Raw genomic sequence first — 115,343 nt, 5'->3', positions numbered from 1 at the left:
GCGATCTTTGCCATTCTCCAGCACGTTAAGTTTTCCCCAGATTTCCGGAGGTTCCTTGCCCCAATTGGGATTCCCTTTAGGCGATAACCCGGCTCTCAGCGCCGCCTCCTGCGGATCCACTCCGGCTTTCACAAATGCGCCGTCCATTCCGTATAGCGCGTAGCGGGGTGTCGGCTCCTTGACGAGCATCGATCCTTTCAATGATACTTTAAGCTGGGGGTAATGCAGGATTACCTCAAAATCATCCACCGCGCCGGCGCCGGGACGCTGAATCCGTAAATCGGCGTTTATTGCCAGCGGCAAGCCGAAAAGTTGGAGAGTTTGGTCGACCAGGTGCGCGCCCAGGTCATACCATATTCCCGATCCGGGCAAGTCGGCTTCCCGCCATGCATTTGGCCGGAGCGCGTTACGGAACCGATCAAAGCGCGCTTCAAAAGAAACCAATCTGCCGAGTCTGCCACTTTTGGCTACTTTCCGTAACGTCAGGTAGTCACTGTGCCATCGGGAATTGTGATGCACACTCAATACCTTATTTTGTTGCCTCGCCAAGGCGATGAGTTCGTCTGCCTCACCTACCGTGATGGTAAATGGTTTCTCAACCACCACGTGCTTACCCGCTAGAAGAGCTGCTTTTGCAAGCGAATAGTGTACGTCATTGGACGTAGCAACCACCACCAAATCGATATCGTCGGCGTGGATGATGGCGTCGGCGTTATCGACGATCCGTGTATCTGGATACCGCCGTTGAAGCATTTCCAACTGCTCAGGGCGGCGCGCGCTTACCTTATGCAAGCGTAATCCATCCACTGAAGTAATAATTGGCGCATGGAACACCTGTCCACCTATGCCAAAGCCAATAAGGCCTACATGAATTGTTTTCTCCATTACATTCGTTCTGGCACCTCGATACCCAAGAGATTCATTCCGTCTGAAATGATGCGGGCAGTCGCCTCCGAAAGGTGCAACCTGAAATTCTTGATAGATTCCACTTCCGCTTTAAGAATGGATTCCTCGTGATAAAATTTATTGTACTGTTTGGCAAGCTCAAAACAATAATTGGCCAATTGCGCCGGACTGAATTCTCGTGCGGAAACTTCAATCACAGAAGGATAGTCGCCCAGTAACCGGATCAGGTCACGCTCGCTACCTGTCAATTCGCCTGGAACGGGTAATGGCGTGTTTTCCGAAAAGTTTCCTTTCGTCAAAACAGACCGGATACGTGCATGCGTATATTGAATAAACGGCCCCGTGTGACCTTGGAAATCGATGGACTCATTTGGATCAAAAAGTAAGCGCTTTTTGGGCTCCACTTTCAGCAGAAAATATTTCAGGGCGCCCATGCCGATAATGTGGTAAAGATGTGCCTTTTCCGCTTCCGATAGTCCCTCCGTCTTTCCCAGTTCTTCTGTTCTCCTCTTAGCCGTTTCCGTCATTTCATCCATCAGGTCATCCGCATCCACTACCGTACCCTCCCGCGATTTCATCTTGCCCGACGGTAAATCGACCATCCCATAAGATAGGTGAAAGAGACCGTCTGCCCATGATCTACCCAGTTTTTTTAAAATTAAAAAGAGTACGTTAAAGTGATAGTCCTGCTCGTTGCCTACTACGTAAATGGATTCATTCATCCCGAACTCGTCATACTTTAGCTGGGCTGTACCCAAATCCTGGGTGATGTAGACCGAGGTTCCGTCTCCGCGCAACACTAACTTTTCATCCAAACCGTCCTCCGTCAGGTCAATCCAAACCGAGTTGTCCGCCTTCCGGAAAAACACTCCCTTGTCCAGCCCCTCCTGAATGATATCTTTACCAAGCAGGTACGTATTGGACTCGTAATAATATTTGTCAAAATCCACGCCGAGCCGATTGTATGTGCGCTCAAAACCGGCATATACCCAACCATTCATCGTCTTCCACAACTCAATGACGGAGGCGTCGCCCGCTTCCCATTGCTGAAGCATCTGCTGGGCTTCCCGGATAATCGGCGCCTGCTTCTTGGCTTCATCTTCATCCAATCCCTGCGCCCGCAGTGCATCGACTTCCTGTTTATAAGCCTTGTCGAACAACACATAATATTTACCCACCAGGTGGTCACCCTTGAGACCGCTGCTTTCGGGTGTTTCGCCATTTCCCCATCGTTTCCATGCGAGCATCGACTTACAGATATGGATGCCGCGGTCGTTAACCAAATTGGCCTTTATCACCTCGTAGCCATAGCGCTTTAAAATCTCGGCTACCGAGTACCCTAATAAATTGTTACGGATGTGGCCCAGGTGCAGGGGTTTGTTGGTGTTTGGCGACGAATATTCTACCATCAGCTTTTTGCCGTTGGGTTCGAATGTACCAAAACTTTCCCGGGCAATCGCTGTTGTAAATAAATCCGCCCAATACGCATCGGAAAGATTGATATTTAAAAATCCTTTGATTACGTTGAAAGACGCAATCGCTGGAATACGGGGTAATAGATAATTTCCGATTTCCTGACCGGTCAACTCGGGCGTCTTTTTTGAAAATCGGGTAAACGGAAACGTAACGATCGTCAATTGTCCTTCAAATTCCTTTCGGGTTTCCTGCAGTGTAATTTGGTGATCGGGTACGTCCGAATGATATAATTCACTGACTGCCTGTTTGGTATATCGTATAAGTTGCTGCTGTATGGCGTTAATCATGTAAGTATTTAAGCATTAATTCCTTAGCATCGATATCGAAATCATAAAATTACAATTAGATAACTGTTTCATTTCGTACCGAAAACATATCTTTGCCAAACTTAGACAAACAGGCCTTTATATGCAAATGGATGTTTGTTGAATTCGTTTCTGCCATTGAAAAGCAGGGGGTTATTTAGAACAAAATATAAAAATGCAAAGCTATCAGGAATTTCTTGACCTAAGCGTGGGGTTTCCCCAAGATGGATTTGATATCATCGACGACGAACTGTATTTCCATGACCTGAACCTCATGGAAATGATTGAGACCTACGGAACGCCGTTGCGATTCACCTATTTGCCGATTATCAGTAAAAAGATTCAGCAGGCGAAGATATTGTTCCAAACGGCTATCTTGAAGCATAATTATCGGGGTTCCTATAAATATTGTTATTGTACAAAGAGCTCTCACTTCCGTCACGTGGTAGAGGAAGCTTTGAAAAACGACATCCACCTGGAGACCTCGTCGGCCTTCGATATGCCGATGATAGATGCCCTGGAAAAAAAGGGCATTGTCAATAAGGATATCACGGTGATATGCAACGGGTTTAAAACCTATCAATACAAGCAATACATCGTAGATATGCTACACGACGGATATAAGAACATTATACCGGTGTTGGACAATAAAGAAGAGTTTAATATCTACGACGATGAAGTTGAGTTGGAAGAGCCTTGCAATCTGGGAATCCGTATTGCGGCTGAAGAACAACCGGACTCGCAATTTTATACTTCCCGATTGGGCATTCGGCTAGAAGATATCCTGGATTTTTATAACAATAAAGTGGTACCGAATCCCAATTTCAGGGTGAAGCTGCTCCATTTCTTTATCAATTCGGGCATTTCCGATACACCTTATTATTGGAACGAACTCGAAAAATACGTTACACTCTACTGCAAATTCAAGAAAATAAATCCCGATTTGGATACCTTGGATATCGGAGGCGGAATGCCGTTCAAGGATTCGCTGGTGCATGATTTCGATTACGAGTATATGGTCAACGAAATCGTCAACCGGATCAAGCAGATCTGCGCCCAGCACGAAGTCATGGAGCCCGATATTATTACCGAATTCGGCAAGTATACGGTAGCGGAAGCTTCGGGTATTCTTTATAAAGTACTCGGGCGCAAACAGCAGAACGACCGGGAAAAATGGTTGATGCTGGACGGCTCGTTCATCACGAACCTTCCTGACGTTTGGGCGCTCAATCAAAAATACATACTCCTGCCCATCAACAACTGGGATTCGGAATACGAACGGGTGAACCTCGGCGGGATTACGTGCGACGGGCAGGATTATTACAACCAGGAGGCCCATATGAACAACGTGTTCATGCCCAAAACCCGTAAAATTCAGTACCTTGGATTCTTTCATACGGGTGCCTATCAAGAGGTATTGAGCGGATATGGCGGTATCCACCACTGCCTTCTCCCCTCACCCAAGCACGTGTTGGTGAGGCGTAACCGCGACGAAACTTTCAACTTCGAAGTGTTCGGCGAGGAACAGAACAGCAAACAGGTATTAAGGCTGCTGGGATATCAATAGGGTGGAAAATGAAGATTTTGGTGACTGGCGCAGCCGGATTCATCGGCTTTCACGCTGTGCAGATGCTCCTTGCTGAGGGCCACACGGTGGTGGGCCTTGACAACCTCAACGATTATTATGATATCGGATTGAAATATGCACGTCTGGCGGAGTGCGGCATAGAACGGCCGCAAATACAGGAAAGCGAACCCATACCCAGTAAAACCCACGCGAATTATCGTTTCCAACAGTTGGACATTACCCGTGCAGACCAGCTGGATACACTTTTCCAACACGAAGAATTTGAGTGGGTACTTCACCTGGCAGCGCAGGTAGGGGTCCGGTATTCGCTCGAAAATCCGCAAGCTTACGTACATTCCAATCTAGTCGGGTTTGCCAATGTGCTGGAATGTTGTCGCCACCATCGCGTCCGTCACTTGATCTACGCTTCCAGTTCTTCGATCTACGGAGCAAACGATAAGATTCCTTTTTCAGAAGACGATCGCGTGGACCATCCCGTCAGCTTATACGCCGCCACCAAGCGAAGCAATGAACTAATGGCGCATACCTACAGCCATCTGTATGGATTAAAAACAACCGGTTTGCGATTTTTCACAGTGTACGGTCCATGGGGTCGCCCCGATATGGCAATGTTTCTATTCGTAGATGCAATTCTACAAGGCAGACCCTTACAGGTTTTTAACCATGGAAATCTATACCGTGACTTTACTTACGTAGGCGACGTCGTCAACAGCATCAAGCTCATTGTAGCAGCATCGGGTGAAAAATTGGCCCGGTATAACCTCTACAACGTCGGCAACGGCAGACCCGTCAGGCTATTGGATTTCATCGAATCCATTGAAAAGCACACCGGCAGAAAAGCTATCAAGGAATACCTGCCCATGCAGGCTGGTGATGTAGAGAAGACATGGGCTAACGTCGACAAATTACGGGCAGATTTCGGTTACCAGGTCCAAACTTCGGTGGATACCGGTGTAAAGAAATTCATCGAATGGTACCTAACCTACTACCATCCTGGTGGTATTGGAACAACTTTTGCAAAAACCTATTTTTGATAAAAATGATCATTTATGGTACACGTATACTATCGATCCCTGGCCCTGCTCCTGAGTGTTTTTTTGTGGACGGCCTGCGGCAGTGAAAAATCGATCAGCGACCGGGTGGCGTTGAGCGAGATTGCCCATTATATTGAATCCAATCCGGTTTATGAGACTGCCGCGGTGGACTATGGCGAAATAAAGTTCAGCCAGCGGTCGGACGCCGATCTTCTCGCAGCTTATCAACGATTGGAAAAAGAGGGCTACATTACCATGGAACGCCTCAAGGAGCGCAAAAAGTTCCTTTCCAAAGACAGCACCTTTGTTTATCTCGTGAAGCTAACGGACAAGTCCATTCCTCTTGTTCTGGAAAAAACCGACAAAAAAGTAACCGTGAAGACGTTTGAATATTCACTTGATGAAGAGGGTGGCGTGCTGATTGAACAGACCGGCAAAAACCGGGCGAAAGCAACGGTAACACTCCGGAAGGCCGAAACCGATTTTGCGGATTTTGCCAAAAAGGATCCGGACAACAACGCTTCATTTACGAAAAAGACCTATTCGCTGCGGTTCAATGGCGATGCCGGCTGGGAAGTTACCAAATAATGCGATATGAAAGGCTTAGGAACCCTCATCGCCGTGCAGGCGTTACTTTCCACAATTTCAGGCATACTGATGTCCCAAATGTCGCTGATCGGAAAAGTGGGGATCAGTGTATTGTATAGCGAGTACGGTATTTTCAAAATCTGGTGGAAGACCGCTATCCTGCTCTTTGTTATTCAACTGGTGCTTATCTTCGCTCTCTGGCTCATCAAGCGGCTCCTTGGGCGGCGCCTTGCCGTAACCGCAACCTTATTGGTTCTGCTGTTCGGGCTCGTTGGCGCCTACTTTACGTATGTGGATTTTACGACCACCTCTCACCGGATGTTGAAGGAAACTTTTCACAGCGGGGGCTATCTCTTCTGGGGTTCGTGGTCGCTGTCTTGCCTTTATTTTATGATTGTGCCGCGTCGCGGAAAGCGGGTTTCGCGAGTTACTACCGAGCCTCCCGCTGAGCCATCTGTCAGCGCGTCCGCACCGACGGATCCGATGTAAAAAAGCTGCGCATCTCGGAGAGGTCTGCTGGCGGTTTGCGTGCGGTCACCTTGCGGTAATGGTGCGAAAAACAGCCAGCAGACTGCCGGCTCACCGCAGGAAGACGGCTAAGCCACACGCAGCAGTCTGGCAACAGTCCGGCAGCAGCCTACATCGTGTAAGACGCCTCTCAAAATGAACGTATCTAAAAATATATCCCATCGCTTGACAGACTAACTATTTTAGTATATTTGCCCTATGGGGCAGCGTTCCGAAAACACCTTCTATGCGATTGTGGATATTGAAACCACGGGCGGCTATGCCGCTGGCAGCGGTATTACCGAAGTAGCGATACGGATCCACGATGGAACAAAAGTAGTCGAACGGTATGACTCGTTGGTCAATCCGCAGCGGCCCATTCCCCTCTACATCCAAGCCGTGACGGGCATTTCGCCCGAAATGGTGGCAGATAGCCCTACATTCAACGAGCTGGCGCCCCAGATTTTCGAATTACTGAAAGAAAGCGTATTTGTTGCCCATAACGTTAATTTTGACTATTCGTTCCTGAAATACCACCTAGAGCTGGCGGGGTTCTCACTTACCTCACCGAAACTGTGCACCGTCCGGCTAAGCCGGAAGATTCGGCCCGGGCTGCCCTCTTATAGTTTGGGCAGATTGTGCAATGCACTTGGCATCCCCATCAACAACCGGCACCGCGCAGGTGGCGACGCAGATGCCACCGCCATTCTGTTTGGAAATTTGGTGGAATGGGATGTCGACGGCCACCTGACGGAAATGCTGAAAAGGAAATCCAAACACCAACAGCTACCCCCTAATCTGGCCAAAGATCAATTCGATGTCTTGCCTGAAAGTACCGGAGTGTACTACTTCAAGGATCTGGGCGGAAAAATTATTTACGTGGGTAAAGCAAATAACATCCGCAGTCGTGTCGCGCAGCACTTCAGCGGCCATAACCCCAATCCCCAGCGCCAGCACTTTCTCCGTCACATTCATTCAATCGACTATGAACGTTGTGGTACCGAACTTATGGCGCTTTTACTGGAAGCGGCGGAAATCAAACGGTATTGGCCCGCGTATAACCGCTCGTTGAAACGCTTCGAGCCTAAATACGCTTTATATACCTACGAAGACAACGCCGGTTATCTCCGCTTGGCTATTGGAAAACATAGCCGTAATAATCATAACACACATCTCTTTCATAATCAATTAGACGCCATAAACCTACTTAACCTACTAATTTCCAAGTTTGCACTGCATCCACAATATTGTACATTTGGTGGGCCTCGCCAGCTGTCAGGAAAACCGGCAGCCCTTGCCCCGGAGGACCATAACCAGCGCGTAAACCAAGCACTCGATTACCTTGCGAACGAACTTCCGACATTTGCCATTTTTGATCGCGGAAGGGACGAAACCGAGGTCAGCTGCATTTGGGTGGAAAACGGTAAATTGCACGGCATGGGCCATATCAGTCATTCAGCGGATATCAGCGGTCCGGAAGAAATCAAAGAAATGCTCACTCCTTGCCTCAGCAACGGGTACATGATGCAACTGATTTTCAACTACGCACAAAGATATCCCCTAAAGGTATGGAAACCCGGTGCGGACATCGCCAAACTGTACGGGTCTAAATAACCGAAATTGTATCTGTTATCTTTTATTTCCGTATCCGAAATTTGTCGAACTTCAATACCAACATGGATAAAAAAAACGTAAATGCGTATCTGGCGTTAGCCGTAGTCTGTATCGTGTGGGGCACCACCTATTTTGCCATGCGCATCGGGGTCGCAACTTTTCCGGCGTTCCTATTTTCCGGCATCCGGCAAGTCATCGCTGGAGTCCTGATGATGGCGTTTCTATTACTAACGGGACAAAAACTGGTCATCAGCCGCCGCGATATCACGCGTCAATTCGTTGCCGGCACGTTGATGATTGCACTTGGCAATGGCGTGGTTGGATGGGCCGAACGTTATATCCCCAGTGGGTTGGCAGCACTGATCGTTTCCATCATGCCGGTCTACGTCGTAATCATCGGCTACGTCGCCGGTACCGACCGGAAAGCCATCAACATCCATTTGATCATCGGCTTATTGTTGGGATGCATCGGCGTCGGACTTATCTTCCGGGATAACCTTGCGGACCTGGCGAATCCGAATTACCTCTACGGCGTATTAGCCGCATTCTTCGCTTGTTTTTGCTGGGCGGCGGGAACGGTATATACCAAGCATAGGCCATCGGCGGCAAAAACGTTAGTGAATGTCGCTTTTCAACTAACCAGCGGAGGTATTATGCTGCTTTTGGCCAGTGTATTCCTCGATGACTATTCACAGTTGGCCACAGTTACTTCGGATAGCCTGTGGGCATTGGCATATCTGATCTTATTCGGATCGCTGGCCTCATACGGCTGCTTTTTGTACGCACTTAAGCATCTGCCGCCCGGACTGGCGTCGGTTTATGCCTATGTGAATCCGTTTATCGCGCTTCTTTTGGGATATTTCTTTCTCCATGAGCGACTGACCTGGACTACCGCATTTGCATTAATTGTCACGCTCGGCGGCGTATTTTTCATCAACCGGAGTTACCAACCAAAAGTTAACAAATGACAAAAGACGAACTAAAAATCATCCCCTACGAATCCCGATTCCAAGCAGATTTTGAACGGATTAATAACGCTTGGGTAACCCAATACTTCCAAATGGAACCCATGGATCGCTACGTCCATGCAAATCCGGAAGAAGCCATTTTAAAACCCGGAGGGAAAGTTTTCCTCGCACAGGTAGAAGAGCGAATCGTGGGCACCGTTGCGCTCATACGCATATCCGACGACGCCTATGAACTGGCTAAAATGGGCCTGGAAACCTCCTACCGCGGCCAGGGAATCGGAAAAAAGCTATGCGCAGTGGCCATACGCACGGCAACCGAATTGGGCGCCAAACGGTTAGTCTTATATTCAAATCATCGATTAATCCCTGCACTGACGCTATACCGATCGATGGGGTTCAGGGAAACGCCGCTCCAATCCTCGGAATATCAGCGTGCCGATGTCAGGATGGAATTGCTGCTATCGCCCGCCACGGATAAGTGATTCCTACCGTTTTAAAATGTGAATGCGGATATATCCCACAAAACCCAGCGCAATCAGCGCGCCGGCTATCCCTTGAAAAATTAAGGTGTAATGAATACCCCAGACATTCGCCAGTGCCCCAATCAATAGGCTCCCCAGCGGAAATATTCCCTGAAAAGCCATGATGTAATAGCTGATCGCGCGGGCGCGGTAAGCGGGCATAGCGTGGGTTTGGATATAGGTATTGATACTTGAGTTCTGAACCATCATACCCATGGATGCCAGCACGGTACATAACAACGCCAAGGGCAACCACGATGCAAAGGAGAGCATCAGAATTCCAAATGCAAATAGCCCGGCGGCCTTCATAACGCGGAAACGCAAGTTGGTACCCGCTTTGGTGAGCGCCATGTAGACCGCACCGATCATCGCACCCAGTCCTGCCGCGCTTTCAAACCAACTGAAGGTCGTTGCATCGCCGCTGAACATCTCCCGTGCAATAACCGGAAGAAGGGTGGTATAAGGAATAACTAACAAACTCGAGCCTCCCAACAACAGGATAAGTGATGAAAGATGAGGCGAATGACGTAAGTAACTGAAGCCTTCCTTAAGGCCTTGCCATGTACTTTCCTGCTTGACTACTGGCGTCGAAAAAGACAGTTTCATCGCGAGCAGTGTGCCCAATACCGCAATAAAGCTCACAAAATTGGCCGTAAAACAGACGGCCTCTCCATACGTGCTTAGCAGAATACCTCCTATTGCCGGCCCCACCATCCGGGCGGCATTGAACGCCGACGAATTGAGCGCGATTGCGTTGGGCAGGTCCGCCCGATCGGGAACCAGCTCAACCATCAGCGATTGCCTTGCCGTCACATCAAAGGTATTGATAATTCCCTGCAATAAACTAAGCGCCCCGATCCAGAAAACACTGTAGTTCCCCAAAAATACCAGCAGTGCCAACGCACCGGCCTGAAACATCAGTCCGCTTTGTGTAATGAGCAGAATCCGGTATTTATTATGACGGTCTACGAAACTGCCAATAAACGGTGACAACACCAACGAAGGTACCAGCGACAGGAACGAAACCAACCCCAGAACAAAGGCCGACTCCGTAAGCCGGTATACGAGCCAACTTACCGCAATGCGCTGCATCCACGTGCCCATCAGCGAAATAGCTTGTCCGATGAAATGCAGCTTGTAGTTACGATGTTTAAATGCTCGCAGAATGTACATGTTTAGCGATTGATGGGTGCTGGACTGCCCGAATAAATGCAAAATCCATACCACAGCGGGTTAAAACTTTTTCGATAATTACGACAATTATGCGTAATTTTACAACTTGTAACTGAACAGATTGTTCATTAACCCTATATTTAGTTTATACATATGAAATTTTTCATTGATACTGCCAACCTTCAACAGATCAAAGAAGCCCAGGACCTGGGTGTACTGGATGGTGTAACCACCAACCCCAGCCTGATGGCCAAAGAGGGAATTACCGGACAAGAGAACATCATCAACCACTACAAGGCGATCTGTGACATCGTTGAGGGCGATGTAAGTGCGGAAGTAATCGCTACCGACTTTGACAACATCATCAAAGAGGGTGAAGCGCTGGCAAAACTCAACGACAAAATAGTCGTGAAAGTACCGATGATCAAAGAAGGCGTAAAAGCCATCAAATACTTTAGCAGCAACGGGATCAAAACCAACTGCACACTGGTATTCTCATCAGGGCAGGCATTGTTAGCGGCAAAAGCGGGCGCAACCTATGTATCTCCCTTCCTAGGGCGCTTGGATGACATTTCAACAGACGGTCTGTCGTTGATTGAAGACATCCGGTTGATTTACGACAACTACGGCTACGAAACGCAGATACTCGCCGCGTCCATCCGCCACGTGATGCATATCGTGGAATGCGCAAAAATCGGAGCGGACGTCATGACGGGACCGCTGTCCGCCATACTGGGCTTGCTCAAGCATCCGCTTACGGATAATGGCCTTGCTCAATTTCTGGCAGATCACGCCAAAGCGGCGGGAAAATAACAATACCCTGCCCACGGTCCCGGACCGTGGGCTGCTAATACGGTGCATCATGGTACCAACAACGGAAAAAGTCAAAGCCACAGCCGACGATAGATTTATCCGCCTGCTCCGCCAGAACAATCTGAAAGTAACGCAGCCGAGGCTCGGAGTACTGAAAATCATCTCCGGGAAAGAGACCGCCATTTCGCAACCGGATCTCGAAAAAATGCTGGGTGATACCGTCGATCGTGTGACACTTTATCGGGTGTTGGCGACTTTTGAAGAAAAGGGGATTCTCCATAAAATATTTGATCTCCACGGCACCGCTACCTATGCCCTGTGCTCGACCGAATGTGATGAGCATCACCATCACGACGAACATGTACATTTCATTTGCTCGGTGTGCAACAGCATCTACTGCCTTGACGACATCAAACTGCCCAAAATCAACCTTCCGGAAGGATACCAACTTCAGTCGGTCGGTATCAACGCTGTGGGGCTCTGTGCGGAATGCAAGGCGCTTACCAAATAAATCTGCCGGCAGATTGACATTAAGCAACGCATAGCTAAACATTAACCAATAAGCCTCAAACCATCAACACAATCAATAACTTATAACGATTAGTTTAAACGTAAAGTTCATATGATGTGTTTAGCAAATCAATCGCTTAAACGCGTTGTTAAGCGAACATCCTCCGGCCTTGCACGAGCACATTCTTTAAGCTAAAATACTTCTATAGTTTAAGCTAAAACAAAAACATACAAACAATAAATATCTTTTTATCAAATAGTTGATAATTTTATGTAAACTACTGGTTACAATTTGGTGTTTAGCAACCCCGCCTTTGTTTTCCGGTCGGCATTTGTTATTTATTTGTATCTTAGCGAGGAAAATGACTTGGATTAAGACACACGTTACGCGTTTCAGGAAGTTTGGCAAAACCCGGAAAGGCAGAACCATCATTGTGTCCATCGTCCTATTGTGGGCACTCTTTTACGCCGCTTTGCCCAAACCACTTTTCCACTCGCCTACTTCGTACGTAATTGAAGATAACGCAGGAAACCTGCTGGGCGCTTCCATTGCAGCCGACGGGCAATGGCGTTTTCCGGCTACCGGCGTGGTTCCGGATAAGTTTGCCAGGTGCATCGTGGCCTTCGAAGATAAGCGGTTTTATTTTCACCCCGGCGTGGATCCCATCGCAGTCGCCCGTGCCGTTTTTCAAAATCTTTCAGGCAGACGAGTGGTCAGCGGCGGCAGTACATTGAACATGCAGGTTATCCGGATGAGCCGTAACAAACCGCGCACAGCCTGGCAAAAACTGATCGAAGCATTTTTGGCGCTTCGGCTGGAGGCAGGCTACAGCAAATCTTCCATTCTGCGGTTATATAGCGCGAATGCTCCCTTTGGCAGCAATGTCGTCGGGCTGGACGCCGCCGCCTGGCGTTACTTCGGGCGTCCGCCGGCACAGCTCTCATGGGCGGAGACTGCTATGCTCGCTGTATTACCGAATGCCCCGAGCCTCATACATCCCGGGCGCAACCGTACGATCCTGCTCGCCAAACGGAATACGCTGCTGGATAAGCTGGCTTCGATGGGGACACTCGATTCCAGCACCGCTGAACTCGCCAAACTGGAACCCTTGCCCGACAAGCCTCACCCACTCCCCCGGATTGCCCCACATCTTTTGGAACGTTTTAAGAAAGAACGGGCTCAACTCGGTGTTAACTCGACGCGCGTCCGCACCTCGGTCGATGTTGAGCTACAGCAACAGGTTTCCGACATCGTCGACCGTTACCATCGAAACCTCAGCGCAAACGGCATTCACAACGCCGCGGCACTCGTGCTGGATGTGGAAACGGGACATGCCCTCGCATACGTTGGCAACGTACACACGCCTCGATCCGATGAATCGGAAAACCAGGTAGACATGATCACGTCGTTGCGGAGCCCGGGCAGTACCCTAAAACCGCTCCTCTATGCAGCTATGCTTACGGATGGACTCCTATTACCTCACACGTTGATTCCGGATATTCCCACTCAAATTGGCGGGTATATGCCGCAAAATTATGACCTCGGATACGATGGTGCCATACCTGCATCCCGGGCACTGAGCCGTTCGCTCAATATACCTGCCGTGAAAATGTTGCAGCAGTACAAGTACCAGCGCTTTCATCCCTACCTGAAACGCTTGGGAATCCATAGTCTTAACCGCCCGGCAGATTTCTATGGCCTATCGATGATCCTGGGCGGATGCGAAGTGACGCCCTGGGAGCTGGCCGGGGTCTACGCCAGCATGGCCCGCACGTTAAACCATTACAAGCGCTACGATGCAAATTACAACCCGGACGACTACCATGCGCCTTCTTACTTAAAAAGTAACGTCAGAGCGCCCCAAAAAGCGCCAGAGCGGGCTTCCGTAATCGACCATGCTTCGCTGTATTTTACATTCCAGGCCATGAACGAGGTAATGCGGCCCGGAGAAGAAGCCTTGTGGGAACAATTTGCGTCTTCCAAAAAAATCGCCTGGAAAACCGGCACCAGCTTTGGGTTCCGTGATGGATGGGCCGTGGGTCTTACGCCCACCCATGTCGTGTGCGTATGGGTGGGCAATGCGGACGGTGAAGGCCGACCGGGACTCACCGGTATTGAAACCGCAGCTCCGATCCTCTTTGACATTTTCGACCTGCTGCCATCTTCGGAGTGGTTTACAGCCCCCCTCGACCGCATGGTGCAAACAGCGGTTTGCCGGGAAAGCGGCTACCTGGCTGGACCTGATTGTGCGCACGCTGACACGGTTTACATTCCCGTTCCCGGTCACCGGTCGGCAGCCTGCCCCTATCACCAAACCATTCATACGAACCTGGAAGGCACTTTGCAGGTTACGGCCGACTGCCTGGCGCCAGACCAGATGGTGCCGGCCAAATGGTTTGTTTTACCGCCCGCAATGGAATATTATTACAAACCGCGCCACAGTAATTACCGTGAACTTCCGCCATTCGCACCGGACTGCCACCCCGATGGCGAGGCACGCGTGATGGAAATGATTTATCCCAAAGACCATGCAAAGATTTATATACCGCTGGAAATCGATGGACAGCGGGGACGGGTCATCTTCAATGCTGCCCATCGGAAAGCGGGCAGTCGGATCTATTGGCACCTGGATGACGCATTTGTCGGCGAAACACAAACCTTCCATCAATTGGCACTCCATATACCTGCCGGGCCTCATCGCATCACCTTAGTAGACGACAGGGGCACCCGCATCAGCCAGCGGTTTGAAATTTTAGAAAAATAACGATGCTCGAAACGATCGATTTACAACAAGTATTGGTATTGGATATCGAAACGGTATCCCAAAAAGCCACTTATGCCGAACTACCCGCCCATTTGCAACAGTTGTGGGCACATAAAGTACGGAATACCCTCAAAGAAGGAGAAACGGCAACCGATGTCTACCCGAACGCGGGACTGCACGCCGAATTTGGAAAAATCATCTGCCTATCGGTGGGTGTCTTTCACCATCGGGGCGGCCAAACCGGCTTCCGGATCAAATCGTTTGCCCATGCGGACGAACGAGAACTGCTGATCGGGTTTTCGGATTTACTGCGGTCACAACCCGCCAACCTTATTCTCTGTGCGCACAATGGACGGAATTTTGATTTTCCTTTTATCTGCAGAAGGATGTTGATTAACAGCTTACCCATCCCGGCACAACTGGACATATCGGGTAAAAAGCCTTGGGAAACCAACCATTTGGACACCCTGGAACTGTGGCGATTTGGCGATTTCCGCAGTTACATCTCACTCAACCTGCTGGCTGCGGTGCTGGACATTCCCACGCCAAAAGACGACATCAGCGGCGAAGACGTGTACCGGGTATACCACGAGGAAAACAATTTGGAGCGTATCCGTGTCTATTGCGAAAAGGATGTCATCACCACGGCACAGATATTGCGCAGATTGCGGGGCGAACCGTTGATCGAACCGGCCACAATCAGCTTCGCCGACTAGAAACAGAATCAACGTTAGAAAACAAAAACAACCATGTCAAATAAAAAAAACCAAGCATTTAAACATATTCTCACGCAGTTGATCTCCGATGTCATCGAAAAATCGGGAAATAAGGCCCTGAATTATAAGCAGGTCGCTGCCAAGCTGAACCTTACGGATACCGAGTCGCGCAACACCATCCTCGATATCCTGCAGGAAGAGGCCCGCACCGGATTATTGCGAGAAGTGGAGAAAGGCAAGTACGCCCTGAAAGAATTGAAAGCCTTCGTGGTGGGCCGTGTAGACATGACGGCCGACGGCTCCGCTTTCATCGTACCGGAGGATGAATTCGAAGACGACATCTACATTGCCCCCCGTAAATTGCGTCAGGCATTGCACGGCGACCGCGTAAAGGTGCATACGTACGAAAAAAGACGCGGCAAGCGCAAGGAAGGGGAAGTCGTCGAAATTCTTGAACGCGCCCGCACCGAATTTACCGGTACCATCAACATATCGCCGCGTTTTGCTTTTTTGATCGCTGACGACCGCAAAATGTTAAATGACATCTTTGTGCCATTGGCCGATCTCAATGGTGCGCAGGATGGCGAAAAGGTGGTGGTGACCATTACCGAATGGCCGCAGGACAGCAAGAATCCGGTGGGTAAGGTGAAGCATGTACTGGGTAAAAAAGGTGAGAATGACACCGAGATGAACGCCATCCTGGCCGACTTCGGCTTTCCGCTGGAGTTTCCCCACGCCGTGGAGCAAGCAGCCAGTGCCTTTTCACAGACGATTTCTCCGGACGAAATTGCCAAACGGCGCGATTTCCGGTCCGTTACCACCTTCACCATCGACCCCGCTGATGCCAAGGACTTTGACGATGCCATTTCCTTCCAGCAACTTCCCAACGGCCATTATGAAATCGGCGTTCACATTGCAGATGTCACGCATTTTGTTCAGCCGGATTCACCGTTGGACAAAGAAGCCTTTGAACGCGGCACCTCCGTTTACCTCGTGGACCGCGTTATCCCGATGCTTCCCGAACGCTTGTCCAACGACTTGTGCTCTTTGCGTCCACACGAAGACCGGCTGGTATTTTCGGCCATATTCGAGATGGATGAGCAGGCCAACGTTATCCAAGAATGGTTCGGCAAAGGCATCATCCATTCCGATAGGCGGTTCAGCTATGAAGAGGCCCAAGAGATACTGGAAAACAAGCAGGGTGAATTCAGCCAGGAACTGCTTACATTGAACAAGCTGGCTTACATCCTGCGCGACCGCAAATTCAAGCACGGCGCCATCAGCTTCGAAACCACGGAGGTTAAGTTCAATCTGGATGAACATGGCAAACCACTCGGGGTATACGTCAAAGAGCGAAAAGATGCACACCGGTTGATTGAAGATTTCATGCTGCTGGCCAACCGTCGCGTCGCGGAATTCATCGGCAAACAGGGAAAGGGCAACAACAAAAAGACGTTCGTATACCGGGTGCACGATGTACCGAAAGAGGAAAGTATTACGGCCTTTGCACAATTTGCCGCCCGCTTCGGATATAAGCTCAATACGAAATCGGACCGCGAAACCGCCCGTTCGCTCAATGCCCTGATGGAACGGGTGGAAGGCACCAAGGAGCAGAATGTGCTGACGACGCTCGCCATCCGTTCCATGGCCAAGGCCATTTATACCACCAAGAAAACCAGCCACTACGGACTGGCGTTCGACTACTATACCCACTTCACCTCTCCGATCCGGCGTTATCCCGACGTGATGGTACACCGCTTATTGGAGCATTATCTTGAAGGCGGAAAATCGGTTAACGCTGAAGCTTACGAGAAGCTCTGCGAGCACTCCTCCCAAATGGAAAAGAAAGCGGCAGATGCCGAACGCGCTTCAGTGAAATACAAACAGGCTGAATTTTTACAGGATCAGGTGGGCGAAACGTACCTGGGTATCGTTTCGGGCGTGACCGAATGGGGCATGTATGTCGAGATCGAAGAAAATAAATGCGAGGGAATGGTCCGCTTGCGTGACATTACGGACGATTTTTATGCGCTGGATGAAAAGAATTACGCCATCATTGGCCAGCGGAAGAAAAAACGGTACCAATTGGGTGACGAAGTACAGATACGGGTGAAAAAAGTGGACCTGGCCAAACGGCAGATTGATTTTACGTTGATTTCATAAACTATTTCTGAACGCCGGCCCCAAACATTCCGTCTGGTTTTTTGTTTCATTCCCGAATCTTTCATAAATAGGGTTATCGTATTTATTCACTATCTTTGAAAGTAAGGAACATTAGTTAAACGGCTTTATCGGAATCGCATGCAAGAAACCCCTACCAAACGGCCCTACGCATTGGAATTGGCTGCAAGCCTGTTTTCCCTGGCACTCATCATTGCCTTGATGTATGTCCTGCAAAGTGTATTGCTCCCCCTTATGTTCTCAATCCTCATCTCCATCTCGCTCTACCCGGTGGCAGGCTCGCTGGAGCGGTTGCGGCTGGGGAAAGCCTTTTCTGCGCTGTTAGCGGTTATTCTGGCCATCGCCATCCTCTCCGGCCTGATCTGGTTTATTGTCCACCAAGTGATTGTCATCGGCCGCGACGGGGCGGAAATCCAGACGAAATTCCTCTCCATTTTTGACACCATACAACATTGGCTGCAGGACCGTTTCGGACTGGAACCCACAGAGGTGGTGGAGCGGTTGCGGGGACAGGCAAATCAGATCCTTTCCAATGCGGCGTCTTATCTTACCGCAGCATTCGGCTCGTTGGGAAATGTATTGGCCGGGGTGATTTTGGTACCGCTGTTTTCCTTTTTTTTACTCTACTACCGGGTTTTCTTCCGTGAATTCTTTTTCCGCGCATTTCGCTCAACACCGCAGGATGTGGTCCACAATACCCTCAATAAGATTTATACCGTAGTGCAAAGTTACCTGCTAGGGCTGGTCACGGTCATGGGCATTGTGGCCATACTCAATACGGTAGGGCTGTGGATCATGGGTATTCAATATGCCTGGTTTTTCGGCACGCTGGCTTCTCTGCTGATGTTACTTCCCTATATCGGAATCGCCATCGGCTCGATACTTCCGGCATTATTTGCGTTGGCAACCAAAGACACCGCTTGGTATGCAGTCGGAGTCATCGCCTGGTTCCAGGTCGTACAGTTTTTGGAAGGCAACGTGATCACACCCAACATTGTAGGCAGCAAAGTAAGCATCAATCCCTTAATGGCCATCATTTCCATCTTATTGGGCGGCATGCTTTTCGGCCTTGCCGGATTGATCCTGGCGCTGCCGCTTACCGCCACAATTAAGGTCATTTTTGACGCTGTGCCGTCGATGAATGCATTCGGATTCCTGATCGGGGAACCTGAAAAATACCACCTTAAGCGGTATTCAACCAAAATTCTCCTGAAGCGGTGGAATTTACGCGATATCCTGGAGGCCAAAGAGAAAAAGAACCAAGCAACCAAAGAAGACAAAACATCAGCGGAAGACTAACCTTTCACAGGTTCGCGAGCGTTGGCGGGTTGTAAAAATCCATTGATATTCGTGAACAATTGGCTTAATGCACTGTTAAACTCTTAGGTACTTAAATGCAGACGCCATGAAAAGAAAGAACATTGCAGAAACCCCGGAACAGAACCGTAACAGGGAGATGGGAAATCCCACATCCGACAAGACATTCAAGGACATGCGCACCCTAAAGCGCCACCAAGGCCTGCCCAATGCGGGAGGTGTCCGCACGGGCAAGTCCAAAATCGATAACGGCCAAGGCAATGAAAACAGCTAATCTCACTGTACATCTATTTTCGGTGGCATCAATTTATACACGACCGGCGTCACCACCCGTGAAAGCAGGGTTGAGCTAATCAATCCGCCGATCATTACCACCGCTAATGGCGAAATCAACGGATTGCTTGACCACGCTATTGGCAGCAGTCCTCCTATTGCGGTCAGCGAAGTAAGGATGATGGGCAGAAACCGCATTTCGCCGGCCTTTTCGATTGCCTCGTTCAGTTCCATGCCTTCCCTGCGTAGCTGATTCGTGAAATCGACCAGTAGAATGGTGTTTTTTACCTCGATCCCTGCGAGCGCCACCAATCCGATCGTAGCAACGAAAGACAGGGTATTGCCGGTAACCAACAGCGCCAATACGGCTCCCACGATCCCCAGCGGAATGACTGAAAGGACAATCAGCGTGCTTTTCAGGGTCTTGAATTCAAGCACGAGCACCGCGATAAACAGAAACACGGTAACAAGAATAACCGTACCGAATCCACCGAACGATTGTTCGCGGCTCTCCACCTCCCCGCCCATCTCGTAATGATATCCGGCAGGCAGTTTTAAGGCGTCCATCTGGCCGGCCACATCCTCTATCACTTCGTCGTTGGTATATCCGGCGTTCACGAAACAATTGACTGACACCGTACGTTCGCGATTGATATGGTAAATTGCGGGTGGCGAAGGCTCAAGCTTCAGCGTGGCCAGTTGACTGAAGGGTATTGCCGTTCCCTGTACATTGTCAATGTAGATCTGATCAAACACCGACAAATCGGGATACGATGCCCTGGGTACGCTGAGCCGCACCAGGTAATCGTCATCGTCAGAAACAGGGTCTGTATACGTCGTTACATCCACGCCAGCCAGCACCATGCGCACAGTGCGATCGATGTTGGCGGTAGGTACCCCAAGCGCCAATGCCTTATCCCGCTGGATGTCCACCTGTATATCGGTTTTGTCATTGCTTACGGGATTATTTATATATAACGTGCCGGGTGTCCGTTCCATCATTCGCTCCACCCGGTAAGCGAGTTGCTTCAAGGTATCCAGGTTGTCCCCGAAGAGACGCACTTCCACCGGGGAGATCACGGGCACGCCCTGCTCGAAGTTCTTGACCTCTACCTTAGCCCCCAGGTACGGCGTCCATCGCTGCCGAAGCCGCTCGATCAACGCTTCTTTATCTTTCGCCGAGGTTTCCGGCTGCAGTTGCACAAAGATTTCAGCGAAATCCGCCCTTTCATTGGCCTGTTCCACGTTGTAGTAAATCCGTGGGTTTCCTTTGCCCACGTTGGAGGCAAAGTACCGCACTTCCGGCAATGAATCCAGTTCCTTTTCGATCTGGCGCGTAATGCTGTCGGTTGTATAGATGTTCGCTTGCAGGGGCGCGCTGATCCGGATCAGAAATTGCGGCTTTTCCGATGCCGGAAACAGGCTGAATCCGATGACCGGAATAAGCGCCAGGGCACCTACAAAAATGACCACGGCGATAGCAACCGAATGCCAGGGACGTTTCAGTGCACGGTCAAGCAACACCGAATACGTACGATGTATCGTACGTTGCAGCCAGCGCAGCACCGCGTTCCCTTCCGGGTGTTCGTGCGGCTTCAGCAGGCGGCTGGAAAGAAACGGCACGACCAGCAGGGCCACGATCATGGACGCCAATACCGAGCCAATGACCGACATGGGCAGACTGCGGATAAAGTCGCCCGCCTGTTCGGGCATAAACATGAGCGGCATGAAGGCAATGGCCAACGTAGCGGTACACCCCACCACCGCCAACGCAATCTGATGCGTACCCTTGATGGCCGCCTCGACACGCGAAAACCCCTCACGCATCCACCGTTCGATATTTTCGACAACGACAATGCTATCGTCGACCACCAGTCCCAACGCTACCACGAACCCAACGATACTTAACTGGTTCAACGAGTAGCCGAGCACATTGAGCAAAATCACGCCCATGGCCAATGAAAGCGGCACGGCGATCATAACGACCAGAGACGCCCGTGTGCCAAGCGGCAGTAAGGTAATGAGCACCAGGGTCACTGCAATCAGGAAGTCAACTCCAAGACCGCTCAGCCGTTTATTCACATTTTCTCCCTGATCAAAGTGCAGCACCATGTCGATATTGTCCGGTAGGCGCCCCCTGAATTGGTCAAGCACCTGAAGATAGACCTCCTGTGTGCGACTGATATTTTCTCCGGCTTTCTGTGCCGCATTGACAAACACGGCCCGGTGCCCATTCAAGCGGGTAATGTGCGTTTCCGGAGCGAAATCAGCGTATACATCGGCAACATCCCTCAACAAAATGTTCTTGCCCTGCGCGCTTGAGACGATGGTATTCCGGATCCCCTCTATGCTCTGATAATTGCCGCTGGTTTTGATGCTGAACACCCTTCCTCCAGCCAGCACACTGCCGCCCGGAATATTCGCCCCTTCACTTTGGATGGCTTGCATCACCTGGTTGAGCGGAATTCCCAATTGTGCAAGCCGGGCAGGTTCTACGTCCACACGGATCAGCTGATCCGTCAGGCCACTTACTTTGACTTCCTTGAGCGACTTCACCTGCTCCAAGGCCTCCTTCAGATCGTCCGACACCTCTTTCATCATTTTTCGCGACGCGTTTTCAGAAATCAGTGCCACTTGCAGGACATTGACCCCAGTCGGGTCGATTTGCTGTACGTCGATGCTGTAAAGTTCAGCCGGCAATCGGGGTCGCAGTGCGCTGACCTCGCGGATCAGCTCCTGGTATTTATTATCGTAATCCACGCCGTGCTCATATTCTACAAACAGTACGGCCAAACCGTTCACGATCGTCGTCCGGATGCGCTTGATGTTATCCAAGTCGTATAGTCGGGACTCGATGGGCTTCACGACCAGTTGTTCCATATCCTTGGGATTGGTACCCGGATATATCACCACCACCGGGAAATTAGGCGGCTGCATTTCAGGGTCTTCCGCACGAGGCATGGTTAGGATGCTGCTCACCCCGATGGCAATGACCATCAGCACCATGATGAGCGTAAACTGGTAATTCTTAATCGGATATTTAATCAAATCCATGGCCAATCTATTTTACCGCGATTTTTGAACCGTCCCGGAGATAGGGGCTGCCTGACACGATCAACGAGGTAGCATGCTCCAATCCTCCTGTCACCACCACATGGTCTTTCTGTATTTCCCCGATTTGTACCGGAATGCGACGTGCCGTTTGACCGTCGTCGGTCACAAATACATAACCGGTACCCGCATCACCATCCAACAGCGCCTCATAAGGTATATACCAAGCACCCGTTTGTGCCGACAGGCGGATCTCCGCCTTACCGAACATACCCGAAGCGACGTCAGGAAGCCCCTGTTCGTTCAATTTCAAATAAATGGCGAAGGTTCCGGATTGTGGATCGATTCCTTCCGATTTGCGGTGAACCGTCGCTTGAAAGCGCGCTCCCCCCGCCGCATCGGTGGTCACCGCTGCCAGATCGCCCAATTGGATAGCCGACCATTGTCGATCGCTCACTCCCACTTTAAGCAGCCAACCGCTACGTCCGGTGCTGCTCACCACCAGAACCGGGCTACCCGGTCCGACCACCTGCCCCGGACTGGCAGGGCGTTGCAACACATAACCGTCGAACGCCGCACGGATATGGGTATGGCCAAGGTTATATGCGGCGCGTTCCGCGTCTTGCTTCGCAGCCTCGTACGCTGTTTCCGCATTTTCCATCTGCTCCTGGGTGGCAACACTGTCGAGAAACAGTTGTCGCGCGCGCCGGTAGTCGCGCTCGGCCTTCTCCACTCCCAGCTGCGCCTGTCTCACCGCGGTGTTGACTTCGGTCGATTCCAACGATGCCAGTACCTGCCCTTTACGGAAGGAGTCCCCTTCCCTGACACCAATCTGCTGAATGACACCGCCATTCTTAAATGCCAGAACCGTTTCATCGTCGGTTGTAAAGGTACCGGTGGCACGGATTAACTGACTGGTATCACGCGTTGCCAATTGGATGGTGCGCACCGGGATCACGTCGCTGTCTGCCAACCCGTCGGTGCGTTGCTCACCACGGCTGCAGGCACTCAAGCATAGCGCAACGGCTATGAGATGATGGCTGAATGTTTTCACGTCCATTGTCTTGATTTTTATGGGGTAAGGGGATAACTTGCTTGTTCACGTTCGAGCGTTGCAGATGCAGAAAGCACTTGGTACGTACTGATCAGCAAGGCCATGCTGGCCGAAGTATACTGATTGCGTGCATCAACCGTCTCTATGTAGCTATTCGTTCCGGCTTGGTAACCTTTGTCAATCAGCCGCCGGTAAGCCCGGGCAGCTTCCAATTGCGTTTTCGACGACTCATAATTTTTCCAAGCCGACTGGAGGTTGTGGTAGGCAACGGAATTGGTTAGCCGCAATTGCCGCCTTGCATCTTCCAGCTTCAATTGCGCATCCTGCAGATCTAAGCGCGATTGCTGGATTTTATACGTATTGCGGTTGCCGCTGAAAATCGGAAATTCCAATTGTAATCCGGCCATGTAATAACGTGTCTGTCCGTTGAAATGGAAACCTTCCGACTGCGACCCCAGATCAAGGAAGGCATTCAATTTAGGAACGGCAAACCGTTGATCCATTTTTAACTTCGTCGAACGCATGTCGATGGCCGTTGCCAGCGACCTCAATTCTTCCCGCTCGTCGCGGATAGGATTATCGCTGTGCAATGCCGTCGCAGCCTCCAAAAGCGCAGCATCGTGATCAAAAACCGTATCAATCGCTGCTTCTTCCGAACGATTGAGCAGGCTGTTGAAATAGGCCCGCGCGTTTCTGACTTTCAATTCAGCGTCCGTTAACTTCGCTGTAGATTCCGCAACTTCACTGTTTGATCGCAATACATAGGCGGGAAGTCCTTTCCCATTCTCCACCAGCTTTTCATTGGTACGCTGCCCCTCCCGGGCAGATTCCAACGCTGCCTGGTAAATATCCGTTGCCCGCAGGGCGCTAAGGTAATTGAAGTAGGCTACCTTGATCTCCTTAATCAACTCACGCTTGTAAATTGCCAAGTCCAATTCGCTGAGCAGCAACTGCTGTTCATGAATACGCTTGTTCATGCCGATATCGGTATTGATAAGTGGCAAGGTAGTGCGGATGTGCGCGTCGTAATAGTTCTTCGGCAGGAAATTGATGGTCTCATTTTCTATTTCGGGAAATGATCCCGTTCCGGTCAACTGGTTTAACGTACGATAAACGGGGTTGAGCAAATCACCTATCGGAAGCGGGATATTCCGGCCGCCGTCGGCCGTCTGATACCCGGCTTGGAACGCAACGGTCGGAAGATACAGGCTTTTGGCCGCCTTCAGTGCATACCTGGCTTTTTGAAGCGACACGTCGCGCTGTTTCATCACCAGATTACTCGCCAACCCTTCCTGGACGTATCGATCCAACGTCTCCTGCGCCATTCCTTCACCAAGAGAAAGGCCTAACAGAATTGTTAATAGTGTTCTCATTATTAACAGTGTTTACTATTGAACAAAAAAATTCATTTGAATCGCTCGAGTAGTTGCAAATATGCTCCGAACACACGGTCCAACAACGTGTCCTGCTTCACAAGCTCTATGTGGCTGCATTTTTCGGCAATGTGTTTAAAATGGCTGGTAATATGCAACGAGCACAGCCCGTGCACCACGCTCCACGAGAGCATCGCCATTTCCTCGGCTTGTATATCATGAAAGTAACCACGTGCCTTACAGCCTTCCACGGTTTCTATCAACGCATCAAATACCCGTTCGCCCTCCTCCCATTCATCCTCCGGATGGTGTGCTTGCAGATACTGCATGGGTTCTTTTAAGATAAACATTAACTCGTAAAAATCAGGGTGATCGATCGCGAACTGGATGTATCCTTTACCCATTGCCTTCAAACGCTCAAAGGGATCGTCCACATAGGCAAGTGTGGAGAACCGCTCGCGCAGTAAACCGAACCCTTCTTGATGGAGTGCGTAAGCGATATCGGTTTTATCCTTGTAGTACAAATAAATTGTCGTCGGACTGAACTCGATCTCCGCCGCGATTTTCCGGATGGAGGTCGCCTCATACCCCTCAGTGACAAATAGTTTCTTCGCCGCCTCGAGAATCCGGGCCTTCAGATCTTCCCGGTGCCTTTCCTTTCTTTCTTTGATACCCATACCGATTAATTAACAAGGCAAAGTTAATTAACACTGTTAATTTATCAAGTATTTTTTTATTTTTTTCTACATTAACGCTCATTACTCACCAAAAAACCGGCAAACAACCCGACGATAAGAACATTATTCACTATATAAACCATAATTTTGAATATTATTCAAATTATCACTATATTTGCAGAATAATGAACAAGATAGAATATAATTTAGATCAGACTGATTATACCATCTTAAGATTGATGCAGGAGAACGCTCGCATCAGCAATGCGGACATCGCCCGTGAATTGGGGATGGCTCCTTCAGCTATTTTGGAGCGGATAAAAAAGTTGGAGCAGCGGGAAGTGATTTTACAATACCGAACCAAAATCAATCCCGTCGCCTTAGGTCAAACTTTACTATCCTTCATTTTTATCCGTGCAGCGGATGGCATCGGGTGCGCGACCACGGGGCAAGCCCTGGCCGCCATCCCTGAAGTGCAGGAGGTACACGATATTGCAGGCGACGACGGTTACCTGGTAAAAGTCCGAACCGCAGATTCTACGGCGCTGGTCGAACTGATGCGTAATTCGTTTGCGAAAATACCCAGTATTATCTCTACCCGGACGACCATCGTATTAGAGACCGTCAAAGAGGAACAACAATTGGTGATCCCCGGATTGGATGGATAGGAACAAGGAAACGCAGAACCGCGGGATAAGGAAAGAGAATAAACTATATGACAACGGAGACAACACAAGCTACGCATTCCAGATTAAAGGTTGTTGCGGCATTTGCCATGATTTACGTAGTCTGGGGGTCGACATTTTTTTTCATTCACAAGGCGTTGGCCGGCTTCGGCCCATTCTTGCTGGGGGCCGTACGGTTTATCACCGCCGGGCTTCTCATGCTGGCTTGGTGTTATTTCAAGGGGTACCGGATTTTCCACCGGCCGACCATCCTGCATGCAGGACTAATGGGTTTGTTGCTCCTATATGTCGACAACGGCATCATTATCTGGGTTGAGCAGTTCATGCCGAGCGGACTCGTTGCGATCATGTCGGCCTCTGCCGCCATTTGGTTCATCGTACTGGATAAACCCAATTGGAAAGTCAATTTCGGCAATCTCCCGGTGGTGATCGGTCTTTTTATGGGTTTTTTCGGCGTGGTCATGCTCTTTGGCGACCGACTGGCTCAAGCACTGGACGCGTCGCAACGGCAAGCAAACGCCTTGGGCATGTCACTTCTCTTACTCGGTACACTGGCCTGGACCATCGGCTCGCTATATTCCAAATATTACGGCCGGTCCAAAGGCGGGGAAAGCGGGAATGGCCTGGTGGGCACGGCATGGCAGATGTTCATTGCCGGAGCCGCTTTTACGCTCACGGCCGCAGGCCGGGGGGAAATTACGAGCTTCCGTATCGATATGGTGCCGGCCTCTGCGTGGTGGGCCATTGCCTATCTGATCGGCATGGGATCCATTGTTGCATACAGCTCATACATCTGGCTTTTGCAGATTCGGCCGGCGACAGAAGTAAGCACACACACCTATGTGAACCCCATTGTCGCTGTAATGCTCGGTGCCTGGTTTGCCCATGAAACGGTTTCCTATTCCCAATTGATCGCACTAATGGTTATTTTGGCGAGCGTCTTCCTGATTAACTGGGATGCATATAATCTATCTGCACTCTTCTCCAAACGCAAAAGCCGCTATGCGCGGCTCCGCGAAAACGTGCGCACACGGGCAAAAATCCGCGCCTCGCTTCCGACCTCTTCGGAAACCCCGCCTGTGGAAAAGCGTTTCCCGACCAACGGTTAACCCGCTATTAAAAAGTTGGCTCGTGCCCACAGCTTCTCATAAACTTTTTCACAATTTAACATAGGTTGGCTACCTTTGCCTACCCACGGCCATGCGCCAAAATGGGAAGTTTGCCACATCATGAAGTATTTTACCGCCAGAAGCTGCTTTGCATTGTTCACCATCGCCCTTGGTTTGGGAAGCACTTCGTGCCATCGCTATTTTTCGCCGCAAGGGCAAGCCTACACCCAGCTTCAAATTGACAGCACGCTGACAGGCGATCCTTCCTTTGTGCGGCTGTATGCGCCCTACCGACTGAAACTGGAAGCCGAAATGAGCCGTGTGGTTGGCCATACCGATGTGGACTTGACCAAACCCAGCAACGTACCGGAGACACGGCTCGGCAATTTTTTTGCCGATGCGTTACTGGCCGAAGGAAAAAAACTGTATCCGGATGCCGAGTTCTCCTTCGGCACGAAAGGCGGTCTGCGCATGGAATTGCAGAAAGGAGATATCACGGTCGGCAAGCTGTTTGAACTGATGCCCTTCGAAAACGAATTGGTACTGTTGGAGCTTTCGGGAGAAAATATCGAGCAGTTGGCTCAGTTCATTGCTGCCACCGGGGGACAGCCCGTGGCGGGGTTACGCATGCAAATCAAGGATGGCAAAGCAACGGGCATCACCATTGGCGGGAAGCCGCTGAACCCGTCGCGCACTTACAAATTGATCACCTACGATTACCTCGCCAATGGAGGCGATAATTCCCGTGGACTGAATAATCCGGTTAGCCGGATTAATCTCGGACAGAAGGTGCGGGACGCACTAATCACGTATGTCAGCGAACAAGCGCGGGCAGGTAATCACATTAATACACAACTCGATGAACGAATTATCCGCTATCAGTAGACGTTATTTTCTGAAACAAGCGGGTAAACTGGCCGCGCTTTCTGCAACGGGAGGGATTCCGTTGACTGCTTTGGCTGACGACGATCACGCCGCACTGACCATCCTGCACACCAATGATGTGCATAGCCGCATCGATCCATTTCCCATGGACGGCTCGCGCAACCAGGGATTGGGTGGCGTAGCACGCCGGGCGACGCTGGTGGAACGCATCCGGAAGGAACACCGCAATGTACTTTTGCTCGATGCAGGGGATACCGTACAAGGGACTCCTTACTTTAATCTCTTTGGGGGAAAAGTGGAACTGGAACTCATGAGCAAGATGCGCTACGACGCCAGCACATTGGGCAACCATGAGTTTGACAACGGACTCGAGGGCTTGGCCAAGATGCTCGCCTATGCTAAATTCCCTTTCCTTACGGCTAATTATGACTTCAGTAACACCCCCTTGAAAGGAAAGACACGTGATTATATAATTATTAAGAAACAAAGCCTTCGAATCGGGATATTCGGCTTGGGAATCCGACTGGCCGGGCTGGTCGACCCACACAACTACGGCGATACCCAGTATTTAGATCCCATCCATACCGCGAATACGTTCGCAGCGAGACTTAAGCACGACTATAAATGTAACCTGGTCGTCTGTTTGTCGCACCTGGGATATCGGTATGCGAATAATCAGGTTTCCGACCGAACACTAGCAGCCAATACGCGCGATATCGATCTCATCATCGGCGGGCATACCCATACGTTTATGCCCGAACCGGAACATATCCGCAATCTTGACGGACGGATGACCACCGTCAATCAGGTAGGGTTTGCGGGCATTAATGTGGGTAGACTTGATTATGTATTTGAGCGGCAGACCGGAAAAAAAACACTTGTAACGGCGGGGGCTTACAAGATTTCGGAGCGCCTGTCTTCCTTGACGGGCCACGGTTAATAGGATTTAGCAGATCAACGCCGATTTCTTGCCATCGCTCCGTAAACTAAGCGATTGAGCGACGTAAATCCGCCACAATCCGTGTAATTTATGTTATCCGATTTCTATCACGATCATGAAAGAACTTTTACGCATATACGTTGACTCATACAGAGGCTTGTCGAAATCTGCATGGATGTTGGCATTGGTCATGTTGATCAACCGTACCGGCGCCATGGTCCTCCCTTTCCTAAGCATTTATATGACCCAGGCACTGAACTTTACGATCAAGGAAGTTGGCGTTGTTCTGGCCTGTTTTGGACTGGGTGCCGTCACAGGCTCCTGGTTGGGGGGATGGTTAACCGACCGTTATGGTAATTTCTGGGTACAGACGTTAAGTCTGCTTATGTCTGCTCCGCTTTTTTTGGTGATTCCGCAATTTACGTCTGTCGAGGCGCTTGCGGGTATTATTTACGTGTTAAGTGTGACCACGGAATCCTTCCGTCCGGCCAATTCCGTTTCGGTAGCCCGGTATGCGAAGCCTGAAAACATTACGCGTGCATTTTCCCTTAACCGGATGGCCATCAACCTCGGTTTCTCCATCGGCCCGGCCTTGGGAGGCTTTCTGGCCTCATTTTCCTATAACTGGATTTTCTATGGCAACGCCCTGGGCGCCTTCGCGGCGACACTCACCTTCGTCGCCTTTTTTTATAACCGCAAAGGAAACGTCAAGGCGGGCCGTACTGAATCGGCTCACCCCCCTGCTCCCCTTACCCGGTCCCCCTATCGCGATGGGATTTTCTTATTATTCAGTGTACTTTGCTGCATCTATGCGATCTGCTTTTTCCAACTGTTAAGTACACTTCCCCTATTTTATCAAAAAGGCCACGCACTTACGGAAAGCCAGGTAGGAATTATTCTCGGGTTCAGCGGATTTGTGGTAGTTGTTTTCGAAATGTTACTTGTGCACATCGCAGAACGGCGTCTTTCCTATGCAAGCAGCATTTTCTGGGGAACCGCTTTGTGCGCCGTTTCTTTTGCGCTGCTTCCCATCCCTACAGGTTATTGGATACTGTACGTATCGATTTTTCTGATGAGCATTTCAGAAATTTTGGCTATGCCTTTTATGGCTTCGGTGGCGGTAAAACGCGCTTCGAAACAAAATCAGGGAGCGTATATGGGACTCAATGCATTGGCCTTTTCCGCCGCACATGTTTTTTCTCCATTCGTTGGCACCCACGTCGCCGATAACTATGGGTTCGACATCCTATGGTGGGGCACGGCGGTAGTACTGATCGCCATTTCAGGGGGACTCTATTTCGTCGTGAAGAAAATGTGAGGAATAGCTCATTTACTTCACCAGGGGATTTTTTTCCTTTGCAAAAAGTTTATACACCTGCTTATCCACCCAAGCCGGAAATAACTTATTCATCCACACGGCCAATTTACCCTGCCGGGTCATCACTAAGGTGCGCCTGCGCCGGACTACCCCCAGCACGATGCGTTCGGCGACCTCCTGGGCCGTCATCATTTGAGCTTCATCCATACTGGTCTCGCCGTGTGCGGCGCCTGCGGCGTCCAGCGCGGTTTGGCGGATATTGGAAGCCGTAAAACCTGGGCAAGCCAACATCACATGCAGCCCGGTTTTCAGATTTTCGACGCGAAGCGATTCCATAAATCCATGAATGGCAAATTTGGACGCCGAATAGCCGGTACGTCCGGGTAAACCCCGGAAACCCGCAATGGACGAGACAGCCACCACGGATCCCCCACTGCGAAGCAACTCGCCTATCGCATATTTGGTGCAATATACCGTACCCCAGAAATTGACATCCATTAGTCTGTGTAATACGGCCAAATCCAATTCCCCAAAGAGCGCCCGCATGCTAATGCCTGCATTGTTCACCAATACATCCACGCCGCCGAAGGTAGTCACGGCCTGCTGGATGAGTAGTTGGCAATCGGCTTCCTTTGCCACGTCACACTGCACCGCCAGGGCGCGTATGCGATAATTTGTTTCCAAAGACTGAGCAAGGGTACATAAATCAACATAACGCCTTGCAGCCAACACGAGGTTGGCACCTTGCTGCGCAAATACTTCCGCACAGGCCAATCCGATACCGGACGATGCACCCGTGATAATGACCGTTTTGTTTTTCAATTCGTCCACCGACTGTTTTTATGAAGGGCCTCCAATGCGTACACCATCGGTATTTTACTACCCAGGTGCGCAATCCTGAACTTTCCCGGCTCGTATTCAACCGTATGTTGAAAACAGTTATAGGGGGAATAGTCAAATTCTTCAAAGGAACGAAGTTCAAGTCCCGCATTCACGATGGCCTGCAGCACTTTTCCTATTCCGTGGTTCCAGCAGACATATTGCGTCTCCAGGGGCGCCTCACGGTCGGCATACGTACCCGATTGGGTCTCGACAAACGCCTCTGAACTGGAGTAAGGATAGGCAATCTGGACAAAATCATCGTCAAACATCCATACCACCGGGTGGAATTCCACAAACACAAACCGCCCGCCCGGCTTTAGAAAATGCGACACAACCGCCCCCCACCTATCCAGATCGGGCAGCCATCCGATGGTACCGTAGCTGGTGAACACGATATCAAACTGCCCACCCAATTGATTGGGCAGATCATAAACATCGCAACAGATAAAATCTACCGATACCCCGGTCCGTTCGGCAAACAGCCGGCCTTTTTCAATGGCTCTATCCGAAAGGTCAACAGCAGTCACGGAAGCCCCCATTCGAGCCAGCGAGATACTGTCTTGGCCAAAATGACATTGTAAATGGAGCACGGATTTTCCCGTAACGTCGCCTAATAACCTGAGTTCAATTGAGTTTAACGTCGATTTTCCCTTAAGGAATCGTTCATTGCCATAAAAATCCGATTGGATATGTACATCCACCCGATCGTTCCAGGATTGCCTGTTCTTGCCGATATAATCCAACTCTTCCATTTAGGCAATACTCCGTTCATAAGGCACGCGGGTGGCAATAGAGCGCCCCAGGGTTACCTCATCCACATATTCCAATTCGCCACCGAAAGCGATACCCCGGGCAATTGTACTGATCTGTATGCCAAAATCTTTGAGCTTCTTATACAGGTAAAAAATAGTCGTATCTCCTTCCATGGTTGCGCTTAAAGCAAGGATCACTTCATGAATTCCCCCCTTTTCCAGACGGCTAACTAAGCTGTCAATCTGGAGGTCCGACGGGCCGATGCCATCCATCGGCGATATCAGTCCACCCAATACGTGGTATACGCCGTGATATTGATTCGTATTTTCGATGGCCATCACGTCGCGCGTATCCTCAACCACACAGATCAGCCCCTTATCACGCTTATGCGAAGCACATATCTCGCAAATTGTGTGATCGGAAATATTATGGCACGTCGTGCAATACCGGATTTCCTGTTTCAGGCGATTCAACGCTTCGGTAAACCGCATGACATCGGCTTCAGGCTGTTTCAGTAGGTGCAGCACGAGGCGCAAGGCCGTCTTCTGCCCTACCCCGGGCAAACGCCCAAATTCCAGCACCGCCTGTTCCAGCAACTTCGAAGAAAAGTTCATGATGCAAAGATACATTTTTAGGCCGGAAACTCGGTAAAACGCGATGGCACACCGCGTTCTATCCATTGAGTGAAAATTATTACATTAGCGAAAATCAAAATTACCAACTATGGCAAGAACACGAGAAGATAAAATCATGCGGGCCTTTGAAAACAAGACCTGGCAGGAGATCAAGGTGAAGGATTCCTGGCAGATTTTCAAAATCATGGCTGAGTTCGTCGATGGATTCGAAAAACTGGCAAAAATAGGCCCGTGTGTATCGATGTTTGGGTCGGCGCGCACGCCGCAGGACCATAAGAATTATCAGCTAGCCGAAGACATCGCCCGATTGCTTACCGAGCGCGGTTACGGAGTCGTATCGGGCGGTGGACCGGGCATTATGGAAGCCGCTAACAAAGGCGCGTACGAGGCAGGCGGAAAATCGGTGGGTATTAACATCGAGCTCCCGTTTGAGCAATTCCATAACCCCTATATCGATCGAGACAAACTCCTTCAGTTCAATTATTTCTTTGTCCGGAAAGTCATGTTCATGAAGTACTCCCAAGGGTTTATTGTCCTGCCGGGAGGATTCGGCACGATGGACGAGCTCTTTGAGGCCATTACCTTGATACAAACCGGTAAAATTGCCCGGTTCCCGATCGTATTGGTTGGCCAAGACTACTGGGGCGGCCTTTTCGATTGGGTAAAAAACAGAATGTTGGAAGAAGGGAATATCAGCCCCGAAGATCTTAATTTGTACCGCCTGGTGGATACTGCTGAAGAGGCGGCTGGCCATATCTTCCGGTTCTACGATAAGTATCTGCTCAAACCGAATTTTTAAAGTGGAACTCATGCCGCTCATTATCGACGGCAGTCTGAATAGTACCCGCTGAAAATGCAGCCCCTTAAAGGTACACAACAGGTACATAACAAGTACAGATTAGGTATATATATTTTAAGGAATACACCGATAAATGCTCCCTAGAATATGGACCGTACAGGCTATAAACCTAGTTTCCCCTATTTCCCTGCCGCGGGCGAATACCCGTCATCGGGCTCTCCGCCATCTCCGTTGTGCGGCCTCTGGTCGTTATACTGCTTGTCATTCATCGCCTGACGGCAGAAATGAGTATAAAAATTTACACAATTTATATTAAGTTGTAACGGTTATAATATATTAAAAGCACCAATTATAGTATTTTTATAGTGAAAAAGACGATAAAAAGACGATAAATACGCGGTAAAAAGACTTTAAATTATAATGATATAACTGGTATTTTAAAGCTTTTGATCTAGCCTAATCCTGGAAAATAGTTAATCTCTCCTCTGCTGTTTTCCCGAACGGGTTCAACAATTGCACTTGCTCCGACTTCCTGCTATTTTTTCATATAATCTACTAACAAACAGACAATTATTCAGTATCATCTGAACAAATCAGGACAAAATTTCCGATTCCACAATCAAATTACCTATGGTACTTGTTTTGATTACACATGGATAAATTTGACGATTATGAATTTCAACAATTATACAATAAAAGCCCAGGAAGCCATCCAAAAGGCATCCGAGATTGCGGTGGGCAACCAACAGCAATCCATCGAAACAGCACACCTGCTGAAGGGATTGTTGCTGGTGGATGAAAACGTGGTAAGCCATCTGCTTAAAAAGTTGAATGTAAACGTAAAACATGTTGAGGAAGAACTCGATAAACAGATCGGTACGTTTCCAAAAGTAAGCGGCAGTAACATCTACCTCGCCTCATCGGCCAATAATGCGCTGCAAAAAGCCCAATCTTATCTGAAGGAATTCAAAGATGAGTTTGTCTCCATAGAACATATTTTACTGGGAATCCTGAATGCGGGCGACAAAACCGCCTCGCTTCTGAAGGATCAAGGCGTAACGGAAAAAGACCTGAAAAAAGCGATCAGCGATTTACGGGGCAATGCTCGGGTGACCGACCAGAATGCAGAGGCCACTTACAACGCACTTAACAAATACGCACGAAACCTCAACGAGTTTGCCGAATCAGGAAAGCTGGATCCCGTTATTGGTCGCGACGAAGAGATCCGGAGAGTGATTCAGATTTTATCGCGCCGTACCAAAAACAATCCGATCCTTGTGGGGGAACCGGGAGTGGGAAAAACTGCGATCGCCGAAGGTATCGCCCATCGGATCATCAAGGGGGATGTGCCCGAAAACCTGAAAACCAAGACGGTCTTCTCACTGGACATGGGTGCCCTCATTGCCGGAGCTAAATATAAGGGCGAATTTGAGGAACGTCTCAAAGCCGTTGTGAAAGAAGTAACCCAGAGCGATGGGGAGATTATTCTCTTTATCGACGAAATCCATACGCTGGTTGGTGCTGGAGGTGGCGAAGGAGCTATGGACGCTGCAAACATCCTGAAACCGGCCCTGGCCCGCGGCGAGCTACGGGCCATCGGGGCCACCACACTGAACGAATACCAAAAATACTTTGAAAAGGACAAGGCGCTGGAACGCCGCTTTCAAAAGGTAATGGTGGAGGAACCCGACACGCAGGATGCGATTTCCATCTTACGTGGTTTGAAGGAACGATATGAAACCCATCACAAGGTGCGTATCCTCGACGAGGCGATCATCGCGGCGGTAGAACTTTCACAGCGTTACATTGCAGATCGCTTCTTGCCCGACAAGGCCATCGACCTCATGGACGAAGCAGCTTCCAAGCTCCGGCTCGAAATGGACTCCGTGCCCGAAGCGGTCGACGAAATTGAGCGCCGCATCATGCAACTGGAAATCGAACGGGAGGCCATCAAACGCGAGAAGGATGCGAAGAAGGTCGACGAGCTGAGTGAGGAAATTGCAAACCTTAGTGCCGAGCGGGATTCGCTGCGGGCAGCATGGCAAAGCGAAAAAACACTGGTAGATAACATCAACCAGGAATTAGAACAAATCGAAAACTACAAAATAGAGGCCGACCAAGCCGAGCGGGCCGGCGATTATGGCCGGGTAGCCGAAATCCGGTACGGCCGGATCAAGGAATCACAGGACAAGGTTGAGGTACTCAAAAAAGAGCTGGCCGAAAAGCAGAGCGATAGCCGGATGCTGAAGGAAGAAGTTACGGCCGAGGATATTGCAGGCGTGGTATCGCGGTGGACCGGCATTCCGGTTACCAGAATGGTACAGAGCGAACGTGACAAATTGCTGCATCTTGAAGAAGAATTACACAAGCGGGTAGCGGGCCAGGAAGAGGCTATTGAGGCCATTTCCGATGCGATCCGACGCTCTCGTGCAGGCCTCAGCGACAAACGACGGCCCATCGGTTCGTTTATCTTCCTGGGTACCACCGGCGTGGGAAAAACCGAATTGGCAAAGGCGCTGGCGGAGTTTCTATTCAACGATGAGCAATCGATGGTCCGTATCGATATGAGCGAGTATCAAGAGCGGCATTCGGTCTCCCGCCTTATTGGCGCCCCTCCGGGATATGTGGGATACGATGAAGGCGGTCAGCTCACAGAAGCCATCCGGCGGAGACCTTATGCAGTGGTGCTACTGGACGAGATCGAGAAAGCACATCCCGACGTCTTCAACATCCTGTTGCAAGTGCTGGATGACGGGCACCTTACGGACAACAAAGGCCGGATCGTGAATTTCAAAAACACGATCATCATCATGACGTCCAACATCGGATCGCATCTCATTCAGGAAAATTTCAGCCAGCTGGACGACGGAAATAAGGACGAAATCATGGCCAAAACGCAAAGTGAGGTATATGAGCTGCTTCAGAAGACTATACGACCCGAATTTCTTAACCGGATTGATGAAGTAATCATGTTTGCCCCGCTTAGCCGCGAAGAGCTTGGTAAGATCGTACAAATGCAATTTGCTAACGTACAAAACCAACTTGCCGAAATGGGTATTCACCTTAGCGCAAGCGAAGAGGCGTTGGACTGGCTAGCACAATTGGGATACGACCCTCAATACGGTGCCCGTCCGCTGAAACGGGTTATTCAAAAGCACATTTTGAATGAACTCTCAAAAGAGATCCTGGCGGGCAAGATCGACAAAGAAAGCCATATCAAGCTGGATATGTTCGATAATAAATTTGTGTTTCTGAATCAATAGCCGTACCGGCCATCCATCATCACCGATACATGTCGGCTATCAACACGAAGTTGGTAGCCGATTTTTTTGGTGGTGCGTGTCATTATCTGCCCCTGCAATTGTCGCATATGCACAGTAAGCGGCGAACTATTGTTGCCGAAATTTGTCGTATACAAAATAACAAGACATATGAACAAGCTTCTCAGAACCGGCCTTTATCTTACTACGGTTACCCTAGTAACGGCCTCGTGCCAACCCAAATCGCCAAAAGATCAAAACCTGTCGACGGAACCGCAAGATACCGTTAGCGCCCGGTACACAGCACCAGTGGATAGCGGCTATGCCGCGGTGAACGGGTTAAACCTGTACTATGAGGTATATGGTCAAGGAAAGCCGCTCGTATTGCTCCACGGATCTTTTATGAATATACCTCTGAACTGGGGGCACATCATTCCGCTGTTGGCAACCGACCGGAAACTAATTGTGCCCGAAATGCAGGGGCACGGCCGAACGCGGGATATACCCCGTGAACTTAGCTATGAAGGCATGGCAGACGACGTGTCCGCACTGCTTACCCACCTCGATATAGACAGCGCGGACATATTGGGGTATAGTATGGGCGGCGGGGTGGCATTCCAAACCGCTGTGCGTCACCCGGAACAGGTTCGCAGACTGGTAATTTTGTCAGGTACGTATACGCACGACGGGTGGTGGCCTGACGTAGAAGCCAGCTTCGGTACGTTTACCGCAGATATGTTCGAGGGTTCCCCCATTAGAACGCAGTATGACAGCCTGGGAAATGACCCGGCCCATTTCCCGGAATTCGTAAAAAAGGTAATCGGCATAGACCTCAAGCCCTATGATTGGTCGGCGGACGTTAAAAACATTCAAGCCCCCATCTTTATGGCCATTGGCGATGCCGATGGAGTGCAATATGAGCATGCGCTGGAACTATTCCGGGCAAAAGGGGGCGGGAAAATGGGCGATATACACGGACTGCCCAAGTCGAGGCTTGCCATCCTACCGGGCACAACCCATATCGGCATGATGCAGCGGACGGATTGGCTGATACCGATGATTACCGATTTTTTGGATTCCGATCTTCGTTCAAATCCACCTACATTCTAACCTCAATCATTTTTAGCATAATTTTTGGTAACTTTACGTAAAATCGGGAATTAGTCATGCCGACCCAAAATATACAATCCACGGGAAGTGTGCGGCGCAAGGTCATTTTTGTGTTTGTCTCTTGCGCGATTGCATTGGTATTGGCATGGGTGATCAGCCGCGTGGCCTTCACGGAAATGATGGACACCGTGGACAGCATTACGACTCCCGATCCCAAATTAGAACATGTGAGCCGGATATCCAGAGATATCATGCGGCTGGACCAATTGCAACGTTCCCAAGCGTTTCTGGAAAACGGCACTTCTTATAAGAGCTTTTCACGGGAATCGGCTAAAATCCTATTATCGTTGGACTCCCTTAGTCACTCATACGAAGGAAGTGCCGTACAACAAGCCCGGATTGATTCGATCAAGGCGTTGCTGCAGCAGCGGGACAACCTGTTCAAATCTTACGTAAAGGTACGAGAAAAGGTGGTGGATAGCCGCGAGTTTTCGGAACAATTGCAGTCTCTTAGTAGTATTTTATACGAACCGGCACCCGACAGCAAGGTGGTGACCACCGAACGTAAACGCCGCACAACTACCATTGCCGGAGACACCAGCGCAGTAACCCAAATACCTATCGATAGCGATGACCGCGGCTTTTTCTCCCGCCTTTTCGGACGTAAAAAGCAGGAACAGCCCCTACCCGTCGTAGAAGAGCGACGGATGGTGGAGGAAGAATTGGAAACCATAGTCGATACCATCCGGGGCACCCGACGCGATAGCACGCTGGCCCGTATCGATAGCGCGGTTCAGCGCTTCGAGACACTTCAGCAGCAACAGCGAGAACAATTCGTAAGCCGGGAAATGGAACTGACCATTGCCAGTAATGCCTTAATCAGTAACATGCTCAGCATCCTTCATTCTGTAGAAAATGAAGCGATGCAGCAAATGGAAATAGACAATCAACAGGCCATGTCGGTCGTAAATGATAGCGTTTGGCGAATAAGCGCGATTATCCTGGCATTTTTCGTCATCACGGCCATTATGCTGTACTTAATCCTGGGGGATATCCGCCGTAACAACGCCTACCGATTAGCGTTGGAAGCAGCAAAAGAGGAAGCGGAATATCATGCCGCTGCCAAACAGCGCTTCCTCGCCAACATGAGCCATGAGCTGCGTACGCCACTTCAATCCATCATCGGTTATTCGGAACAGTTGAAGCAGGAACATTCGGAGGAAGATGCCAAAATTGATGCGATCTACCAATCGTCAGAACACCTTCTTCAAATCGTCAATGAAATTTTGGACTACAGCCGGATTACCTCGGGCAAGATTGTGCTCAACGAAAAGCCTTTCTCCGTGGAAGATTTGGCGAACAACGTGGTTGCGGTGATGAAGACGCAGGCACAGACCAAGGGGTTGACGTTGGAGTTCAATACCCGGATTCTGGGATTCGGGGAGGTGATCGGCGATGCTTTCCGGATCAAACAGATCTTGTTCAATCTGTTGAGTAACGCCATCAAATTTACCGATCGGGGTAAGGTGACCCTCAACGTGAGCACGGTGGTCTACGCGGAAAAGACCGAATTAAACATTGTTGTGAAAGACACCGGCAAGGGAATACCTGCGGACGACCTGGATCGCATATTCAACGACTTTGAGCAATCGGAAAATGCCAACTCGGGAGAACATTTCGGCAGCGGACTGGGATTGAGTATTGTCAAGGCGATCTGTGAAAGTATGCAGGGCGATATCCGCGTGGAAAGCAAAAAAGGGTATGGATCGGTTTTCAAAGTGAATCTTCCGCTTAAAACAGCGAGTTCCCTAACTCCCGAAAGGACTCCCAATGCTGTTCAACAGGCTCAAAAACCATTTGAGGGACGTGTATGGATCATCGACGATGACCGCCTGATCCTGGGGCTCTGCAAAAATATACTCAGCAAATATCACGTTTCCTATCGCTGCTTCACCTCTCCTACCGAAGTATTATCGGCCGACTGGGACCCGCTGGTTAAAACCGTCTTGATGGACATCCGGATGCCTGAAATGAACGGGATGCAGCTAAACCGCGAATTGCGTAAAAAGATCGGAACGGAGGATGTAGCGATCTATGCATGTACGGCGCAGGTACTGCCCGAAGAGCAGGAGCACATCCTCGCTCAGGGATTTGACGGATTGTTGCTCAAACCGTTCAAGGAGGCGGACTTGCTGCGCTTGCTGAATATAACGCTTCCGCTGACCGCATCAACGCAAACGCGCACAACCATCCAGCAATTTGCCGACGACGAAAAGCAAACCAATGATATCATCGCCCTGTATATCCGTGACACGACCGACGATATCAGCGCGTTGAAAGAAAACTATCGAACTCAGGATTTACCGGGCGTCGAATTGCTTTTGCATCGCCTTGCCGGACGCACCGCGCAAATCGGTGCCGACAAAATTGCCTTCCAGCTACGGAAAATGGAAATCGACGTCCGCAATAACGAATTACCTGAGCGAACTGCGCTGGAAGGTATCGTTAGCCAACTTACGGACCTGATATTGCAACTGCAAATACAGGGAGTCCGCCAGGAAGCAAGCGTTTAAAGAAACTTAGCGTTCTTCGACGAGTTTGCAGCCCAAGCATGCACCGCGGCTACGTTGAATTCACTATCTTTGCCCAAAAACAACATATATGCCCCATACCCCGCCTTCCCCCCAGCAAACGCCCGCCAAAGCATTTGAACGTCTATTAACGGTGCTCAATACCCTGCGGACGGATTGCCCATGGGATCGGAAACAAACCATGGAATCCCTGCGCCATCTCAGCATTGAGGAAATGTACGAACTGGGTGACGCCATTCTGGACAACGATCTCCCCGAAGTAAAAAAGGAATTGGGTGACCTGATGATGCATCTCGTATTTTATGCCCGCATTGCGGAGGAACAAGGAGCTTTTGACATCGTCGATGTATTGAACACCGTATGTGAGAAGTTGATTTCCCGGCATCCGCATATCTATGGGGATGTGGACGTCCGTAATGAAGACGAAGTGAAGCGCAATTGGGAGCAGCTCAAACTCAATGAAGGGAACACCTCTGTATTGGCCGGGGTACCTCGCTCGCTACCCGCGCTCGTAAAAGCTTACCGGATACAGGATAAGGTACGTGGCGTGGGATTCGATTGGGAAGAGAAAACGCAGGTATGGGAAAAAGTGGAAGAAGAATTGGCAGAGTTCAAGCGCGAATTTGACGTTTCCCAAGCACAAGCCATCAATACCGAAAGGGCTGAAGCTGAATTCGGTGACCTCCTGTTTTCGCTGGTCAATTACGCCAGGTTTGTGGGCATTAACCCTGAAAACGCGCTGGAACGGACCAACAAAAAATTCATCAAACGTTTCGCCCATCTCGAAGCCCGTGCAAAAGAAACTGGCAGGAACCTGAAAGAGATGACGCTTGCGGAAATGGACGTTTTTTGGGAAGAGGCCAAAAACCTGTAAAAACTATAATTCGCCGTGCTGAAATAAATTTTCAGCAGCCCCCTGTTTCTTCAGCAACACAAAATGTGACCGTACGGCCTTGATTGCCGGATAACATGTGTACGGTAAGTTATATTCCTTAGCATACCGCTTGATAATCGGCGTGATATACGGATAATACGTATGTGCCACATGCGGAAATAAATGGTGCGCTACGTGATGCGTAAAGCCACCAAACAGGAAATTAGCCAAGGGGTTATCCGCACTGAAGTCTTTGGTCACCATCATCTGATGTTCCGCCCAGGTTACGTCCATCTTCCCGTCTGCCGGCGGCAAGGGGAAAATCGCTGTCTCATCTACGTGGGTGGAGATTAACGCAATAACCCCTAGCAAGCTTCCGAAAATATGCATGCACAACCACCCCAGCACGACGACATACCAAGGTTGGCTCAGCACCATAATGGGGACGCCAACCAAATAAAACAGATTGAAGATTTTCGCCGCAAACAATTTGTAATACTCAATACGCGGAATTTTCATAATCCGTTTTACATAATTGTCCTTCGTGCCGAAAAAATCCTTAAAATCACGGATGAATAACCAATTGAGTGTATACAGCGGGTACAACAGAAACATGTAAATATGTTGATACCGGTGCTGATTCAGGTATTCGCTGTCCGGAAATATCCGTACCAAGTCGCTCTGCTTGATGTCGGTATCCCAATGCTGGATATTCGGGTAAGGGTGATGAAGCACGTTATGCCGTTTTCCCCAAAGCCAACTGTTGCTTCCGAAAAACTCGAGCACATACATGAACCGCTGGTTATGCTTCCGCTTTTTAAATACAGCGCCATGGGCGGCATCGTGGAATGCATTAATGAACAGCATAATCATCGAAAAACCCAGCAGGATGTAAAACAGAAACAACAGCGGGGTATGATTTCCGAATAACAATATACACGAATAAAATCCAACATAAAGGAAAAGCAACAAATAGGTTTTCAGTACATTCCGACGCTGGATGCGCTTATCACCCAACACCTTCTCCTGCACTTCTTTTTGGAGTTTCTTAAAAAAGTCATCCGGTCCCGGCTTTCTGTATGTCGGTTTTACAAGTGTTTCCATATTCACCGATTTATTCCATTGAACGACAAAAATAACGATAATAGCCCATAAACACGCCACTAAACAATGATTTGATTATCCACATTGACAATACAATGACCAATCGCCCGCTCCGGCTTATTCAAATTAGCGGATAATTTCCGTATTTTCGCCGCCATTATGGAAACAGTTGTAAGCGGTATCCGCAGTACCGGGAAGCTTCATTTGGGAAACTACTACGGCGCAATCAGAAACTTTGTTAAAATGCAGCATGAATACAATTGCTATTTTTTCATTGCTGATCTGCATTCACTGACAACCCACCCCACGCCGGAAGATTTGTACGCCAATGTCCGGCAGGTTATGGTGGAGTACCTCGCTGCAGGTATCGATCCGGAAGTGGCTACGATTTACATCCAATCCGATGTGCCAGAAGTGGTAGAACTCTATCTATACCTCAACATGAACGCCTATATCGGTGAACTGGAACGGGCAGCATCCTTCAAGGATAAGGTACGTGCGAATCCGGACAACGTCAATGCCGGACTGCTTACGTATCCGGTCCTGATGGCGGCAGACATCCTGCTGCACCATGCGGTCAAAGTTCCCGTAGGCAAAGACCAGGAACAGCACCTGGAAATGACGCGTACATTTGCCAATCGATTTAACCGTTTGTATCGGACCGATTATTTTACCGAACCCCATGCCTTTTCATTTAGCAAACAGCTTGTCAAAATACCGGGGTTGGACGGGAAAGGAAAGATGGGCAAATCCGAAGGCGAAGGTAACGCCGTGTATTTATCTGACTCGCCGGAAACGATCCGGAAGAAAGTGATGCGGGCGGTGACAGACAGCGGACCAACCGTTCCGAACCAGCCAAAACCGGAAGCGATCCAAAACCTCTTCACGTTGATGGAAGCCGTGTCCACTTCCGACACGGTAGCCCATTTCAACGAATTGTATGATACCTGTCAAATCCGCTACGGGGATCTCAAAAAGCAATTGGCCGAAGACATGATTGCAGCCACCGCCCCTGTCCGGGAACGCATCCATGATATTTCCAATGATAACGACTATATTAGCAAAGTAATCAGATACGGAAATGAAAAGGCACGGGAAAGTGCTCGTAAAACCGTAGCCGAAGTTCGCGAAATCATCGGTTTTAGGAAGTTTTAGCATGCACATTGCCATCGTAGGAAATATCGGAGCCGGAAAAACAACGCTTACCAAGCTGTTGGCCGACCACCTCAAATGGGAACCGCAATTCGAGGCGGTTGATGACAATCCTTATCTGGAAGATTTTTACAGCGATATGAAACGCTGGGCATTCAACCTGCAAATCTATTTTCTGAATAGCAGGTTCAGGCACATCGTTCAATTGCAGCAAAAGGAAACCAACATTATCCAAGACCGGACGATTTACGAAGACGCCTACATTTTTGCCGAGAACCTGTACGACATGGGCTTGATGAGCGCCCGCGATTTCGAGAATTACAGCAATATTTTTGAGAGCATCATTTCTTATATCAAACCGCCCGATTTGCTTATATACCTTAGGGCGTCCGTCCCTACGCTGGTGGAAAACATTCAGACCCGGGGACGAGAATATGAAGCAAACATACGGCTGGATTACCTGTCCAAGCTGAATGCCAAGTATGAGAAATGGATCAAGAATTACAAAGACGGAAAATTACTCATTTTGGACAAAGACAAACTCGACTTCGCCAACAATCGGGATGACCTGGGGTTTGTGATCCAGAGGATAGAAACCGAATTGTTTGGTTTGTTTTAGCATTCCCATGTCCCCAAGTAAAACCATCGGTATTATTCCCGCTCGCTACGCTTCCAGCCGTTTTCCCGGAAAGCCCCTTGTAGACATTGCAGGGAAGAGCATGATCCAGCGTGTTTATGAACAGGCCATCAAAAGTAAGCGGCTGGACGAAGTCATTGTTGCCACAGACGACGAACGCATACAAGAACACGTACGATCTTTCGGAGCGCCGGTCGCAATGACAGCCGAAGCTCATCAAAGTGGAACGGATCGCTGTGCAGAAGTGATCGCCCTGACACCCGGATTCGACATAGCCATCAATATACAGGGTGATGAGCCGTACATCGATCCGGAACAGATCGATTTATTGGTCGATTGTTTTCAGAAGCCCGAAGTACAGATTGCCACCCTGATCAAACGGATCACCACCATGGATGTACTATTCAATCCGAATATTCCGAAAGTGGTGATCGATAGCACTGGAAAAGCCATCTATTTCAGTAGGCAGACCATTCCCTATTTCCGCAATGCGCCTTCGCAGGATTGGCCCTATTCACACACTTATTACAAACACATCGGCATCTACGGATACCGGACAGAAGTCTTGGCTGAGTTGACAAAACTCCCGGTTTCTTCCCTGGAACGCGCGGAATCGCTGGAACAGCTTAGATGGCTGGAAAACGGCTATCACATCCAGACTGCCGAGACCTCCTTTGAAACACTTGCGGTGGATACCCCCGAAGATCTGGAAAAACTGCTTGCGCAAAAAAAGCCACAATAGTGTGGCTTTTTGGCATAACTTGCGACAGATTTATTGCGTAAGGATTGCACGGAAGTTTTTCACACTTGCGGCCACATCGCCGACGTTGTTTTCCCAGTTGTGTTCGTATTCAGCTGAGATATTCCCTTTAAATCCCTGTCTTTTTAATTCGGCTATTACCGCTTTGACATCGCACACGCCGGTACCCCAATGTACATCGTGTGCATTGCGCGATTTCTCGGATAAGTCCTTAAAATGCAAACTGACAAGATGGCCTTCGTATTGCTTCAGGCTGGCCACTGGATCCAAGCCGGATCTCACCCAGTGTCCGATATCGGCGCAGGCGCCTACGTAGGGGCTATTGGCCTTCGCTACCGCAGCCAACACCACTTTCGGATCCCAATAGTGTGAGGGTTGCGGGTGGTTATGGATGCCCAATTTGATTTTATATTGATTGGCAAGCTGACCAATCAAGGGCATAAACTTTTCATCGGGTTCGGAATTGATTACCTTAACACCCATTGCCTTGGCAAACTCAAATATCTGTTTCCATTCCTCCTCGGTATTGCCGTTTACCACACCGAATGCACACAGCTTCACCTTTTTCTTCTTTAATGCGCGTAAAATCGCCTTACGTTGGGCTGCGTCCATTTTATAATCCATCGTTCCTTCCATTCCTCCACCCAGTTTCTGTCCGGGATAGGCTTCCACACTATGTAAACCGGCTTCCAGTGTCTTATCGACGGCTTCAAAAAAACTAAACCGATTGAACGAATAGGTCTGTGCGGAAAGGTACCAGTCCAACTTTTTTTCCGGTTGCTGGGCATATGACGTCGTTATACCGGCAGCGAGCATAACAAACCCCACGATGGTTACTAATCTTAACTGCTTTTTCATTTTGAGTGTTTATTGATTTCTAATCTGTTTTTTGCGTTTGCTCCAATTTGGCATTACCGATGCAGGTCGTAGTGAAATGACCGCACCGACTGACGTAATGTTGCCCGATGCACATCGGAAAGCGGCTTGGCATGGCGCAGCGCCAGAATTGCATCGTCCAATTGCGCCGAGGTGCGCATTCCTAATGCCGCTGTAGCCACCGCCGGATGCGCCCAAACGTATCCCAGCGCCACCTCCAATTTGCTCAACCCCGACTCCGTGGCTACCTTTGCCAAGGTTTTTGCAGCCCGGGCTACTTCGCCGTCGGTATATTGCAGATAGTTCGCCGCCGGCTTGCCCAGCAGCAGTCCCTGCGCAACGGCACCCCGGCAAATTACGCCGATGCCATGTTGATGCAGCAGATCCAATAGGGCTTCTTCCGGTCGGCGGTCAAGCAAACTGTACTGCATCATGACACTGACGATGTTCGAGCGCTTCACGTATTCCCGGATCACGTTAGGCCGGATTGACGAAATACCATACCAGCGGATCTTCCCCTGCTTCTTCAGCAACTCGAAGGCTTCTATGGTTTCGTCAATCGGATCATCAATCGTACCGCCGTGCAATTGGTACAGATCGATGTAATCGGTTTTAAGCCGTCTTAGGCTTTGTTCAGCGCATTTCAGAATGTACGCCTTGCTCGGGTTCCAATCCCATCCGGTGCCATCGGGTCGCCATTGGTTGCCTACCTTGGTTGCCAGAATAACCTCCTTACGTATGGGCTTTAGCGTTTCCCCCACATAAAGCTCATTCAATCCCTTTTGATATAAATCCGCTGTGTCGAAAAAATTGATACCTGCCTCCGCGGCTTTCCGCAGCAGATCCCTGTACAAAGCTGCATTTTCACCCAGTGACATGCAACCGAAGCTTACGGGGCTGATCTGTAAATCGGATGTACCTAACGGATTCATTTCCATACGTTACCTGGGAAATTAGTTAGCCGGCTCCTCGATGGAATCAGTTACACTGGGCGCTTGTGTTGCCTTTTTTACCGAAATGAGCTCAACGTCAAATATCAGGGCGCTGTAAGGCGGAATATCCTGTCCGGCTCCCCGTTCTCCATATCCGAGATTATAGGGTATGTAAATGCGATATTGAGCGCCTTGCGGCATCAGTTGGATTCCCTCCTGCCAGCCTTCGATGACCCGGTCAAGTGTAAAGGTAGCGGGTTCACCCCGGTCGATTGAACTATCGAACACCTTGCCATCACTGAGCTGTCCCTTATAGTGCACCGTAACGGTGTCTGAAAGTGTGGGCTTCACCCCGGTCCCCTGACGAATAACCTCGTATTGAAGGCCCGAGGACGTGGAAACCACGCCGGGTTTCACCTTATTACTTTCCATAAATGCATCGGCTTTTTGCTTTAGTTGCGCATTCATCTTTTCGCGTGCGGCCGTAATGGCCTCCATAATCAGCTCACGCTCCTCGGTTTCGTCAAAGTTGGCCGCTTTTCCGGTCAATACATCGGTCACCGCCTGGGCCAAAACGGTAGCGTTTAACTCTTCAATACCCGTTCGTTTCAGGTCCCGGGCAATCGAAGCGCCGAAAGCGTACGCTATGGAATCAGCACGACTTTTTAATGGAATTGCGGTGTGGGGCTGTTGGGCATATGCCGAACCGGCAGTCAGTACCAGGCAACCGGCGGCTGCCATACGTAAAAAATTCATCGAAAAAATAATTAGTCGTGTCAAATATACACACTTATTTTTGTCCATTGCCGTTTTCTTCAAATTATTGATGAGCCTATTCTAACATCAGGCAGATTTCCTAACGTTGTTCAAGCCGCCTGCCTTGATTAAAGAGCTAACGTGACCGTTTGGCAAGGTTCGGTAAAAACGCGGCGACAATACCAATCAGCGGCAAAAACGCACATAAGTGATATACGTAATCGATCCCGTGGTGATCCGCGAGTTTTCCCAACACGGCCGAACCTATGCCGCCCATGCCGAATGCAAACCCAAAAAACAGTCCCGACACCATTCCGACATTACCGGGCAACAGTTCCTGGGCATAGACCAGAATGGCTGAAAATGCAGAGGCGATAATCACCCCGATCACAAAGGACAAAATAACGGTCCAAAACAAGTTGGCATAAGGAAGGGCTAGCGTAAATGGTGAAGCACCGAGAATGGAAATCCAGATTACATATTTCCGCCCGATCCGATCCCCTACCGGTCCGCCGATCATCGTACCCGCCGCGACCGCAAAAAGAAAGACAAATAAATACAATTGGGAATGCTGAACGGAAACTCCGAATTTATCCATCAGATAGAACGTATAGTAGCTGGTAAGGCTAGCCATGTAAAAATATTTGGAAAAAATCAGCACCAGCAATACAACGATGGACAAGATGACCGTTCCACGGGGCAGCGATTGGTGTGTGACCTCCTTGATTTTATGCTTACGAAGGATATAATTACGAATGGACTTGGGTTTATACCATTTTCCAATCCGGTAAAGAATTACAATGGCAGCCAATGCCGCAAACGAAAACCAGATGACATTAAATTGGCCAAAAGGCGCAATCAGCATTGCCGCTAACAACGGACCGATGGCACTACCTGCATTTCCGCCTACCTGAAACAACGACTGGGCAAAACCACGTCTGCCACCAGACGCTATATAGGCCATACGGGAAGCTTCGGGGTGAAATACGGAAGATCCTGCCCCCACAAACGCTACCGCAACGAGTATCCAGGAATAGCTGGATGCAAAAGCCATCATCACCAATCCGGCAAGGCTGAACCCCATACCCACCGGCAGGGCGTAGGGATACGGTCGGCTATCGGTAACCACGCCTACCAATGGCTGCAGTAAGGACGAGGACAACTGAAAAATCAAGGTAATTACACCGATTTGCGAAAAGCTCAGATGAAAAGAGTCTTTAACGATCGGATAAATAGCCGGAATGAGCGACTGGATGGTATCGTTGAGCAGATGCGAAAAACTCAGCGCGAATAATACGGGGTAAATGGTTGCGGAAGCCTGTTTGGTAGCCGCTGCTGTGTCGGTATCCATGAGCACAAAATAAAATAAGATTTGTGCAAAGCTAATACTCTTCTTCCAAAACTTGTTCGTTTACCGGTACGACTTTTTTCTTTCTTCCCGTAATCATCTTAACCAGTACGGGCGCGGTAGCAGCGATGACGATCCCCATAATTACGTATTCAAGGTTTCGCTGTACCCAATCATTTTCACCCAGCAGATAACCCAGCGTAACCAAGCTACCAACCCATAGGATGCCGCCAACTACGTTGTAAAATGCAAATTTTTTGAAATCCATTTCGACGATACCGGCAACAATGGGAGCAAATGTCCGCACTACGGGGAGAAAACGCGCAAGAATAATGGCTACCCCACCTCTTTTTTCGTAAAACTCCTGGGCACGGAAGATGTACTCTTTTTTGAAAAGCCAGTTGTCTTTCATCTTGAGTAAGCGGTGCCCAAAATATTTACCGCTCCAGTATCCCAAAAAGTTACCCGCGATACCGGCTGCCGAAATCAGCGCGATCCAATACAACAGTGTCAATACGGAATCTACCGGCCCCAGTGTGAGGTTGGCGATAATAATACCGGCAATGAACAAAATCGGGTCTCCGGGAAGGAAAAAACCAACCAGGATTCCGGTTTCCGCAAAGACAATAAACAACAATAAATACAGTCCACCATGTGCAACAATCCAATCAGGATTGGTTAGGTTGTTCAAAAAATCAAGAAACTCCGCCACTGACTATCTAAAAATATAACACGCAAAGAAATGTACGAATGCTGGAAAATTCCTGTACAAAATCGTGCCATGATGAGCAAGTCGGATTATTTTTCAGCGTTGGTGAGATTGAAATGTCATTGAGGTGACAAACACTCAAAAAAAGCGGCAGCAAAAACCCCGGGGTTTTGCTGCCGACAAAAAAGGTAAAAAAGTCGATCAGTTGGCCTTCTTTAGATAGATCTCAGCCTCATACCGTTCGGTTTGGGGGGCCGCATCGTCTCCTTCGACATTCGCATGCCCCTCGATAAACCACTCCATATCCGTCGCGGTCAATTTTTTGATTTGAATAACCGCAAATGTCCCGTCAACGTCGTTGACCGACAACGTCTTGCCGCCGTTGGACAAGGAATAGGTTGTTTCGATTGTCCCATCGATATCATCCCCTGTGACACGAACCCGGTTTTCATCGATAAACTGAATACGCATATCAAAGGTGAAACCATCATCCGGATTTTCGGTATCAATTTCGTACGACAATTCACCGCCGATGTATTCGCGTTCAACTGCTCTCACTGCCTCCCAGGTACCGATCAACGGATGGTCTTCTTCTATCGTGGGGTTTCCCTTTTTTGAGCATGAACCAAGCGATATCAAGAGCGCGCCAAAAAACAGATAGGTTAGTAAATGTTTCATTTTTTTGTTTTAGTAATGAATGGATTCTGATTTCTGATATTTACCAGAGACAAAATAACGGGAATTACACACGTCATCCAATACCCAATAGTAGGTATTTCCGAGGGATTAACACCTAAGCGCAGCGAATGGGTGAGTTTGCGGCGGTTATCGGGAGAGAAAAGTGCGATACCATTTCCCAGAATCTTTTACGATCCGCTGTTGTGTATCGAAATCTACATGAACCAAGCCGAACCGCGCATGGTAACCTTCGGCCCATTCAAAGTTATCGGTAAGCGTCCAAACGAAGTAACCATGGACATTCAGCCCGTCCTGTTTTGCCCGAAGTACCTGGGCAAGATGGTCTATCAGGTATTGTTTCCGCTCCGCGTCTTTTACCTGACCATCCAACACCGTATCTGCAAATGCCGCCCCATTTTCCGTGACGATCAGCTTGGGAATATTCGGATATGAACTAAATTTCTTAATCATTTCATAAATGGCCGGCGGAAACACCTCCCACCCCATGGCTGTGATGGCAGGCACCTTGCGTTTTATAGCCGGCACCAGCCGTGCCTGCAGATATGGCACAAACGGGGAACTTGCCACGACTTCGCGCGTATAATTTTGGATGCCTATAAAATCAAAATCAAACGGCAAGGCCTTTTCATCTTCGGCCTGCATATACTTCTCGATGGCGGCCAACGCTTTCAAATCGGCGGTAGGATACCCCAATCCAAGAACCGGCTCAATAAACAGCCGGTTAATCAGTGCATCGGCCCGTATCGCGGCGTCAACATCGCGGCGGCGACTGCTTGCCGGGTGGATGCTCGAACAGGAAAACGTAGTACCAACTTCGCCATTCTGCACTTCCGACCGAATGAGACGGCCTATCCGTCCCATAGCGAGTGCCGCATGATGTGCTGCTGGAAAGAAATTGCGGACCCCGGTTAACCCCGGCGCGTGGACGCCAAAAAAATAGCCTGCACCGGTAAAGACGGCAGGTTCATTGAGTACCATCCAACGCTTCACCCGGTCACCAAGACGACTGACAACATACCCAGCGTATTCCTCCATCCACGACAGAATGTCGCGGTTGGTCCACCCGCCTTTCTCTTGAAGCGCCTGTGGCAGGTCCCAGTGATAGAGGGTAACCCAAGGCGTAATTCCCTGCTCCAGACAACCGTCCACCACCCGATTATAGAAGTCCAACCCTTTCAAATTGGGTTTTCCCACGCCCTTCGGAAAGACACGTGGCCAAGCGATGGAAAACCGGAAATTGGGAATGTTCAGTTTCCGCACCCATGCGATATCCTGCTGATAGCCATAATAAAAATTACACGCCGTACAAGCATGCTGCGCACCTTTGATTTTTCCTTTCCGGTTCGTGAAAACATCCCAAATGGATGGCCCTTTGCCGTCGGCATCCCAGGCTCCCTCTGTCTGGAAGGCGGCGCTGGAAACACCCCATTCGAAATGGGGTCCGAAATCTTCTTTTACCATAGACTACACAACTGTTTTAGGCAGGTGTACCTCCAATAAATCATCAACGATTGCCTGCGTGCAATCGGGATAGTCTACCGCAACGGCATGTCTGCTATTGAGCCACGCTTCAATCGCGACATCGTTTTTGGGTTTCAAACTTTTAATCACGGGAACCCCCAGTTCCCCTAACGCAGCGGCATTAAGGTGCTGTTCGTATTGGTTTTTCATGGGAACAACCAATAGCTTTTTGCGGAGGTAAAGCGCTTCGGCCGGTGTCTCGAAGCCCGCACCGCACAGCACACCTGCGGAGGTCGCCATGCTCTGGATGAATTTTTCATTGGCAATGGGCTGAACACTCACGTTGCGCAATACAAACGGCGTTTTGTTGTGCTTTGAAAACACTTCCCACCGGATATCGGGAAAACGCATCAATTGCTTAAGCAATCGAGCATCGTCATATGCCGGAAGATAAACGGTATAGTGGCCGAGGTCCCTTACATCCAATCGGCGTACCTGCTGACGGATGACCGGGGTGAATATTCGATCATTATACCGCTTGAAATGAAAGCCATAGTTAATCGATGCCGGCGCGTAATTACGCATAATAAACTTCCCCAGCATATCCTGGTCTTTGGGTTTGGGTGCCTGGACGTCCATTGCTGCAGCCTGGTGGCTAAGGCCGATGCATAACTTTTCACGGGTGCTACAGGCCCAAGCCGATATCGGTTCAAAGTCGTTTATGACCAAGTCGTAATTTTCGATAGGCAATGTATTAACCTCGTGGACTAACCGCCTAACGGTAGAACTCATAAAAGTTTTCCAGAGATCTACTCCACCCTTTTTCCCAAAAATAAAGCTAAGGCCATGCATGCGGTATTTTACAGCAAACGGCAGTTCCAGATCGGCTTGGATTCCGCTTACCAATACATCTACGTCAGCCCGCTTCTGAAGACACGGAACGACATCCATTGCCCTGCTGAGATGCCCGTTTCCCGTCCCCTGTACTGCGTAAAGTATTTTCATAGTTGAAAGTTGAAAGCTATTAACTTCCCTTTTCAGTGCCTGAATGCAGACGCCAAAAAACGCAAAAAAATACGGCTTTTCAAACTTGTGAACCAATGAATTAATTTCTTCATTACCCTATGTGTTAATTTATATTCTAATAACGCCAACTTAGGTTACTTCACTGTTAAAAACGGATAAACAATTTGTAATCTTTCCTTCCTTATTTTAGTTTTAGCGAATGAACCGAATCTACCTATTACCAATCGCCGCTTTGGCCGTCATTCTGCTTTCCTCGTGGGGTTTCCATGCCCATAAGCTCATTAATCGGATGGCTGTATTTACGCTACCTGCAAACATGGCTGGCTTTTACAAGCCTCGCATAGATTACATGACGGAACACGCCGTCGATGCGGACAAACGTTGCTACGTAGACACGGCCGAGTCATCTCGGCATTTCATCGATGCAGATGAATACGGCGAATATCCCTTTGACACGATACCGGTACATTGGACCGCCGCTGTGGAAAAATTCACCGAACGGCGTTTGCTTCTTTCCGGCATTCTTCCCTGGCAGATAAACCGAAGTTATTATGCCCTGACAAAAGCGTTCGGCGAAAAAGACCTTCCCCGGATCCTGCGTCATTCGTCTGATATCGGCCATTACCTTGCTGATGCGCATGTCCCTCTGCACACCACCAGCAATTATAACGGACAGAAGACTGGTCAAGTGGGTATCCATGCGTTTTGGGAGAGCCGCTTACCGGAATTGTTTGCTGATCGGTATGACTTCTGGGTGGGAAAGGCCCGATATGTGAATTCTCCCTTAGATGAGGCCTGGCGCATCGTGCAGGAAAGCCACGCGCTGGTAGACTCGGTATTGAACATCGAAGCAGCGCTGAATGCCGCATTTCCACCCGACCGTAAATTCGGCTACATCGAACGGAACAACATACTGATCAAGACTTATTCCGATGCCTATGCAGGAGCCTATCACGATGCCCTCCAAGGAATGGTCGAACGGCGGATGCGCGGGGCCATACATGCGATCGGATGTTTTTGGTTTTCGGCCTGGGTGGACGCCGGACAGCCTGATATCCGTCACCTCACCGCAACGTCTTCAGCGTTGGACACTATTCATTTGCCTCCTGGCCGACAGAAGATCATCGGCCGCGAAGAGTGGCACTGACCGCCTCTTCCATGAGGCCAACCGCCTCCGTAAGTTCGTCTGTGGAGAGACTGCCAAATCCCAGCCGGATACCCGCGTACTGCGCCGACTGGTAAAGCAGATAGCGGGGTAAAAACAGGTCGCGGGCAGCACAGGCTTTCCGGAATTGCATCAGGTTGCACTGATTCGACCAGCGTGTCCAAATCGCCAGTCCACCGGTTGGCACGTCAAAATCCAAGTGGCCATTCAACCGTTCCCTTAGCAACCACACCAGGTGATCACGGCGGGTTCTGTACGCCTTCAGAGCCATCTTCAGATAGCGGTGAATTTCACCGTCTGCGATCATCTCCCCCAGCGCCAACTCCGTAAGCGTGTCTCCATGCCTATCCATGATTCCAAGCAGCTTATCCATCTCATCGATTAAATTGGTAGGGGCGATCACAAATCCGGACCGAAAACCGGGGGCCATCGACTTCCCGAAGGTGCCTACGTAAACCACCATACCCTCCGTGTCGGCACTGGCCAGAGGCAACAGCGGACTGCCTTCGTAGTGGAAATCGTAATCATAATCGTCCTCCAGAATAATAAACCCGTATCTCCCAGCCAGTTCCAGCAATTCGGTGCGGCGCTGCGCACTCAGCACCACGGTTGTCGGGTAATGATGGTGGGGCGTAATGTACAGCATTCTGAACGGGCTGGTTTCACAAAGCCTACGGACGGCGGTAATGTCAAGGCCTTCATTGTCGACCGGCACCGTGACGATATCCGCTCCTGCTTTCTGGAGGATCATATTGGTAGCAAAATAGCTGAGTTCGCCCACAACCACACGGTCTCCGGGTGAAATCAGGGTCTCAGCAACCAGGTAAATACTCAGTTCGAGACTGCGCGTGACCAATATGTTTCTTTTCGAGATATGTAGCCCCCTCGTCAGGTTCAGGAAATTGGCCAGGTTTTCTTTGTAATATTCACTTCCGTTCAGGTTTCTATACCCGAATTTCCTTTGATTTCCTTTACGTTTCATATTTACCTGGAGCAGCCGCGATAAGTAACCGACATGCGAAAATCGGGCGTCAGGAAGCCCGTCGTCAAGACTGATCCGAGCCTGCGTCTGGTCGAACGGATTGTCCAACACCGTCCATCGTTTGAAAGGAAAGCCTGTCTGCGTAGGGTAGAAAGCCAATCCCCGGTTGTTAAGCCTATGGGCTTTCTCTGTTTTTCCATTCCGGACAAACGTACCTCGACTTGGATGGGTTTCCGTCCATCCCTGTGCTTCAAGCTCCTCATAGCTGGCCACCACCGTGTTCCGATGCAGTCCCAATAAAACCCCCATACGCCGGCTTCCCGGCAATTTCTGCCCATCCATCAGGTATCCGCGTTGAATGGCATTGATCAACTGGTGCGCAACCTGTAGGTATACGGGTGTGGCAGATAGGCGATCCACGATAACAAAACTACGATAAGGCACAGAAACTGGACTATCCATAAAATAAAAACTGGCACATCTTGATGTGCCGGTAAGATACGACTTTTGCAAAAAAACAATCAAATGAATGCATCTTTACGTTTACCATCTGTCGTTGGACTATTTATCCTATATCTCCCCTACGCGTCCGTCGCCCAAACCACGCTTTCGGCGGACACCGTAATGCAGCAGGACGAACAGACGATCCCGTTAGGTGAGGTTGTCATTACGGAAAACCGTTTACAGCTTCCATTCACGAAACAAAACCGCAATATTCAGGTAATCGACCGGAAACAGATCGAAGCCTTGCCGGGACACTCCCTTAATGAATTGCTGAGCAACGTGGCCGGCGTAGATCTGCGGCAGCGTGGCCCCTTTGGCGCTCAGGCCGACGTAAGCATCGATGGAGGTAGTTTTGAACAAACCTTAGTGCTTGTCAACGGCGTTAAGGTACTTGACGCGCAGACCGCCCATAACGGACTCAATGTGCCGATTCCTACCGACGCAATCGAACGGATCGAAATCATCCGGGGTCCGGCTGCCCGGATTTATGGTATCAATAGCCTTACAGGCGCAATCAATATCGTGACCCGGAAGCCCGAAAATTCCGGTGGATCCGCCCGCGCATACATCGGATCCGGGTTTAAACAGGATACGGCCAACCACAATGCGATTTTCAATGGCCGGGGAATCCAGTTGGGCGGCAACCTCGTCGGAAAGCTAGCCACACACTCACTTTACGGTAGCCATGAATCCAGCAATGGGTACCGCTATAACACCGCATTCCGCAACCATAAGGTGTTCTATCAGGGGGAAATCACGTCAGGTCGTACCGGCGCGTTTTCGCTGATGGGCGGATATCTATCCAATGATTTCGGCGCCAACGGCTTCTATGCCGCCCCTGGTGATAAGGAGTCGAGAGAAATTGTACAGACGGTATTGGCCGCGCTGGGATACCGGGGCCGGGTAACAGAACGTTTCACGTTGTCTCCGCGTGTCAGCTACCGCTACGCGTACGACGACTACCGGTATTTCCGGCACGACATCAGCCGGGCGCGAAGCCAACATCACGGTCATTCGCTCAACACCGAAATCAATGGCACCCTGCAAACCGTCGCGGGAGACGTCGGTGTTGGATTGGAAATGCGGAATGAAACGATCCGGAGCACAAACATTGGAGACCACGACCGGAACAACTTTGGCATGTATGCCGAGTTCAAAACCGAAAAAATCAATCGGCTCCTGCTAAATGCCGGTGCCTACATCAACTATAACAGCGACTACGGCTGGCAATTATTTCCAGGTATCGATTTGGGTTATCAACTCGACGAACATTGGAAATTGGTCGCACATACTGGTACCGGGCAGCGCATCCCATCGTTTACCGATCTCTACCTGGATCAGCGTCCCGGCAATATCGGAAATCCCCACGTTGCACCGGAGACGGCTTGGCACGCCGAAGGTGGAATAAAATATGCCGGTCGGCGACTGATCGCGCATGCCAACTACTTTTACCGGGACATCGATGATTTCATCGACTGGATACGGGAAACCCCGGAAGAGCCGTATCAGCCCATCAACTTTTCCCAAAGCCGCGTGCACGGCATTTCTGCTTCCGCAAATTACAGGCTATCCGAACCGGCCTCTGCGGTCGCTTGGATGGCCGGTCTTTCCTATACTTGGCTTTCCCCCTCAATCTTGACGACCTCGGAACACCTGGTCCATTCCAAATACGCAATCGAAAGTTTACGCCATCAACTGGTTGCCAGTCTTAATTTGGCTATGCGCCGATTTTCGGTCTCTGCGATTACCCGCTTCAATGAACGCATAACTTACAAAAGCTATTTCGTAAGCGATATGCGAATTGCCTACCGTTTTAAACCGGGAGAAATTTACCTGGACGCTCAGAATGTTTTTGATGTTACTTACATCGAAGCTGCGGCTGTACCCATGCCGGGGAGGTGGTTTAGCCTGGGTGTAACCTATAGGATGTGAATTCAGGTTGACGAGCCTCTATTCAGTAAGCTGCGGAGTACGGGAGATACCCCCTACTCCGCAGCATTTTCCTTTTGCTAGTACCCAGGCTTTTTCTCCAACAACCGCCATACAACTGCGGCTACCACTGCGCCGACAATCGGGGCAACGATAAACAACCATAGCTGACTTAATGCAGCTCCGCCAGCAAGGATAGCCGGACCAAAACTACGGGCGGGATTAACCGAAGTGCCCGTAATGGGAATAGCCACGAGGTGAATGAGTACCAACGTTAAGCCAATTGCCAATCCGGCCATGGTTCCGTTGCCCCATTTCGAGGTGGTTCCAAATATGACAAACAAAAACAAGAAAGTAAGCACAGCTTCCGTAAGGAATGCAGCCGTAGTTCCATATTCATTCTGATAGCCCTCTCCCCATCCGTTGGCGCCGTAAGCCCATTCACCGGGTGTGAAGCCCGCCAGCTGACCCGACAAAATCTGCTGCAATACAAATGCCCCTAGCAGTGCGCCAATAAATTGCGCGATGATGTACGTGATGGCATCGGCAACGGAAATCTTGCCGTTGACCAGCATAGCAATGGTGATTGCCGGATTGATATGGCATCCGCTGATACCGCCAATGGCATAGGCAAAGACAACGACGGATAGACCAAAGGCAAATGCGATTCCCAAAAGCCCCAATCCCGAAAGACCGGCAAGGGTATCCGCTCCGGCCACCGCGGCCGCCCCGCAGCCAAAAAGTACCAGACCGAAGGTACCGACCAGTTCAGCCACAAATTTTGTTGATGATTTAATTTCCATGATGTTTTTATGATATTGGTGTTTTCAAAACTAATGTCTTTTTCCAAAAAAACAAAAAAACAAAATAGGCGTGCTCTATACAAAAAGCCCCGTTTCACAACGAGGCCTTTCCATTTAACCAAACCTAACAAAATGAATGCTGCTTTTTGTTGAAGCAAAAGTATGTGGGGCTTGTTATGCTTGGATTAAGCACTGATTAACATATTATCAAATGTGCCTTTATGCTGTTCTTAGCCCCGGCCGAATAATCAAGTACTTCATATGTGCCGCATGTAATCGGCATTACCGCCGGCGTGCCTAGCTACTTACCGCATGATAGTTTCCCTGTAAGATCGAGATAAGCCTGTATGGAATGGTGGACAAACACCTCTTTTTGATTATCGGGGAATTTCTGGAAATAGGCTTCATCAGGCATCAATATGACGAAGCTGCCGGCACGTGTGTAGTTATTTGACGGATAATAAGAAGGTGCTTTGAATTGAGGATACTGTTTCCGGACGTATTTTGAGGTCATGTCGCCCAGGTATTTTTCATACCTTTTCTGGGCTCTCCGAGTGTGTTTGGTCAGTTGCCCGTACAGATGTTTCAGGAAAACCCGCTGTGGAAGCCGCTGCTTGCTAATCGCCGCACCCGCATTGGCGAAAGGGTTGGTTGCATTGAAATCACCGACCGTCTGGATAGAAATCGGCGTTTCGGGCACCCAGTCTGCCGCGTTCACCACATTGAAACACCACCCACCAGCGGTCTGGCTTTCCAATTCATAGGCATAGTATAAATTACCCGGTTTGGGTGCCGCACTGCAATACGTTTTGAACCGAATGCTGTCAGACAATCGGCCCGTCTCTACCAGATGCCTCAAGTGCGACGTGAGCAAATAAGCAATGGCACCGCCTTGGCTATGCCCCATTATGATGAAATCCCGCGTGCCGGATGCAAAACTGGAATCGATTTTTGCGAGGATGTCATCTACCAGGAAAGCCGTAGCGACGAGCCATCCCACGTGCACCGCGGCTTTGGGGTCCTTTGCGAGTTTGTAATGGAAGCGTAAGCTGTCAGAAAGCTGAATTTCACCTGTGGCTGGAACCATGGCCGCATAGAAATTGGCTAGCCAGCTGGTTGCATTGGCCGTCGTACCACGTATGCTAATGACTGCGACGCCATCTTCCGAATTGTACAGTTCCCAGCTGTTATCCAGCCCGACAACGGGTGACCGGTATTTCTGCTTAAATCTTGTGGATTCATCGATCCCACGGTAGAAAATAGAATCCCCCCATCGGGAATAGGCCTTTAGTAATTCGGTATATTCGACTTTGTCAAAACCCGCCTTCAGACTCTGGGCAAAAGAAAAGCTACAGGCCAAGCCCGTAAGCGTAAGCAATATCGCAAGTACTTTTTTCACTCCAAATAGATTATATCTGATCGCTATTACAAATATTGGTAAAATTATGCCGACTTCGCTGTTTTTAGTGTATATACAAAAAAGGTTGGCCCAATGAGCCAACCTTTTTTTGTATTAAGTTATCTTTGTTAGTCCAATCCTACAGTCCAGCCATTTGCCCATTCGGGCTTAGCTGTACCTGCTCCAGCGCCTGTTGCTGTGTTATCTTCCGTAAATATAGCCATTACGTCAGCCGCTGTGCCGTCGGTTTTCTTGCCCTTTGCTTTGGTCGTTACGTTATCGAATTTCACGCGCGTGGCTTTTAAGGATCCATCGCCGACAAACGCAACGCCTTCATCGTGTTCAACATCAAAACCTGTAGCCCAATTGCTCAATACAACGTTCTCAAACGCTGCTTTCGTTCCAACACGTAGTTTCAATGCTTGCGGTTCACCGCCTTCTCCATTGCCGATCAGCGTCAGATTCTTGATAGTAGGGTTAGAAACCGGTGTAGCCGTGTGGTTATTGCTATTGTTGTCTGCTTCGATACCGCGGTTACCATCATTTGTACGGACACCATACCAATTCTCACCGGTTCCAACCCAACCCTCGGTCCAGTCAAACAAATCATCGCCAACAAACTCGGCGGAAAAGTTTGTCACCACCAGGTTTTTTGCGTTGACAGTTCCGCCAAACCACTCAAAGCCGTCGTCAGAACCTTCATGGATTTGAACATTCTCAACGACCGTACCACTGCCTACACCAAAGAATGAAAGGCCGTTGAATTCCTTTTCGTCATTATAAGAGTAACCCGAATATTCAATCCTTAAGTATTTGATCGAACCGGAATTATCGCTGGCATTGGAACCACCGTAAGCCAAGTCCCCTACTTCGGACTGAGCCGTTTCGCCTTTATTGATCGGTGCAGCACCGCAAAGCACTAAACCACCCCACGCACCGGGCTTCTTTTCCGCAGCGGTAAATACAACCGGATCGGTAGCGGTACCCTGCACATCAATCTTCGCTCCGCGAGATATTCCGATAAAGCGAACCGCAGCAAATTGATTGGCGGGTAGTGCAGTAGCTTCGATCGTCACACCCGGTTTAATCGTTAACTTCGCACCTTCCTTTACAACCAGCGCTCCCGTCAGCTTATACGTGCCCTCATCCAGAACAACTTCACCGCTATTGATTTCTCCTTTTAAGTCGTCACGGTTGACAACGAAATCACCATCGTTACCCGGTTCTGGATTATCGTCGTCACTACAAGAGGCGACCATTACTGCAACTGCCAGTACTGCAGCACCCATCATCCATCTAAGAGTCTTTTTCATTTCCATGTTCAGTTTTTTTAAATTATCTGTATTACGACACAAAATTGTATATTAATAGTAACCTGACCATTAATTCCATATAATCAAATTGTTAACTAGCCAGCAATACCAATTAAAGCTGGTAACTAACGCCTAATGAGAAGAATCGTCCTTTCTTATAGGTAAGCACCGGAACATGTCCACTTGCATTCTCCTGGATCCTACGGTATTCCGGATCGAGTATATTTCTAAGCAACAAATCCACACCGATCCTCCGGCTAACTTTGCTCCGAATGATAAAGTCGAGCGTTCCCACACCCCGGTCCACTAAATTGCCTTTCTCCTCGTTACCCAGTGAATAAATCTTATCTGAAAAATAGGAATAAGCAAGTGTTCCCATCACATTGCGCTCATTCTGCCAACGTTTGGTAAAAGTAAGATCAGCGTTGATCAATAGATCGGAAGCCCCCGCAAAGTTGGAGCGGCTATGTGTGGGGCGGATATCAAATCTGGTTTCCCGCCTTACCTTTTCGGTGTTAATTTCCTGATCCGTGTTCATGTAAGCAACGTTCAAACCCGCGGAGAATAAATTCCGATCGTTATTCCATTTAATAACATCCTTCTTCACCTCCATTTCAACGCCAATTGCTGTTCCAACATCCCCGATATTTACCCAGGAAATATCGTTGGCAGTAGCTGCAATGTTGATTTCATTAATGGGATTCTGGATGTATTTCCCGAATGCGGCCACAGTAATCAGCTCCGAAGATGAGGGAAACAGCTCCCACTTCAGATCCAGGTTATAGTTGTCCGAAGGATATAGAAACGGGTTTCCTTGCTCAGATACCGTACCATCGTCAAATACAAACGGCGCGCGTTCTTTGAATTGCGGCAATGTATACGTTTTGCTCGCGCCTAAGCGGAGATTCTGCTTTTCGTTTAATTCGTATTTCAAGTTCAAACTTGGCAGAATCGGATTCCTTGTTAACGTATTGTTTCCCCCTTCGGGAAAGAATTGGGTTACCCAATCGACGTATTGCCGGATATTTTCGTAGCGGACTCCCACCACGGAAGTCAGCCGATCTGTCAGATCATACTCCAAGCTGACGTAACCCGCATGGATCTGTTGATCGCCGCTATACAGCTGCGGGGATTCCCCGGCGAACCCGGTGATGTTAAAATAACCATTAGCAAAGCTTTCTTGATTATATAAAGCGTCCAAGTTATTGGGATCAACGATTACAGCTCTACCTTGAGAGGTATGCTCGAAGTTAAATTGGATAGATTCAAACTCCCGCTTTTTGATTCGCCCTTGATACCCCAATCGAATGACACCTTTCGGAGCTTCCGTATTTCCGATTTTATAACTTCCATTCAAATTAACCGCATATTCATTTTCGTCTAACCGTTGATTGAAGCGGTTATTATCCGAATCCGCAAACTCAGCAATCCTATATCCCTGACCGTCGACGTATCGAAGCACATTTTCGATCCGATCAGGCATAATATAGGCAACACGATTCGCAGATACTCCCCAATCCACATCCATCCGATCGGTCAATTGGTGTGTGCCTAGTAATTGATTGACAAAGACTCGGTTTTGCGCGTACGAACCTAACCTCCGTAAGCCGGTCGTCCCCTCAGTGATATCGCGGAAATAGCCATTGTAATTGTCATTCCACTGATCACTGCTGTTGACAAACAAAAAGTTATACGACAACTTATGCTCCGAATTAATCAGGTACTTGGCGTTAAATAACCCGGTCGTATTGGTTTTGTACCCGAAGCGGTTTTGCTCGGACCAACGGATTCTTGCTCCCTGTGCACTCACGTCGTTATTGACCCCTTCACGGTATTCGTATCCATTTCCAAAGCTAGCGGTCGCAAACAAATTGAGCCGCCCTTCACTACCGAGGTTAACTGATTTCCCGCCCAATAATCGTACACTGGCAGGATAAGGGCTGCGGGATACCGGATTTGCACTATTGGAAAAGTTGAAGCCGCTCAGTGGATTTTGCGGGAGGGTGTATTCTGAAAATCCCCACCTGTCACCGTTTTGAAGCTGCATGAAAGCTTGGGAGTGAGATAGGGCATTGGTGTTCAAGGTGGATGACACGGAAACTTCGAACATTCCCTCCCCGGAGTACTCTTTTGAATAGATATCGATATTTCCTCCACCGAAGTCGCCAAACATTTTACTGTTATAGAGTTTGTCCACGGCAACAAATTCAATGACATCCGTGGAAAATAGATCCAATGCAATGTTCTTCAATTTTGGATCATTGGAAGGCAACGGCAAGCCATTGAAAGAAGTGGTATTGTAGCGATCGCCCATACCACGGATATACACCTGTGTGCCTCCTTCTTCCTTAGATATTCCTGACATCTTTGCAACCGCATTCGCAGCGTCACTCGCTCCAATTCTTGATAACTCCTGCGCACCAATCCGTTGAATCACCAAGCTAGCCTTCTTTTGTTCGGCCAGTAAGGCAATGTCGGTGCCGCGCCGCCGTGTAGTGGTCACCACCACCTCATCCATCATCTCACCGGCCTCCTCGAGATTAATATCCAGGATGGTTTCTGCACCCTCTTTTACCACAACGTTTTCAACCCGAATCGTCGAGTAGCCCACATAACTTACTTGAAGGACGTACTGACCAGCAGGAATCCCCGTAAGCAAGAAAGCGCCTTTATCATCGGAAATCGTGCCATGTGTGGTCCCTACGATGCCAATTGAAGCACCAACGATATCCGCGCTAGTGGCCGCATCTTTAACCGTCCCTTTAATAATGCCCTGCTGGGCTTGCGCATTCAAGCCAAGTACAGCTAGGAAGCAACTGATAAACAGTACACAACTTTTAACTTTTCTATTTTGCATGGTCTGATAAAATTCCCTGCAATAATCCTAACTTAACATTACCTAAACGTTAGTGTTACATAAAGGAATACTTAGATTTATGTTAACTAAATGTTACCAAGAGAAAACATGTGAAGGATGGGCATCGTCAAACTGTCAATATCAATAAAGTTGCATTAATAGGGCGTATATTTGAAAGGAATACCTTAAACTTGCCAAACGGAACAGATGTAAGACGACATGGAGGACAACAAACAGACCGTTATCCGTTTAAATGGAATCAGCTATCGGTATCCTCAAGGGGAATCGCTGAAGTTTGCCGATATCGAAGTGGCCCGCGGCCAACACACCCTGATATTAGGCGATTCCGGCAGTGGAAAGACTACCCTGCTGCATATTCTGAGTGGACTGTTGAAGCCCGAAACGGGAACCGTACAAATTGACGGGCAACTGCTCTACGACCTTCCGGCACGAAAGCTGGATGAATTCCGCGGACAGCGCATCGGACTTATTTTTCAGGAAGCCCATTTGGTAAAAAGTCTTACCATAAAGGAAAACCTACAGATTGCGCAGGGATTTGCCGGTGCTAAGGTGAATCACCAGCGAATCGAAGAGGTATTAGCCTTATTAAATTTGGAACATAAGGGCGACAGCTACCCTGGCAAACTAAGCCGTGGGCAAATGCAACGCGCGGCAATTGCACGCGCCGTGATAAACCGGCCGGCAATTTTGGTAGCCGACGAACCTACAGCGTCTCTAGACGACCGAAATACGGAAAGCGTCCTGAATCTGTTGCGCACTCAAGCCGAACAACAAGGCGCAACGCTGATAATCGCCACCCACGACAAACGGGTCAAAACACAGATAACCCGTGCGTACTACGTAGGCAGGTGAGTTTGTTAAATGAATAACAACCGTTATGAATAGTATTCAAATTGCTTGGAAGAACATTCGCCAAAATGCGGCGACATCGCTATTGGGGATTTTACTCACGGCATTCGGCACAGGTATTTTATGCGTACTCCTGCTAACTTCCCATCAAATTGAAGAGCAGCTGGGCAACAACAGCCGAGGTATTGATTTGGTGGTAGGTGCCAAAGGAAGTCCTATACAACTCATCCTTAGCAGCATTTACCACATGGACAACCCTACCGGCAACATTAGTTTAGCAGAAGCTCAACAACTCGCAGCCAACCCGATGGTCAAACTAGCGGTGCCGCTTTCATTGGGAGACAATTACCGGGGTCATCGGATTGTCGGTACCGACAGCACGTTCCTGCAATTATACGGACTGGAACTAGCGGAAGGCCGTATCTGGGAGGGCGACTTCCAAGCTGTCATCGGTGCTGACGTTGCCCGGAAGAACCGCTTAAAAATCGGTGATAAAATATACGGTGCTCATGGTCTTAGCAGCGAGGGTCATACCCATGACGAACATGCCTATACCGTCACAGGAATTTTTAAACCGGCTCATCACATCGCAGATCGGCTGGTGTTGACAAACCTGGCCAGCGTATGGCGTATGCATGGAGCCCACGATGATGAAGAGCAGCACGAAGACGAAGGCCATATGCATAGCCACGATCTGGCCGGCGTGGAAGAACACGAGCACCACCACGGCGAGGATCATGACCATGAGGAAGAGCCCGAAGAACCTCAGCTGGTAAAAAGCATAATGGGCGACATCGGTTCGGGCGAACGCGAAATCACCAGTATGCTGATTCAATATCGGAATCCCGCAGCCATTGGCATGTTTCCCCGGCTGGTCAACCAAAATACCGCCATGCAGGCGGCCTCCCCCGCCATCGAAAGCGCACGATTGTTTTCGCTATTGGGAATCGGTATCGATTCGTTACAAGTGCTGGCGTATGTCATCATGTTGATGGCTGCCCTCAGCGTTTTTATCAGTTTATACAATGCACTGAAAAATCGCAAATATGATTTGGCCATCATGCGAACGTTGGGAGCATCCCAGGGAAAACTGTTCGGCATAGTGATTGCCGAAGGAATATTGCTTACCTTTGTAGGTGCGATCGTGGGAATTTTGATCGGGCATGTGGCCGTCTACCTGATCGGCACCAGCACAGGTGGTACAGCAACGCTTTTGGAGGCGCTGGATTTATTGCCGCAGGAGGCTTGGTTGCTCGCGATCGGCGTTGCCATCGGTTTTGTGGCTGCCGTGATCCCCGCTGTCAAGGCTTATAAGACTTCGATTTCGCAGACGTTATCAGGAAACTAGCATAGGATATGAGAAAATATTTTGCAATTATAGCGTTCATTACACTCGGAGCAACATTGGCTAGTGCGCAGGACGTGCCATTTGGCGAAGTTCCGGACCATACACCAATGATGAATAGCACTTGGGAGACGATCAATAAATTGATGTACAAGGTAACCCATAAAGACAATAAAACCATATACACCCCCCATTTTCCCGATGAACTAAAAGCCATTGATAAGAAAACGGTCACCCTTCCCGGCTATCTGGTACCTATCAGCGGCGGGCGAGATCACGAAACGTTTATGCTGTCCGTCTTACCGGTCATGCAATGCATGTTTTGCGGTCAGGGAGATATTCCGCCCATGGTCGAAATATTCATGAAAAAAGGAAAAAAGGTACGCTTTACCGAAGAACCGATAAAAATAACGGGCACGGTACGGCTAAATCCGAATACCCAAGAAGGAAATTCCGAGATTCAAATACTCAACGCAGAATTGATGGAGTAACGCGAAATTCAGCGTAACGCTCTTCGATTCCCGACAGCCACCTCCATACACGCCATCAATGCAGCAGTTTCCGTTCGCAGCCGTGATGAACCCAAGGTAATGGGCACATAACCGGCGTCCAAGGCGGCATCGATTTCGGACGGACTGAAATCACCTTCCGGACCGATCAGAATGACGTAGCGGCCTTGCGCCTCGATCCGATCCGTCAGATAGGTCTTTTCGCCCTCTGCACAGTGGGCGATGAACTTCCGTGCTTCGGTCTCCTGCCTTCTCAAGAAGTCCGACAGCTTCACTGCCTCATTCAACTTTGGAAGATAAGCTTTAAGTGACTGCTTCATGGCAGCAACCATCACTTTAAGCAACCGTTCGGACTTTACTTCTTTCCGCTCGGAATGCTCGCAGATAATCGGGGTGATTTCATCGATGCCCACCTCCGTGGCTTTCTCAAGAAACCACTCGATGCGATCGATGTTTTTGGTTGGCGCAACGGCAATATGCAGGTAATAGGCCCGATTTTCGTGGTCGGCTTTGAACGTTTCGATCGCTATCACGGTTCGCTTGGGATTAGCATCCGCAATCCGCCCGAAATACACCCCTCCCCTACCGTCTACCAGTTGGATCGGGTGCCCTGCCGACAGCCGTAGTACGCGGATGGCATGCTTGCTTTCCTCTTCGCTCAGCACGTGGGATGGATCGTGAGGCCGGATATCGGGCGTATAAAACAACTGCTGCGTCACGGTTGGCTACTCCATATCCTCATCCAGATCTTCCTGTATGAGTTCCAATTTTACAAACTCGATATTCTGCTGGGTTTTCTTCATGATAATGAAGTTATAACCGTGGAATTCCTTATGTTCACCCACATCGGGGATTTTATCGAACAGATCACTTACCAAGCCGGAAATGGTATCGTAGTCATTGCTTTCCGGCAGTTCTTTTGGCAAAAACTCGTTTACATCATGCACGTTGGCACTTGCATCCACCATATATTCGGTGTCCGAAATACGCTCGACAACAGGCGTCTCTTCATCGTATTCGTCTTGGATTTCGCCCACCAGCTCTTCCACGATGTCTTCCAGCGTAACCATCCCTGCGGTTCCTCCAAATTCATCCAATACGACGGCGATCTGCATGCGTTTCTGCTGAAATTCCGCCATCAGGTCGTTGATCTTCTTGGTCTCCGGGATGAAGTAAGGCTTCCGGATGATGTTGCGGAGCACCAGCTCTTTTCCCTTGGCAATAATGGGCAGAATGTCTTTGGTATGTACTATCCCGATAATCTGGTCGATATTGTCGTCATAAATCGGTATACGTGAATACCCTTCCTTGGTGATACGTTCGATGAATTCAACACCGGGGCAATTCATCTCTACCGCATAGATTTTCGTACGCGGTACCATGATGCTCTTTACCATCCGCTCGTTGAAGTCAAAAACGTTTTTTATGAGCTCGTGTTCTGCGGTATCCAACGCACCGCTTTCCCTGCCCTGATCAAGCAGGTACTGCAACTCTTCAGACGAGTGATGGGCTTCTCCGACGTTGACTTCAAATCCCATCAACCGGAGAATCAGATTTGCGAAACCGTTCAGTATCCAAATAATCGGCCGGAAGATCAAATAGAAGAAGCGTAAAGGTACGGCAATACTCATGGTGGTACCGACAGGACGCTGGATGGCTATGGACTTGGGTGCCAGCTCTCCGAAGACAATATGCAGCACGGTAATGATACCGAAAGCAAGTACATGTCCCAGATTTTTGGCCAGCGTTCCCGTTAGCTCGACATTAAACCAACCGAAAATGACCGTCACGATATCGGTCATCACCGCTTCGCCAACCCAGCCCAACGCAAGGGAAGACAACGTTATACCCAACTGAGTGGCCGCTAAGTACCCGTCCAGGTGACTGGTAATGTGTTTGGCCACATGGGCTACTTGACTGCCCGTTTTAATTTTGATTTCAATCTGCGACGCCCTGACCTTTACGATCGCGAATTCGGCGGCCACAAAAAAGCCGTTGGCGGCAACCAAAAAGAACGTCCAGAAAATTTCCCAGCCCATTAGGTCGTCGTTAGGTTAGCAAATTCCTTTTGGTACAACTCAATACTTTCCTGAATAACTTGATAGGCGTATGAGCGGCCAAAAAGACGTTCTATCGTAACGTTTTTACGCTCGAGTGCTTTATAGTCCTGAAAAAAACGAACGATTTCCTTCATGGTATGCGGCGGCAATTCCGATAGGTCATTAATGTAGTTGACGGACATGTCATTTTTGGCAACGGCAATGATCTTGTCGTCCTGCTCCCCGTTATCGATCATGTGCATTACTCCGATGACTTTAGCTTCGATAATGCTCATGGGATAAACATCTACTGAGCAAAGCACCAGAATATCCAAAGGATCTTTGTCGTCGCAATAGGTTTTAGGGATAAACCCATAATTAGCGGGATACATCACCGACGAAAATAATACGCGGTCCAATTTGATAAGGCCGCTTTCCTTGTCGATTTCGTACTTGGCCTTGGAACCTTTTGGAATTTCAATAATAGCATTAACCGAAGATGGAAGGTCATCGCCGGGTGACACGTCATGCCAGGGGTGTGATTTACTCATGGGAATAAGAATCTATGGTGGTTATTCTTTTATTTCAGTCTTTTGATCTCTGTTCAGGCGAAGCTTTCTTCTAATTAGCGCAACCAATATGGGGGAAAAAGAAATCACGATGAAGCCAACAATAATGTATTCAATATAATGACTGATCTGTGGAAATTCACGTCCTAAAAAAAAGCCCGATAGGGTGAGCAGCAAAACCCAGATAGCCGCTCCAGCCACATTGTATAGTACAAATTTCCGAAAATTCAATTGCACAATGCCTGCCAATATCGGTGCAAAGGTACGGATAATTGGCACGAAACGTCCTATGATCAACGCCGGCCCGCCATATTTGTGGTAAAATTCCTCGGCCATCACTACATATCGGCGTTTGAAAAGCCAGGTATCCTTTCGTTTAAATAGCATAGGCCCCGTTCGCCAACCAAACCAATACCCGGTAAAATTTCCCAGTACCCCGGCCACAAAAAGCCCCACACAAAGCGTGGTGATATCTACATCCAACATACCGGAAGCACAAAAAAGACCCGCTAAAAACAGCAGGTAGTCTCCGGGAAGGAAAAAACCAAAGAACAAACCGGTCTCTGCAAACACGATAAATACAACAAGATAGAAACCTCCAGACCTTAACAGCGCTTCGGCGTCCAATAACTGCAAAAAAGATTCCCAGAACTCTTGCATAACTATCACCTACAAACTTACACAAATTGACGGGATCGACAAAGGCGATTTTTGCCGCCCGGCTCCATCGGTAAGGATTTATGATTTACGCGTGAGTGATGAGATGGCATTCCGGATGGCTTCTGCGCTTTCCGCAAATTCATCGTGACTGAGCTTAAGTTTGGGACGATCGAAATTCAGATCTCCTATGCCATTGATCGGCACCAAATGAACATGCGCATGAGCAACTTCCAAGCCGATCACTGCCACGCCAATCCGCTCGCATGGGTAAACCTGTTTGATTCCCTGGGCTACGATTTTCGCAAATACCCACAGCCCCATATAGTCATCGTCTGCCATGTCAAACAGGTAGTCCGTCTCCTGTTTGGGAATCACGAGCACATGTCCTTTGGTCAATGGATTAATATCTAAAAAAGCGAGGTAATCGTTGCTTTCGGCGACCTTATAAGCCGGGATTTCGCCGTCAACAATTTTTGAAAATATGGTAGGCATATTGTTTTCGTTAATCATCAATGATACAAAGATAAAAAAACGGCTGTTTTGTGAAACAGCCGCCGTATAATATTAGCTTGCTATGTGCGGTTATGGCAGACCCGCACATAACCGACACCTACAGCTATCTGGAAATGTCCAGGATTTCCAATTCTACCTGGCCTGCGGGCACTTGTATCTGCGCTTTATCACCAATCGATTTACCGAGTAGGCCCTGCGCGATCGGAGATTTAACCGAAATTTTTCCAGCCTTCAAATCTGCCTCCGTTTCGGACACCAGTTGATAAGTCATTACAGCGCCGTTTTTTACATTCTTTAATTTTACAATGGACAGCGCCAACACCTTGGAGGTATCCAATGTTGATTCGTCGATAACACGGGCATTGGCCAAGCTTTCTTCCAGCTTCGCAATTTTGGCCTCGTGCAACCCCTGTGCCTCTTTAGCGGCATCGTATTCGGCGTTTTCAGACAAATCGCCTTTGTCTCGCGCTTCGGCAATGGCTTTTGCGATCTTTGCCCTGCCCTCCGTTTTGAGATACTGCAACTCCTCTTTGAGTCTTTCCAATCCCTCTTTGCTGTAATACGTTACTTCTGCCATAATCTGTTATAAATTAAAAAAATAAAGTCAAAAAAAGAAGCAAGACCATACCGTCCTAGTGGTATGGCCTTGCTCATAGGACGAAGATATAAAAATGTTTTTAAATAAACAAAAAAAGATTAGGGGTTGTCCACAAACTTGTATCCCATTCCCCTGACCGTCTGTAAATAAGCGGGCTTGTCGGCATTCACCTCGATCTTTTTACGCAGACGTACAATATGCATGTCTAACGTCCGGGTGTTAACATTGGAGCTATACCCCCAAACCACCTGCATGAGCTCATCGCGACTGATTACACGACCCACATTCTGCAAAAAGTACAGCAAGATACGGTTCTCGAGTATGGTTAGCTCGATTTTCTTACCCTCACGCACCAGCGAATGGATATTCGGGTGATGCTCCGTGTCGCCAAATGTGTATAAATCCGCTCCCTGGTGGTTGACAAAATATTTTATTTTGTTTTCGATCATGGCGACCAGGACGTCCATGCTGAACGGCTTCGTTATATAGTCTGAAACACCGAAGCTATATGCGTCAATTTTATCCACATCCTGTGACTTGGCCGTCATCATGATTATGAGATTAACAAAGCCTTCTTTACGCAGATTGGCACATATCTCGGAACCCTGTTTGCCCGGAAGCATCCAGTCGAGCAAAACGATATCGGGTTTTTGTTCGAGTATTAATTTCTCAGCGTCGTCGCCGTTGCCCGTCTGGACCACTTGGTAATTTTCAGATTCGAGGCGATGCGCCACCAGAAAACGTAAATTTTCATCATCCTCGACGATCGCTATTTTGACATTCTTATACATATGCTGATACGATTTCTAAGTAAAAAGTAAAAAGTAAAAAGTAAAAAAACCACAGCTGGTTAATCTAATGGAAATACGATGGTAAATATCGTTCCCTTATCCAACTCGCTCTCTACGGAGATGTCCCCGCCCATAAAGTTAACCAGCTCCTTACAAAAAGCCAATCCAAGTCCCACGCTACCCTGCTGGTTATATTGATTCTGCACGCGATAAAACTTTTTAAAAATATGCATTAATTCTTTTTTTGCAATACCAATGCCTTTATCCGCAAACCGCATAATTATTTGCTTTTTGGTTTGTTTAATGGTTATATCCAATACCTTGTTATCTCGTTTGGAGTATTTATATGCGTTATCAATCAAATTCTGGAATATACTGCCCAACAGAACCGGATCAATATACAAGGTTCTTCTTACGTCCACTTCACAATGGAGGATTAAATCTCCGTATTTAAATTGGGAAGCGGCCAACACTTTGTCACAAAATTCGTGCAAATCGACTTCCTCCCGCTTTATTTTTATCGATTTATTTTCAATTTGCGTAAATGATAGCAGGGTGTTCATCAGGTTGTTAAGCTTATCAGCTTCTTCATCCAAAATCTTCCCATATTGCATACGCTCTTTTTCCGACAACTGTTTGCCACTCCGGATATTGTTACCGGCAATTTTGATTACGCTTACAGGGGTTTTGAATTCGTGGGTTAAATTATTGATAAAATCGTACTGTAATTTAAACATCCGCTCATTCACGTAGAGGTTGCGATAGGTGAGATAGGCGATGACAGCCAGAAGGAGGTAAATAGCGACCACACCGGCCATTACAGGCAGAAACCTCCGGTTGATTTCAGATTGCAGGAATGCACGGCTGGAACTGAAATAAATCTTATAATCGGCCAGCGCCCCGGGCAGCGGGGTCTCTGTGGTAAATAGTTCCGTATCCGTCTCGATCGATTCATAGACCAACGGTTGAATTTGAATGCGTTGATACAGTTCAGGTATGTTATTGGTCAGCGAAAGTTTATTGGGGTCAATAAAAAACGTAAGAATATCCTGTTCGTAAACGGCCTCATGTGCGACCTTGCCATACATCAGTTCCTTATACGTTTTCAGATCGTCTCTCCGCGGAATGTTCATATAGGAAATTTTTCCCGGCGTAACGGCATAAAACACCTTGAAAATATCCTCATCCTGAATTGCCTTAGCGGTGTCTACCCGTTCAATAAATGCTGCAAACTTGACAGCCATATTATTAAAATCATCGGACAACGAAAGCGGTAGATGTCCATTTTTCGGCACGGCTGGCCAGGCATCGCCGGTTTCCCTTTCTGGACTAAACTGATACACGCCTTTGGGATAAACAACCAAGTTATTTGCCAACAAACCATATTTTATGTGCTCATTGTTGCTCAGTGACACATCGTAAAAGACAATGCGTTCGACAAATGGGTAGGCACGGAACACGCTATCGGCGTATGTAGCCACACCGGCGGAATCCAAATATCCTTGATAAAACGATATTTCCGGAATCCGGTTATGGAAAAAATCGTTAAACGTACCAAGGTTATGTTCCAACACCTCGACCTTCCGGGACGCAAATTCATTTTCCACATAGGTAACCGTGAGATCGCGGGCGAGGAAAGCAGCTAATACGAAGGATGCAATCACTACTACAATAAAAGCGCTAACCAACAAGTAGTTTACGCGGTATGTATTGCGCCGGTGGGTCATTTCAAATATTTATCGAAAAATTCGCCCAGTTCTTTATAAAACAGGATACGATTTTCTTCGTTACGGAAATACCGCCCTTCCTCCTCCTTCAATATATACGTGATGGGGATTTTTCGCTTTTTTAGCTTTTGTACAAATTGGTTAGTCTCGTTCACGGTGCTCCAGCTGTCTCTTCCACCCTGCGCAATAAACACGGGAATGGTTATCTGATCGGAATGAAAAACCGGCGACATCGATTTGATCAGTTCCGGTTCGGTCTCCGGATTGCCGACGGTCTCGTAATACATCTGCAAATACGGTTTGAAATAAGGTGGCACTTCCTTCAGATACGTAAACAGATTGATGAATCCGGAATAGGATGCAGCGCATGCATACAGATCGGAATGGAAGCAGGCACCATGCAATGCAGAATACCCCCCGAAGCCTGCACCATAAATGCCAATGCGGGTCGAGTCGACCCGTCCTTCGTGAATTAACCAACGCACACCATCGGTGATGTCGTCTTGTATTTTGCCGCCCCACTCTTTGGATCCAGCTGACCAAAACTCTTTCCCGTATCCCGTGGAACCCCGGTAGTTAACCTGGAACACTGCATAGCCTCGGCTGGCGAAAAATTGCACTTCGGGATTAAAACCCCATCGATCGCGATCGCTTGGGCCGCTATGGGGATACACAATTACCGGAGGTTTCTTACCGCTTGCTTTGGGTGGCATGGTTAGGTATCCGTGTATCCGACGTCCATCCCGAGCGTGATAGGTAATGGGTTTCATTTCTGCCAATTGGCAATCGTTCAAAGCGGGGTTGTTATCTACCAACTTGGTCAGCTCATCCTGGGGCATGTCATAATAATACACAGCACCGGGGTCCTTGTCGGTATACGAACGCACAATGAACCGGCGCCGGGCCGTATCCCGGTCCAGAATAATCAATTCGTGCCCGTCCAGCTTCTGTGACAACTTATGGTATACGCTTTCTGTTTGCTTATTCAGAAAATGACGTTCTTTTTTCCAGGTGAAATAACTTGCATACGACATTTCGCCGCGATCCGTCGAATATCCTCCGTGGCTCACATCGACGTCGGGATGGCTATAAATCATCCGCACCTCGGCTCCGGTATTCATGTCAATCTCGACAAGCGCTAGTTTATCGCGGCCGATATTAGACAGGGCAAATATGTGGCTTCTGTTTTCGCCCGAAAATCCCAGTGGCATAATCGAATTCCGAAAACTGTTGCTAACCACCGCCCGGAAGGGCTCCTTTTCGCTGTCGCGGTATAACATCGTTTCCTTCAGGCTGTCACTGGCAAGCGCCAATCGCAATTCCCCGTTAAGGTCTGCATACCATTTAATGATATTTCCAGGATTTCTCGCCACCAATTCTTTATGGCAAGCGTCGGTGCGAAGGCGATACACGTCAAACACGGACGAATCCCGCTCATTGAGCGAAATTAAAAATCCATTGTCTATCACTTTGGATGGAGATATCCAACGCAGCTTAACCGTTGATGGCGGCATAAGGTGCCTTACTCCCAGCGTGGCGCGGTTGACAGCAAATACCTGCAAGCTGTCCCTTCGCTTATCCTTGGTAAAAATCAATTCCTCATCATTTGCCCAAAAGCAAGATTGGACACCGAGCTCCGTTTCCGATGTAATCCGTTGGTGGCGGTTTCCGTCGTCCAAATGGATAATAAAAATATTTTTCTGGCCTTCATACACGCCTAGATAGGCGATGTATTTACCGCTGGGTGATATCCGGAAATTGGTTCTTTCAGGTTCGGAAAAGAAATCAGCCACCGGTATAGCACGATCCCTTGCGCTATCGCAGCTAACCAGATGGCCAACGACGCTTACGGTCACTAGCAAAAAAACAACACTGCGTACCATATTAATCAATCCCGCTCCTTTCCTCAAAGGTGGAAAATTTTACGATAAAACCGGTTTATGCAACCTTAATTTTACATGTAAGGCGCGAGAGTTTCGGAATGCACGTCAGGTACATAAAAAAACAATTACTCGCAACGCGCACGATTACGTATCTTCGCGCCATGTATCTATACAACGCCACAATCATCGCCGAAAACGAAATTGGCGAAGCTATCCGCACCTATCTCAGCGGGCAGTTAGCCGATGGAGTCGGAAACAGCGAAGTCCAGCTGTCATTTCTGGAAATGCTGGATTCCCCCCACGAGGGCGTTACCTATTGCATTCAGTTACGTGCCGACAACCGCGATAAAATCGCTGCATTTCAGGAGACCCGCTTAACCGAGATCCGGGCGCAAATAGAAACCACTTATGTCGGAAAAGTACTGTTTTTTGACAGCATTATGAAATATATCAATCTGTAAGTTCCATGAAATTTATACCTACCCCGATACCCGATCTACTCATCATCGAATCACAGGTATGGAAAGATGACCGGGGCTTCTTCATCGAAACCTATAATCAACGGCCGTTCGATGCGGAAGGAATTTCGGCGACTTTTGTACAAGACAATCTTTCCTGCTCTCACCGCGGTGTATTACGTGGTATGCATGCGCAGGCCGGACCGAATGCCCAGGGCAAACTGGTGCGGGTATTACGCGGCCGCGTATTGGATGTCGCGGTCGATATCCGGAAGCACTCGGATACATTCGGACAAAGTTTCTCGCTCATACTGGATGAGCACGAGGCCAAATCCCTGTGGATCCCCCCCGGCTTTCTGCATGGATTTCTCTCACTCGAAGATAATACGTTGTTTGCTTATAAGGTGACCGGCTTTTATGATAAAGCCGGGGAATTGGGTGTCAGGTGGGACGACCCCGACCTGGCTATCGATTGGCCGTTTACACCTAGTGAACTGATCGTTTCCGAAAAAGATCAACAGCTGCCATTCCTCAAAGATATAATCAGTCCATTTTGATCGGGCACTCCCTATCATTCGCCGGGGGAATGATCTTCGTATTTCGGGTCGTATTTCACCTTTGGGGTCAGGTAGTACAGGAGAATGAGCCGGGAGTAACGGAAATTGAAGGGGGCAAAAACAAATATAACCCCTAGCAACACGAACAGGTAGACCCAGGGAGACTCGCTTTTTGTAAATTCGTAGGTAAGTAATCCGGCGACGACAACCTGGGCAACCGAAAGGCCGTAGCTTACGTACATGGCCGCGTAAAAATAGCCGGGCTCAATCTCAAAACGAAACCCGCAATAGGGGCAGATATCATTCATCCGTTGTCGACGGAATCCGTATGTATTGCCCACGAACATCTTTCCGACGCGGCATTTGGGACATTTAGAAGCCAACATTGCCTTTACCTTCGATGTGTGGGTAACCGCCATCAGCAGATCAATTCAATACAATCGGATCGTTATCGACATTTACTGTTTTTTTACCACGGTACTTCTTGTACCACAACACGCCCACTCCCACGGCCGCCAAGTAGGGAATCGCCAATAAAAACAGGATTCCCTTATTCAGTCCTTTTCCTTGGGTATTGCCGTTTTCGGTCGCATTTTCGGCGGTTAGTGTGCACATGGCGCATTGAGCATGCATCCGTTGGGGAACGGAAACCGCCAGAATAACCGCCAATAAGGCTGTTGCCGAAACATGTTTTATCCAACTCATGATACAAAAGTACACAAAAGTTTTTTGGAAACCACAAGCCGGGGTTGTCTAAAAAGGCGGCCCTTTTCATTTCAACATAATGCATGATTTAATGTACATTTGTATAGGAAAGACTAGTATCTTTGTGTGACCAAGCGGATGTTTAAAGATTTGATTGATGCATGATTGTTATTACGGATAGTAATATCATTTTCAGTGCGTTGATATCCCCTAATGGAACAGTGGCGCAAATCTTAAAAGCAAAAAGCAGGTTACAGTTTTTTGCGCCAAGTTATTTATTTGAAGAAGTGAACAGGCACTTAGCTAAAATAGAAGAATTATCCCCACTTAATATACAAAATTTGGACACTCGACACCGCACTTAGAAAAGGGTTAGAGAAAAAAGGTTATAACATCTGTATAACTACAACGGAGATTAAGAAAAGTCTATATAAAAAATAATCCCCGGCCGCTTTTTGACCGGGGAAATTCTTTAAAAAAACTTTTTAGACAGCCCCTTATTCCGTTATCGTAACGGTCACCTCCCGGATCACCTCTTTAGCATCATCAATGGTAGTATTAGAAGCAATAAAATACGCTCGATACGTACCGGCTTGCTTGTAAACATGCCTGTATTCAGTCACCGCATCGTTACGGATGCCTTTGACCGGAAGGGACAAGTCCGGTCCCAAATCAACCTTATCGGTATATAAAGGCCGGCTTATGGCCCAGTGTTCTCGCAGCGGGTCGTTGTAGGGGCTTTCCGGATCATAGGGTACGAACTCAGGCGGTTCCGCACCGGGAAGATATTCCGGACTTTCGGGATCGTATATCGGATTTTCCGGGTCATAAATCGGATTTGCCGGATTATAAATTGGATCGGATGGATCTTTATAAACGTTACCCAGCAAACTCACCCGGGTCGCTGTTATCTGCGAGCGTACAGGCGTGTTTTCAGGATCCTCATCAACGATCGTGAAACCGGCGCGTGCCTGATCGGTAATCAACACATTGGCATCGTTAAACTGCGTGTTACTGGTTAACGTGAAGGTCTGTATCATCCAATTCCGGCTCAATCCGTTTTCTGCCTGCGGTCTTGTCACATACCTGAATCCTATGTATAGAGGTTTACCTGCTTCAATCAGGTCGGAGAGATCTACCGTACCCGATGCTAAAAACGTTGCTGACGTCCCCAGCGCAAACCGGTTCGTGACCTCTGTCCAATTGGCCGCACGCACACTTTCTATGGACTCATAATTTCCATCAAAGTCTGTTGACACCCATATGGAAAGCTGATTTTCCTGTGCTCCGCCCGTTACCCCGCTTGTAAATGCCATGGTCGCTCCCTGATCATCGAGCGCTACGATCCGCCCATCCCTAAACGCATAGTCATTGGCTACTTCGCCGGAGTAAAAAGCGATCACATCCGCGTTACCTGTTAAATTAAAAACCACTTCTTCACCTACTTGATACGAAGCAGCTGCAAGTGCTGCATCAAAGTCGGGCGCGTCACCTACTAACAGTTCTTTGGTGCAGGAAGTGAAAAGCAACACTCCCAGACAGCTTATATATTGCACAATTCTCATACTCTTATATTTTTACTGACATACTTACCAACCGGGGTTCTGTACCATAGCCCGATTGACACTTATTTCGCTATCCGGAATCGGGCTAAGCAAATCCCTTTCCGACACGTTACTGTAATATTGCGCATAGAATGCGCCCGGCACATCTTGCTGTATGGTATTTCCCATATCCTGATGGACTTCCAGAAATAATCCCCAGCGTAGCAAGTCGGCTTTCCGTGACAATTCAAAATTGAATTCCCGCATCCGTTCATCTTGGATGACAGCAAGTAAACTTTCCTTGGTGGCGGTTTGTTCTTCCGTTAAATTGGCATCCTCGGCTTGATAAATAACTGCTTCTGCCATGGCACCGCTGCCGGTTTCCGACTCGAATGTAACCGTTGGTGGAGCCGTATAACGGCCTTCTTGATAATACATCACCCCTGTCGAATCGCGATTGAGCACGAAGCCTATTACTTCGCCCGCCTCGTTAATGACACCCCTAGCGGCCGCGCCGCTACCGTTCTCCGTTCCAAAAACGACCCGTGGGGGTGTTTCGTAACCCGACCCGCCGTTTATCATCCTGAATCCCCTAACCCCTCTCGACCACGATCGCTGCCTTACCTGGTTGATGATATCCACCGCTTCTGCGGTGGGCCCGTTGATAGCGTTCTCTGCTTCCGCGTACATCAACAAAACATCCGTAAAACGCAATAAAGGCACATTCTGAGGCGTTCGATTGCCCGCTTTGGGTAACAACGTTTCGTATTCCCGCCGCCACTTGGCAGGCCGCATTACGTATTTCGCTGCTTCGGTCGAAGGCGGACCCGATAGGTTCTTCTCACCGTTGACCTGGCTATTCACATACGTAAAGTGCGCAATACTGAACCACTTGCGCAGGTCACCGGGTTCAAACACGTTATAAAACTTCGCGGTTATACTCATGTAGGAATCCGCCCGTCCCGTTGCGGAACCATTGGCGGAGCTAGGGCCGTTGATATATCCCTGATTGCCTGTCTCCGTGTACTCATCCGTCAGGTTACCCCAGAACTCTGCTTCCCAGATGCTTTCTTTGATATCATACTGATCACCAGCGAGTTTTTTGAATATATCCGGATAGCTGGGGTTCATCTCGTGCCCGGCCTCCGTATCGTCCATCACCATACGCGCCCAGCGCTTCACCTCTGCATACCGGCTTTCGTCCCGCAACGGATAACCGGCCATTACCAAATTCACCCGTGCCAATATACCGCGTACTGCCGATTTGCTGATCGCTCCACCGAATCCCAGCGAGGATATATTCGGCACGAGAGGTTCTGCGGCCACCATATCGGCCAATATCTGGTCATAGACTTCCCGCACCGTATTCCGCGCAATATTTACATCCACAATCGATGCGGTAGGTTCTGTCTTTATGGGTACCCCACCGTAGTACTGCACCAGGATAAAATAAAAATAGCCCCTGAGAAACAACGCTTCTCCCCGGATCACATCCCGAATCTGCTGATTGATCGCAGGGTTCTTATCGACATTGGCCAATACATTGTTCGCCCGGTTAATGCCGTTGAATAGATTAGACCAAACCCCCGTGTTGTATGGGTCGGCTGTACCATAAAAGTAATTCCACGGCCCGCTCGTTAGTGTTGAACGGTTCATATACCCTTCATCGGCTGTCCAGGCCAACAAATATTGCGTATTGGTTCCGTACAGGGATCCGTTGCCTAATATGTCGTAAATACTTGTCCGGGCAGCTTGTAGTTGTTGCTCGGTCTCATAATAATTGTCCGGATTCAAAAAATCCGTGGGTTCCGTTTTCAGGAAATCCTGGCAGGCACTGAAAGTCGCTAACGCCAGGAATGCCGTGGTAAAATATCTTGTTTTCATTTCCATTGAATTATCATCTAAAACCCTGCTTTCAATCCGAATGTAATCGTACGCGCCTGTGGGTAGGAGGAGAAGTCAAATCCTGGCGACAGCACCGAGTTTAATATGGACACTTCTGGATCCATACCGGAGTACCGGGTCCACGTAATCAGATTCTGGGCCGCAACCGTTAGGGTTAGATTATTCAGGTACGCACCCTTGATCAAACGGGCTGGCAGCGAATAGTCCAGCGACAAGGTTTTCAGGCGCAGGTAAGATCCGTCTTCCACTACCCGAGAAGAATAAAAACCGATGGGCCCCTGGCCACGCGTCCGGTAATTTTCGTTGGTCTGGTTTTCGGGACTCCACCTGTTTATGTACGTCGCAAATTGATTCATCTGCGCGAAACCGTTGCTGTTGCCCTCCATAGCCAGCCGGTTTGCATTGTAAATATGGTTTCCATAAGACCATTGGAAGAACACATTGAGGCTAAACCCTTTGTAACCGAAGTTATTGGCGAAACCACCGATGTGGATTGGCTGCCCCCGACCGATAATGGTCAAGTCATTGTCATCGACGATGCCATCTCCGTTTAGATCGCGGTATTTGATGTCACCCGGCTGTATCGTATTCCGTACCGCGCCATTTGTCGGCACGTCGTTTTTCAGGATGTAAACCCCCGGAGACGGGTTATCAAAATGCTCGTATTGGTAGTTACCTTCCCAGACAAACCCCATCATCATGCCTGCGGGTTGACCGACCTCCGAGATGTACAATGGCTTATTGAATTGTGAAAAATACCTTCCATTGGCATACAACGCTTGCTGGCCTTCGTTCAGGGCCATTACGGTATTCTTGTTGAAGCTGATGTTGAAGCTGCTTGACCAAGTGAAATGCTCGTTTTGGACATTCGTTGAATTCAGCGTGATTTCCAACCCTTCATTGCGTAATTTCCCAATGTTTTTCCGGGCTGATGTGAACCCTGTGGTCGGAGGCAGCGTTGCCTGTATCAGCATATCTTCCGTCGTTCGCCGATATAAATCCAGTTCCAGAGAAAACCGATCATTCAGCAAGCCCAATTCATAGCCCGCATCGATGGTCTTGATATTCTCCCAACGCAGGTCGGGATTGCCAACATTCGAGGGATATACGGCACCTACCGGCGCTGCCCCGTTAAACGAATAGCCGTTTATATTGTAGACCAACTGGGGAAGCCAATCAAAATCCCCTACCCGGTTGTTCCCCGAACTACCATAGCTTGCGCGAATTTTTGACGTCGACACGAAAGGGAGTGCTTCTTCGAAAAAGCGCTCGTTGCTCATATTCCAGCCGATCGCTACACCCGGAAAGTATCCCCAATGATTCCGGAACTTCGACGACCCGTCGGCCCGGAATGTAAACGTTAACAGGTATTTCGACCGGTAGTTGTAATCGAGCCGGGCTGCATATGACAGCATGGCATTGCGGGTTGATAAGGAAACGGGGTTATAAGCCACTCCCTGATCCAATCCGTCCATCCCCAGGTTTTCATTAGGCAGGTACCTGCCTGAGTAGCCTGCTTGTTCGCTGCTTACGCTATTCAGGCTGAAAACGCCCAGCGCCGTCAGGTTGTGATCCTCATTAAAAGTTTTCTGGTAGGTCAACGTATTTTCGTTGGAGAAACTCGTGGTAAAGATATCCAGCGTGGACCCGTTAACGCCATTAAGATTATTGGGATTGTTCGGGCTGCCTTGCGACGTCTTTGAATTAAAAAAGCGATCCAGACGTTCCACGCCATGCCGGATACCCGCAGTCGATTTCAATGTCAGGCCCTCTATGACTTCATAACTGATGTATCCATTGCCGTCCAACAAATTGGTATAGTTATGCTGATATTGGTTTTCAAGGTCAATAAACGGGTTAACCCGAAAATCCGATGTACCTATTGCTGATTCATCCACCGGTTCATCGATCAGGTCGACATCGCTGGACAAGGCAACGACTGGACGATACATCCACGTTCTCATCATAATGGTACTGGTGGCGTTGCTGCTGGCGTATGCGGAATTAATAACCAGTCCATTGGTATGCACACCGGTATAGTTGGCTGTCACCCCCATTCGGATTCTGCTTCCGATATCCTGATCGATCGTTACCCTCCCCGAATATCGATTGTAACCCGTGTTGATGATAGACCCTTTTTGGTCGTACATATTGCCCGAAACCGAATATTTCGTGCTCTCCGTACCGCCCCTTATGGCCAGATTATAAATTTGTACGGCTCCCGTGCGAAAAACCATATCCTGCCAGTCAATGCCTTTCACGTTCCGGTAGTCCTCCAGCGTTTCCCCTTTGGCGAAATATGCTAAGGTCGATGAATGCGTAGGATTAAGTTCTTGTTGGTACTTCAGGTATTCGTAAGGAGACATTAATGGAATCTTCTGGGGCTCCGACTGAAACCCCAACGAACTGCCAGCGGTGATGACCGGCTCACCGATCGCGCCACGCTTCGTCTGGATCAATACCACACCGTTTGCGCCTCTCGATCCGTAGACCGCGGTCGACGACGCATCCTTCAATATGGTCATGGATTCGATATCTTCGATGTTAAGTGTCGAGGGATCAAGCTCTTCGATCGGAAACCCATCGACCACGTATAAAGGGGTCGTACTTTGCGTCAACGATCCCGCACCCCGGATCATGATGTTAATGCCTCCTCCGGGCTGACCATCGCTGCCCGACACCTGTACACCGGCAACGCGACCTGCCAATGCTTCGGCAAAATTCCCCACAGGTGCTTTGGCCATATCTTTAACGTCGACCTGCCCCACGGACCCCGTAAGATCCGTCTTTCTAACAGAACCGTATCCAATGACCACGACCTCTTCCAAACTGGATAAATCTTCTTCCAGCGAGACGTTAACACGGTCGGACGACCCGACCTGCTTTTCAACCGTTTTCATTCCAACGTATGAAAACACCAATACATCTCCGGTTGCCGCTTCAATGCTATAATGCCCCTTTGCATCCGTGGCCGTAGCTTTTCCCGATTCCTTTACCTGAACTTTTACACCTTGCAAAGGAGAATGGTTCTGCATGTTTTCAACAGTGCCTGTGACTGTCCTGCTTTGCTGCGCACGGGCAAGGGGAAACATCCCCAAACTGACAGAAAAAAACAGGGCAACCGGCAAATAGGCTCCCCGCCATCGACTTTTTAGTAACCTTTTCATATAATTTAGTACAAAAGTTAACACACCCGTGCAACCGCGCTGAAACAACCCGGTTTCAGCGGCTATTACAAATAAAAAAATCCCTCTGCGTACAGTACGAAACCGTAGATAGGTTACAATTGGTTGCCCCGTAAATAGGGTCGAAACAATACGATACGCATCCTTGCGATAATACCGTTTGTTTTAGTATCTGACACAAATATAAAAAAATAACGTGTACGTACACGTTATTTCGTATTTTTTTTTTCAAAAAGCCCAAAATAGCTTGCTACCGGTGTTTATTGGCCGCCGAAAAATAGGTTAAGCGTTACTGAACACTTCAAATCGGTCCCAAAATCCGTCTTTTGGTGTTCCGGCGAATAACTCAAGAGGCTCTTTCCGAATGGGATGAACGAATGATAGTTTTCTGGCGTGCAAGCAGATGGATCGTCTGAGGCTTCCTCTGGGATAACCGTATTTATGATCACCGACAATGGGACACCCCATAGAGGCCAATTGTGCACGGATTTGGTGAGTCCGGCCAGTCAGTGGATAGACTTCCAACAAATAGTACCCGTCTAACTCGCCCAGTAATTTGTAATCCAACTCGGCATATACACGCCCGTCGGCCGCTGTCTTATGTACTTTGGTAATGTTCTGCGTACGATCCCTGGAAAGCCAATGAACCAACTTTCCTTCCGGCTCCTCCGGCGGCTGCCGCACGACGGCCCAATAGGTTTTACGGATTTCACGATCCTTAAACAATTGTTGCATCCGCTCCAACCCCTTGCTCGTCTTGGCGAAAAGGATCAGTCCGCTGACTGGGCGGTCTAGTCGGTGTACCACTCCCACAAAAGCACCGTTGGGCTTCTCGTATTTTCTTGTTAAATACTTGTTTACCATATCCTCCAAAGGCTCATCACCTCCGGGATCCGCTTGTACTAGGTACCCTGCACGCTTATTCACGGCAAGCAAATGGTTATCTTCGTAGATGACATCGTTGTCGGTAATAGGCATAATATGTATCTCACTTGTGGAGCAAAGATAAAAATTATGGGGTTACCATCAAATCCACAAATTCATTAACCGGCATCCGGGATAACGTTTCTCGGTCCAATGAAGCGTCCAGGATCTGTTTTTGTTGCTTGAAAGAAAATATACGGGCAAGATTCGTTTTATATTTTTCAATCAACACAGGCATGCCCTCAGCACGCCGGCGTTTGTGGCCTATCGGGTACTCGACGATCTCTTCTGCCAATACCGTTCCGTCACTAAGCGTCACGGTAAGTGCATTGGCGATGGAGCGTTTTTCGGGATCGTGATAATCTTTCGTAAATTGATCATCCTCCTGTGTCTCCATTTTTTCGCGTAACCTATCGATGCGGGGGTCGGCAGCTATGTTGTCTTCATAATCAGCCGCCGTAAGCCTGCCGTAAAGCAACGGCACAGCCACCATGTACTGAATGCAATGATCGCGATCCGCAGGGTTATGCAAAGGCCCTTTTTTGTCAATAATACGGATAGCGGCCTCGTGGGTTCGAATACGAATATGCTGGATATCGTCGGCCGTCCGTCCCAGGTCCGTTAATTTGCGATACAAGGTCATTGCAGCCTCCACCGCCGTCTGCGCGTGGAACTCGGCGGGAAAAGAGATTTTGAAAAGCACATTTTCCATGACATAAGCGCCGTATTCCCGTTGAAACCGAAACGGCTGCCCTTTGAAGAGCACATCGTAAAATCCCCAATTCTTGGCCGTAAGAACCGATGGATAGCCCATTTCACCTGTTTTTGCTATCAAAGCGAGCCTCACCGCTCGTGAAGTAGCATCCCCCGCGGCCCATGATTTTCGGCTTCCCGTATTAGGTGCATGCCGGTATGTGCGGAGTGCATGACCATCAACGAACGCATGCGATACGGCATTGATCAATTCATCGCGGCTGAGTCCCATCAGCTTGCCAACGGTTGCTACTGATGCCAGCTTTACCAAAAGTACATGGTCAAGGCCTACCCGATTAAATGAGTTTTCGAGTGCCATCACCCCCTGTATTTCGTGTGCGCGAATCATAGCATCGAGCACATCTTTCATGGTCAGCGGGTCTTTGCCATTGGCAACAGCCGTGCGTGAAAGCCAATCGGCTGTGGCCAATATGCCGCCCAAATTGTCCGAGGGGTGCCCCCATTCCGCCGCAAGCCATGTATCGTTGAAATCCAACCACCGGATCATGGTGCCAATGTTAAATGCTGCCTGTACCGGATCCAGTTGATAGGATGTGCCAGGTACCTTGGCTCCGTAAGGCACCGTAGTGCCACTCACAATGGGGCCAAGCATTTTCGTGCAGGCCGGATACGTTAGGGCTTCAAAACCACAACCGAGTGTGTCCAACAAGCAGTAATGTGCTGTTTGAAATGCTGCTTCGCTAGTGATCCGGTAATCGATTATGTAGTCAACAATGTCGGTGATAACCTGATCTGTTTCTGGACGTACGTTTGAAATGTGGGATGACATATTTTTTTAGACTTCTTAATTAGTGGAAAATGGAAAACTTGAGTCAAATGGAAAGTGGAAACAAGGTGGCAATTGTAAACGATTCAACTTCGACTACCTAGTGGCACAAACGATCGCTGTTCGGGCCCGATATAGTTTGCGCTGGGCCTGATAATTTTACCATCTTGACGCTGCTCAATAACGTGGGCGCTCCAGCCGGTTACCCTTGCGATGACAAAAAGCGGCGTAAAGAACGCGGTTGGTATACCCATCAGGTGGTAAGAAACCGCCGAAAACCAGTCCAGATTGGGAAACATTCTTTTCTCCTCCCAAAGCAGTGTTTCCAATTGCTCGGCAATGTCAAACAACCCCATGTCGCCCGATTCCTCAGATAATTGCTTGGCAACACGTTTGATAATCACGTTTCTGGGGTCAGAAAGCGTATACACCGGATGCCCGAATCCGATGATTACTTCCTTGCGTTCCAGTCGCTGCTTAATATCGGCTACAGCTTCCTGTGCATTTCCATAACGGCTTTGGATTTCGTAAGCTACTTCGTTCGCACCGCCATGTTTAGGCCCTCTGAGTGCTCCAATGCTCCCTGTAATGCATGCGTACATGTCCGATCCTGTACCGGCAATGACCCTTCCCGCAAAGGTTGAAGCGTTAAATTCATGCTCAGCATAAAGGTTTAGCGATATGGCCATTGATTTAGCCCATGACGCAGAGGGTTCCCGTCCGTGCAACAGATGAAGAAAATGTGCGCCGATCGATTCGTCATCGGTTTCCACTTCAATCCGTCTTCCGTGATGTGCAAAATGGTACCAATACAGTAAAGCAGAAGCATAAGACGCCAAAAGTTTATCGGCAATATCGCGCGCGCCCACCGGATTGTGGTCGTCCTTTTCAGGATAAATGGTTCCTAGTACCGATGTATAGGTGCGTAGCACATCCATGGGATGCGCTGCAGCACGGATTTGCTCCAACACGTTCTTGGCAATTTGTGGTAATCCACGAAGGGCTTTCAACTTTTGTTGATAGGCCTGAAGCTGCACGCGATTGGGCAACCGTTCGTGGATCAGCAGATGCGCCACCTCCTCGAAGGAGGCGCCCTCGGCTAAATCCAGGATATCATATCCTCTATAGTGCAAGTCATTACCGCTTCTTCCTACGGAGCACAACGCGGTATTGCCGGCAGCAACACCGGATAGTGCCACTGATTTCTTGGGCTTACCCACGGTTTGTTGATTGCTATCGCTCATAATGTGTAGTTTTATCCGTTATTAGCAGCTGGGAATCGGCTGAGCCGGATTTCTGATTCCAACATCGCCTATTTCCCATACAACTCATCTAATTTTTGTTCAAACGCATGGTAATTGATACTTTCATACAATTCCGAACGTGTCTGCATGGTATCCAGCACATTCTTTTGCGTGCCATCGTTCCGGATATGTGTGTAAACGTTGAGCGCCGCCTTGTTAGCCGCTCGAAAGGCCGATAAGGGGTAGAGCACCATCGCAACCCCAACCGCCGACAACTCCGTCACCGTCCACAAAGGTGTCATTCCGAATTCAGTAATATTGGCCAACACCGGGAGACCTGTTGCATCGGCGAATGCGCGATACTGAGCTAATTCGCTCACGGCCTCGGCAAAAATAAAATCAGCGCCGGCCTCTGCATATGCCGCAGCCCTTTCGAGCGTTAGTTCCAGCCCTTCGCTCGCCAAGGCATCGGTCCGCGCACCGATTAAAAATTGCGCATCCGTACGAGCATCCACCGCGGCTTTCAGCCGGTCTGTCATTTCGGTTTTGCTCACGAGTTCCTTATTGGGGCGATGCCCACATCGTTTTGCGCCCGCCTGGTCTTCCATGTGCAACGCTGCAGCGCCGGCCTTGATCAGGCTTTTCACGGTGCGAGCTACGTTGAATGCCGACGGACCGAATCCGGTATCTACGTCTACCAACAAGGGTGTATCGCAGACATTGGTTATACGTTCAACATCAATGAGCACGTCCTGCAATGTAGTAATTCCCAAATCGGGCAAGCCCAGTGATCCCGCCGCGACGCCACCGCCAGAAAGGTAGATCGCACCAAAGCCTGCCTGCGTGGCTAACAAGGCGTGATTGCCATTGAGTGTGCCTACAACCTGTAGTGGCTGTTCAACCTTCATGGCAGCACGCCAACGCGTCCCCGGTGAAGATAAGCTATTGGAGAAAGATTCCGGGCGCATCATGTTTTAATAAACAAAGAGGGTATGGTTGGGTAATTTGCGATCGCTTTTGTAAGACTGGGCTCGAATATTTTCTGAAAAAAAGACTTGTGTGGCCTTGCAAACATAAGTAAATCCAACCCCTCTGTTTGTGCGATCTGTGTAACCGCATTAATGTTTGCTTTTTCCACGGGAATCGCGTGGTAAGAAACGCCCCAGTCCGGATAGGCCTCCGCCACCTTACGTTGCCAATGTGCCAACTCTTTCTCAGGCGCTTTCTCGTCTTTCTTGAAAAAATGCACCATAGCCAAATGCGGTCTGAGGGTAATGGCTTGTTGAAAAGCAAACAGCGCATCCAGCTCGTCGTCGTCATAGGCAGTGAAGAAACCTACTCGCTGAAAAGCAAAATCGGGCGTATCGATGGGCACCACCAATACCGGTACGGGCGACTTCTTGATCACTTCATACGTGGTGCTGCCTAAAATGCTTTCAGTTATGTTGGTGGCTCCTTTTGTACCCATAACTACCAAGGAATTCTCTCCTTTCTTGAGCTTATCCATCACCACTTCAATCATAAACCCCTTGACACATTCGCCTTCGATATCAACGTCGGGAAATTGCTTAGTTAGCGTCCCAACAAGATCTTTCATCGCCTCACCGGATTCGGTCTCCGCCCACTTAATTTGTTTCACGCTATTGCCTTCCTCACCGTAGCCTGCGTAAAGCGCGATATATACGTGAAGCAATTGCACTTTCTGCCCTGCCGCATCAGCCAACGCACAGGCATACTCAGCAGCTACGAAAGCATTTTCCGAAAAATCAGTAGGAACCAAGATTGTTTTCATATCGCTATTATGGATTATCGTGGGTAAGTTACGAATTCCCCGGTTAATATACGACTCGATTGCCCGCTTTCTTTTGAAGCTACTAAACGCCACCGTTAACACCGTCACCCGAAACCTGTCGCTGTTAATGCGTTCCGGTCGGATCGCTGCGCGCCGCGACGGCGAACTTTATGTAAAAATCTTACCATGCTTATTATATTCTTTTTTTTCTTACGTTTGCCTTATGTCAGTAAACAAAGAGATCAAACGTATCACTACCCACACCATCCAAACGATGAAGGATAATGGCGAAAAGATAGCCGTATTGACGGGCTATGACTATTCGATGGCAAAGGTGTTGGATGATGCAGGAATTGATATTATATTGGTCGGCGATTCTGCCGCCAATGTGATGGCCGGCTATGAGACAACCGTGCCGATCACATTGGAGGAAATGATGTTTCACGCTTCGTCGGTGGTTCGCGCCGCTAAACGCGCTTTAGTTATTGTCGATTTACCCTTTGGCACTTATCAAGGCGAAAGCAGCGATGCATTAAAAGCCGCTGTTCGTGTCATGAAAGAGACCGGCGCCCACGGTCTCAAAGTAGAAGGCGGAGTCGAAATTCACGAAACGGTGCGGCGCATTGTCAATGCAGGTATCCCTGTAATGGGCCATCTGGGCCTTACTCCCCAGTCCATATACAAATTCGGAACGTATACGGTCCGGGCAAAAGACGAAGCTGAAGCTAACAAATTAAAAACGGATGCCAAATACCTGGAAGACGCCGGATGCTTCGCTGTGGTATTGGAAAAGATTCCTTCGAAACTGGCGGCAGAAGTAACAGCAAGCCTACGCATCCCCACCATCGGTATCGGTGCCGGCGTAGCTTGCGACGGACAGGTATTGGTCGTACACGACATGTTAGGACTAAATAAAGGATTTAAACCTAAATTTCTCAGGCAGTACCTTAATTTATATGAAGAGATAAACGAGGCTGTCGGCCGATACATCCGCGATGTGAAAGGATCCGATTTCCCCAATGAAACTGAACAGTACTAACGCATCTAACGCTATCTGATTCCATTTTTCTCCAACAATTTCCAAGTTGGGATTGTTACCCTCACACAAACTTCCGCCCTCTCCGGCGCGGATAAAACGAGGAAATATGGAGACTGTCATTTTTGAAAACACCTTGCGATCGTACCTGATTGTGCTGGGCGTTGTCGCGCTTGGTATCCTCGCGGTCAAATGGTTTAAGCGCTTTCTGTTGAGCGGGCTTACGCGGATCGTTAAAAAGTCCGATACAACCTTTGACGACTTTCTGTTACAGGGAATCAGTCATGCGATCCTTCCCCTTTTGTACTTCGGTGTATGTTATTTTGCGCTCAATAGTCTCACGTTACCCGACTGGCTTCATCGGGCATTGGACATCGCTGGCATGTTTCTGTGGACGTTCTTGGTGACGCGACTTGTCATTTTCTCGATCCATTATTTCCTGGGAAATTACCTGAAGCGGAGAGGTAGGGGCGATTCCGGCATCCAGCAAATGAAGGGTATTGTAATGATTTTGTCTGCATTGTTATGGATTATTGCCATTCTCTTTTTCATCAGTAACCTGGGTTACAACGTGGCTACACTGCTTACGGGATTAGGGATCGGGGGCATTGCCATTGCGTTAGCGACACAGAATATCATTGCTGATTTGTTTAATTACTTTGTACTTTTCTTCGACCGTCCTTTTGAGGTCGGTGATTTCGTTGTGGTGGAGGATAAAAGTGGCACGATTGAATCCATTGGTGTGAAAACCACCAGAATCCGGGCACTGACGGGCGAGCAATTGGTTTTTTCGAATACGGACCTGACTAATTCACGCCTGCATAATTTTAAGCGAATGCAAAGGAGACGTATTGTTTTCACGCTAGGCGTCACGTATGATATACCGAAGGAAAAATTAGTCAAAATCCCGCAGATCATCCGCGAAGCGATCACCACACAATCGGATACGCTGTTTGACCGCGCGCATTTCCTGGCATACGGCGATTTCAGTTTGATTTTTGAAGTAGTGTATTTTGTGTTAACGGACGACTTTAATAAGTATATGGACATCAATCAGTCGATGAACCTTCACATCTTCGAGGCGTTTCAGGCAGAGGGAATTGAATTTGCTTACCCAACACAAAGCTTAATTGTACGGAATCCGTCCACGGCAAACGAACCGGATACTGGCGTCAACCATTAATCGCCTGCCAGATTTGATCCTTTAGTTGTTGAATATTTTTATTTGAAACGGAGGAAATAAACACGTAGGGAATTTCATCGGGAATTTCCTTTTTCATCTCCTGCTGGAGTTCATCGTCTAGCAAGTCTGATTTGGTAATGGCTAAAATGCGGGGCTTATCTTTCAATTCAGGATTGAATGCGATCAATTCGTTCAAGAGTATCCGATATTCTTCCTTGATGGTGCGGTTGGTATCGGCCGGAACCATAAACAATAATACGGCATTGCGTTCTATGTGGCGTAGAAATCGATGCCCCAATCCTTTTCCTTCAGACGCGCCTTCAATAATGCCTGGGATATCCGCCATGACAAACGACCGGTTGTCGCGGTAGGAAACGATGCCCAGATTTGGCACCAGCGTAGTAAAAGGATAATCGGCAATCTCGGGCTTAGCCGCAGATAGGACAGATAATAAGGTAGATTTCCCCGCGTTGGGAAACCCGACCAAGCCAACATCAGCCAGTACCTTCAGTTCTAGGACAATCCATTCCTCTCTCCCCGGCTCACCCGGCTGCGCAAAACGTGGGGTTTGCTGGGTTGGGGTTTTAAAATGCCAATTGCCAAGTCCGCCCCGCCCGCCCGGCGTCAATACTTTGGTTTCACCGTCTTCGGTTAAATCAAAAAGCACCTCATTGGTGTCTGCATAGCGCGCCACGGTACCTAAAGGTACTTCCAACACTTCGTCCTTTCCGTTGGCACCATGTTTCAGCGCACTACCGCCCGGCTGGCCATCCTCTGCAATAATATGCTTTCGGTATTTCAGGTGCAGCAAGGTCCAGAGCTGCGCATTGCCTTTTAACAGGATATGCCCGCCGCGGCCGCCGTCGCCACCGTCAGGGCCACCTTTTGCCGTGAATTTATCGCGATGCAAATGCGCCGAACCTGCGCCTCCGCGTCCGGATCGGCAGCATACCTTTACATAATCGACAAAATTTGATCCTTGGGCCACTTCGTCAGCGTTCGAATATCAGCTTTCGGCCATTAACCGTCGGCTACCAACAAATTTCAATTCTTCAAACGATCTACAATATCCGTGATTTCACCAAAAATGGCATCAATGTTACCAATGCCGTTGACTTTGGCTAGTTTGCCTTGATTTTCATAGTAAGGCAGCACATGGATCGTTTTGCTAAAATATTCTTCAATGCGTTTTTTCAATTTCTCACTGTCATCGTCCGCACGATTGCTTACGGCCTTCCGTTTGGCAATCCTCGCGGTCAATTCCTCCTCCGTTACATCCAATGCGATGACACCCGCTATAGCGGTTCCCTTGGATTCCAGAAAACGATCCAGGGCCTCTGCTTGAGCTACGGTCCGTGGAAAACCATCGAAAATAAACCCTTTCGCTTCGGGATTTTTAACAATCTCCTCCTCCAACATCGCGATGGTGATCGAATCGGGCACCAATTCACCGTCGGCAATCAGTTTGCTTACCCGCTGCCCCAACTCCGTTTGGTTGCTGATGTGCGCGCGGAAAAGATCGCCCGTGGAGATGTGCACCAATTGATAGCGCTCGATAAGCTTCTGCGATTGGGTGCCCTTCCCTGCTCCCGGAGGGCCAAATAACACAAGGTTTAGCATAATATACGCGTGAAAAATAATAGCCTAACCAACGTTATGATTAGGCTATGAAAGTGAAACATGTGCGCTTGAAGGGAGTCGAACCCCTAACCTCCTGATCCGTAGTCAGGTGCTCTATCCAGTTAAGCTACAAGCGCATTCCCGAATCGGTTTGCAAAGATAGAAATCTGAATGATATCAACGAAATATTTTTAGAAAAAATAGACCCTGTCCAATCCGAAGTTGGATTAGTTCCTTGATTTTATTACTTTTAAAGTTCAAACATATCCTTCTTTTTATTTGTTACGTCCCTATATGGAATATAAAAAAAACCTGATCAAGCGAAAAAGAATCCGCCTTGGCGACATTAGCATAAGCTATTTATTAAAGGAAGCACTGGATGCAGAACACACCGTCGTATTCCTACATGGTTTTCCGTTCAACAAAAACATGTGGATCCCGCAATTGGATTCGCTGCCATCTCAGGTGACAGGCATCGCGGTGGATGTCCGGGGGCATGGGAACAGTACAGTAGGTCATGGTTTTTTCAGCGTGGATGTATTCGCCAAGGACCTATTGGCATTTCTCAGAAAATTGTCGGTAAAAAAATCCATCCTTTGTGGCGTATCCATGGGCGGTTACATTGCGTTACGCGCTTACCAGATCCAACCGGAGGCATTTTCGGGATTAATCTTAAGCGATACGCACTCGCTGGCTGATGACAATGCAGCGAAGTTGAAGCGCTTTGACAGCATCCAATCCGTACTCAAAAATGGAAGGCGGCCCTTTTCCATCGGCTTTGTAAACAACGTCTTTTCCCAAAAAAGTCTTTTGGAAAACAGGGATGCCGTCGACCTCATCAAGAGCAGTATCCGCAGAAACACCGAAAGCAGTATTTGCGCTACGCTGCTTGCATTGGCCTCCCGCACGGATACTACCGATAGTCTGAAAGACATAACCGTTCCAGTACTGGTTATCCGCGGGGCGGAAGATAAGATTACCACCAAAGAGCAAGCCGATATCCTGGTATCGGAAATACCTGATTCCGTATATGTGGAGATGACCGAATGCGGCCATCTTCCGAATCTCGAGAATCCCGCGTCATTCAACCGCGAGATAACCGCGTTTTTAACCCGTATTTAGTATAGGTCCTGCCGGCCAAACATTCGCCATGCAGTCAGCCGATTGTAAAAATCACTCGGTAAATTGCATTATTGGACCAAGCCCAATTAATTTGTTTGGATTTCGGCTCGAATAGCATGAAAAAAATCATCAAACGAATGCTTCTATACTTTTTTGTAATCTGTGCGGTTCTGGTAGTTGCCGTACTTATTTTCCTTCAACAACCCCAATTCGGCAAAGCACCTGCCGGGCAGCGGTTAGAGCGAATCAAAAGCTCGCCGAATTACAAAAAGGGAAGCTTCCAAAATTTGGAAAATACGCCCGATCTAGCCGAAGGCGCCAACATGATTTCGGTTATCTGGAGTTTCTTATTCAACAAGACCCCAAGACAGGTTCCCGTTGATACCCTTCCGCATGTGCAAACAGACATCCATGCCTTGGATTCCCGGATCGACGCGTTGATTTGGTTTGGCCATTCTTCCTATTTCCTTCAAATAGATGGCAAAAGGTTGCTGGTGGACCCTGTATTCAATGGAAATGCATCGCCGGTGTCATTCACAACGAAAAGTTTTCCAGGAACGACAAACTATCATTCCGAAGACATGCCTAAAATCGACTACCTGATTATTACGCACGACCATTGGGATCATCTTGACTACGCTACAGTCAAAAAGCTCCAACCCAAAGTGGCTCAGGTCATCTGCCCATTGGGTGTGGGCGCCCACCTCGAATACTGGGGGTATGCACCATCAAAGATCATCGAACTTGATTGGCACGAAACCGCTGATTTGACAGATGGGTTTGCCATACATGCTACCCCGGGCCGCCATTTTTCGGGTCGGGGTTTTAAGCGAAACGGCACACTGTGGGCCTCCTTTGTGTTAAATGCCCCATCGCAGCGCATTTTCATCGGTGGCGACAGTGGTTATGGAAAGCATTTTGCCGAGATTGGCAAACAATACGGGCCTTTTGACCTGGCATTCCTGGAAGATGGACAATATAATCCGGCATGGATTTATATACATATGCTTCCGGAACAGGTGCTGCAAGCCGCGCAAGATTTAAATGCGCAGTCGGTTTTTCCGGTCCACAATTCGAAATTTTCGCTCGCCATGCACGCCTGGGATGAGCCCCTGGCGCGCGTCACCGAAGCCAACAGAAACGTAGGCCTCCCCCTCTTAACCCCAAAAATCGGTCAATTGGTATTATTGAACGATTCTGCCCAGGTATTCAATCATTGGTGGGAAGACGTTCGTTAGGGACAGTATACACGTCCACTGAAAAGAAATCGCTTTGTAACCGCTTTCTACTAACTTCTGCGGAAAACAGTCCCATTCATTAACTGCAAATGAGGAAATTAGCCCAAAAATTCTTTACTTTCGCTCCCACAACTCCTATACAATGAAGTGCATCAATTCGATCTCACGCATGAGCATTCCCGGGATTGCCATCCTAGCAATTATTGTCGTACTGACATGGCAATGCAGCGGCCCTGCGGAACCCAATGCAGGCAATGCGGCCTTCGCTAAGTATGTCGAAGGTTATACCACCGGGGTAATATCGCGTGAAAGCACCATACGCTTACGTCTTGCTTCACAGGTGAACCATTTTCAGGAAACTAACGCGGAAGATACGCGAAAGCTTTTCACCATCCATCCGGCAATAAAAGGAAAAACACGTTGGATAGACGCCCGTACGGTCGAGTTTATTCCCGAAAAGCAATTCGAGCCTTCCAAGGAGTATCAGGTTTCGTTTAACCTTGGAGAAATCGTTGAGGTACCGGATGCGCTCAAAAATTTTATTTTCGACTTCAAAATCATCGACCCCTCCTATCATGTCGAATTAGATGGACTTAAAGCCCAAACTACCTCCTCCGCAGATCTTATGAAATTGACCGGAAGTCTTTCTTTTGCCGATATCGAAGCGGTGGACAACATTGAAAAAATCCTAAAAGCGACGGCCGATAACGGTAAGCTACTGACCATCAAATGGCAGCACAACGCCCAGACGCGTCTATCTTCCTTTACCATAGACTCGCTCAAAAAACGCCAAGATGCTTATGAAGTATTATTGAATTGGGACGGCTCTGCCATACGTTCGAAGAAAACCGGTCAAAAAAAGATCGAAGTACCTGCCAACGACGTATTTAAGGTACTTGATATCCGTGCCGTGCATGAACCCGAGCAATTTGTGCTTGTTCAGTTTTCCGACCCCATTCTGGTGGCCCAGCAGCTCGATGGCCTCATTGGAATCAGCGGTGTGAGCGATACCCGGTATACCATCGACGGCAGCGAGGTAAAGGTATATGCACCCGACCGGCTTGAAGGTGATTATGCAATTGCGATAAACGAAGGGATCGAAAACATCAGCGGAAAAAAAATCACGGCCGCCTATTCCGCCAATGTCAACTTCGAAAACCGGTTACCGTCGGTTAGTATTCCAGGAAAAGGCACCATTCTGCCTGGGGCAGGCAGGCTAACGATGCCGTTCGAAGCCGTAAACCTACGGGCGGTAGACGTAACCATCGTAAAAATCTACGAAAACAACGTCCCTCAGTATTTCCAGACCACCTACGACAGTAAGTATGAACTGCGCCGTGTTGCCAAGCCGGTCGTTCAGAAAACCATCGCACTGGATGCAGATAAAAGTGTGAACCTACGTAAGAAGAACCGCTTTTCGCTGGACATCGACAATCTATTGAAAACCGAGCCGGGTGCAATTTACCGGGTTTTGATCGGTTTCCGCCACAGCTATTCAGTTTATCCCTGCGGGGATGCAGATCTGCGAGAAATAGAGGACGCCGAGAACGAACAAGGCAACAATTACTATTCCGACAACATAGATGAAGACGACGAGTTCTGGTCGCGCTACAACAGTTACTATCCGTACGACTACGACTGGAACGAGCGCGACAATCCCTGCCACAGCTCGTATTATACAACGGAGCGCTGGGCCAGCCGCGACATGCTGGCATCCAACATTGGGCTCATTGCCAAGCGGGGCAACGACAACAGCGTCACCGTGATTGCCACCGATATTCTTACGACCCAGCCGATGCAGGGGGTCGAAGTGAAATTGCTGGATTACCAACAGCAGGTCATTCAAACAGCCACCACCGATAACGAGGGTTTTGCGCGCATCGAGGCTTCCCGAAAGCCGTTTATGCTCATCGCATCTAAAAACGATGAACGAGGTTACCTGAAATTGGATGATGGCTCCACCCTACCCTTAAGCCGATTTGATGTGGGAGGAGATGTGGTACAAAAAGGTATCAAAGGATTTATCTACGGTGAACGGGGTGTTTGGCGTCCGGGCGACTCACTTTACCTCAGCTTCATCATGGAAAACCAATCGGCCAACCTCCCGGCGGAGCACCCGGTCACTTTTGAATTGTATAACCCGAAGGGCCAGCTGGCCAGGCGGATGGTCGAATCCAAGCAAACCAACGGCTTTTATACCTTCAAAACCAAAACGGAAACCACAGCGCCTACAGGTAACTGGCTGGCGAAGGTAAGCGTGGGTGGCGCGACATTTCAGAAAACGTTGAAAATAGAGACCGTAATGCCCAACCGCCTGCGGATTACGCTGGATTTCGGCAATCGCAAGGTCTTGAACAAGAACAGCAACACGCCCGTTGCGCTTTCGGCAAAATGGCTCTTCGGCGCGGATGTACAAAATCTCAAGGCACGTGTCGAAGCTGTGGTAACACCGGTCAAAACAACATTTCCCGATTATAAACCCTATACCTTTGACGATCCGACACGTACGTTTACTTCGGAAAGCCAGGTGCTATTTGACGGCACCCTGAACCAACAGGGCAATGCCGCTTTTCCCGCCGACATTGCGGCCACCAACGGGGCCCCGGGTATGCTGCGTGCCAGTTTCACCACTCGCGTGTTTGAACCCGGCGGCAACTTCAGTATCGATAACATCAGCATGCCTTACAGCCCTTACGCCAGTTATGTCGGGCTACGCACTCCTGAAGGCGATCGCCTTTCGGGCATGCTGCTAACGGATCAGGACCACGAGTTGGATATCGTAGATGTGGACGCAAACGGAAAAAAAGTCTCCGGAACCCGCCGTGTACAGGTAGAATTCTATAAGATCCGTTGGCAATGGTGGTGGAACCAAGAGGAAGAATACCTTGGCAACTTTACGCAGGACCAATACAATCAATTGCTCAAAAAAGAAACCATCACCCTGAACAATGGCCGTGGAAAATGGAACATCCGCGTAAACTATCCCGACTGGGGGCGCTATTTGGTGCGGGTGGTCGACCTGGAAAGCGGCCACGCCACTGGAAAAACGTTGTACATCGACTGGCCGGGATGGGCCCAACGCGAGCAGCAAAGCAATCCGACGGAAGCATCCATGCTGTCGTTTACGTCTGATAAAGAAACCTATCAGGCGGGTGAGGAAGTGACCATAACCATTCCCTCTTCGGAAGGTGGCCGCGGCCTTATTAGTATTGAAAATGGCAGCCGGGTACTGCAAAGCTGGTGGATCAAAACCCAACAGGGACAAACGGTTTATAAATTCAAGGTGACCGAAGAGATGGCACCCAATGTATTTGTAAACGTTACCTTATTGCAACCCCACGAGCAGACCGCCAATGACCTCCCCATCCGGATGTACGGCGTAATACCGCTGCTGGTCGAAAATCCCAAGACCGTCTTAACCCCACAGATCAGCATGACAGACGTACTGCGTCCGGAAACCAAATCGAGCATCACGGTATCCGAATCCAATGGGAAAGCGATGACGTATACCATTGCCCTGGTAGACGAAGGGCTGCTCGATCTCACGCGGTTTAAGACACCGGATCCGCATGCCAGTTTCTACGCGCGAGAAGCACTTGGCGTCAAATCATGGGATCTATTTGATCAGGTGCTGGGCGCTTGGGGAGGTGATCTGGAACGCATTTTAAGCATTGGGGGCGACGGCGAAATCGACCGAAATGTAAACCCGGCGAAAGCCAATCGCTTCCAGCCCGTGGTCAAGTTCCTCGGGCCTTTCACCCTCCGCAAGGGCGGAAAAAACAAACATGACTTCACCCTGCCCCAATACATTGGTTCGGTACGGGCCATGGTTGTAGCCGGACAGGATGGCGCGTACGGCTTTGCAGAAAAAGCGGTTGCCGTGAAAAAGCCGCTCATGTTACTAGCCACCCTGCCCCGCGTGATCGGCCCTGGTGAAACATTTAGGCTGCCGCTCACCGTGTTTGCCATGGAAAACAACATCAAACAGGTAAGTCTCGAGGTCACTGCCACCGATGGACTATCCGTGCAAAACGGCAAACAGATCCTGACCTTCACGCAACAGGGCGAACAAATGGCCTATGCCTCCGTAAAAACCGGCAACCGTACGGGTGTTGGCAAATTGCGTGCGGTCGCAAAAAGCGGCAATGAGACGGCGGTGTACGAAATTGAAAGCGACATCCGTAACCCGAATCCGTTCATCACCTCGGTTGACAAGGCAGAAATCAATGGCAACTCAGCATGGCAAGGGGAAATCGTACCGCTGGGCCCTGGCAACGGCAATACCGCTATGGTGGAAATCTCGTCATTGCCGCCGATTAACCTCAGCAAACGGCTGAATTTCCTGATCCGCTATCCGTATGGCTGCGTGGAGCAGGTGACATCCAGTGTGTTTCCGCAGCTTATGCTCGATCGGCTGGTCGAACTGAAAGAACAGGAAAAAGCGGCAATAGCCAGAAACATCAAGGCCGGCATTAACCGACTGCGGAATTACCAATTGGCTAACGGAGGTCTCGGCTATTGGCCGGGTGCGCACGAAGCCAATGAATGGGGCACCAACTATGCCGGACACTTCCTACTGGAAGCGAAGGCCAAGGGATATACATTGCCGGCCGGATTCCTGGAAGCATGGCTGCGCTATCAGCGGAATACGGCTCAAAATTGGGCACCCGACCAATATAACTGGCGAGGCGGGGATCTGGTACAAGCCTACCGGCTTTACCTGCTTGCGCTTGCAAAGGCACCCGAACTAGGGGCAATGAACCGACTCAAGGAATTCCCCTATCTATCGGATGAGGCTGCCTGGCGGCTCGCCGCAGCCTATCAGCTTGCCGGACAGGGTATTGTTGCCAACCAACTGGTTAAAAACCGTCCTACTGAAGGCAAACCCTATGAAAATGCCGGATATACGTTTGGGTCGGCGCTGCGTGACCGCGCAATGATCCTGGAGACCCTTGATCTTATGGAGCGTCGGCAAGAGGCAGAAAAAGTATTGCTTGCGGTTGCCGCCGGATTGGACACTGACAACTGGTACAGCACGCAGACTACGGCGTATGCCTTGTTAGCCATCGGCAAGTTTGGCGACGAGCGGGCAGGTAAGAACAACTTCACCTACAACCTTAATGGCAAGTCCAACACCGTTTCTGCAACGACCTATGTATACCGCATTCCGATTAGTTTCAGCAATAAAAGCAATCAGATACAGGTGCAGAACTCAGGCAACAACAAGCTGTACGTGCGCGTGGTGCGTGAAGGTCAGCTTCCTGCCGGAGAAAATCCACCCGTTCATAACAACCCCGAATTGCTGACCATGAATGTACAGTACACCGATCGGGAAGGACAGGAAATCGACCCGGGGTTATTGACACAGGGCACCGACTTCATTGCGGAAGTTACGTTAAAGAATACAGGAAGTATGGGAATGTATGAGCACATGGCACTTGCCCAGATATTCCCTTCCGGTTGGGAAATTATCAATACCCGGCTCAATGACAATGAATCGGCTCTTCGCTCATCACCGTTCACCTATCAGGATATACGTGACGATCGGGTGCTTACCCACTTCAATATCCAGCAACAGGAAACCCTCACTTACCGGGTACTGCTCAACGCATCGTATGTAGGCCGTTATTTCCTACCCGCAATAAGTGTCGAGGCAATGTACGATAACCGGATACAGGCCTTAACAGCAGGTCGGTGGGTCGAGGTGACGGAATAAATGGAATTGCCGCCTTTCACTCTTAATTTAACAAAGCTTGCTCAATAAGCTCCCCATAAAATTCCGTTTCCGTTATACCGGCGGCACGCACCTGTTGGGGAATGAAGCTTTGGGCGGTCTGCCCAGGTACCGTATTTATTTCAATGAAATAGAAACGGTCTGTTCCTTCCTCCAAGAAGTAATCAACGCGTACCATCCCCTTACAGTTCAGTCGGATGTAAATTGCTTTTACCAATCTTTCCACGCGTGATCGTTGTTCGGAAGTGAGGTCTGCGGGCGTTATTTCTTGAGTTAGTCCTGGCACATATTTAGCTTCAAAGTCGAAAAATTCGCGTTCGGTGATCACTTCTGTCGCCGGCAAGACAACAATCTTATCTGCCCGGCGATACACACCCACCGAAAATTCACGCCCCTTTACAAATTCTTCAACGATAACCTGTCTACCTGTATTTTCCGCATTAAATGCCTTTTCAAGGGCATCCGTCAAGTCATGTTCTGCATTTACCTTGGTCATCCCGATACTGCTTCCCCCCGCATTGGGTTTGACGAAATAAGGGAGCGATAGTTCACGGCGCACCCGGTTTGCGGCCTCCATACGTTCGGTGTCAAACAATTGTACAGACTTAGCCAGATACAGTTCAGGAATCCCCGCCAATACGGCTTTCGTATAGGCCTTATTCATGGTCAATGCGGAGGTAAGGGAATCACAGGTGGTATACCGTAGCCCTACCATATCGAAATATCCCTGAAGACGGCCGTCCTCACCCGGAGAGCCATGCAGCATAATGAATGCCAGATCGAAATAAACGACCTGTCCATCCATAGGCAGCGTAAAATGATCTCGGTCGATTAAATACTTGACGCCATTGTCGCCGACATGAAACCAACTGTCGAGGGTGATGGTGATCTTGTAGACGTCATAATTGGTTTTATCCAGCTGTTCATAAACAAATTCGGCGCTTTTGAATGAAACTTCGGATTCGCCGGTATATCCGCCGGTTATCAGGGCTATCTTTTTTTTCATGATTCAGCAAACATAGACAACCCGTAGAACAAATACAATACCGAAGCCCCGCTTCCGACCTATTCTTTCGCTACCGTAACGCCCGTTTGCGTATACGATGCGTAACTTGCATATCAAAGCAAGTTTATCTAAGTTTGTTGCCCCATCCCCTGTTAATTTACTGGGGCTGTAAACTGTGGCGCTAATATTGCTAAACATCACGTAAATCGCATTTAGCCGTCAATTTGATAGATGAATATGGTAAAATTCTTCCAATATCTGAGAACAGAAACATTCCGAAAAAACCTCATTGGTGCGTTGATCGGCTTGACCGTCTTTTTTTTGATTATTGTCTTTGGCCTTCGTCAATATACCCGGCATAATGAATCTGTCCAAGTACCGGAGCTCAAAGGGCTGGTGATTGAAGAAGCGATAAAAAAACTGGAAGCTTCGGGCTTCGAATATGATTTGGACTCAATCTATCAGGTAGATGCGAAACCTGGTCTCGTCATCGAACAAGATCCGGATCCGAATACGAAAGTAAAAAAGAACCGGACACTTTATCTGACCATCATCACACGTACGGCTCCCGAAGTAGCCTTTCCCGAACTGGTGGAGAAAACCTTTGTCGAAGCCCGTGCGATTCTAACTAGTTACGGTCTCAAATTGGGCGACACTACGTACATCCCCGATATTGCGCGTGACGTCGTATTGGATGTCAAATTTGGCGGTGAACGACTCAATGCCGGACGGCCGATTCCAAAAGGATCAACCGTAGACCTCGTTCTGGGAAATGGTAAGGGCGCAAGTGAAGTACAGGTACCCGATCTCGTTGGACTGACGTTAGATCAGGTTCGTTTCGCGCTTCAGGGCAACTCATTAACCCTGGGAACCGTTAATTACATGGGTTTAATAGCGGATAGTGCCAGCGCAACCGTAATTTCCCAGACACCGACACCGGAAGATCCAGCCGTCAGCATAGGCACTCCGATCAATATCGCGCTTGCAAATCAATAATCGGCGACTGAAGCAGCAAACAACTATATGAAAAAAGTGAAAAAGGGCGGGTTACTAAAAATCATACTGGCGGTATCTGCGGCGGTCGTTGCGGTGGGATGCATCATCGCCTTTAAATACTATCGGGGCTTTTTTGCACCCAATGTCACCGCCAATGCCGAGTATCTCTATATCTATTCACACTGGGATTTTGAAGACGTGATTCACAACATCGGCGAACTTCACCTGGTTGACGATACCGCGACTTTCCGTTGGGCCGCGAAGAAAATGGAATATCCCGGTCGCGTGAAACCCGGAAAATATAAATTGGACCCCGGCATGAATAACCGTACATTGATCAACAAATTAGGCGGTGGATTTCAGGAGCCGGTGAAACTTCGCTTTGAAAATGTACGACTTAAAGAAAACCTTGCGGCCGTATTGGCAAACCAGCTGGAGCCTGATTCTATTGCATTCATCAATTTATTAAACAACGATAGTTTAGCGAGAAGTTACGGGTTTGATGCCGAAAATTTCTTCAGCATGTTCATTCCCAATACGTACGAGTTTTATTGGAATACCTCTGTGGATGCGTTTGCCAAGCGTATGCACGAAGAGTATCAAAAATTTTGGAATAAAGAACGAACGGAAAAAGCAGCCAACCTTAATCTCACTCCGCAGCAAGTAAGTGTATTAGCCTCTATTGTAAAAGGAGAAGCTCTCCACACGGATGAGATGCCTACAATAGCGGGGCTGTACCTCAATAGGCTGCAAAAAGGCATGCTGCTGCAAGCCGACCCTACGGTGATTTTCGCGAATAACGATTTCACCATCCGGCGCGTGCTTTACAGACACCTGCGTACGGATTCACCCTATAACACCTACCTGTACCGCGGGTTGCCGCCGGGTCCGATTATGATGCCCAGTATTTCATCTATTGACGCGGTATTAAACTATCAGCAACATAATTTTTTATACATGTGTGCCAAGGAAGACTTTTCCGGCTATCATAATTTTGCCGTAACTCAGGCCGAACACAATATAAATGCCCGGAAATTCCAACAGGCATTGAATGAACGAAACATCAAGCGCTAAATGTACACGTTTGAAACAAAGGTACGAGTCAGGTATGCTGAAACCGACCAAATGGGGTATGTCTATTACGGCAATTATGCTATGTATTATGAAGTGGGCCGGGTTGAGTTGTTTCGGAGTCTGGGTTTTTCGTACAAGGCTCTGGAAGACAGCGGCATCATGTTGCCGGTTATTGAATTACAATCAAAATTCCTGAAACCGGCAACCTATGACGAAGAGATAACCGTAAAGGCATCTTTGAACGAAAAACCGTCCGTAAAAATCCGTTTCGATTATGAGTTGTTCAATCAACGTGGAGAATTGTTGAATACGGGTAGTACGACGTTGGTTTTTGTAGATAAGCAACGTAACAAACCGTGCGTAGCCCCTGCTGATTTCCTAGCCCGGCTGCGAAGGCACTTTGAGTGATCATGAACTGGGCGCATCGAACATTGTTGAGATTCAAACCTTACTTCCAATTCATTGAATGGACCAAGGTTGTTGTGCTTCCGGGGTTTGGTTCGTTGCCCCTCTACACCGTTGCCATCTTTTTTTTTCAAGAAATCGCCCGGGAGTCCATTCTTAATAAGGCCTCTTCTTTGGCTTACAATTTTATGCTGGCTATTTTCCCCGGTATTATCTTTCTCTTCACACTTATTCCGTATATACCCATTGACAATTTTCAGGAGCAGTTGCTCGACTTCATGGAAGTGGTTATGCCGGAGAATGCGTTTCTTACCGTTGAGTCGACGTTAGAGGATATTGTGAAAAACCAAAATAGCGGTTTACTGTCCATCGGTTTTATATTGGCCACTTTCTTTGCTACCAATGGCGTCAGTTCGTTGATGCTTGCCTTCAACAAGGCTTCCTTGATTATAGAAAGCCGCAGTTGGGGACAACAGCGCCTGGTCGCCATAGGCCTGACATTGATGATTATCATCGCGTTAGCTGTTGGAATGACTATTTTCACGGCTGCAGGCTACGTAATCCGATATTTGCAAGACAACATTGAAATCAATGCGGCTTTTTGGGGCTTCGTTATCACCGCGTCTCGCTGGTTTATATTATTCGGCATTTATTTTTTTACCGTTAGCATTCTCTACAAATTTGGTCCCGCTTCATCAAAAAAATGGAAACTCTTCAGTCCGGGTGCAATGTTGGCAACGATATTGGCTATTTTAACATTTTCCGGGTTTGCCTTTTACATTAACAACTTTAATGCATACAACAAACTGTATGGCTCAATAGGCACGCTTATCGTGATCATGATCTGGCTCTACCTTAACTCGCTTATTCTATTGGTGGGTTTTGAGCTAAACGCCAGCATTGCTCTTTCCAAACAAAGCATTAAAATTGTCAGGCCGCGTAAGTTTAATACCTTTAAAACCGATACAGCATCCGAAAAGCTCCCGACAAAGGATTCCAAGCACCTCAATTAATTTCTTAGTTACATTTTTTTGCCATATTTTTGCCCATTCACAAAATGCTCGTTCAGGCATTTTGTTGACGGTGTCAAGGCTCGTCAACCACTTAACCATGAAACCTGCATGAGCTATCAAATAAAAAAACATAAAGGAGGCAAATCTCCGGAACGCCGTTACATAAAAAATATAGACAGCATTCATTGATGCCAACAAAAAACAATTAATGAATCAATAATCTATCCGATGAAAAAAAAGGCCAAAAAGACGCCGACGGTAAGAATTATACTATTGTGCAGTTTCGTAATTTCATTTCTGTTCATCGGGACCATTTTCGTCTATCAGTATGGTCAGTACCGTGCATTGGAAAGGCGATTGACCGAGGCCTATAAACTTCAACAGCGCAATTCTGAAGGTTTAAATTATCTGTTTTCGACCTATAGCGAAGCTGAAAATCAATTCAGGCTATATACGTTAGAATTTAGCGATAGCAGTTATTCTGCCTATCTTAATAAACTCAACCTACTTAAACACTTTGTCGATTCGTTGCAATCGTTTCCTTTTGTCGGCAACCCACCCAATAACCCCGCACTCAAAGTAGCGGACCAACAAAAAATCGCACTTGAATTTGCTGCGCTGAAAAAGCGGTTGGATCATTTGGTGCACCATACCAGTGATTCGCTGAGCATATTAACCCAAAGTGTATCCCGAAAGCCCGTTTCAACGCCCGAAATTGAGTCGGTGGTTGATCACGTTTTCAAGGATACTACAAGAAAAACCACTGCCGACACCATTGTCAGGAAACGTCCTGGCCTATTTAAGCGGATCTTTGACTCGAAAGACGACACCATTGTACTTACCCGTGAACACGATCGTCTCGACGTTGAACGAATATCGGTACTTAAAAAGAACCTTTCCTCCGTTCAGACAGGAATTGAACAGTCATATCTCACTACCATTGACAAACTCCGGAATACGTTCCTGAGGCTTCAAGACAAAGAAAGAGAGCTGGTCAGCACCAATTTCGACTTATTAAACGAACTTAAGACGAGCATGGAAACGATTAAAACGCTCGACCACTATGCGCTACACCAATCCGAAGAGAACAGTTCCTCCCTTTACCGAAAAAATGTGGATGTATTCGGCAAACAGCTGATTTTTGCGCTGGCTCTTATGTTGGTAATGATTGTTGCACTGGTGTATTACCAGCTCTATGCAACTTCTTATGAACGGCGACTTCGCGTAGAAAAAGACTATGCCGCAAAACTTGCTGAGGAAAAAACCAGTGTGCTCGCCAATATAAGTCACGAAATACGTACGCCACTTAATTCGTTGCTCGGAGTGGTTGACTTACTAAAAAACCGTGCTAAATCGGATAGCATCGATGGGAAACTTATCGATTCTGCATATTATAACATCAACATTATCAGCAATAACATTACGGATATTCTCAGCTTAAGCAAACTGGAGGCTGCTAATAAAGGCAACATCTCGATGGAGTATTTTTCCCCAAACCGGGTCTTTTTGGAGTTGGTGACGTTGCATGCAAACCAAGCAGAGTTGAAAAGCCTCCAACTGGAAACACAAATCGACATCGATCCTCGATTCAGCTTACTAAGCAACGAATTCAGGGTGAAGCAGGTGGCCTCGAATTTTCTAAGTAACGCAATCAAATATACGGGAAAAGGGAAGATTACATTTCGCGCATCGTTGTCGACCACTAAAAATGGTCAGAGCTTACACATAGAAGTGGAAGATACGGGTATCGGAATCAAAGAGGAGGACCGGCGTCAAGTATTCCGCAAATATTTCACAGCCAACACAAATACCGGAGGCATCGGCCTAGGGCTGTATATTTCAAAAATTATGGTTGAAGAATTAGGGGGCAACATCGGTGTGAAGAGCAAAGTGAATATAGGCTCGGTCTTCTTTGCTGACATTCCCTTTTCTGACAGCCGGATGGAGGCTCACGCGCACAAAAAGGCAACGTTGTCAGACCTTTCACCGAGTCTTCGTCTCCTGGTCGTGGATGATAATCCCATCAATATTCTCCTGATGAAACAGTTTTTTAAAGGAGTTGGGAGGGTATATACCGTCAATAACGGTGAAGACGCATTGGCGCTGATGAACGAGCATCCGATCGATCTAGTCATTACCGACATCCATATGCCTGGCATCAGCGGTATACAACTACTTGAAAAAATAAGAGCGGATGAACGCTTCAAATCTACAAAAGTCGTAGCTATTTCAGCAGACATGTCCACTTTAAAATATTCCGAAGAGACCCAAGCAGAAGCGTTCTTCGATGGTTTTATTGAAAAACCGTTTACCGAAGTTGAGATTGTGAAAACTATCCTAAAAGCGCTTTCCTAATCGTGTCGAATCCATTACGAATTCTTATTGCCGAAGAGGTGACGTACGGGTCGTGTCGCGCGGTACGTCTTCCGAGTTCGGACTGCTTTCGGGCGCTTTATCGATCAACTCCATAAATTGGTCAAGCTTCGGTGTGATGATGATTTGAGTACGGCGGTTACGTGTTTTTCCGCTTTCACTGTCGTTACCAGCGACGGGATTGTATTCCCCCCGCCCTGCGGCGGTAAGGCGTTTGGGATCTACCCCGTACTCGTTTTGCAATGCCTGAACAACGGATGACCCGCGCAATACACTTAAGTCCCAGTTATTACGAATATTGGGTTGGGAAATAGGTACGTTATCGGTATTACCTTCAACCAGCACGTCGTAATCCCGGTAATCCGCGATAATCTTCGCAATCTTGCTAAGTGTTTCTCCAGCTCGGTCAGAGATCTCATAACTACCGGACTTATATAACATGTTGTCTGATAATGAAATGTAAACCACCCCTTTCAGTACCTGTACATCCACGTCCTGCATCTCCTCGCGGCTCAGTGAGCGGGTCAGCCGATTGGTTAACACCATGTTAAGCGAATCGCTTTTATTCTTGGTATTCACCAAATGCTGGATGTACCGGTTGGAGGCATTGATCTCGTCCACTAACTTGGAAATATTTACGTTCCCCTGGTTAGACGACGTAAGACATTGATTGAGTGCCTCTTGCAATGATTTCACATTGGCTCGTTCGGATGCAATTTGATCTTCCAAACTAGTTACACGGGTATTTGCCGAAGAAAGTTGCTGCTGGGCTTCTTGATATTTCTCGGTCAAGGCCTGCTCCTTGGCACGCATTTCATCATGACGGGCTTGCAATGACCGAAACTTCTTATTACTCACACACCCCGACAACAGTAACGCTGCCGACAGAAAAGCTACGCCTGCATATATTGATAACCGTTTCATAACGTCTCCTTTTTTATCCTCAAAGCAATCTATGCCAACTTGATGCCAAAAATGTTTTTTTTATAATAACTCCCTATAAATAAAAGTTTTTCATACCTTTGCAGTCCTGATAAAAATCGGGAAAAAGGAGAAAAATGAATTAATGGCAAAAAAACAAGAAGCAGAAAAGGAACTGGCAGCAAAAAAAGCTGAACTCCAAGACGCTGAGGACACCTTGGTGAAGGAGAAGGAAGACATCGAGTCGGAGGCCGATTCGAAGTTTATCGATGAAATCAAATCAACCACCTGGAGCACACCCGACAATGACTTTGATTGGGACAGGGATGAGAAAGGATTTGGCAATTACAGCGACGAAGAGCGTACCAAATTGGAAAATCTCTACGCTGGCACCTTCAACTCGGTTAACAAAGGTGAAATTGTGCAGGGCACCGTTGTATCCATCAACAACAAAGATGTGGTACTCAACATCGGGTTCAAGTCAGATGGCCTGGTATCCCTTTCTGAATTCCGCGATACCCCGGATTTGAAAGTGGGCGACGTGGTAGACGTATTTGTTGAATCACAAGAAGATGCCAACGGACAGCTGGTACTTTCGCGCAAGCGCGCCAAAACCCAGAAATCTTGGGAGGAAATCAACGAGGCATTGGAAAACGACACCATCATAGACGGTTTTGTAAAAAGCCGTACCAAGGGTGGCCTTATTGTCGATATCAAAGGGGTGGAAGCCTTCTTGCCCGGATCTCAAATTGATATTAAACCTATCCGCGACTACGACATCTATGTGGGTAAAACCATGGAATTCAAGGTGGTGAAAATCAACCATGAATTTAAGAACGTGGTCGTTTCGCATAAAGTACTTATCGAGGACGATTTGGAAAATCAAAAGACCGAAATCGTTTCCAAACTCGAAAAGGGACAGGTATTGGAAGGCACCGTCAAGAATATCACCGACTTCGGCGTATTTATCGATCTTGGTGGCGTAGACGGTCTGTTGCACATTACCGACATTTCTTGGGGCCGTATCGAACATCCGAAGGAAGTATTGCAACTTGATCAGACCGTCAACGTTGTTGTACTGGATTTCGACGACGAAAAGAAGCGCATCGCACTTGGTTTGAAGCAATTGACCGAACATCCTTGGGAATCATTGGATACGTCGCTGGAAGTAGGCTCAAAGGTAAAAGGCAAGATCGTGACCGTAGCCGATTACGGAGCATTCCTCGAAATTACTCCGGGAGTGGAAGGACTCATTCACGTATCGGAAATGTCCTGGTCTCAAAATCTGCGTAGCCCTCAGGAGTTCCTGAAAGTCGGCGACGAAGTAGAAGCCCAAATCCTTACGCTGGATCGCGACGAGCGCAAAATGAGCCTCGGCATCAAACAATTGACGCCTGACCCATGGAAAAACATCGCTGAACGCTATCCGATCGGGTCTAAGCAAAAGGCGGTAGTGAAAAACATGACCAACTTCGGTGTGTTTGTTGAGCTGGAGGAAGGCATTGACGGATTGGTTCACATATCAGACCTCTCTTGGTCTAAGAAAATTAATCACCCCAACGAATTCACCAAAGTGGGTGAAGAATTGGAAGTTGTGGTATTAGAACTGGATGAGGAAAACCGGAAATTGAGTCTCGGCCATAAGCAACTGGAAGAAAATCCATGGGATACGTTCGAAACCATTTTCACACTGGATTCAATACACCAAGGAACGGTGATTAAAGTAGGTGAAAAAGGGAACATCGTATCTCTGCCGTATGGTGTTGAAGGTTTCTGTCCCGCTAAACACAGCGTGAAGGAAGACGGAAGCGTGCTGAAATTGGACGAAACGGCTGACTTCAAAATCATTGAATTCAACAAGGACAACAAGCGTGTAGTTATTTCTCATTCCCGTATCTGGGAAGACCAACGTGCTGAAGCGCGTATGGAAGAATTCAACAACCGCAAGAAAGAAGCCAAAGCCGCTTCATCCGCCGTACGGAAGGTGAAAGATTCGGTAGAAAAGTCTACCTTAGGCGATCTGGATGTTCTTGCACAATTGAAAGAGCAATTAGAAGACGAAGAAAGCGCAAAGAAAGCTAAAAAGTAAGCGTCTTAACCGAAAACTCACTCCCCGCTCCCCAAAAGAGCGGGGATTTTTTTTGCTTATGTGGAATAAATTTGTAATTTGGTTGTGAAAAGGGAATTCACCAGCGAGCGTCAGATCACGATCAACAGGCCGAAAGACGAAGTGTTTGACTATATCAAACACCTTAGCAATCAAAAAACTATGATACGTGGCATAAAATGGATCCGGACGCCCAGACAACGACACGACGCACGGACGGCACCGTTGGCCTTGTATATGCGTGGGATGGTGTATGGGACTTTTTTTTGACATCGGCGACGATTTTGAGGAAGGGTTGAAAGGGTTGAAGACCGTCTTAGAAAATCAGTAGTATGAGTGAAGCGAATGGCTGGGAAGAAGAATTGGCGCGGTTAACCGCCATCCTTCGAAAAACCGATCTTGAAGAAACAATCAAATGGGGAATGCCCGTATTCACATATAAACGGCGGAACGTTGTAGGAATAGCAGGTTTCAAGTCCCATTTTACCTTGTGGTTCTATAATGGCGTTTTCTTGAGTGATGAAGCCCAGGTGCTGACAAACGCACAGGAAGGCAAAACGAAATCGTTACGGCAATGGCGCTTCACCTCACACACAGAAATTGATGAACCATTGATCCTTTCTTATATCAATGAAGCAATTGATAACGAAAAGCAAGGGAAAGTCAGGAAGCCAGAAGCGAAAGGAAGATTACCCGTTCCGCTGCATTTAAAAAATGCCCTGGAGGAAGACGAGCCCCTTAAGCAACGTTTTGAAAAACTTTCTCTCTACAAACAAAACGAATATGTGGAGTACATCACCGAAGCTAAGCAGGAAACCACCAAAATTTCTCGGATTGAGAAAATCAGGCCCCTCATCCTGCAAGGAATAGGACTGCATGATAAGTATAAACCTCATAAGTAACTGCATGCCCCCCGCAAAAAATAAAACGGTCGAGACTACCGCCAGTGTAGTCGACTTTCTTGATACCCTTGCCGACGACGCCAAACGGAAAGACAGCTTGCGCCTCACGGAAATCATAAAAGCCGAAACCGGCTTCGAACCCCGTATGTGGGGCACCAGTATCATCGGTTTTGGGAGTTACCATTATCACTATGATAGCGGACGAGAGGGAGATGCACCCCTGGTAGGCTTCTCTCCACGCAAAAATGAATTCGCCCTTTACCTGGCGCAGGATTTCGAAGAACGGGAAGAACTACTTCGCCAGTTTGGCAAGCACAAAACTGGCAAAGCTTGTATATATGTAAAGAAATTAGCCGATATCAATGAAGGTATCCTCAAAAGAATGATAGCGGCCTCGGTGAACTCGACACGGAAAAAGTATCCCGTCTGACGTTACGCCAACAAGATCGTAAAGACTGAAGGTAGGGACTACCTTCAGTCAACGACACTACCCAATGATTGCATTGAGGGTCGAACTTGGTCGCATAGCTTCGGCTGCCAACCTATCGTCGGGAAAATAGTAGCCCCCTATATCCTGTGGCTTACCCTGGGCACCAATCAATTCTTCGTTGATCGTGCTTTCATTTGCCTTTAATTTCTCGGCAATGGGGGTGAATCGGGCCTTAAGTTCCTCGTCTTTATCCTGCGAAGCCAACGCTTCGGCCCAGTACAATGCCAAGTAAAAGTGCGATCCTCTATTATCCAGCTGTCCGACTTTCCGGGCCGGCGACTTGTCATTTTCCAAGAACTTCTCCGTGGCAGCATCCAGCGCCTCCGCCAGTACCAAGGCCTTGGCATTACCCTGCGTTTGCCCCACATGTTCCAGCGATACCGCTAACGCAAGAAATTCACCCAAGGAATCCCAACGCAGATATCCCTCCTGAAGGAATTGATCAACATGTTTAGGAGCTGATCCGCCCGCACCGGTCTCGAACAAACCACCGCCGTTCATCAAAGGAACGATCGACAGCATCTTGGCTGAGGTGCCTAGTTCCAGAATTGGAAATAAATCGGTCAGATAGTCCCGTAGCACGTTGCCTGTCACTGAAATGGTATCTTCTCCCCTACGAATACGTTCCAACGAAAATTTAGTGGCAGCTACCGGATTCAGGATTCGGATGTCCAATCCGTTCAGATCATGCTCTTTTAAATACGTATTGACCTTCGCGATAATTTGCCGGTCATGTGCACGGTTTTCATCCAGCCAGAATACGGCTGGTGTATTTGACAGACGTGCACGATTTACAGCCAGTTTTACCCAGTCGCGGATCGGTGCGTCTTTCGTCTGACACATTCGGAAAATATCGCCGGTATCCACCTGTTGTGCCATCAACACATTGCCATCAGCATCCACCACCCGAATCGTACCTTTAGCCGTGGCCTGGAACGTCTTGTCATGCGAGCCATACTCTTCCGCTTTCTGGGCCATAAGCCCAACGTTGGAGACAGACCCCATGGTTGACGGATCAAACGCACCGTGCGTCTTGCAATCCTCAATCGTTGCCACGTACACGCCGGCATACGAGCGGTCGGGAATAAGCGCAACGGTATCCTGCAGTTCCCCGTTTTTGTTCCACATTTTTCCAGAACTCCGTATCATCGCGGGCATAGATGCATCCACAATCACGTCCGATGGAACGTGTAGATTCGTGATGCCTTTATCCGAATTGACCATTGCTAGGTCGGGTCCGTTTTCAACGGCTTCAACCAATGCCTTTTTTACTTCTTCTTCTTGTGCATGACCCGCAATTTTGGCGTATACATCGCCTAATCCGTTGCGGGTATCCACACCAAGCTGGTCGAACAGCTCGGCATATTTAGTAAACACATCGCCAAAATAAACCTCAACGATGGCACCGAAAATAATGGGGTCAGACACCTTCATCATGGTGGCTTTCAAGTGAGCAGAAAGCAATACACCGGCCTCTTTAGCGGCGTTAATTTCTTTCGCTACAAAGCTTTTCAACGCGCTAATGCTCATCCGTGATGAGTCGATTACCTCTCCTGCCAACAATTTAGCTGGTGCTTTTAATGAGGTAACCCTACCGTCTTCGCCGACAAACTCAATCGCGAACGTTGTGTCGCGAGGTATGGTAATCGATTGTTCGCTTCCGTAAAAGTCGCCATCCGACATTGAAGCCACCCGCGTTTCGGAGTCAGCGACCCACGCTCCCATGGAATGGGGATGCTGCTTCGCGTAGTTCTTCACCGCCCTGGGCGCCCGACGATCTGAATTCCCTTCTCTTAACACCGGATTGACCGCAGACCCCAGTACTTTTGCATATTGTGCTTTGATCGCTTTTTCCTCTTCCGTTTTTGGCTCCTCAGGATACGTTGGCACCGGATATCCCTTGGCCTGCAACTCGGCGATGGCCGCTTTCAGTTGCGGTATAGACGCCGAGATATTGGGCAATTTAATGATATTAGCTTCAGGTGTGGTAGCTAACTGGCCGAGCTCAGCCAAAGCATCTCCCGTTTTTTGGTTATCCGCCAAATACTCGGGAAAATTGGCAAGAATCCTGCCCGCCAATGAAATGTCTTTTTCCACAACCGATATGCCAGCTGGTGCAGTGAAGGTCTTTACTATAGGCAAAAATGAATACGTGGCCAATAAGGGGGCCTCATCTGTTTTGGTGTAATGAATTTTGGCGTTTTCAGACATGGTCTCTGTATAACTTATGTTAAAGGTGTGATGGCTTTATGCCATTGAGCGGCCACAAACTTAGGGAAAATGCTTCGCATTCGCGAATCCTTGCTAAAAAAACAAGTGGATACTCAGTGCAGATAATACATATCTCCATTCACCTTCAACTTTCCTTCGTCCAGCCGTTTACGGATAAATCCCAAACGGTCTTCGACGTTACCGGATACCATACCGGTAACGAGCTTATCGATCGTTGCGGGGCCATCGGTTAATATTTCGACCAGTTCGCTCATTAATTTATCTTCCAAGCCTTCAACCTTTACGGCTTTCAGGCAAAGATCACATATTCCGCAACGTTCGGATTTAGGTTCGCCGAAGTAAGCCAACAGAAATTTGCTACGGCATTTCCTATGATCCAAATACTGGATAACCGCGTCCATTTGCTGCTGTCTTACGTCCTTCCGTTCGCGGATATATTGGCTGTCTATGTGTAGACGCTTATTGTCCATTCGGGGTCGCAAAAATTGCAATTGTGGACTGTCCGTCTGAGGAAGGTAACTCAGTATCTGGCTTTTTTTCAGATACTCAATCATTTCAATGACAAGCGCCGCGGGCTTGCCTAAGCGCCTTGCCAATTCGGGCTCCCGTATGGGAATGAAATGATCGAAAGCACCGCCCTGGCTCCGAAGAATGGCTTTGATCAACCCATCATAGGTTGCATTCTCGACTTGGAATTTATATAAATTCGGTTGATCGACTTCAAATTTAATCCGTGAAGGTAAATACACAGCTTCACTTACGTTGATCCAACCGTCACGTTCCAAAAATTTAAGGGCACTGATGGTCATCAAGGCATCCAACTTGTAACGACTGCAAAAATCGGCTACATCAAAATCAAGCGTAAGCCC

Annotated in this window: 97 protein-coding genes and 1 tRNA gene (2 of these 98 only partly in view); 48 read left to right on the top strand and 50 right to left on the bottom strand. The window is 48.5% G+C overall.

Annotated elements, in window-relative coordinates; all coding sequences use genetic code 11:
* Both ACFQRK_RS02645 and argS read right to left on the bottom strand, forming a co-directional pair.
* A protein-coding gene (locus tag ACFQRK_RS02645) for an oxidoreductase (RefSeq protein WP_379003350.1) crosses the window boundary here: on the bottom strand, positions 1–885 show its 5' portion. It extends 180 nt beyond the left edge of the window; only the first 885 of its 1,065 coding nucleotides appear in the window; its start codon is at positions 883–885; its stop codon lies beyond the left edge, outside the window.
* A complete protein-coding gene (argS, locus tag ACFQRK_RS02640) occupies positions 885–2,669 on the bottom strand; it encodes an arginine--tRNA ligase (protein ID WP_379003347.1) in 1,785 nt (594 codons plus the stop codon). The genes ACFQRK_RS02645 and argS overlap by 1 nt, the downstream gene beginning before the upstream one ends.
* A gap of 193 nt (positions 2,670–2,862) precedes the next feature.
* On the opposite strand from argS, the gene ACFQRK_RS02635 reads away from it, so the two are divergent.
* The 7 genes from ACFQRK_RS02635 (at position 2,863) to ACFQRK_RS02605 (ending at position 9,468) form a co-directional block, all read left to right on the top strand.
* Positions 2,863–4,254: an arginine decarboxylase gene (locus ACFQRK_RS02635; protein WP_379003345.1), complete on the top strand. Its 1,392-nt coding sequence runs from the start codon at positions 2,863–2,865 to the stop codon at positions 4,252–4,254.
* A gap of 8 nt (positions 4,255–4,262) precedes the next feature.
* Entirely contained in the window at positions 4,263–5,309 is a 1,047-nt protein-coding gene (locus tag ACFQRK_RS02630; protein ID WP_379003343.1) for an NAD-dependent epimerase/dehydratase family protein, read from the top strand.
* 15 nt (positions 5,310–5,324) lie between these two features.
* A complete protein-coding gene (locus tag ACFQRK_RS02625) occupies positions 5,325–5,897 on the top strand; it encodes a hypothetical protein (protein WP_379003340.1) in 573 nt (190 codons plus the stop codon).
* A gap of 6 nt (positions 5,898–5,903) precedes the next feature.
* The gene (locus ACFQRK_RS02620) at positions 5,904–6,386 is read left to right on the top strand and encodes a hypothetical protein (RefSeq protein WP_379003339.1); all 483 of its coding nucleotides are present in this window, start codon (positions 5,904–5,906) and stop codon (positions 6,384–6,386) included.
* A gap of 237 nt (positions 6,387–6,623) precedes the next feature.
* Positions 6,624–8,018: an exonuclease domain-containing protein gene (locus ACFQRK_RS02615; RefSeq protein WP_379003337.1), complete on the top strand. Its 1,395-nt coding sequence runs from the start codon at positions 6,624–6,626 to the stop codon at positions 8,016–8,018.
* Positions 8,019–8,080: 62 nt separating this feature from the next.
* Positions 8,081–8,986 carry an EamA family transporter gene (locus tag ACFQRK_RS02610; protein ID WP_379003335.1) on the top strand — a complete coding sequence of 302 codons (906 nt, stop codon included), beginning with the start codon at positions 8,081–8,083 and terminating at the stop codon, positions 8,984–8,986.
* On the top strand, positions 8,983–9,468 hold the full coding sequence (locus tag ACFQRK_RS02605; protein WP_379003333.1) for a GNAT family N-acetyltransferase: 486 nt from the start codon (positions 8,983–8,985) through the stop codon (positions 9,466–9,468). The genes ACFQRK_RS02610 and ACFQRK_RS02605 overlap by 4 nt, the downstream gene beginning before the upstream one ends.
* 3 nt (positions 9,469–9,471) lie before the next feature.
* On the opposite strand, the gene ACFQRK_RS02600 is transcribed toward ACFQRK_RS02605, so the two are convergent.
* Entirely contained in the window at positions 9,472–10,680 is a 1,209-nt protein-coding gene (locus ACFQRK_RS02600) for an MFS transporter (RefSeq protein WP_379003331.1), read from the bottom strand.
* 153 nt (positions 10,681–10,833) lie between these two features.
* On the opposite strand from ACFQRK_RS02600, the gene fsa reads away from it, so the two are divergent.
* From fsa to ACFQRK_RS02565, 7 genes are all read left to right on the top strand, one after another.
* Positions 10,834–11,493, top strand: a complete 660-nt coding sequence (fsa, locus tag ACFQRK_RS02595) for a fructose-6-phosphate aldolase (RefSeq protein ID WP_379003329.1) — start codon at positions 10,834–10,836, stop codon at positions 11,491–11,493.
* Between the two features lie 49 nt (positions 11,494–11,542).
* Complete coding sequence (locus ACFQRK_RS02590; protein ID WP_379003326.1) at positions 11,543–12,004, top strand: Fur family transcriptional regulator; 462 nt, start codon at positions 11,543–11,545, stop codon at positions 12,002–12,004.
* 361 nt (positions 12,005–12,365) lie between these two features.
* Positions 12,366–14,768, top strand: coding sequence for a penicillin-binding protein 1C (gene pbpC, locus ACFQRK_RS02585; RefSeq protein ID WP_379003324.1), 2,403 nt, complete (start codon positions 12,366–12,368; stop codon positions 14,766–14,768).
* Positions 14,769–14,770: 2 nt separating this feature from the next.
* Entirely contained in the window at positions 14,771–15,484 is a 714-nt protein-coding gene (locus ACFQRK_RS02580; RefSeq protein WP_379003322.1) for a 3'-5' exonuclease, read from the top strand.
* Between the two features lie 33 nt (positions 15,485–15,517).
* Positions 15,518–17,647, top strand: coding sequence for a ribonuclease R (gene rnr / locus ACFQRK_RS02575; protein ID WP_379003320.1), 2,130 nt, complete (start codon positions 15,518–15,520; stop codon positions 17,645–17,647).
* A gap of 138 nt (positions 17,648–17,785) precedes the next feature.
* Positions 17,786–18,964, top strand: coding sequence for an AI-2E family transporter (locus tag ACFQRK_RS02570; protein ID WP_379003318.1), 1,179 nt, complete (start codon positions 17,786–17,788; stop codon positions 18,962–18,964).
* 106 nt (positions 18,965–19,070) lie between these two features.
* Positions 19,071–19,256, top strand: coding sequence for a hypothetical protein (locus ACFQRK_RS02565; protein WP_379003315.1), 186 nt, complete (start codon positions 19,071–19,073; stop codon positions 19,254–19,256).
* 2 nt (positions 19,257–19,258) lie between these two features.
* On the opposite strand, the gene ACFQRK_RS02560 is transcribed toward ACFQRK_RS02565, so the two are convergent.
* From ACFQRK_RS02560 to ACFQRK_RS02545, 4 genes are read right to left on the bottom strand one after another with little or no spacing between them, the layout of a single operon-like run.
* Entirely contained in the window at positions 19,259–22,309 is a 3,051-nt protein-coding gene (locus ACFQRK_RS02560) for an efflux RND transporter permease subunit (protein WP_379003313.1), read from the bottom strand.
* A 7-nt stretch (positions 22,310–22,316) separates the two neighbouring features.
* Positions 22,317–23,366, bottom strand: coding sequence for an efflux RND transporter periplasmic adaptor subunit (locus tag ACFQRK_RS02555; protein ID WP_379003311.1), 1,050 nt, complete (start codon positions 23,364–23,366; stop codon positions 22,317–22,319).
* A gap of 11 nt (positions 23,367–23,377) precedes the next feature.
* Entirely contained in the window at positions 23,378–24,733 is a 1,356-nt protein-coding gene (locus tag ACFQRK_RS02550; protein WP_379003309.1) for a TolC family protein, read from the bottom strand.
* Positions 24,734–24,765: 32 nt separating this feature from the next.
* Positions 24,766–25,410 carry a TetR/AcrR family transcriptional regulator gene (locus ACFQRK_RS02545; RefSeq protein ID WP_379003307.1) on the bottom strand — a complete coding sequence of 215 codons (645 nt, stop codon included), beginning with the start codon at positions 25,408–25,410 and terminating at the stop codon, positions 24,766–24,768.
* Between the two features lie 185 nt (positions 25,411–25,595).
* Here ACFQRK_RS02545 and ACFQRK_RS02540 point away from each other — a divergent pair, with 185 nt between their 5' ends.
* The 5 genes from ACFQRK_RS02540 (at position 25,596) to ACFQRK_RS02520 (ending at position 30,348) form a co-directional block, all read left to right on the top strand.
* Complete coding sequence (locus tag ACFQRK_RS02540; protein WP_379003305.1) at positions 25,596–26,078, top strand: Lrp/AsnC family transcriptional regulator; 483 nt, start codon at positions 25,596–25,598, stop codon at positions 26,076–26,078.
* 47 nt (positions 26,079–26,125) lie between these two features.
* On the top strand, positions 26,126–27,205 hold the full coding sequence (locus tag ACFQRK_RS02535) for an EamA family transporter (protein WP_379003303.1): 1,080 nt from the start codon (positions 26,126–26,128) through the stop codon (positions 27,203–27,205).
* A gap of 120 nt (positions 27,206–27,325) precedes the next feature.
* On the top strand, positions 27,326–28,090 hold the full coding sequence (locus tag ACFQRK_RS02530) for a 5'-nucleotidase C-terminal domain-containing protein (RefSeq protein WP_379003301.1): 765 nt from the start codon (positions 27,326–27,328) through the stop codon (positions 28,088–28,090).
* Positions 28,065–29,030, top strand: coding sequence for a bifunctional metallophosphatase/5'-nucleotidase (locus ACFQRK_RS02525; protein ID WP_379003299.1), 966 nt, complete (start codon positions 28,065–28,067; stop codon positions 29,028–29,030). The genes ACFQRK_RS02530 and ACFQRK_RS02525 overlap by 26 nt, the downstream gene beginning before the upstream one ends.
* Positions 29,031–29,145: 115 nt before the next feature.
* A complete protein-coding gene (locus tag ACFQRK_RS02520) occupies positions 29,146–30,348 on the top strand; it encodes an MFS transporter (RefSeq protein WP_379003297.1) in 1,203 nt (400 codons plus the stop codon).
* Between the two features lie 12 nt (positions 30,349–30,360).
* Here the strand turns inward: ACFQRK_RS02520 and ACFQRK_RS02515 are convergent, their stop codons facing one another.
* Genes ACFQRK_RS02515 through recR form a run of 3 tightly spaced genes read right to left on the bottom strand, consistent with a single transcriptional unit; the run spans position 30,361 to position 32,597 of the window.
* Complete coding sequence (locus tag ACFQRK_RS02515; protein WP_379003295.1) at positions 30,361–31,179, bottom strand: SDR family oxidoreductase; 819 nt, start codon at positions 31,177–31,179, stop codon at positions 30,361–30,363.
* A complete protein-coding gene (locus ACFQRK_RS02510) occupies positions 31,167–31,982 on the bottom strand; it encodes a class I SAM-dependent methyltransferase (protein WP_379003293.1) in 816 nt (271 codons plus the stop codon). Before ACFQRK_RS02510 ends, ACFQRK_RS02515 begins: the two co-directional genes overlap by 13 nt.
* The gene (gene recR, locus ACFQRK_RS02505; protein WP_379003291.1) at positions 31,983–32,597 is read right to left on the bottom strand and encodes a recombination mediator RecR; all 615 of its coding nucleotides are present in this window, start codon (positions 32,595–32,597) and stop codon (positions 31,983–31,985) included.
* 109 nt (positions 32,598–32,706) lie between these two features.
* On the opposite strand from recR, the gene ACFQRK_RS02500 reads away from it, so the two are divergent.
* The 5 genes from ACFQRK_RS02500 to mazG all read left to right on the top strand — a co-directional run bounded on the left by ACFQRK_RS02500 (position 32,707) and on the right by mazG (position 41,252).
* The gene (locus ACFQRK_RS02500; RefSeq protein WP_090630203.1) at positions 32,707–33,417 is read left to right on the top strand and encodes a TIGR00730 family Rossman fold protein; all 711 of its coding nucleotides are present in this window, start codon (positions 32,707–32,709) and stop codon (positions 33,415–33,417) included.
* 671 nt (positions 33,418–34,088) lie between these two features.
* Positions 34,089–36,680: an ATP-dependent chaperone ClpB gene (gene clpB / locus ACFQRK_RS02495; RefSeq protein ID WP_379003289.1), complete on the top strand. Its 2,592-nt coding sequence runs from the start codon at positions 34,089–34,091 to the stop codon at positions 36,678–36,680.
* Positions 36,681–36,848: 168 nt separating this feature from the next.
* On the top strand, positions 36,849–37,787 hold the full coding sequence (locus ACFQRK_RS02490) for an alpha/beta fold hydrolase (protein ID WP_379003287.1): 939 nt from the start codon (positions 36,849–36,851) through the stop codon (positions 37,785–37,787).
* A gap of 56 nt (positions 37,788–37,843) precedes the next feature.
* Complete coding sequence (locus ACFQRK_RS02485; protein ID WP_379003285.1) at positions 37,844–40,360, top strand: ATP-binding protein; 2,517 nt, start codon at positions 37,844–37,846, stop codon at positions 40,358–40,360.
* A gap of 88 nt (positions 40,361–40,448) precedes the next feature.
* Positions 40,449–41,252: a nucleoside triphosphate pyrophosphohydrolase gene (gene mazG / locus ACFQRK_RS02480; RefSeq protein ID WP_379003283.1), complete on the top strand. Its 804-nt coding sequence runs from the start codon at positions 40,449–40,451 to the stop codon at positions 41,250–41,252.
* Positions 41,253–41,255: 3 nt separating this feature from the next.
* Here mazG and ACFQRK_RS02475 read toward each other — a convergent pair whose 3' ends face one another.
* Positions 41,256–42,356 carry a fatty acid desaturase family protein gene (locus ACFQRK_RS02475; RefSeq protein ID WP_379003281.1) on the bottom strand — a complete coding sequence of 367 codons (1,101 nt, stop codon included), beginning with the start codon at positions 42,354–42,356 and terminating at the stop codon, positions 41,256–41,258.
* 159 nt (positions 42,357–42,515) lie between these two features.
* Between ACFQRK_RS02475 and trpS the strand changes: the two genes are divergently transcribed.
* Genes trpS through kdsB form a run of 3 tightly spaced genes read left to right on the top strand, consistent with a single transcriptional unit; the run spans position 42,516 to position 44,887 of the window.
* A complete protein-coding gene (trpS, locus tag ACFQRK_RS02470; protein ID WP_379003279.1) occupies positions 42,516–43,511 on the top strand; it encodes a tryptophan--tRNA ligase in 996 nt (331 codons plus the stop codon).
* A 1-nt stretch (position 43,512) separates the two neighbouring features.
* Entirely contained in the window at positions 43,513–44,127 is a 615-nt protein-coding gene (locus ACFQRK_RS02465; protein WP_379003277.1) for a deoxynucleoside kinase, read from the top strand.
* A gap of 7 nt (positions 44,128–44,134) precedes the next feature.
* On the top strand, positions 44,135–44,887 hold the full coding sequence (gene kdsB, locus ACFQRK_RS02460; protein ID WP_379003275.1) for a 3-deoxy-manno-octulosonate cytidylyltransferase: 753 nt from the start codon (positions 44,135–44,137) through the stop codon (positions 44,885–44,887).
* 30 nt (positions 44,888–44,917) lie between these two features.
* Here the strand turns inward: kdsB and ACFQRK_RS02455 are convergent, their stop codons facing one another.
* The 8 genes from ACFQRK_RS02455 to ACFQRK_RS02420 all read right to left on the bottom strand — a co-directional run bounded on the left by ACFQRK_RS02455 (position 44,918) and on the right by ACFQRK_RS02420 (position 52,691).
* A complete protein-coding gene (locus ACFQRK_RS02455; RefSeq protein ID WP_379003273.1) occupies positions 44,918–45,763 on the bottom strand; it encodes a sugar phosphate isomerase/epimerase family protein in 846 nt (281 codons plus the stop codon).
* Positions 45,764–45,816: 53 nt separating this feature from the next.
* Positions 45,817–46,713, bottom strand: coding sequence for an aldo/keto reductase (locus ACFQRK_RS02450; RefSeq protein ID WP_379003272.1), 897 nt, complete (start codon positions 46,711–46,713; stop codon positions 45,817–45,819).
* A 21-nt stretch (positions 46,714–46,734) separates the two neighbouring features.
* Complete coding sequence (locus ACFQRK_RS02445) at positions 46,735–47,469, bottom strand: FKBP-type peptidyl-prolyl cis-trans isomerase (RefSeq protein ID WP_379003270.1); 735 nt, start codon at positions 47,467–47,469, stop codon at positions 46,735–46,737.
* Between the two features lie 136 nt (positions 47,470–47,605).
* Positions 47,606–48,820: an MFS transporter gene (locus ACFQRK_RS02440; protein WP_379003269.1), complete on the bottom strand. Its 1,215-nt coding sequence runs from the start codon at positions 48,818–48,820 to the stop codon at positions 47,606–47,608.
* A gap of 31 nt (positions 48,821–48,851) precedes the next feature.
* Positions 48,852–49,529, bottom strand: coding sequence for a DedA family protein (locus ACFQRK_RS02435; RefSeq protein ID WP_379003267.1), 678 nt, complete (start codon positions 49,527–49,529; stop codon positions 48,852–48,854).
* A gap of 198 nt (positions 49,530–49,727) precedes the next feature.
* The gene (locus tag ACFQRK_RS02430; protein WP_379003265.1) at positions 49,728–50,204 is read right to left on the bottom strand and encodes a lipocalin family protein; all 477 of its coding nucleotides are present in this window, start codon (positions 50,202–50,204) and stop codon (positions 49,728–49,730) included.
* Between the two features lie 147 nt (positions 50,205–50,351).
* A complete protein-coding gene (locus ACFQRK_RS02425) occupies positions 50,352–51,686 on the bottom strand; it encodes a GH1 family beta-glucosidase (RefSeq protein WP_379003263.1) in 1,335 nt (444 codons plus the stop codon).
* Positions 51,687–51,689: 3 nt separating this feature from the next.
* On the bottom strand, positions 51,690–52,691 hold the full coding sequence (locus tag ACFQRK_RS02420; protein ID WP_379003260.1) for a glycosyltransferase family protein: 1,002 nt from the start codon (positions 52,689–52,691) through the stop codon (positions 51,690–51,692).
* A gap of 220 nt (positions 52,692–52,911) precedes the next feature.
* On the opposite strand from ACFQRK_RS02420, the gene ACFQRK_RS02415 reads away from it, so the two are divergent.
* Positions 52,912–53,859, top strand: a complete 948-nt coding sequence (locus ACFQRK_RS02415) for a zinc dependent phospholipase C family protein (protein ID WP_379003258.1) — start codon at positions 52,912–52,914, stop codon at positions 53,857–53,859.
* Here the strand turns inward: ACFQRK_RS02415 and ACFQRK_RS02410 are convergent.
* Positions 53,834–55,321, bottom strand: coding sequence for a PLP-dependent aminotransferase family protein (locus ACFQRK_RS02410; protein WP_379003257.1), 1,488 nt, complete (start codon positions 55,319–55,321; stop codon positions 53,834–53,836). The two genes, ACFQRK_RS02415 and ACFQRK_RS02410, sit on opposite strands and share 26 nt — an antisense overlap.
* Before the next feature lie 63 nt (positions 55,322–55,384).
* On the opposite strand from ACFQRK_RS02410, the gene ACFQRK_RS02405 reads away from it, so the two are divergent.
* Positions 55,385–57,295 (top strand): TonB-dependent receptor plug domain-containing protein, encoded by a 1,911-nt coding sequence (locus ACFQRK_RS02405; RefSeq protein WP_379003254.1) that lies wholly within the window; start codon positions 55,385–55,387, stop codon positions 57,293–57,295.
* 77 nt (positions 57,296–57,372) lie between these two features.
* Here the strand turns inward: ACFQRK_RS02405 and ACFQRK_RS02400 are convergent, their stop codons facing one another.
* The 4 genes from ACFQRK_RS02400 to ACFQRK_RS02385 all read right to left on the bottom strand — a co-directional run bounded on the left by ACFQRK_RS02400 (position 57,373) and on the right by ACFQRK_RS02385 (position 63,664).
* Positions 57,373–58,095 (bottom strand): MIP family channel protein, encoded by a 723-nt coding sequence (locus ACFQRK_RS02400; protein ID WP_379003252.1) that lies wholly within the window; start codon positions 58,093–58,095, stop codon positions 57,373–57,375.
* A 301-nt stretch (positions 58,096–58,396) separates the two neighbouring features.
* A complete protein-coding gene (locus tag ACFQRK_RS02395; protein ID WP_379003250.1) occupies positions 58,397–59,494 on the bottom strand; it encodes a lipase family protein in 1,098 nt (365 codons plus the stop codon).
* Between the two features lie 128 nt (positions 59,495–59,622).
* Positions 59,623–60,807 (bottom strand): hypothetical protein, encoded by a 1,185-nt coding sequence (locus ACFQRK_RS02390; RefSeq protein ID WP_379003249.1) that lies wholly within the window; start codon positions 60,805–60,807, stop codon positions 59,623–59,625.
* A 112-nt stretch (positions 60,808–60,919) separates the two neighbouring features.
* The gene (locus ACFQRK_RS02385; RefSeq protein WP_379003247.1) at positions 60,920–63,664 is read right to left on the bottom strand and encodes a TonB-dependent receptor; all 2,745 of its coding nucleotides are present in this window, start codon (positions 63,662–63,664) and stop codon (positions 60,920–60,922) included.
* 219 nt (positions 63,665–63,883) lie between these two features.
* On the opposite strand from ACFQRK_RS02385, the gene ACFQRK_RS02380 reads away from it, so the two are divergent.
* Genes ACFQRK_RS02380 through ACFQRK_RS02370 form a run of 3 tightly spaced genes read left to right on the top strand, consistent with a single transcriptional unit; the run spans position 63,884 to position 66,370 of the window.
* Complete coding sequence (locus ACFQRK_RS02380; protein ID WP_379003245.1) at positions 63,884–64,537, top strand: ABC transporter ATP-binding protein; 654 nt, start codon at positions 63,884–63,886, stop codon at positions 64,535–64,537.
* 25 nt (positions 64,538–64,562) lie between these two features.
* The gene (locus ACFQRK_RS02375) at positions 64,563–65,882 is read left to right on the top strand and encodes an ABC transporter permease (protein ID WP_379003243.1); all 1,320 of its coding nucleotides are present in this window, start codon (positions 64,563–64,565) and stop codon (positions 65,880–65,882) included.
* A gap of 8 nt (positions 65,883–65,890) precedes the next feature.
* Positions 65,891–66,370 carry a hypothetical protein gene (locus ACFQRK_RS02370; protein WP_379003241.1) on the top strand — a complete coding sequence of 160 codons (480 nt, stop codon included), beginning with the start codon at positions 65,891–65,893 and terminating at the stop codon, positions 66,368–66,370.
* 8 nt (positions 66,371–66,378) lie between these two features.
* Here the strand turns inward: ACFQRK_RS02370 and ACFQRK_RS02365 are convergent, their stop codons facing one another.
* The 9 genes from ACFQRK_RS02365 to ACFQRK_RS02325 form a co-directional block, all read right to left on the bottom strand.
* On the bottom strand, positions 66,379–67,107 hold the full coding sequence (locus ACFQRK_RS02365) for a 16S rRNA (uracil(1498)-N(3))-methyltransferase (RefSeq protein ID WP_379003239.1): 729 nt from the start codon (positions 67,105–67,107) through the stop codon (positions 66,379–66,381).
* Between the two features lie 6 nt (positions 67,108–67,113).
* Positions 67,114–68,427, bottom strand: coding sequence for a hemolysin family protein (locus ACFQRK_RS02360; RefSeq protein WP_379003237.1), 1,314 nt, complete (start codon positions 68,425–68,427; stop codon positions 67,114–67,116).
* Complete coding sequence (locus ACFQRK_RS02355) at positions 68,427–68,978, bottom strand: inorganic diphosphatase (RefSeq protein ID WP_379003236.1); 552 nt, start codon at positions 68,976–68,978, stop codon at positions 68,427–68,429. The genes ACFQRK_RS02360 and ACFQRK_RS02355 overlap by 1 nt, the downstream gene beginning before the upstream one ends.
* Before the next feature lie 21 nt (positions 68,979–68,999).
* Positions 69,000–69,656, bottom strand: a complete 657-nt coding sequence (locus ACFQRK_RS02350; RefSeq protein WP_379003233.1) for a DedA family protein — start codon at positions 69,654–69,656, stop codon at positions 69,000–69,002.
* 78 nt (positions 69,657–69,734) lie between these two features.
* Complete coding sequence (locus tag ACFQRK_RS02345; RefSeq protein WP_379003231.1) at positions 69,735–70,148, bottom strand: HIT family protein; 414 nt, start codon at positions 70,146–70,148, stop codon at positions 69,735–69,737.
* Positions 70,149–70,272: 124 nt separating this feature from the next.
* The gene (gene greA / locus ACFQRK_RS02340; protein ID WP_379003229.1) at positions 70,273–70,746 is read right to left on the bottom strand and encodes a transcription elongation factor GreA; all 474 of its coding nucleotides are present in this window, start codon (positions 70,744–70,746) and stop codon (positions 70,273–70,275) included.
* A gap of 119 nt (positions 70,747–70,865) precedes the next feature.
* Positions 70,866–71,558 carry a response regulator gene (locus ACFQRK_RS02335; RefSeq protein WP_379003227.1) on the bottom strand — a complete coding sequence of 231 codons (693 nt, stop codon included), beginning with the start codon at positions 71,556–71,558 and terminating at the stop codon, positions 70,866–70,868.
* Positions 71,559–71,617: 59 nt separating this feature from the next.
* Entirely contained in the window at positions 71,618–73,285 is a 1,668-nt protein-coding gene (locus ACFQRK_RS02330; RefSeq protein ID WP_379003225.1) for a sensor histidine kinase, read from the bottom strand.
* The gene (locus ACFQRK_RS02325; protein WP_379003223.1) at positions 73,282–75,195 is read right to left on the bottom strand and encodes a prolyl oligopeptidase family serine peptidase; all 1,914 of its coding nucleotides are present in this window, start codon (positions 75,193–75,195) and stop codon (positions 73,282–73,284) included. The genes ACFQRK_RS02330 and ACFQRK_RS02325 overlap by 4 nt, the downstream gene beginning before the upstream one ends.
* Before the next feature lie 134 nt (positions 75,196–75,329).
* On the opposite strand from ACFQRK_RS02325, the gene ACFQRK_RS02320 reads away from it, so the two are divergent.
* Entirely contained in the window at positions 75,330–75,629 is a 300-nt protein-coding gene (locus ACFQRK_RS02320; protein ID WP_379003220.1) for a DUF4286 family protein, read from the top strand.
* Between the two features lie 5 nt (positions 75,630–75,634).
* Complete coding sequence (gene rfbC / locus ACFQRK_RS02315; RefSeq protein WP_379003218.1) at positions 75,635–76,183, top strand: dTDP-4-dehydrorhamnose 3,5-epimerase; 549 nt, start codon at positions 75,635–75,637, stop codon at positions 76,181–76,183.
* 14 nt (positions 76,184–76,197) lie between these two features.
* On the opposite strand, the gene ACFQRK_RS02310 is transcribed toward rfbC, so the two are convergent.
* Positions 76,198–76,602, bottom strand: a complete 405-nt coding sequence (locus tag ACFQRK_RS02310) for a DUF983 domain-containing protein (protein ID WP_379003215.1) — start codon at positions 76,600–76,602, stop codon at positions 76,198–76,200.
* A 7-nt stretch (positions 76,603–76,609) separates the two neighbouring features.
* Complete coding sequence (locus ACFQRK_RS02305) at positions 76,610–76,888, bottom strand: hypothetical protein (protein ID WP_379003213.1); 279 nt, start codon at positions 76,886–76,888, stop codon at positions 76,610–76,612.
* 161 nt (positions 76,889–77,049) lie between these two features.
* On the opposite strand from ACFQRK_RS02305, the gene ACFQRK_RS02300 reads away from it, so the two are divergent.
* Positions 77,050–77,253 (top strand): PIN domain-containing protein, encoded by a 204-nt coding sequence (locus ACFQRK_RS02300; RefSeq protein WP_379003211.1) that lies wholly within the window; start codon positions 77,050–77,052, stop codon positions 77,251–77,253.
* Positions 77,254–77,385: 132 nt separating this feature from the next.
* Here ACFQRK_RS02300 and ACFQRK_RS02295 read toward each other — a convergent pair whose 3' ends face one another.
* The 8 genes from ACFQRK_RS02295 to ACFQRK_RS02260 all read right to left on the bottom strand — a co-directional run bounded on the left by ACFQRK_RS02295 (position 77,386) and on the right by ACFQRK_RS02260 (position 89,022).
* The gene (locus tag ACFQRK_RS02295; protein ID WP_379003209.1) at positions 77,386–78,453 is read right to left on the bottom strand and encodes a DUF5017 domain-containing protein; all 1,068 of its coding nucleotides are present in this window, start codon (positions 78,451–78,453) and stop codon (positions 77,386–77,388) included.
* Between the two features lie 24 nt (positions 78,454–78,477).
* Positions 78,478–80,316: a RagB/SusD family nutrient uptake outer membrane protein gene (locus ACFQRK_RS02290; protein ID WP_379003208.1), complete on the bottom strand. Its 1,839-nt coding sequence runs from the start codon at positions 80,314–80,316 to the stop codon at positions 78,478–78,480.
* A gap of 17 nt (positions 80,317–80,333) precedes the next feature.
* A complete protein-coding gene (locus tag ACFQRK_RS02285) occupies positions 80,334–83,504 on the bottom strand; it encodes a SusC/RagA family TonB-linked outer membrane protein (RefSeq protein WP_379003206.1) in 3,171 nt (1,056 codons plus the stop codon).
* A 300-nt stretch (positions 83,505–83,804) separates the two neighbouring features.
* A complete protein-coding gene (locus tag ACFQRK_RS02280; protein ID WP_379003204.1) occupies positions 83,805–84,500 on the bottom strand; it encodes an RluA family pseudouridine synthase in 696 nt (231 codons plus the stop codon).
* Between the two features lie 34 nt (positions 84,501–84,534).
* Complete coding sequence (locus ACFQRK_RS02275; protein ID WP_379003202.1) at positions 84,535–85,989, bottom strand: bifunctional 2-methylcitrate dehydratase/aconitate hydratase; 1,455 nt, start codon at positions 85,987–85,989, stop codon at positions 84,535–84,537.
* A gap of 83 nt (positions 85,990–86,072) precedes the next feature.
* Positions 86,073–87,230, bottom strand: a complete 1,158-nt coding sequence (gene prpC, locus ACFQRK_RS02270; RefSeq protein WP_379003199.1) for a 2-methylcitrate synthase — start codon at positions 87,228–87,230, stop codon at positions 86,073–86,075.
* Between the two features lie 68 nt (positions 87,231–87,298).
* Positions 87,299–88,201 carry a methylisocitrate lyase gene (prpB, locus tag ACFQRK_RS02265; RefSeq protein ID WP_379003197.1) on the bottom strand — a complete coding sequence of 301 codons (903 nt, stop codon included), beginning with the start codon at positions 88,199–88,201 and terminating at the stop codon, positions 87,299–87,301.
* Positions 88,198–89,022 (bottom strand): universal stress protein, encoded by an 825-nt coding sequence (locus ACFQRK_RS02260; protein ID WP_379003195.1) that lies wholly within the window; start codon positions 89,020–89,022, stop codon positions 88,198–88,200. The genes prpB and ACFQRK_RS02260 overlap by 4 nt, the downstream gene beginning before the upstream one ends.
* Before the next feature lie 223 nt (positions 89,023–89,245).
* Here ACFQRK_RS02260 and panB point away from each other — a divergent pair, with 223 nt between their 5' ends.
* Both panB and ACFQRK_RS02250 read left to right on the top strand, forming a co-directional pair.
* Complete coding sequence (panB, locus tag ACFQRK_RS02255) at positions 89,246–90,061, top strand: 3-methyl-2-oxobutanoate hydroxymethyltransferase (RefSeq protein WP_379003193.1); 816 nt, start codon at positions 89,246–89,248, stop codon at positions 90,059–90,061.
* Between the two features lie 106 nt (positions 90,062–90,167).
* Positions 90,168–91,241, top strand: coding sequence for a mechanosensitive ion channel family protein (locus tag ACFQRK_RS02250; protein ID WP_379003191.1), 1,074 nt, complete (start codon positions 90,168–90,170; stop codon positions 91,239–91,241).
* Here ACFQRK_RS02250 and obgE read toward each other — a convergent pair.
* The 3 genes from obgE to ACFQRK_RS02235 all read right to left on the bottom strand — a co-directional run bounded on the left by obgE (position 91,231) and on the right by ACFQRK_RS02235 (position 92,998).
* The gene (obgE, locus tag ACFQRK_RS02245) at positions 91,231–92,229 is read right to left on the bottom strand and encodes a GTPase ObgE (protein WP_379003189.1); all 999 of its coding nucleotides are present in this window, start codon (positions 92,227–92,229) and stop codon (positions 91,231–91,233) included. The two genes, ACFQRK_RS02250 and obgE, sit on opposite strands and share 11 nt — an antisense overlap.
* A 56-nt stretch (positions 92,230–92,285) precedes the next feature.
* On the bottom strand, positions 92,286–92,861 hold the full coding sequence (locus tag ACFQRK_RS02240) for an adenylate kinase (protein ID WP_379003186.1): 576 nt from the start codon (positions 92,859–92,861) through the stop codon (positions 92,286–92,288).
* A 63-nt stretch (positions 92,862–92,924) separates the two neighbouring features.
* Positions 92,925–92,998, bottom strand: a tRNA-Arg gene (locus ACFQRK_RS02235).
* A gap of 157 nt (positions 92,999–93,155) precedes the next feature.
* Here ACFQRK_RS02235 and ACFQRK_RS02230 point away from each other — a divergent pair.
* From ACFQRK_RS02230 to ACFQRK_RS02220, 3 genes are all read left to right on the top strand, one after another.
* Complete coding sequence (locus tag ACFQRK_RS02230; RefSeq protein ID WP_379003184.1) at positions 93,156–93,983, top strand: alpha/beta fold hydrolase; 828 nt, start codon at positions 93,156–93,158, stop codon at positions 93,981–93,983.
* A gap of 137 nt (positions 93,984–94,120) precedes the next feature.
* The gene (locus tag ACFQRK_RS02225; RefSeq protein WP_379003182.1) at positions 94,121–95,221 is read left to right on the top strand and encodes an MBL fold metallo-hydrolase; all 1,101 of its coding nucleotides are present in this window, start codon (positions 94,121–94,123) and stop codon (positions 95,219–95,221) included.
* Between the two features lie 142 nt (positions 95,222–95,363).
* Positions 95,364–100,937: an alpha-2-macroglobulin gene (locus ACFQRK_RS02220; protein WP_379003181.1), complete on the top strand. Its 5,574-nt coding sequence runs from the start codon at positions 95,364–95,366 to the stop codon at positions 100,935–100,937.
* A gap of 22 nt (positions 100,938–100,959) precedes the next feature.
* Here the strand turns inward: ACFQRK_RS02220 and ACFQRK_RS02215 are convergent, their stop codons facing one another.
* Positions 100,960–101,961, bottom strand: a complete 1,002-nt coding sequence (locus ACFQRK_RS02215; protein ID WP_379003180.1) for a D-alanine--D-alanine ligase — start codon at positions 101,959–101,961, stop codon at positions 100,960–100,962.
* A gap of 231 nt (positions 101,962–102,192) precedes the next feature.
* On the opposite strand from ACFQRK_RS02215, the gene ACFQRK_RS02210 reads away from it, so the two are divergent.
* The 5 genes from ACFQRK_RS02210 to ACFQRK_RS02190 all read left to right on the top strand — a co-directional run bounded on the left by ACFQRK_RS02210 (position 102,193) and on the right by ACFQRK_RS02190 (position 107,804).
* Positions 102,193–102,957, top strand: coding sequence for a PASTA domain-containing protein (locus ACFQRK_RS02210; protein ID WP_379003178.1), 765 nt, complete (start codon positions 102,193–102,195; stop codon positions 102,955–102,957).
* A 27-nt stretch (positions 102,958–102,984) separates the two neighbouring features.
* Positions 102,985–104,031 carry an endolytic transglycosylase MltG gene (gene mltG, locus ACFQRK_RS02205; RefSeq protein WP_379003176.1) on the top strand — a complete coding sequence of 349 codons (1,047 nt, stop codon included), beginning with the start codon at positions 102,985–102,987 and terminating at the stop codon, positions 104,029–104,031.
* Positions 104,032–104,439, top strand: coding sequence for an acyl-CoA thioesterase (locus ACFQRK_RS02200; protein ID WP_379003175.1), 408 nt, complete (start codon positions 104,032–104,034; stop codon positions 104,437–104,439). It begins immediately after the preceding gene.
* 2 nt (positions 104,440–104,441) lie between these two features.
* Positions 104,442–105,449: a YihY/virulence factor BrkB family protein gene (locus tag ACFQRK_RS02195; protein ID WP_379003173.1), complete on the top strand. Its 1,008-nt coding sequence runs from the start codon at positions 104,442–104,444 to the stop codon at positions 105,447–105,449.
* Between the two features lie 228 nt (positions 105,450–105,677).
* The gene (locus tag ACFQRK_RS02190) at positions 105,678–107,804 is read left to right on the top strand and encodes an ATP-binding protein (RefSeq protein ID WP_379003171.1); all 2,127 of its coding nucleotides are present in this window, start codon (positions 105,678–105,680) and stop codon (positions 107,802–107,804) included.
* A gap of 24 nt (positions 107,805–107,828) precedes the next feature.
* Here ACFQRK_RS02190 and ACFQRK_RS02185 read toward each other — a convergent pair whose 3' ends face one another.
* Positions 107,829–108,746: an OmpA family protein gene (locus ACFQRK_RS02185; protein ID WP_379003169.1), complete on the bottom strand. Its 918-nt coding sequence runs from the start codon at positions 108,744–108,746 to the stop codon at positions 107,829–107,831.
* A 142-nt stretch (positions 108,747–108,888) separates the two neighbouring features.
* On the opposite strand from ACFQRK_RS02185, the gene rpsA reads away from it, so the two are divergent.
* The 3 genes from rpsA to ACFQRK_RS02170 all read left to right on the top strand — a co-directional run bounded on the left by rpsA (position 108,889) and on the right by ACFQRK_RS02170 (position 112,182).
* Positions 108,889–110,832 carry a 30S ribosomal protein S1 gene (gene rpsA, locus ACFQRK_RS02180; protein WP_379003168.1) on the top strand — a complete coding sequence of 648 codons (1,944 nt, stop codon included), beginning with the start codon at positions 108,889–108,891 and terminating at the stop codon, positions 110,830–110,832.
* Positions 110,833–111,182: 350 nt separating this feature from the next.
* The gene (locus ACFQRK_RS02175) at positions 111,183–111,752 is read left to right on the top strand and encodes a YdeI family protein (RefSeq protein WP_379003166.1); all 570 of its coding nucleotides are present in this window, start codon (positions 111,183–111,185) and stop codon (positions 111,750–111,752) included.
* A 4-nt stretch (positions 111,753–111,756) separates the two neighbouring features.
* Positions 111,757–112,182 carry a DUF1801 domain-containing protein gene (locus ACFQRK_RS02170; protein WP_379003164.1) on the top strand — a complete coding sequence of 142 codons (426 nt, stop codon included), beginning with the start codon at positions 111,757–111,759 and terminating at the stop codon, positions 112,180–112,182.
* A gap of 57 nt (positions 112,183–112,239) precedes the next feature.
* On the opposite strand, the gene ACFQRK_RS02165 is transcribed toward ACFQRK_RS02170, so the two are convergent.
* Positions 112,240–114,453, bottom strand: a complete 2,214-nt coding sequence (locus tag ACFQRK_RS02165) for an NADP-dependent isocitrate dehydrogenase (protein WP_379003162.1) — start codon at positions 114,451–114,453, stop codon at positions 112,240–112,242.
* Positions 114,454–114,566: 113 nt separating this feature from the next.
* Positions 114,567–115,343: the 3' end of an ATP-dependent DNA helicase RecQ gene (locus ACFQRK_RS02160; protein WP_379003160.1), read on the bottom strand. It continues 1,110 nt past the right edge of the window; the window shows 777 of its 1,887 coding nt (coding positions 1,111–1,887); its start codon lies off the right edge, out of view — the gene reads right to left on this strand; the stop codon is at positions 114,567–114,569.

This window comes from Parapedobacter sp. GCM10030251, assembly GCF_042666505.1.
Taxonomy (GTDB): domain Bacteria; phylum Bacteroidota; class Bacteroidia; order Sphingobacteriales; family Sphingobacteriaceae; genus Parapedobacter.
This window is presented reverse-complemented; position numbering and strand designations above follow the sequence as displayed.

Excerpts from the sequence above, each read along its gene's own strand:
- argS (WP_379003347.1), bottom strand. The coding sequence starts at position 2,669 with ATGATTAACGCCATACAGCAGCAACTTATACGATATACCAAACAGGCA.
- ACFQRK_RS02635 (WP_379003345.1), top strand. The coding sequence starts at position 2,863 with ATGCAAAGCTATCAGGAATTTCTTGACCTAAGCGTGGGGTTTCCCCAA.
- ACFQRK_RS02630 (WP_379003343.1), top strand. The coding sequence starts at position 4,263 with ATGAAGATTTTGGTGACTGGCGCAGCCGGATTCATCGGCTTTCACGCT.
- ACFQRK_RS02625 (WP_379003340.1), top strand. The coding sequence starts at position 5,325 with ATGGTACACGTATACTATCGATCCCTGGCCCTGCTCCTGAGTGTTTTT.
- ACFQRK_RS02620 (WP_379003339.1), top strand. The coding sequence starts at position 5,904 with ATGAAAGGCTTAGGAACCCTCATCGCCGTGCAGGCGTTACTTTCCACA.
- ACFQRK_RS02615 (WP_379003337.1), top strand. The coding sequence starts at position 6,624 with ATGGGGCAGCGTTCCGAAAACACCTTCTATGCGATTGTGGATATTGAA.
- ACFQRK_RS02610 (WP_379003335.1), top strand. The coding sequence starts at position 8,081 with ATGGATAAAAAAAACGTAAATGCGTATCTGGCGTTAGCCGTAGTCTGT.
- ACFQRK_RS02605 (WP_379003333.1), top strand. The coding sequence starts at position 8,983 with ATGACAAAAGACGAACTAAAAATCATCCCCTACGAATCCCGATTCCAA.
- ACFQRK_RS02600 (WP_379003331.1), bottom strand. The coding sequence starts at position 10,680 with ATGTACATTCTGCGAGCATTTAAACATCGTAACTACAAGCTGCATTTC.
- fsa (WP_379003329.1), top strand. The coding sequence starts at position 10,834 with ATGAAATTTTTCATTGATACTGCCAACCTTCAACAGATCAAAGAAGCC.
- ACFQRK_RS02590 (WP_379003326.1), top strand. The coding sequence starts at position 11,543 with ATGGTACCAACAACGGAAAAAGTCAAAGCCACAGCCGACGATAGATTT.
- pbpC (WP_379003324.1), top strand. The coding sequence starts at position 12,366 with ATGACTTGGATTAAGACACACGTTACGCGTTTCAGGAAGTTTGGCAAA.
- ACFQRK_RS02580 (WP_379003322.1), top strand. The coding sequence starts at position 14,771 with ATGCTCGAAACGATCGATTTACAACAAGTATTGGTATTGGATATCGAA.
- rnr (WP_379003320.1), top strand. The coding sequence starts at position 15,518 with ATGTCAAATAAAAAAAACCAAGCATTTAAACATATTCTCACGCAGTTG.
- ACFQRK_RS02570 (WP_379003318.1), top strand. The coding sequence starts at position 17,786 with ATGCAAGAAACCCCTACCAAACGGCCCTACGCATTGGAATTGGCTGCA.
- ACFQRK_RS02565 (WP_379003315.1), top strand. The coding sequence starts at position 19,071 with ATGAAAAGAAAGAACATTGCAGAAACCCCGGAACAGAACCGTAACAGG.
- ACFQRK_RS02560 (WP_379003313.1), bottom strand. The coding sequence starts at position 22,309 with ATGGATTTGATTAAATATCCGATTAAGAATTACCAGTTTACGCTCATC.
- ACFQRK_RS02555 (WP_379003311.1), bottom strand. The coding sequence starts at position 23,366 with ATGGACGTGAAAACATTCAGCCATCATCTCATAGCCGTTGCGCTATGC.
- ACFQRK_RS02550 (WP_379003309.1), bottom strand. The coding sequence starts at position 24,733 with ATGAGAACACTATTAACAATTCTGTTAGGCCTTTCTCTTGGTGAAGGA.
- ACFQRK_RS02545 (WP_379003307.1), bottom strand. The coding sequence starts at position 25,410 with ATGGGTATCAAAGAAAGAAAGGAAAGGCACCGGGAAGATCTGAAGGCC.
- ACFQRK_RS02540 (WP_379003305.1), top strand. The coding sequence starts at position 25,596 with ATGAACAAGATAGAATATAATTTAGATCAGACTGATTATACCATCTTA.
- ACFQRK_RS02535 (WP_379003303.1), top strand. The coding sequence starts at position 26,126 with ATGACAACGGAGACAACACAAGCTACGCATTCCAGATTAAAGGTTGTT.
- ACFQRK_RS02530 (WP_379003301.1), top strand. The coding sequence starts at position 27,326 with ATGAAGTATTTTACCGCCAGAAGCTGCTTTGCATTGTTCACCATCGCC.
- ACFQRK_RS02525 (WP_379003299.1), top strand. The coding sequence starts at position 28,065 with ATGAACGAATTATCCGCTATCAGTAGACGTTATTTTCTGAAACAAGCG.
- ACFQRK_RS02520 (WP_379003297.1), top strand. The coding sequence starts at position 29,146 with ATGAAAGAACTTTTACGCATATACGTTGACTCATACAGAGGCTTGTCG.
- ACFQRK_RS02510 (WP_379003293.1), bottom strand. The coding sequence starts at position 31,982 with ATGGAAGAGTTGGATTATATCGGCAAGAACAGGCAATCCTGGAACGAT.
- recR (WP_379003291.1), bottom strand. The coding sequence starts at position 32,597 with ATGAACTTTTCTTCGAAGTTGCTGGAACAGGCGGTGCTGGAATTTGGG.
- ACFQRK_RS02500 (WP_090630203.1), top strand. The coding sequence starts at position 32,707 with ATGGCAAGAACACGAGAAGATAAAATCATGCGGGCCTTTGAAAACAAG.
- clpB (WP_379003289.1), top strand. The coding sequence starts at position 34,089 with ATGAATTTCAACAATTATACAATAAAAGCCCAGGAAGCCATCCAAAAG.
- ACFQRK_RS02490 (WP_379003287.1), top strand. The coding sequence starts at position 36,849 with ATGAACAAGCTTCTCAGAACCGGCCTTTATCTTACTACGGTTACCCTA.
- ACFQRK_RS02485 (WP_379003285.1), top strand. The coding sequence starts at position 37,844 with ATGCCGACCCAAAATATACAATCCACGGGAAGTGTGCGGCGCAAGGTC.
- mazG (WP_379003283.1), top strand. The coding sequence starts at position 40,449 with ATGCCCCATACCCCGCCTTCCCCCCAGCAAACGCCCGCCAAAGCATTT.
- ACFQRK_RS02475 (WP_379003281.1), bottom strand. The coding sequence starts at position 42,356 with ATGGAAACACTTGTAAAACCGACATACAGAAAGCCGGGACCGGATGAC.
- trpS (WP_379003279.1), top strand. The coding sequence starts at position 42,516 with ATGGAAACAGTTGTAAGCGGTATCCGCAGTACCGGGAAGCTTCATTTG.
- ACFQRK_RS02465 (WP_379003277.1), top strand. The coding sequence starts at position 43,513 with ATGCACATTGCCATCGTAGGAAATATCGGAGCCGGAAAAACAACGCTT.
- kdsB (WP_379003275.1), top strand. The coding sequence starts at position 44,135 with ATGTCCCCAAGTAAAACCATCGGTATTATTCCCGCTCGCTACGCTTCC.
- ACFQRK_RS02455 (WP_379003273.1), bottom strand. The coding sequence starts at position 45,763 with ATGAAAAAGCAGTTAAGATTAGTAACCATCGTGGGGTTTGTTATGCTC.
- ACFQRK_RS02450 (WP_379003272.1), bottom strand. The coding sequence starts at position 46,713 with ATGAATCCGTTAGGTACATCCGATTTACAGATCAGCCCCGTAAGCTTC.
- ACFQRK_RS02445 (WP_379003270.1), bottom strand. The coding sequence starts at position 47,469 with ATGAATTTTTTACGTATGGCAGCCGCCGGTTGCCTGGTACTGACTGCC.
- ACFQRK_RS02440 (WP_379003269.1), bottom strand. The coding sequence starts at position 48,820 with ATGGATACCGACACAGCAGCGGCTACCAAACAGGCTTCCGCAACCATT.
- ACFQRK_RS02430 (WP_379003265.1), bottom strand. The coding sequence starts at position 50,204 with ATGAAACATTTACTAACCTATCTGTTTTTTGGCGCGCTCTTGATATCG.
- ACFQRK_RS02425 (WP_379003263.1), bottom strand. The coding sequence starts at position 51,686 with ATGGTAAAAGAAGATTTCGGACCCCATTTCGAATGGGGTGTTTCCAGC.
- ACFQRK_RS02420 (WP_379003260.1), bottom strand. The coding sequence starts at position 52,691 with ATGAAAATACTTTACGCAGTACAGGGGACGGGAAACGGGCATCTCAGC.
- ACFQRK_RS02415 (WP_379003258.1), top strand. The coding sequence starts at position 52,912 with ATGAACCGAATCTACCTATTACCAATCGCCGCTTTGGCCGTCATTCTG.
- ACFQRK_RS02410 (WP_379003257.1), bottom strand. The coding sequence starts at position 55,321 with ATGGATAGTCCAGTTTCTGTGCCTTATCGTAGTTTTGTTATCGTGGAT.
- ACFQRK_RS02405 (WP_379003254.1), top strand. The coding sequence starts at position 55,385 with ATGAATGCATCTTTACGTTTACCATCTGTCGTTGGACTATTTATCCTA.
- ACFQRK_RS02400 (WP_379003252.1), bottom strand. The coding sequence starts at position 58,095 with ATGGAAATTAAATCATCAACAAAATTTGTGGCTGAACTGGTCGGTACC.
- ACFQRK_RS02390 (WP_379003249.1), bottom strand. The coding sequence starts at position 60,807 with ATGAAAAAGACTCTTAGATGGATGATGGGTGCTGCAGTACTGGCAGTT.
- ACFQRK_RS02385 (WP_379003247.1), bottom strand. The coding sequence starts at position 63,664 with ATGCAAAATAGAAAAGTTAAAAGTTGTGTACTGTTTATCAGTTGCTTC.
- ACFQRK_RS02380 (WP_379003245.1), top strand. The coding sequence starts at position 63,884 with ATGGAGGACAACAAACAGACCGTTATCCGTTTAAATGGAATCAGCTAT.
- ACFQRK_RS02375 (WP_379003243.1), top strand. The coding sequence starts at position 64,563 with ATGAATAGTATTCAAATTGCTTGGAAGAACATTCGCCAAAATGCGGCG.
- ACFQRK_RS02370 (WP_379003241.1), top strand. The coding sequence starts at position 65,891 with ATGAGAAAATATTTTGCAATTATAGCGTTCATTACACTCGGAGCAACA.
- ACFQRK_RS02360 (WP_379003237.1), bottom strand. The coding sequence starts at position 68,427 with ATGGGCTGGGAAATTTTCTGGACGTTCTTTTTGGTTGCCGCCAACGGC.
- ACFQRK_RS02355 (WP_379003236.1), bottom strand. The coding sequence starts at position 68,978 with ATGAGTAAATCACACCCCTGGCATGACGTGTCACCCGGCGATGACCTT.
- ACFQRK_RS02350 (WP_379003233.1), bottom strand. The coding sequence starts at position 69,656 with ATGCAAGAGTTCTGGGAATCTTTTTTGCAGTTATTGGACGCCGAAGCG.
- ACFQRK_RS02345 (WP_379003231.1), bottom strand. The coding sequence starts at position 70,148 with ATGCCTACCATATTTTCAAAAATTGTTGACGGCGAAATCCCGGCTTAT.
- greA (WP_379003229.1), bottom strand. The coding sequence starts at position 70,746 with ATGGCAGAAGTAACGTATTACAGCAAAGAGGGATTGGAAAGACTCAAA.
- ACFQRK_RS02335 (WP_379003227.1), bottom strand. The coding sequence starts at position 71,558 with ATGTATAAGAATGTCAAAATAGCGATCGTCGAGGATGATGAAAATTTA.
- ACFQRK_RS02330 (WP_379003225.1), bottom strand. The coding sequence starts at position 73,285 with ATGACCCACCGGCGCAATACATACCGCGTAAACTACTTGTTGGTTAGC.
- ACFQRK_RS02320 (WP_379003220.1), top strand. The coding sequence starts at position 75,330 with ATGTATCTATACAACGCCACAATCATCGCCGAAAACGAAATTGGCGAA.
- rfbC (WP_379003218.1), top strand. The coding sequence starts at position 75,635 with ATGAAATTTATACCTACCCCGATACCCGATCTACTCATCATCGAATCA.
- ACFQRK_RS02310 (WP_379003215.1), bottom strand. The coding sequence starts at position 76,602 with ATGGCGGTTACCCACACATCGAAGGTAAAGGCAATGTTGGCTTCTAAA.
- ACFQRK_RS02305 (WP_379003213.1), bottom strand. The coding sequence starts at position 76,888 with ATGAGTTGGATAAAACATGTTTCGGCAACAGCCTTATTGGCGGTTATT.
- ACFQRK_RS02300 (WP_379003211.1), top strand. The coding sequence starts at position 77,050 with ATGATTGTTATTACGGATAGTAATATCATTTTCAGTGCGTTGATATCC.
- ACFQRK_RS02295 (WP_379003209.1), bottom strand. The coding sequence starts at position 78,453 with ATGAGAATTGTGCAATATATAAGCTGTCTGGGAGTGTTGCTTTTCACT.
- ACFQRK_RS02290 (WP_379003208.1), bottom strand. The coding sequence starts at position 80,316 with ATGAAAACAAGATATTTTACCACGGCATTCCTGGCGTTAGCGACTTTC.
- ACFQRK_RS02285 (WP_379003206.1), bottom strand. The coding sequence starts at position 83,504 with ATGAAAAGGTTACTAAAAAGTCGATGGCGGGGAGCCTATTTGCCGGTT.
- ACFQRK_RS02280 (WP_379003204.1), bottom strand. The coding sequence starts at position 84,500 with ATGCCTATTACCGACAACGATGTCATCTACGAAGATAACCATTTGCTT.
- ACFQRK_RS02275 (WP_379003202.1), bottom strand. The coding sequence starts at position 85,989 with ATGTCATCCCACATTTCAAACGTACGTCCAGAAACAGATCAGGTTATC.
- prpC (WP_379003199.1), bottom strand. The coding sequence starts at position 87,230 with ATGAGCGATAGCAATCAACAAACCGTGGGTAAGCCCAAGAAATCAGTG.
- prpB (WP_379003197.1), bottom strand. The coding sequence starts at position 88,201 with ATGATGCGCCCGGAATCTTTCTCCAATAGCTTATCTTCACCGGGGACG.
- ACFQRK_RS02260 (WP_379003195.1), bottom strand. The coding sequence starts at position 89,022 with ATGAAAACAATCTTGGTTCCTACTGATTTTTCGGAAAATGCTTTCGTA.
- panB (WP_379003193.1), top strand. The coding sequence starts at position 89,246 with ATGTCAGTAAACAAAGAGATCAAACGTATCACTACCCACACCATCCAA.
- ACFQRK_RS02250 (WP_379003191.1), top strand. The coding sequence starts at position 90,168 with ATGGAGACTGTCATTTTTGAAAACACCTTGCGATCGTACCTGATTGTG.
- ACFQRK_RS02240 (WP_379003186.1), bottom strand. The coding sequence starts at position 92,861 with ATGCTAAACCTTGTGTTATTTGGCCCTCCGGGAGCAGGGAAGGGCACC.
- ACFQRK_RS02230 (WP_379003184.1), top strand. The coding sequence starts at position 93,156 with ATGGAATATAAAAAAAACCTGATCAAGCGAAAAAGAATCCGCCTTGGC.
- ACFQRK_RS02225 (WP_379003182.1), top strand. The coding sequence starts at position 94,121 with ATGCTTCTATACTTTTTTGTAATCTGTGCGGTTCTGGTAGTTGCCGTA.
- ACFQRK_RS02220 (WP_379003181.1), top strand. The coding sequence starts at position 95,364 with ATGAAGTGCATCAATTCGATCTCACGCATGAGCATTCCCGGGATTGCC.
- ACFQRK_RS02215 (WP_379003180.1), bottom strand. The coding sequence starts at position 101,961 with ATGAAAAAAAAGATAGCCCTGATAACCGGCGGATATACCGGCGAATCC.
- ACFQRK_RS02210 (WP_379003178.1), top strand. The coding sequence starts at position 102,193 with ATGAATATGGTAAAATTCTTCCAATATCTGAGAACAGAAACATTCCGA.
- mltG (WP_379003176.1), top strand. The coding sequence starts at position 102,985 with ATGAAAAAAGTGAAAAAGGGCGGGTTACTAAAAATCATACTGGCGGTA.
- ACFQRK_RS02200 (WP_379003175.1), top strand. The coding sequence starts at position 104,032 with ATGTACACGTTTGAAACAAAGGTACGAGTCAGGTATGCTGAAACCGAC.
- ACFQRK_RS02195 (WP_379003173.1), top strand. The coding sequence starts at position 104,442 with ATGAACTGGGCGCATCGAACATTGTTGAGATTCAAACCTTACTTCCAA.
- ACFQRK_RS02190 (WP_379003171.1), top strand. The coding sequence starts at position 105,678 with ATGAAAAAAAAGGCCAAAAAGACGCCGACGGTAAGAATTATACTATTG.
- ACFQRK_RS02185 (WP_379003169.1), bottom strand. The coding sequence starts at position 108,746 with ATGAAACGGTTATCAATATATGCAGGCGTAGCTTTTCTGTCGGCAGCG.
- rpsA (WP_379003168.1), top strand. The coding sequence starts at position 108,889 with ATGGCAAAAAAACAAGAAGCAGAAAAGGAACTGGCAGCAAAAAAAGCT.
- ACFQRK_RS02175 (WP_379003166.1), top strand. The coding sequence starts at position 111,183 with ATGAGTGAAGCGAATGGCTGGGAAGAAGAATTGGCGCGGTTAACCGCC.
- ACFQRK_RS02170 (WP_379003164.1), top strand. The coding sequence starts at position 111,757 with ATGCCCCCCGCAAAAAATAAAACGGTCGAGACTACCGCCAGTGTAGTC.
- ACFQRK_RS02165 (WP_379003162.1), bottom strand. The coding sequence starts at position 114,453 with ATGTCTGAAAACGCCAAAATTCATTACACCAAAACAGATGAGGCCCCC.